Here is a 107,779-nt window from a genome sequence, read left to right on the forward strand (position 1 = left end):
CCCAAAGCGTCGCGTTCCCACATAGGGGCTGAGCCCCCAGACGAGGAAAGGCCCGTCGATGTCCGCAGTCAGAATCGCAGTTTCAGCGCTGAGCCTCGCCATTGCCGCCAGCCGGCACCCAGTGGTGCGGGCCGGCATGCGCGCCGCCGTCAACAATCCGCAGGCGCGCGCCATGGCGGTCAAGACCGTCAAAGCCGCCGCTTACAATGCGGGCGTCGTGGCGCGCCATGTGATGCGGCGCAAGATCACCTGATTTCCTTTTCCAGAGAGCCTTGATGCAATTGAATCTGCAGTCGCTTGTCCGCACCATTCCCGATTACCCCAGGAAAGGTGTTATGTTCCGCGATATCACCACGCTGATCGAACATCCCGAAGGCTTCAAGCAGAGCATCGAGGCCATCGCCGCGCCGCACCGGAACATGGGCATCACCCATGTGGCGGGCATCGAGGCGCGCGGCTTCATCTTCGGGGCGGGCGTGGCCATCGCGCTGGGCGTGGGGTTCATCCCCGTCCGCAAGAAGGGCAAGCTAACGGGCGAAACCATCGGCCAGAACTATGCGCTCGAATATGGCGTCGATACCATCGAGATCCACGCCGATGTCATCGGCCCTGGCGACAAGGTGCTGCTCGTCGATGACCTGATCGCCACCGGCGGCACCGCCATCGCGGCGGTGGGCCTGTTGCGGCGGACCGGGGCGTCGGTCAATCATGCGGCATTCGTCATCGACCTGCCCGATCTCGGCGGCGCCGAAAAGCTGCGGGCCGAAAACGTCGCGATCCACTCGCTGATCGCTTTTGAAGGGCACTGAGCAGGTCGCTCGCTTTCCGACATACCCTTTCCCCTTCTTCCCCCGGACTTGATCCGGGGCCACTATCCGCTTGTGCCGTGCTGGTGGAGGCCCGTGGGTCAAGCCCGCGGGAAGGGCGGTGGGGATGGATCAGGCAAAACGTTGAAGCCATTCGCTACCCTGCTATTGCGGCCGTCCACTTCCGACATGCTGCCTCTCCCTTTCTTCCCCTGGACTTGATCCGGGGGCCACTGTCCGCTTGTGCCGTGCTGGGGGGGCCGCGGGTCAAGCCCGCGGGAAGGGCGGTGGGGATGGATCAGGCAAAATGCTGAAGCCGACACCTACCAGGCGTTGCGGCCGTCCATCTTTTCAACCGTGACGCTTGACCAATCGAAATCGTCGATCAGCCGCAGGTTGATGGCGTAGATCTGCTTGGTGGGGAAGGCATTTGGCTGGCTGGGGTCCTTGGGCGTGCCGTCATTGTTGTAGAGCGAGCCCCAGTCGGGCGAGACGCCCCAGGTCTGCATGCCGCAATTGGCGCAGAAGTGATGTTCGTTGCCATTGCCGCTGGCGGAATAGGACTTGCCTTCGGCGTCCGACACCATGGTCAGCTCACCCGGCTGGTAATAGCCCCAGATGGCGCCTGTGCGGCCGCAAAAGGTGCAGTTGCATTCGCCGGCCCGGGTGGGTGGATGTGGCAGCTCGATCTTGGTGGCGCCGCAATGGCAGGTGGCGATCAGGGTCATGGCAGGTCTCCTCGTTGTTCCCAGCAAAGTGGCATGGCGTGCTGACAGGATAAGTCAGCAGCACCAAGGCGGGAACATGTCGGATAGCGCGCTGAGTTCAGTGGGCCAGGCAGAGCATGACGATGGCGTCTTTGGTTTCGAGCTGCAAGGCGACGCCGGCATTGGGATCGGGCACGATACGGCCGGCGTCGATGCCCTTGGCGGTCTTGAGCGGACCGTCGGTGAAGCCGACGCCGTCCTGATAGGGGGTGAGCGTGCCGGTGCCTGAGGCCGTGTCTCCGAAGGTTGTGGAGGCGAAGCCATAGACATCGCCGTAAATCGTTAGCACGCCCGCATGATTGGTGGTGGAGTCACGGCAGCCCCAATTGCCCGCATAGCTTTGGGCATAGGCGGGAGTGGCCAGGAGGGCGGCAGCGGTGATGGTCAGGGCGATTCGGCGCATGGATGAGAGAGTGCAGGGGCTATGCCGCGCTTTCAAGGGGCGAGCGCGACCGCAGTGACGCAATCGCGCCATTTGTCGCGCAGTGAAGCAGAAAAGCCCGCTATGCTGCCCGCAGCTTCAGGAAGCTGGCGAAGACCGCGCGATAGACCAGTTCGCCCCGCTGGTTGGTGGCGGTGATCTGATTGCTCAGCACGCCCCAGCCGGGGATCGAAGCGGAAACGCGCTTGCCCAGCGTGGTCAGGCTATAGGTCAGCGTGTCGCCGGGACGGACCGGCGCCTTGAATTCTATCTTCCCGCCGCCGGGGGATGGACCGCCAACGCCGGGCTCCTCGCCCGCGGCGCGCAGCCGATCGGCTTCGGCGAACAGGGCATCGACCATCATGCGCTGGCCCACCATGGCCGTCTGCGCGCCGGACGCGACCAGGCCGCCGAATGGGCCCAGCTTGGCGGCTTCGGGGTCGATGTGGAAATATTGCGGATCGTAGATTTTCGCATAAGCGATGATCGCGTCCCGGGTGAAGGTGTGGTCACCCAGCGGGAAGACCTCGCCTGCATTGACGTCCTCGAACCAGCGGGTCATGGCTGGGCCCCTTCGTGGCCCGAGGGGCTGTCATAGGGAAGCTCATGCATCGGCATGCGTTCGGGATGGCGCACCGTGATCAGGTTGGCGAGCTGCATGGTCATGATGCTTTCGCAGCGCTGGTTGCGCACGTCGAGATCCAACGTGATGATCCCGCTGGCCGGTCGCGACTTGCTGCGACGCAGCGCCGAAATGGTCGCCGTGCCCGAAATGGTGTCGTCGACCATGTTCGGCCGCTTCCATTTGAGATCGGTGAAGCCGAGCCCGCCTTCCGAAGCGATGGAATTGAGGAAGCCGGCGCTAAGCCGGGCCAGCGTCAGGCCCAGGGTCTGCCAGCCGCTGGAGGCCAGGCCGCGCAGCAGCGACGCATTGGCTGCCGCTTCATCGAGATGGAAGGGCAGGGGATCGAACTCGCGGGCGAAGTCGAAGATCATCTGCTTGGTGACGGTGGTCGGCGCCAGCTCGATCACTTCGCCCAAAGCGAGGTCTTCGTAATGGCGGCGATTGGCGGTTATCGGATTGGGCATGAGCTTTACCTATACGTCAACCGGATATGGCATGGCTTGGATAGAGAGGCAAGACGGGGCGGAGATTTCTGAAGCAAGCGGACGCTAGCCCAGCATGCGCCGATGAGTGACGTGCTCAACGCCCGGCTGCCGAGCGAAGCCCAGTTGTTCGTAAAACGCAAAAGCACCCTCGGGGGCGTTGGTATTGAGATAATCGAAATACTCTGCCGCCCCCTCCGATATGGCGTCGATCAGCATGCGCCCGATACCCTGGCGGCGGCCGGCCGGGTCGACATAGAGATGGCGAACGCGGCCGGCGCGCGCAGTCCCGTCATAGGGATCGATGTTGCGCCCGCATATGCCGAGCATTCTGCCATCGCGCCAGGCGCCGAGGATAAGTTCTCCGGGCCGGTCGAAACGGTTGGCGCCAGAGCGCCAGTTTTCTTCCAACCGCAGCAGCATGCAATGCCCTTCGCCCAGGCTTTGGGCCAGAAGGGGCGCAAAGCCCGGCGTGACAGGGGTGGGGGAAGCAAACTGATCATTTCCATGCCCGTTCCTGCCCGCGCGACGCTGAGCGACTAATCCCGAGGATGTAGGTTTGTGCGCCATAATAAACTTATAGTTCAAATTGCAATTGCTCATGGTTGGATCGATCTTCGGCGCTTCAAACCAAGGATGTGACGATGTCGTTGACCGCAGACCTCGCCTTTTACTGGGACGAATTTTCGAAGTTGCTGCAAAGCATGGACCCCGTCATGGGTGGCCTGACGGCGACCGCGGGGGTGGTGGCGCTGGCGGTTCGGCCGGTGATGCGGTGGCGTAGCCGCTTGCATGTTCGCCGCATTACCAGCGTCGATGATGTCGATCTTTCCGCCATGCTCGATCTGCATCTGCGGACATTTTCGGAGGATGTGGCCGACGATCCGCTGACAGTGCAGACCTGGCTGTCGGGGCGGTTCGCGGCGGATTTCGAATATTTCCTGCTGGTGCTCAAGCACCGGCAGGAGGTGGTGGGCTATCTGGGCGCGCAGTTGTTCTTCGGCAGCCAGGTGCTGTTCGTCAATTACGTGGCCGCCGACCTGGAGCGCGTACCCAGAAACGATCGGCTGGAGCGGGCCTCCATCATGCTGCTCGATGCGCTGATCAAGACGCTGGCAGAGGACGGGCGGCCGTGGCGCACCGCGCTCACCGAGCTCGAGGTCATTCCCATTATCGGGCACCATCCACCGGCCTCGAAATGGATGCTGTTCCAGATGGGAGCGAGGGCGATCAGCGCCAAATACAAGCGGGACCCCGTGATCGTCTACCGCATGGTGGCGGACTTCCGGCAATTGCCGATCGCGCCCGAGGCGCTCGGCAATCTGCCGGAGGCGCCCATTCCACAATGGCTGCTGTTGGCCGCGCGCGACCAGAGCGTCATCACTCGCCGGGGTGGCAAGCACTATATTTCCAAGGCGCTGGCAACGGAACTGCTGACGTCCTTGTTGATGGACGCCTATGCGGCGCTGTTTCCGGAGTCGAAGGAGTATCGCCACTGGTTCGAGGTGGAACTCGCCCGGCTGGTGCAGTCGCTGGGCGAGCTCGTCGAACTGGAGAGCAGCCCAAGGCTGCCCCGCGGCGCCAAACGGCGCTAGGTGTTGAACTTGAACAGCATGACGTCGCCGTCCTTGACCACGTATTCCTTGCCTTCGTCGCGGGCCTTGCCGGCTTCCTTGGCGGGAACTTCGCCGCCCAGGGTGACGTAGTCGTCATAGGCAATGGTCTGGGCCCGGATGAAGCCGCGTTCGAAATCGGAATGGATGACGCCAGCGGCGGCCGGGGCCTTGTCGCCCTTGTGGATGGTCCAGGCGCGGGTTTCCTTGGGGCCGACGGTGAAATAGGTCTGCAGCCCGAGCAGCGCATAGGCCTCGCGGATCAGCCGGTTGAGGCCCGCTTCGTGCAGGCCGAGCGATTCCAGGTATTCGGCTTGGTCGGCATCGGGCAATTGGGCGAGCTGGCTTTCGATTTCGGCCGAGATGATGACGACACCGGCATCGTGCTGGTGGGCGTAGTCTTGCACCAGCTTGCTCATGGCATTGCCGTTCTCGGCCGAGGCTTCATCGACGTTGCAAACGTAGAGAGCGGGCTTTGAGGTCAGGAGCTGCAGTTCCTGGAACGCCTTTTCTTCCTCGGGCAGGCGCTTGACGAAGCGGGCGGACTTGCCCTCGCGCAGCAGCACCAGCGCCTTTTCGACCAGCTCCAGGGTGAGCTTGGCTTCCTTGTCGCCTTGCTGGGCTTTCTTTTCGAGGCCCTTGTAGCGCTTTTCCAGGCTTTCAAGGTCGGCCAGCATCAGCTCGGTTTCGACCACTTCGGCGTCGGCCAAAGGATCGACCTTGTTGGCGACGTGGATGATATTGCCATCCTCAAAGCAGCGCAGCACATAGGCGATCGCGTCGCATTCGCGGATATTGGCGAGGAACTGGTTGCCCAGGCCTTCGCCCTTGGATGCGCCCTTCACCAGCCCGGCGATATCGACGAAGCTCATGCGCGCGGGCAGGATATTTACCGATTTGCCGATTTTAGCCAGCTTTTGCAGGCGGTTATCGGGCACCGGAACGTCTCCGACATTGGGCTCGATAGTGCAGAACGGGAAATTCGCCGCGGCCGCTGCGGCGGTGCGGGTGACCGCATTGAAAAGGGTCGACTTGCCGACATTCGGCAGGCCGACAATGCCCATCTTGAAACCCATGGGAAACTCCGGATTGTGTTGGCCTCCACATGGTTGGAATGCGCGGATAAGTCAATGCGCGGGCGTGGTTTGACGCCGCATGGGTGGGAGCCCTGCGGTTGGCGGGTGGATAGACTGCGGCATGCGGCGAGACGTGCCTCATGGTTTTTGTAGTAAAGCGAGACAGCGTCTCGCCGCATGCGATGGGATTTCTGGCCGCCCGAACGTGGCCACCCCTTTACTTTGGGAAAACGGACGTCGTGCTGGCCCAGGGATCGCGCGACCGCGCCCCCTCCCACCAAACTCCCCACGGCCGTTCGTCGCGAACCCGCAGCCATTGTGGAGATATCGGGGGCAGGATAGCGCAGGAATTTGGGGTGGGGAGAAGATGGGTAAGGGGCACAAAGGTAGCCCCATTCTCGGTGTCACCCCGGCGCAGGCCGGGGCCCATCCTGAGATCGTGGTGCGCACCGGCAGATCGAAGGGCTAAACGACACCACCTTGCGGCTGGGGCGACCATCTCGGGATAGGCCCCGGCCTGCGCCGGGGTGACACCGTGGGTGGGGAGGCGTTGTGCTACAGCAAAGCAACGGGTGGGGTGACGTAGTGCCCGGCGGGTGCAGTGGGCAGGTCGTGGTGCCGCTCTAGTCGCCCTTGAATAGCTTCTTGAGCATGGCGGCCATGGGACCGGTTTCGGGCACGGCCACTTGCGGCTTGGGCTCGCGGGCCTGGCGGATATGGCTTTGGGCCTTGGGGGCGGGCTTTTCGGAGGCGGGCTCGGCTGCGGGTTTGGTCGCCAGTGCGATCTTGTTCATGAAGCCGTTGTCGTCGCCGGTCAGCAGCAAGCCGGCATGCTTGGCGATGGCGTCGAGCAGGGGCGCCAGCCAGAGCTGGTCGGATTTGGCGAAGTCGCCGAGGACGTGGTGGATGACCATTTCCTTGGCTCCGGGATGGCCGATGCCGAGGCGGACGCGGCGATAGTCGACGCCGAGCTGCGGATCGATCGAGCGCAAGCCGTTGTGGCCGCCATTGCCGCCGCCGATCTTGACGCGGACCTTGCCGGGGGCGAGGTCGAGTTCATCGTAGAGCACAGTGACGTCGATCGGGGCGATCTTGTAGAATTGGGCAACCTGCTGGACGCTGCCGCCCGACAGATTCATCATGGTCTGCGGCTTGAGCAGCATCACGCGCTCGCCGCCGATCTGGCCTTCAGCAAGAAGTCCAGCATGCTTGCTCTTCCAGGGGCCAAAACCGTATTCGCGATGGATCGCGTCGGCGGCCATGAAGCCGATATTGTGGCGGTTGTTGCGATATTGATCGCCAGCGTTACCGAGGCCAACGAGCAGTTTCATTTGCGGCTTCCCAAAACAGACGAGGCGACCCTAAGGCCGCCTCGATGCAATAGCAAAACGATGCGAGCCGATTAAGCCGCAGGAGTTTCGCCGGCTTCAGCTTCGCCGCCTTCAGACGACTTCAGTGCCGACGGGGCAACGATGGTCGCGATGGTGACGTCTTCTTCATGGCTGTGGTCGGTAACGCCGGCCGGCAGCTTGATCGAGGACAGGTGGATGGTATCGCCAATATCCAGACCGGTCAGATCGACGGTGATCTCTTCGGGGATATTGTCGGCATCGACGGTCAGATCGAGCGTGTGGTGGACAACGTTGAGCGTGCCGCCGCGCTTGATGCCGGGGCTAGCTTCTTCGTTGATGAAGTTCACATGCACCTGCACGTTCAGCTTGGTGCCCTTGCCGACGCGGAGGAAATCCACGTGGATGGCGAAATCCTTAACCGGATCAAGCTGGTAGTCGCGCGGAATAACCGAGTGCTTGGTGCCATCGACATCGAGTTCGATGACGTGGGACAGGAAGCCACCGGCATAGATGTACTTCATCGCGTCTTTGTAGGCGATCGAGATGGTGACGGGGGGCTTCTTGTCACCGTAGATAACAGCGGGAACGAGTCCCTGACGACGCAGTTCGCGAGCGGCCCCCTTGCCCACTCCCTCACGCGCCTGAGCCTTGAGCTCTTTGGTCGCAGCCATGGAAAAATCCATTCTGGGTTGGTGTATGCGTCACTACAACAGCATACGCGCCCGTCCTCCAGGGGTGACGAGCGCTTCATGGCGCGGGTTCTAACTGAAAGGGGGGCGGGGAGCAAGGGCAGCTTGCTTCACCTCTCCCTTTGGGGGAGCGGTCGGCGCGCAGCGACGGTGAGGGGGCCTTTCCCAGGCACTTCACCCAGTAAAGGCCCCTCACCCGACCCAAGAGGGTCGACCTCGCCCGAAGGGAGAGGTGAAGGCCTAACCGTCCTGCAGCGCTTCCAATTGCTTGTGCAGGTACTGCCGCACGGCTTCGTCCGACGAGAGACCGATAGCCAAGATCAGCGCCTGATGCGCATCGTCCTTGCGGCCGGCGAGGGCGGCGAGGTGGCCGCGGGCGGCCCAGTAGGGTTGGTAATCGGCCATGCGCTTGTCGGCGGCGAGAGTGTCGAGAAGGGCCAGGGCGGCGTCGGGGCCTTCCAGTTCGGCATAGGCGGCGGCGCGGTTGAGGGCGACCACGGGGGAGCCGGTCAACCCATAGAGATGATCATAGAGCGCGACGATGGCGGGCCAGGTGGGGGCGTTGTCGCGGCGGCGGGCGACATGGGCCGACTGGATGGCGGCCTCGATCTGGTAGCGGCCGCTGGGGCCGCCGGCATTGGCCTCGCGCAGCAGGGTTTCGGCCATGTCGATCTGCCAATCGTCCCAGTGGGCGGTGTTCTGTTGTTCGAGCGGAACATAGGCGCCGGCTTCGTCGCGACGAGCGGCGCGGCGGGCTTCGGTATAGAGCATGAGGGCAAGCATGCCCTTGGCTTCGGGTTCGGTGGGCAGCAGGGAGACCACCAGGCGACCGAGCCAAATGGCTTCGTCGGCCAGCGGAGCCCCTGCGCCATCGATCTCGCCCCAGCCCTTGGCATACGCGGCGTAGATGGCTTCGAGCACGGCATCGAGCCGCTCGGGCAGGGCCTCGCGGTCGGGGATATTGAAGGGAATGCCGGCGTCCTTGATCCGGCCTTTGGCGCGCACCAGGCGCTGGCCCATGGTGGCGGGGGAGATCAGGAAGGCGGAGGCGATATCCTGGGCGGTGAGACCCAAAATGGTCTGCAGGATCAGCGGCGCGCGCATGCCGCGCTCGATGGCCGGATGGGCGCAGGCGAACATCAGCGCCAGGCGGCGATCGGGGATTTCATCGGGATTTTGGGCGGCGTCGTCGATTTCGTCGGCCATGAGCTGCAGATGCGCCTCCCCGGCGGTTCGTGTGTGGCGGCGGCGTACAGCATCGGTCTGGCGGCGGCGGGCGACCGTGAGCAGCCAGGCATCGGGATTTTGTGGCACGCCCTCGGCGGGCCACATGCGCAGGGCCGTGGCAAAGGCCTCGGCCAAGGCGTCTTCTGCACCCGCGACATCGCGGGTGCGGGCGGCGAGATAGGCGACGAGGCGGCCATAGCTTTCGCGGGCGACCCGTTCGGCGGTCTGGCTGGCCTCGTCGCGGCTCATGCCTACTTCCAGGCCTTGATCGGGCGCACTTCCACGGTGCCGTATTGGGCGCTGGGGCAGCGGGCGGCCCAATCGAGGGCCGCATCGAGATCGGGCACGTCGACGATGAAATAGCCGGCGAACTGTTCCTTGGTATCGGCATAGGGGCCGTCGAGGACGGTCTTCTTGCCGGCCTTGACGCGGACGCTGGTAGCTTTGCTCGAGGGTTCGAGGCCTTCACCGGCGGTCATGCCGGCCTTGGCCATGGCTTCGTTGAAGGCGGCGTATTCACCCCAGAGTGAGGGCGGGGCGGCGGCGAGGGCAGCTTCGTCGTGATGGATCAGGCACATGTAACGCATGATAGGTCTCTCGGTTTTTCTCCGGGGCACCATGCCCCGACATGGTGATGTCGGGGCGGGTATGATCATCTCTACATTTTTGCTGAAAGAAATTCTTCAGCGGGTTGGCCAGACCGGGCGGACCTCGATGGTGCCGCCACGCGCGGCCGGGCAACGGGCGGCCCAGGCGATGGCCTGGTCCATGTCCGCGACCTCAATCACATAATAGCCGCCCAACTGCTCCTTGGTTTCGGCATAGGGGCCGTCGAGGACTTCGGTCTTGTCGCCGGCAACGCGGATGGTGACGGCTTCGGTGGTTGGACGCAGGCGTTCACCGGCGCGGATAATGCCGGCCTTGGCCATGGCTTCGTTAAAGGCCGCGTAGTCGGGGCTCATGCTGGCACCGGCCGGTGTTGCGGCGTTCATCTTGACTTCGTCGCCGTGGATCAAAAGCATGAATTGCATCGTCGTTCTCCCGTGAAAAGCCGGCGCATCATGCGCCGATACTGCAATGTCGGGAAGGCAGGGGTCATTTCGACCGGGGTCGGAATTATTCGCGCGAATATTCGTTATAGGGACGGATTTCTATCCTTCCCCAGGTGGCGGCGGGGCATTGGGCGGCCCAGGACACCGCCGCGTCCATGTCCGGACAATCGATCATGTAATAGCCGCCAAACTGCTCCTTGGTCTCGGCATAGGGGCCGTCATGGACCTTGAGCTCGCCGTCATCCAGATTGATGGTCTTGGCAGTCCAGGTGGGTTGGAGGGCGGCATTGGCGATATGGACGCCCGCCTTGGTCAGTGTCGCCTCATAGGCGTACATCTTGTCCATGAACTTGTTCATTTCGGCAGGCGGGATTTTGGTGCCGACCTTCTCGTTGGCATAGAGCATCAGCAGATATTTCATCGGGCGTTCCTTTCATGACCCAGCGTAGAGGGGCATGACAATGTCGCGCGAGAATGGCCGATTTCGACAGGGGAGGCGAGAAACTTAGGCCAGCGGGGCGAGCCAGCGGCGGGTCTGGACGGCGTCCTCGTCGGTCAGGCTGTGGCCGCCGGGCAGCGAGATGCGCGAGACTGCGGCGCAGGCACTGGCGAGTTGTGCCGCCAGGTGCGGAGCATCGTCGGGGTTGCGCCGGGCATCGGCCTGGGCGTCGAGCATCAACACTGGACAGTCATCGAGCGGTGGAAAGAGGGCGCCGGGGAAAGGCGATAGCGGCCGCATCAGCACCGCGCTGGCTATCAGGTCGCGCCGCATGAATAGTATCGCCGCAGCCATGATGGCGCCGTTGGAAAATCCGACCAGGATGGGTGGTCGCGCGAAGCGTTGAGCTTGGAGGAAATCACACAGATCGCCGGCGCGGCGACGCAGGTCCTCAGTGTCGAGGCTCCGGTCGGCAAAGCGGCGGAAGAACGAATAGCCGCGATCGTGGGCGACGGTGCCCCGTAGCGCCAGGCGGAGCCGGTCGGGGCCAATTTGGGCGCCAAATGCCCCTAGGGTGGTTTCGTCGCTTTCCGAACCATGCAGCAGCACGAGGCTGGCCTTGGTGGTCTCGGCAGGCGTCAGGACGAAATGCATTTGCCGGGCCTCGGCGTGGTTAGTCCAGCAGGCTCGACACGCTCTGTTCGCTGGCGGTCCGCGCGATGGCTTCGCCGATCAGGGGGGCGATGGAGATGCGGCGGATGTTGCGGGCGGTCTGGACCAGATCGGTTTCCTCGATCGAGTCGGTGATCACCAGTTCCTTGAGCTTGGATGCGGCGATCTTTTCGGCGGCGCCGTTGGAGAGCACGCCGTGGGTGATATAGGCGGAGACTTCCAGCGCGCCGGCCTTGAGCAGGGCTTCGGCGGCATTGACCAGGGTGCCGCCACTGTCGACGATATCGTCGATCAGGATGCAGTGCTGGCCCGAGACGTCGCCGATGATGTTCATGACTTCGGAGACGCCGGCCTTGGGGCGGCGCTTGTCGACGATGGCGAGGTCGGCGCCGATCCGCTGCGCGATAGCGCGGGCACGGGCGACGCCCCCAACGTCAGGCGAGACGATCATGACTTTGGAGTTGTCGTAATTGTCCTTGATATCGCGGGTCATCACCGGGGCGGAATAGAGATTGTCGGTGGGGATATCGAAGAAGCCCTGGATTTGGGCGGCGTGCAGGTCGAGGGTGATGACGCGATTGACGCCGGCCTCGGTAATCAGGTTGGCCACCAGCTTGGCCGAGATCGGCGTGCGCGAGGCCGATTTTCGATCCTGCCGCGCATAGCCGAAATAGGGCAGCACGGCGGTGATACGGCGCGCCGAAGAGCGGCGCAGCGCGTCGGTGAGGATCAACAATTCCATCAGGTTGTCATTGGCCGGGAAGCTGGTCGATTGCAGGATGAAGACATCCTCGCCGCGCACGTTCTCGTGCACCTCGACATAGACTTCCTTATCGGCGAAGCGCTTGACCGTGCAGTCGGTCAGCGGAAGTTCGAGATAACTGGCGACGGCTTCGGCGAGGGCACGGTTGGAATTGCCGGTGACCAGCTTCATTGCACGATCCTGTCTCAACAACGCCCACTGTGCTGGGCGTTTCCAGTTTCGCCGGTTCTTTAGCCTCTGCGCTGCAAGGGCGCAATGTGACAAATGGATGAGAGGTGAATAAGGGCTATGCGCGGCCGATAATCGAGATTTGCCGGCCGGTTATCGTGCCCTGGTGGGTGGCATAGCGGTGGGAGAAATAGCGATCGGGCGAGCCGTAGGTGCAAGAGCCGACGCGGTCGACAGAATCGACCCCGGACTGGTTCAGTTGTTCGGTGACGAAAGCTGGCAGGTCGAAATGCGGCTTGCCGCCGGGCGGGGTGACGAAGAAGCGCTCGCCGGTGGGATGCAGCTTGAGAAAATCGGCGCGGAACTGCTCGCCGACTTCGTAATTGGGCGCGGTCACGGTGGGGCCGAAGGCGGCGACGATTCGGTTGGGCTGGGCGCCGAGCTGGACCATGGTCTGCACGGTATTGCCGATAATGCCATCGACAGCGCCGCGCCAGCCGGCATGGGCGGCGCCGATAATGCCGGCTTCGGGATCAGCAAGCAGGATCGGGGTGCAGTCGGCGGTGAGGATGCCAAGGCTGATGGTGGTCAGGTTGGTGACCATGGCGTCGGCTTCGACTGCAACGTCCTCGTTGGGCTGCTGGGTGAGCACGCGGACGATGCTGGAATGGGTTTGCTTGACCAGGCAAAGGTTGGGCCGGACATAGCCGAGCGCAACTGCCGCGTGACGGCGATTGTAGCCGACCGTCTCAGGATCGTCGCCCACGCTGATCGACATATTGTTGCTGGCGAAGGCACCGGTGGACTTGCCGCCATTGCGACCAAAGAAACCATGGTGGATGCCCGGCAGTGCGGCGAGCATCGGGCTGGTTTCGAACGGCGCGCTCATGCGGAGAAGGCCGGTGGGACTAGGCCGGGGCTGGCGGCGCAGAAGGCCTTGAATAGTTCGCCCATCTGGTCGGGCGCGGTGAGGCGCTTGCGGGCGGCAGCGATATCGCCAGCGGAGGCGGGATTGGCGAGGGCAAGCGCCTTGGCGCGGTCGCCGAGGCCGAGGCGGTCGAGGAATTGGCCTTGGGATACAAGCGGCTGGACGGCGAGGCCGGCCTTTTTGGCCGCGATGCCGAGCGCGTCGAAATCGACATGAGCGGAGAGGTCGGTGTCGCCGGGGGACTCTAGTACATCCGCATAGGCGTGGCGGCGAACGCCTTGCAGGGTTTCGCCGGTTTGGGTTGTGGCATAGCCGTAGTCGATGGCGAGGATGGCGCCGCCTTGGGTGGAGATGGTGCCCGCGAGGCGCGCCATGACTTCGGAGCCGGCGAAAGCGACTTCATAGATTGAGTTGGGCGGCGCATGGGCCACCGCGTCGGGCATGGCGCTTGCTGGCAGCGGTGTGGGGGACAGGCCAAAGGCGCGCTTGTCGTCGATGAGGCCGACCATGCGCTCGTGCCAGCCCTGATCGGTGCGGACGAATTGGCGGATCGGGAGGGCATCGAAGAATTCGTTGGCGACGACCAGCAGCGGGCCGGGGCCGACCTTGTCGAAACCGTCGATCCATTTGGGATCGTATGCTTCGAGCCGTGCATTCTGTTCGGCCATCAGGGATGGATTGGTTTCGAACAGGCGCAGGTCCAGCGCATCGCGAAAGCCTTCGGCGCGGCAGGCGACGCGCAGCATATCGGCCATCAGCGTGCCGCGACCTGGGCCGAGTTCAAGCAGGGTGAACTCTTTGGGCTGGCTCATCTGCTGCCACAGATTGACGAAGAAAAAGCCGAGCAGTTCGCCGAACATCTGCGAGATTTCCGGCGCGGTGATGAAATCACCCTTGGCGCCGAGCGGATCGGCGCCCTTGTAATAGCCCTTGTGCGGATGGGTCAGCGACAGGCCCATATAGGTCGCCACCGACATCGGGCCGGTGGTGCGGATCTGCATGTCGATGAGTTCGGGAAGGGTGGGGCTATCGGACACGGCGCGACCGGATGGCATAGGCGACGAGGATGAGGCCGCCGAGGACGAACGGAATAGACAACAGCATGCCCATGGTGAACCAGCCACCATAGAGGTAGCCGATCTGCACGTCGGGCAGGCGCACGAACTCGACGGCAATACGGGCCAGGCCATAGCCAATGCCGAAAATGCCGGCGACGAGGCCGGGCCTGCGCAGGGCAAAGAACACGTGCGTGGCGATGCGGATGATGAGGAACAGCAGCAGGCCTTCGAGCGCGGCCTCGTAGAGCTGGCTGGGATGGCGCGGCACCTGCTGCGGGTCAGTGGGGAAGATCACGCCCCAGGGCAGGGTGGTGGGCGCGCCGTAAAGCTCGGCATTGATGAAGTTGGCGATGCGGACGAGGAAAATGCCGATGGTGCTGACCGCAGCAATCATGTCGAGCGAGGACAGCCAATTGCCGCCCTTGGAGCGGGTGAACAGGATAGCGGCCAGCATCAGCCCGATAGCGCCGCCATGGAAGGACATGCCGCCATCGAGCGTATTGATGATCTCGAGCGGGTTGGCTAGGTACATCGGCAAGTTGTAAAACAGCACGTAGCCGATGCGGCCGCCGATGACGATGGACAGCATGGTCCAGAAGGCGAAATCCCAGATTTCACCGGGCTTGAAGGGCGGGGCATTATCGGCCCAGAGCGAGCGGCGGGCGAGCAGGCTTCGGGCATAAAGTGCGCCGAGGCCAGTGCCGAACAGATAGCCCAGCGCATACCAGCGGACGGCCAGCGGGCCGACGGAAAACGCAATCGGATCGATATTGGGGAATTGCAAGGTCGGCTCCGCGGTGATTGGCCGGACCATTGCCGCTTCGCCTGCTCTGGTCAAGTCGGCAGCGCTCGCTTACATATCTGGGCGAAGCAGTTCAGCAGAACCAGACGAGAGGCGAACGCCATGGCACAGAGCAGCAGGATTTTCGACGATATCGGTCGGGTGATGAACGAGGCCGCTGGCGTTGCGGGCGGCGTGCGCCGCGAAGTGGAAACCGCGGTCAAATCGCAGGCCCAGCGTTTCGTCGCCGACATGGACCTGGTCAAGCGCGAAGACTTTGACGCGCTGCGCGAGCTGGTGCAGGTGCAGGGCGAAGAAATCGACGCGTTGCGCAAGGAAATCGCGGCGCTAAGCGCCAAGCCCAAGACCAAATAAGAGTGCGGCTGGCTGTTATTTCAGACGTGCATGGCAACCGGCTGGCGCTCGACGCCGTGCTGGCCGACATTGCGCTACAGGGCGTCGATGCTACCGTCTGCCTGGGCGATCATGTCAGCGGGCCGCTCGATCCCGTGGGCTCGGTAGAGCGGATCATGGCGCTGGATGGTCCGGTGATCCGAGGCAATCACGATCGCTGGCTACTCGAGCGGGCTGGCACGGACCTCGATGCCGTGGATCGTTTCGCGCTGGCGCAACTGGACGCCGGTCATCGGGCCTGGCTGCAGGCTTTGCCGGCCACGTCGGTGGTCGATAATGCGGTGTTCCTCTGTCACGGCACGCCGACCAGCGACAATACAGTGTGGCTCGACAATTACTGGTACGACCGTCAAACCACGCTGCCGTCTGAAGAGAGCATCATGGGCCATGCGGCCGGGGTGGATTATCCGGTGATCCTGTGCGGACATACCCATGTGGCGCGCTCGGTGCGGCTGCGGGACGGACGGCTGATCGTCAATCCCGGTAGCGTTGGCGTGCAAGTGGTGCACGGATCGCCCGATGCGCGCTATGCGGTGATCGAGCGGCGGGCAGGACAGTGGTTCACCAGCATTCGCACAGTGCCGTATGACCACGACGCCGCGGCCGAGCAGGCGCGGGCCAATGGGTTTGCGGGCTGGGTCGAGGCGCTCTCAACGGGCTGGGCGGACCCCGAGGGGCTGTTTTAGGCCTTCATCTCGTTGATGCCGATGCAGGGCGGACACAGTCGGGCGCAAAGTCCCTGTGGCTGGTAACTGTTAACGAGTTGTTAACAATAACGGTCCGATCATCCACAAGAGATTACCGTCCCTGACGGACCGATCGTCCCCTGAATCAGTAGGGCGGTGTAGGGTCAAATCATCAGGACGATTCGTAAGCCTAAAAGTGCGTGCGACCAGTGAACCTGAGTACTTTGCCGGTCCAAGTGGCCGCCCCTTCACGCGTTGCCAAGCCAGGAAACGTTTATGTCTCTGCTTCAGGTCGAGCCCGATCGCATCGTCCATCCCGTGGACATCATCGAGCATATCGCTTCGATCAACGACTGGACTTTCGAACGCCAGGATGCCGACGAGATTTCGATTTCGGTGCGCGGCGGCTGGAGCGACTATCACGTCTCGTTCAACTGGATGCAGGATCTTGAATCGCTGCACATCGCCTGCGCGTTCGACCTCAAGGTGCCCGAAGGCCGCCGTGGTGAAATCAAACAGTTGATCTCGCTGATCAACGAACAATTGTGGATCGGCCATTTCGACATCTGGAACAAGGAGGGCGTGGTGCTGTTCCGCAATTCGCATCTGCTGACCGGCGGGGCCGAAGTGTCGCCGCAGCAATGCGAGGCGCTGTTGCGCTCGGCCACCGACAGTTGCGATCTGTATTACCAGGCGTTCCAGTTTGTGGTGTGGGCGGGCAAGACGGCGGCCGATGCCCTCAGCCATGTAATGTTCGAAACCGTAGGCGAAGCGTGAGCGTATCGCTCGCCACTATTGGCCCGGTCATGCTGGTGGGAGCCGGCAAGATGGGGCTGGCGCTGGCGCAAGGCTGGCTCGACGCGGGGCTGGCGGCCAGCAATCTGATCCTGGTCGATCCGATGGCAGGCGAGGCGGCCAGGCAACTTGCCGCGGATTATGGATTGCAGCTTTATGCCGAAGCGGTCGGGCTGCGGCCAAATGTGTTGGTGCTGGCGGTCAAGCCGCAGATCATCGATGCGGTGATGGCGTCATTGCAGCCGGCGATTGGGCCGCAAACGCTGGTCATTTCGATCGCTGCGGGGATCAATATTGCGCGGTTGCAGGGCGGGCTGGACACCGATCGCATCGTGCGCACCATGCCCAACACGCCGGCGCAAATCGGCAAGGGCATTACCGGGGCGGTGGCGGGAGCGGGTGTCGATGGCAATGACCGCTCGGCCGCCGAGGCGCTGCTGGCTGCTGCCGGACAGGTGGTCTGGTTCGATGCCGAGAGTGATCTGGATGCGGTGACCGCGGTTTCGGGGTCCGGTCCAGCCTATGTGTTTAATCTCGTCGAGGCGCTTGCTGCGGCGGGCGAGCAGCAGGGCTTGTCCCCTGACGTCGCCATGCGTTTGGCGCGTCAGACGGTAATTGGCTCAGCGGCGCTGATGGAGGCTGATCCGGCGCCAGCGGCGACCTTGCGCCAGAATGTGACCTCACCAAACGGGACAACGGCCGCAGCGCTGGCGGTGCTGATGGGCGAGGATGGGCTCACGCCGTTGATGGCGCGTGCAGTGGCCGCCGCGCGGCAGCGCAGCGAGGAATTGGGACGCGGTTAGCGTCGCGCGTTGCGCAAGTCGTCCAGACGTCGGCCGATGCTGTGTACCCAGCCTTCGGCTTCGAAATCGCCGGCGTGCGCGAAGACCTCCGCAACTCCGTCGAGAGTCATCAGGCCGGTGAACAGGTCCTCGGAGGCGCTGGTCTGCTCATATTGGGTCAGCAGCACGATGGACAAATTGGCGCGGGTTCGCGCCCAGGCCAGCGGGGTCGCAGTTTTCTGACAGCGATTGAGCGCCTTGCCCAGTAGGGTCTGGGCGCGCGCCAGATAGTGGAGGCGTTTGGGGCCGGGCTGCTCCGTCTGGGCAATCAAGCAGAACAGCGCGCCCAGGCTGGCCTCGATGTCAGAATAGTAGTCATCGTCTGCATCGAAGTCCGGATCGGCCAGGATCGACTGGTATTCCAGGGCCGCCAGAACGAATTGCTCGCGGCCATTATTGACCAAACCTGCTGTAACCACCTGTTCAGCATGGCGTAGACGCAGCCGAAGATTAGCCGGCGGCCGCAGATCGGCGGCATCCTGGTCCAATAACATCCAGAGCTCCCCCGTGAAACTTCCCTCGGGAAGTTCCCCGGCAATACTAGGCATATGTGTGATTGCCACTCAAGCCGGAGAATTTGGCCGCCAGCGAACATTCTTGTGCTGGACGGCGGACCGATTATGCGGGCCAAGCTGATTTATTCTTGGGCGCGGGTGACATCGCGCAACCGTTTTCTTGGTTTTTCTTGATCCGGGCTAAAGGCCGTCGGTGAGGTTCAGCCGGTCCAGCACCGCGCGGTCGCCGGGATCGACCATGCCGACCATGAAACGGCGAACGATCCGGCCGGATTCGGGGGGGAGGCTGGCGATGGCGGCATCGATGCGGCTGGCCTGGGTTTCCGACAGCGTGGCGAAGAACTGTTTGCCCTTCTGGGTGGCGTGCAGCAGGCGCTGGCGGCGGTCATTGTGACCGGTCTTTTGCTCGATATAGCCATTGTCGATCAGTTGCCGCAGGACCCGGGCCAGGCTCTGCTTGGTGATCTTGAGGATATCGAGCAGGTCGGCCACCGACATGCCGGGCCGCAGATTGACGAAATACAGCACCCGGTGATGGGCACGCCCAAACCCTTGTCGCTCCAGCAAAGCATCGGCATCGCCGACGAAATCGCGATAGGCAAAAAAGAACAATCCCATGACGTCGAGCGGCATGGCGGCAGTCAGCGATGCGTCAATATTTATGTCAGCCTTGTTGACATTGTTTTGGTTCGCTGCCATTGTCTTCCTATCGGGAACGCCAATGTTTCTTATCCCAAAGCCGTTGAGGTTTGCCAAGGGCTTGGGGCTGATGCATGATCGGCGCAATCGTGCTTACGCTCTGAGACCGTTTGAAAACTCTACTCTGGCGGCCATCTACGGCGGTTTTCTGCGCTTCCGGTGCTCGCGTACTCATGTACGCTGCGCTCCGGTTCTCGAAAGCCACCGCATCTGGCTCCCCAGAGCGAGCTTTCAAACGGTCTCTCAAGGCGAAGCCAATTCTTAAATATTTGAAAGAGGATCTCATGGCGGGCGTGCCCATGGACCAGCGCGAAGGCTGGATCTGGTTTGATGGCGAGTTCAAACCCTGGAAAGATGCAAAGATCCATGTGCTGACGCACGGGCTGCATTATGCCAGCAGCGTCTTCGAAGGCGAGCGCGCCTATGGCGGCGAAATCTTCAAGCTGCGCGAGCATACCAATCGGTTGATTCAATCGGGCAAGACGCTCGATTTCACCATTCCGTATTCGGCCGAGCAGATCGACCAAGCTTGCCGCGACGTGCTGACCAAGAATGGCCTGACCGACGGCTATATCCGTCCCGTCGCCTGGCGCGGTTCGGAAGAGCTGAGCGTTCCGGCGCGCAATAACACCGTTCACCTGGCGATCGCCGCCTGGGTGTGGCCCAGCTATTTTACCATCGAAGAGCGCCTCAAGGGCATTCGGCTGGAATGGAGCAAGTGGAAGCGTCCGTCGCCGGAAACCATTCCGTCTTCGGCCAAGGCCGCGGGTCTTTATATGATCTGCACGCTCTCCAAGGACGCCGCAATGGCCAATGGCTATGCGGATGCGCTGATGCTGGACTATCGCGGCTATGTGGCCGAGGCGACCGGCGCCAATGTGTTCTTCATCAAGGGCAAGGATATCGTCACGCCGACGCCGGATTGCTTCCTCAACGGCATCACGCGCCAGACGCTGATCGATCTGGCGCGCCGCAATGGCTACACGGTGACCGAGCGTCACATGATGCCAGAAGAGCTGAGCAATTTCGACGAGTGCTTCCTGACCGGTACGGCCGCGGAAGTGACGCCGGTGTCCGAGATCGGTGAATTCAGGTTCAAGCCGGCTGAAGCCTGCCGGACCCTGATCGACGCTTACACGGCCGAGGTTCAGCCCAAGCGGGTCGCGGCGGAATAAGACTGCAGATATCGACACAGAACCCCGCCCATGTGGCGGGGTTTTTCGTTCTGGTCAGGCTTTGATGGGCGCTGGTTGAGCGCCGGAGAGCGTTTCGCGCACCAGCCCGACCGTGTAGCCCCGCGTATTGTGGGCGCGGGCGACGTAGGCGGGATTTTGCATCAGCGCGTGGTGCAGCGCCGGCAAGTTGTAGAACGGCACACTCGGATAGAGGTGGTGTTCGAGGTGGTAGTTGACGTTGTGGGGGGCGAAGAAGGCGCGCTCCCAATAGAACGGCATGACGCTGCGGGTGCTGCCCAGTTCGTGGCTGTAGTCCATGCTGCCAAAGTGTTCGGCGACGCTGCGGATATGCATGAGCATGAAGAATGTCGTGAGATAGGGCACAGCCCAATAGAGCAGGAAACCCATCCAAGTGCCGGTGACGGTGAAGACCAGTGCCCAGGCGATATAAAAGCCAAGGCGCGTCAGGCGGTAGGATAGCGGCTGCTGTTCGAGCGCGCCGAGGCGGCGGGCGATACTGAACACGTCGATGATGGAGCCGACCACCAGCAGATAGCTCAGCATGGTGAGCACGCCATGCTGCCAGCTTTGCGGGAAGGTGAACTTGCGATTGCCCAGCTTGATGACCCAGTCGGGGTCCTTGTCGGTGTTGGTATAGCGGTGATGGGCGAGGTGATTGCGACGATAGGCACCGATGGTGGTCAGGATCGGCCAGCTCAGGAAAAGGTCGCAGACCCAATCGCTGAGGTTCTTGCGCTTGTCGATGAAGCGGTAGTGGGCGAATTCGTGCAGCAGCACGCCGAAGCCATGCATGCGGCCACCGATGACGGCAACGGCGATCAGATACACCAGGATATTGCCAGCCCATTGGCTGATGGCGATCGCGGTGATGATGATGGCCCAGTCGAAGGCGATGGCGACAGCCGTGCGCCACGGCGTCAGCACCGAGAGACGCTTAACGGTGGGGGAATCAATGTAGCTTTCCGACATGCTGCCCTCCGCATGAGGCTTTTACGGTATCATTTGAGCCTGCGAGGCACCACTGGTCAGGCCTCCCAGCGGGCCTTGGCGTTGTCGTCGGCGGGCTTGGCTTGCACCCAATGTTCGCCGGTTGCGGTGGTTTCCTTCTTCCAGAAGGGCGCGTCGGTTTTGAGATAGTCCATGACCATCTGGGCGCCGTCGAAGGCGGCCTGGCGGTGGGCGGAGAGGGCCATGACCTGCACGATGGGTTCGCCGGGCAGCATGCGACCGTAGCGGTGGATGACGGTGATATCGGCCAGCGAAAAGCGGGCCATGGCCTGGGTGGCGATGGCGGTGAGCTGGTTGACGGCCAGTTCGGGGTAGCAATCGAGCGTCAGCGCCAGGATCGGTTCGTCCGGCAGCGAGCGGACCAGGCCGGTGAAGGTCACGGCGGCGCCGGCAGCCTTGCCGCGCTCGAGAAAGGCGTTGCTTTCGGCGCCGGGATCGAACGGGGTTTCGGAGACGCGGATATCCATGTCAGCCTCCGGTCATGGGGGGAAGCAGGGCGATGACCTTCGCATCCGCCAGCGGCGTGCCATGCGGCACGATCCGGGCATCGAGCGCGGTCTTGAAGATGGCGGGCCGCTCGAAGGCGAGGGCACCGGCTTCGTCGCGGGCGGCCAGATAAGCGATGACGTCGCCGGTGGTGACCACTTCAGGGGGGAAGGCGATGTCTTCCTCGCTCATGTTCAGCCGCTCGCGGAGCCAGGCGAAGTAGAGGACTTTCACTTCGCGTCGCCCGACAGATGCGGCCAGGATGCCAAGAGATATTGTGCGCCGGTCCAGACCGTCAGGATGCCGGCGAGCCAGAGTACGATATCGCTGACCAGACCCAGGCCCGGCACGATACGCTCGAGCAGGATGATGGCGAGAGCCACGAGCTGGATGGTGGTTTTCCACTTGGCCAACTGGCTGACCTTGAGCACGACCTTGGTATTGCCGAGGAATTCGCGCAGGCCCGAGATGAAGAATTCGCGGAACAGGATGGCGAGGACCGGGATCATATCGAGCGCGGACAGGCTGCCGTCCCAGGCCAAAGCCGCGATCAGCAGGCCGACCAGGAGTTTGTCGGCGATGGGGTCGAGCATGCGGCCGAGCGGGGAGATCTGGTTCCATTTGCGCGCCAGATAGCCATCGAGCCAGTCGCTGGCGGCAGCGAGAATGTAGAGGATCAGGGCGATCAGGCGGAGATTGGTGTCGCCGGTCATCACCAGGGCGATGATGGGCACGATCGCCAGGATGCGGGCGATGGTGATGAGGTTCGGAATCTGCGTCAACGGAGATTGGGCCATGGGCGGAGACAACAGGAATGGGGGGAGGGGGTCAAGGGGCGAGGCAGCGCGATCGCCGCACGCCCTCGTGGTTCGAGGCTCGTGAAGAACTCGCACCTCACCATGAGGGCTACTCGGGATAGTGCCGGATAAGGAGCATAGTGAGCTTCCTGGAAGAGGGCTGCTGGGAATTGCGATTCTATCAGCAGCCCTCATGGTGAGGTGGGAGCGTAGCGACCCTCGAACCACGAGGGCCTGCCCGGATTTAGGCCACGGCTTGGTTCGTTGCCGCCCGGCGTGCCGTCACCGCATGGGCCAAATCCTGCAGCACCGTCACCGTGGTGTCCCAATCGATGCAGCCGTCGGTGATGGACTGGCCGTAGACCAGATCCTGGCCGGGGACGAGGTTCTGGCGGCCGGCGACGAGGTTGGATTCGAGCATGACGCCGATGATGCGGCGGTCGCCGGTGGCGAGTTGGGCGCCGATGTCGGCGAGGACCCGCGGCTGGTTCTCGGGCTTCTTGGAGGAATTGGCGTGGCTGGCGTCGATCATCAGCACTGGCGCCTGACCGGATTTGATGGCTTCGGCGCAGGCATCGTTGACGCTTGCGGCATCATAGTTCGGCTCTTTGCCGCCGCGCAGGATGATGTGGCAATCGTCATTGCCGGTGGTGGAGGCAATGGCGGAGCGGCCGTTCTTGGTGACGGCCATGAAATGATGTGGCTGGCCGGCGGAGGCGACGGCGTCGAGCGCGATGCGCACATTGCCATCGGTGCCGTTCTTGAAACCGACTGGGCACGACAGGCCCGAGGCCAGCTCTCGATGGATTTGTGACTCGGTGGTGCGCGCTCCGATGGCGGCCCAGCTCACGAGATCGGCGATGTATTGCGGGGTGGTCATATCGAGGAATTCGCAGGCGGCGGGCAGGCCGAGATTATTGATCTCGAGCAGCAGGCTGCGGGCGATATGCAGACCCTGATCGATGTGGAAGCTGCCATCGAGATTGGGGTCATTGATCAGGCCCTTCCAGCCGACCGTGGTGCGTGGCTTTTCGAAATAGACGCGCATGATGATTTCGAGGCGGTCGCCGAGGGTTTCGCGCAGGGCGACGAGGCGGTTGGCATAGTCGATGGCGGCAACGGGGTCGTGGATCGAGCAGGGACCGACAACGACGGCGAGGCGGTCGTCCTGACCGTGCAGGATGGAGTGGAAGGCGTGCCGGGCACTGAGCACAGCGCGGGTGGCAGCATCAGTGCGGGGATGCTGGCGCATCACCTCGATGGGGGTGGTGAGTTCAGTGATTTCTAGAATGCGCAGGTCGTCGGTGGTTTTCAGCACGGTAGTCTCCTCGGGGATCGGGACCAGCCGGCGGCATAAAAAAAGCCGCCAGGGTGAGCTGGCGGCGGCTTTTTGGGTTGTTGTCGAACTTGGATTAGATCAAGCGCGTCCCTGCCTCCGCCAGCCTCGGATAGCTAAAATACCAAAACGAGAATGTGGCGGCGGAACGGATCATGGGGGAGATATAGCGCGGCAAAAACGGTTTGGCTAGGGCGTGTTGAGATTCAGTGATGGCGGCCTGCAAAGCCCAGTCCTGAATATTAATACGCCCTAGAGCCAGCCGCTGCGGCGCAGGCGAACATAGAGCGTGACGCAAATGGTGGCGACTGCCGACACCACGACCAGATAGCCGTATTGCCATTTGAGCTCCGGCATGAACTCGAAGTTCATGCCGTAAATTCCGGCGACGGCGGTGGGTACCGCGAGGATCGCGGCCCAGGCGGCGAGGCGTCTGGAAATATGGGTTTGCTGCACCTGGCCGGCCATCATGCTGGCCTCGAAGGCGAAGGCCAGCACCTCGCGCAGCGCGTCGATCTCATCCTGGACGCGGTGGATATGGTCGGTCACGTCGCGGAACAGCGGCTGCATCGACGGCTCGATCGGGCGGACCTCGACGCGCTGGATGCGGCTGCAGACATCGACCAGTGCCGAGGCCGCGTTGCGCAACCGCAGCAGGTCGCGGCGGATCATATAGAGGCGCTGCACCTCGGCCTGATTGAGTTCGCCGGCGAACACCCGGTCCTCGATGGCCTCGACCTCGGTGTTGACCATTTCCAGCACTGGCAAGTAGTTGTCGACGATGAAATCGAGCAGGGCATAGAGGATATAATCCTCGCCATGCGCCAGCACGGCTGGGCAGGATTCGGCTCGCTGGCGAACCTGTGCGTAGGATGTCGAAGTGCCGTGGCGCACCGAAACGATATAGCCGCGGCCGACAAATATATGGGTTTCCCCGAAGCTGATGCGGCCATCCAGCATGTGGGCGGTACGCGCGACGATGAAGACGCCATCGCCATATTGCTCGAGCTTGGGACGCTGATGCGGCTGGGCGGCGTCCTCGATGGCCAGATCGTGCAGGCCAAACTGCGTCTGGACCCGCGCTAGCAGCTCCTGGCTGGGTTCGAGCAGCCCGATCCAGACGACATGGCCGGCTCGCTTGGCCCAAGCGCCCGCCTCATCGACGCCAATATCGGTGAGGCGCTTGCCGCCGGCATAGACAGTGGCGGCAACGACGCCCTCTTCAAGGCGAGTCTGGGGGTTGTCCTCGACAGGAACAGCATGAAGCATGACCGGCCTCCTCACTCGCCAGCTAATGCTACGGCGTTTCGGGAGGCTATGCCAGTGTTTCGATTAGCAAATTCGATGCACGATCAGCCGCTCTTGTTGAAGTGATCGTAGATCAGTTGCGCCATGGCGTCGGAGATGCCGGGGACGGCCGCGAGGTCTTGCAGGGACGCGCGGCCGGTAGCTTTAGCCGAGCCGAAATGGTTGAGCAAAGCGCGTTTGCGGGTGGGGCCGATGCCTTCGATTTCGTCCAGGGGATTAGCGACGGCGTCCTTCTTGCGCTTGGCGCGGTGGGTGCCGATGGCGAAGCGGTGGGCTTCGTCGCGCAGGCGCTGGACGTAATAGAGCACGGGGTCGCGATGGGGCAGCATGAAGGCGTCGCGGCCTTCCATGAAGAATTTTTCGCGGCCGGCATCGCGCTCTTCGCCCTTGGCGATGCCGATGAAGATGACCTCTTTCTGCAGGTTCATTTCGGCGATGACACCGCGGACGGCGCTCATCTGGCCGGCGCCGCCGTCGATGAAGACGACATCGGGCCATTCGGGCATGCCGCCTCCTTCGTCTTCGGCCTCTTCATCGCTTTCATTGGCGAGGCGGGTGAAGCGGCGGGTCAGCACTTCGCGCATCATGCCGAAGTCGTCGCCGGCGGCAATGTCGGATTTGATGTTGAAGGTGCGGTAGTGCTTTTTGGAAAAACCTTCCTCGCCCGCGACAACCATCGCACCGACGGCGTTAGTGCCCGAAATGTGCGAGTTGTCGTAGATTTCGATGCGGCGAGGCGGCTCATCCAGCCCGAAGCATTCGGCGACGCCTTCGAGCAGCGTGCGGTTGGTGGCGCCTTCGGCGAGCTGGCGGCCAAGCGCCTCGCGGGCATTGTTGAGGGCGTGGTTGACCAGGTCGCGCTTTTCGCCGCGCTTGGGGACTTCGACATAGACGCGGCGGTCGGCGCGTGAGGTCAGGGCCTCTTCCATCAGGTCGTGTTCGGACAATTCATGGCTGATCAGCACCAGGCGCGGCGGAGTGCGGCTTTCATAGAACTGGCCGATAAAGGCTTCGAGCACTTCTGCATCGCTGAGCGAGGAATCGGCGCGCGGCCGGTAGGCGTAATTGCCCCAGTTCTGGAAGGCGCGGAAGAAAAACACCTGGACGCAGAACTGGCCGCCTTCGTGGTGGATGGCGAAGACGTCCGCCTCTTCCACCGATTTGGCGGTGGCATCGCCTTGCGACTGGATCAGCGCCAGGGCGCCGAGGCGGTCGCGCAGCAGGGCCGCGCGCTCGAAATCGAGCTGTTCGGCGGCCTCGTTCATGTCCTTCTGCATATGGTCGCGCACGCCCTGCGAGCGGCCGCTGAGGAATTCGCGGGCCTCGTTGACCAGCTCGGCATAGCCCTCGGTGGAGATTTCGCCGGTGCAGGGGGCCGAGCAGCGCTTGATCTGGTGCTGCAGGCAGGGGCGGGTCCGGGCGGCGTAGAAACTGTCCGAGCAGTTGCGCAGCAGGAAGGCCTTTTGCAGGCTGGCAATGGTGCGGTTGACGGCGGTGACTGACGCAAAGGGGCCGAAATAATGGCCGGGCCGGCGGCGGGTGCCGCGATGCTTGAGCAGTTCGGGGGCCGGATGATCGGTGGCGATCAGGATATAGGGGAAGCTCTTGTCGTCGCGCAGCAGCACGTTGAAGCGGGGCTTCAGCCGCTTGATCAGATTGGCTTCGAGCAGCAGCGCTTCGGACTCGGTTTCCGTGCGCACGAATTCCATGGTCACCGTGGCGGCGATCATGCGTTGCAGGCGGATTTCGAGCGCTTCGGGGCGCGTGTAATTGGTGACGCGGGCTTTCAGGTTCCGCGCCTTGCCGACATACATGACCTCGCCCGCGGCATCGATCATGCGATAGACGCCGGGGGACGTGGGCAGGGTGCGAACGAGGGCTTTGATGACCTCGTGGCCGCTGGGCGGTGGTGTGTCGGTCATGATCGTGGCGTCGGTCCGCGGCGTGCCGCATAGTCGAGGTGCTGGCCGCCGTCGAGTGCCAGCATCTGGCCGGTCATCGACGGCATTTGCAGCAACATCATGACGCCGGTGGCGATCTCGTCGGGTCCGGCATGGCGCTGCAAGGGCAGGGTGGCGACGTGCTTGTCGAAGGCGGCCTGATCCTGCCGGGAATGGGGCAGGACGGGGCCGGGGCCGATGGCGTTGACGCGGATATTGGGGGCGAGTGATTGGGCCAGGGTCCTGGTGGCGGTCCACAGCACCGATTTGGACAGCGTGTAGCTGAAATAAGCGGGCGACAGATGCAGCACGCGCTCGTCGATGATGTTGACGATGTTGCCCTCGGCGCCTGCGGGAAGCTGAGCGGCGAAGTCGCGGGCGAGGAAGATCGGGGCCTCGGCATGGACCGCGAAATGCCGGTCCCACAGGACCTCGTCGAGGTCACGGGCGCCGTCGGGGTCGAACACCGAGGCGTTGTTGACCAGAACCGTGAGCGGGCCGAATGGCTTGGCGGCGCGCGCGATCAGGCTAGCGCGCTGGCTGCGCCGGGCGAGGTCGGCCTTAACGATGGCTGCCTTGCCGCCGGCCTTGACGATGGCCGAACGCACCGCGCGGGCGCCCTCGGCGTCGGAGCGATAGTGGATGATGACGGCATGGCCGGCGCGCGCCAGATGCGTGGCGATGGCCGCGCCGATGCGGTTGCTGGCGCCGGTGACGAGGGCGACGGAGTGGCTTGGTGATGGCTCGAGATGATTCGTCATGGTCGATCAGGTTGGGACGGGCAGCGGACCATAGGCTGCTTTGGCTGCACGCATCAACGCTGTGCACAGATAGGGAACGCTACAGCTTTGACAAGCGCTGTCAGTAGTCCAAATCCGGCAGGGGCGCTGTCCTTTTGTTGCGACAGAATCAGGCGTAGCCTCACCATATTGTTACCGCCCGGCGGGGAGGCTGCGCGGAACATTTTGGGGAGAATGTTGAGATGGAAGCTATCGTACCACTTCTGGTGCAGTTGATCGCTGGCGGGGCCGGCGGCAATGTCATCGGGCAGGTGATCAAGTCGCTCAATCTCGGGCCAGTCGGCAATTCGATTGCCGGCGCCATTGGTGGCCTGGCGGCCACCTGGCTCGCGACCAAGATCCCGGGCCTCGATGGGCTGGTCGGCATGGCCAGCACTGCGGCGGCGGACGGCACCACGGCTGCGGCTGGCGGGCTGAATGGCGGTGCCTTGGCGGGGCAGGCCGTGACGGGCCTCGTTGGCGGCGGCATCCTGACGGCGATCGCCGGCGTCATCAAGTCGAGCATGGCGAAAGCCTGATATTCGGGCTATTGCATTGGCGTCCCGGCCGGTTCGGCTCGGGGCGCCGTTTTCCTCATAGCCAGCATTATTCATGACCACTCCCATAGCCGCTGTCCGCGGCGACAATGTCGCTCGCGCCATTATCCTGACCCTGATCACCATCGGCGTTTTCGGCGTGCAGGACGCGATCTCCAAGATGCTGGTGCAGGATTATTCCCCGTTCCAGATCACCATGATGCGGTATTGGGGCTTTGCCATATTTTCATTGATCCTGGTGAGCCGGCAAGCGCCGCTGCGGCAGGCTTTTGCCTCGCGGGCGCCGGTGCTGCAGGTGCTGCGTGGCGTGTTGCTGATGGCCGACGTCTGGCTGTTCGCGCTGGCCCTGCGCAGCGTGCCGCTGGCCGAGTTGCAGTCGATCACCCTGGTTTATCCGTTGCTGGTCACGCTGTTCGCCATCCCGATTCTGGGGGAAAAGGTCGGCGTGTTTCGGTTGGTGGCGGTGCTGGTCGGCTTTGCGGGCGCCATGGTGATCGTGCGGCCGGGCGGGTTGCCGCTGGATTGGGGCGTGGCCTTCGCCATCGCGTCGTCTACGCTTTATGCGCTCTATATCGTCACCACACGCAAGGTCAGCGCGGTGGATTCGGCCTCCACCAGCCTGGCTTATACCGGGGTAGTGGGGCTGGCGATGTCGACGGCCGTCGGCATGTTCTTCTGGCAGCCGATGGACTGGCAAACCGTGGCGATCGTGGTCATGGTCATGGGTACGACGTGTATTGGGCATGGGCTGATGACGTTCGCCCTGTCGCTCGCGCCGGCCAGCGTGCTGCAACCATTCAACTATTTCTCGCTGCCCTGGGCGATCGTGCTCAGTGCCGTGGTCTTCGGGCACCTGATCGATGGGATTTCACTGCTCGGCGCGGCGGTTATCGTCGCGGCGGGCCTGGTGGTGATGGCGCGCGAGCGGATCAAGCGCGTGAAGGTTGTCGACGAGGCCGTGCCCGGGCGCGACGGGTGAGGACGCAAAGGCCTCCTCACCCGGTGGTGAGCCTCAGAGCTTGACCTTGGCGTTCTCGCCGATCTTGGGGGAACGGCGGGTGACGGCGGCGGCAAGCATGGAAATGGCGCTGACGACGCGGCCGGGGCTGTCCCAGAGTTCGGCATCCTGGGGCTCGACCTTGATGACGCGGATGTCCGGATCATCGGCATTGTCCCACCAAGCCTGGGCGAAGGGTGACCAGAGTTCCTTGATCTTGGCGCGGTCGTTGCTGACCATGCCCTTGCCGGTGATCGACACATATTTGCTGTGCGGGATATCGGCGAAGGCGAGGGTGACGATTGGGAATTTCGCTACCTCATCGTCCTTGTGGCTGTTCGCATCGCTCAGGAAGTAAATGGCGTGCTCGTCGCGGTCGACGTTGGCCTGCAAAGGTCGGCTGCGTTGACGTTCGCCGTCCCAGGTCACGAACATGCAGACGCCGATGCGCTTGGCCAGATCCCAGATGCGATCAACGTGTTCGCCGTGATGCTTGAGATTTTGGCTGGTATCCTGCGACTTGGCGCGGGCCGCGGGCTTGGCGGTGCTGGCGGGAGGCTTTGCTGGCGCAGCCCGTTTGGCGGCCGGCTTCTTGGCGGGGGCGGCCTTGGTCGCAGCCGGCTTGGTGCTGGCGTTGCGTGGGGTGGGTTTGACGGATTTGGTCTCGGTGTTCGCAGTCGTGCTGGCCATGGGACGATCCTTTCGCGTTTCTTGGCAGCACAACGAGCAATGGCGCCGCACGGTTGCGTGGCCCGTGGTCTTGAACTGCGCGCCGTTGAGGGGCATGTCATCGGCATGGATCGAGGGAGCGTGGAAAATGGCCTGGCTGATTGAACTGGCGCTGGTGGCACTGCTGGTTGGTGGCGGCTGGACGTTGTTTGCGCGCGGCAAGCGCACCGACGAGCGCGAATCGCTGACCTTGCGGCGGGTCGATGCCTATATCGAGACGATCCGGCGCGAGCGCAGCAACCGCGCCTTGGTGTCGATGAGCGATAGCGAATTGCGCGATCTGCTGCATATGGGGGCGCGCAATCTGCGCATTGCCGGCGAGCGCAAGGCGTGGACGCTGCTGGGCGTAGCGGGTGTGGGCACCTTCGCGGCCATCGTGGCGGCAACGCAGGACGGCATTCGCGGCTTCGCCATTGCGGCGGTCGTCGCGGCGGTGGTGATTTATGGACTGAACGAATTCCTGACCCGGCAGATGCGGGCGCCGCTGGAAAAGCAGGGCATCGATATCGAGCGCATCAAGGTCGAATGAGATGAAAGCGCCGCCCCGAAGGACGACGCTTGATTCAACTCAGGCTGGCCTGCAAATGGCCGACTTCTGCGCTTCCGGTGCTCACGTACTAAAAGTACGCTGCGCTCCGGTTCTCGAACTCAACCATTTTCGACTCAGCCTGAGCTGAATCTTCTACTTAGTTGCCGAGGCAAACGTAGCCGTCGGGTCCGTTGAAGCAGACGCTGCCACCTGGACGGGGACGATGGTGGCCATTGCCCCAGCCGGGACCGTTGCCCCAGCCTGGGCCGTTGTTACCCCAATCGGGGCGACCTGGACCGTTACCCCAGCCGGGACCGTTACCCCAGCCCGGGCCATTGCCCCAGCCTGGACCGTCATTGCCCCAATCGGGGCGACCTGGACGGTTCGGACGACCGCGGTCGAGATAGCTGGCCGAAACCCAGCCGTCGGGACCGCGCTTTTCGACGAAGCACCAGCTACCCTGGCAATATTGTACGTCGACGCGCTCGCCACGGCGGATGGTATCGATGGCATAATAGCCTGTGCCGGGACCGGAGCGCACATTGACATTGCCGGTGACGACGGCAGGGGCCGCAGAGGCGGCAATGCTGGTGCCCAGCAGCGCCAAAGCGGCGAGCCCGGCAGCAAGTATTTTCCTGTTCAAAGCCATGTTCTGAACTCCTTACTCAGGGGGCGTTCATCGCCCGTGGCCCTACATAACGGCGTCTTGCCTGAACCGAACCTGAATGGTCCAGTCATCCGAGAGGCTGCTTGTTAATTCTACTCCGGCGGCCGTCTGCCGCGACTTTCGCTGCGCGGCCCTTCGGGTCTGCGCTTCCGGTGCTCACGTACCAACGTACGCTGCGCTCCGGTTTTCGAGAATCACGCCAGCTGACTCACCAGAACGAATTTCCAAACCACCTCTAGGCTCGAGCTATAAACGCAGCAGCTCGACGAAACGTTTGAGGGTGCCGGCAAATTTCTTGCGGTGCTTGGGCTTGAGTTCGCCCATCAGGGCCTCTTCGAGCTGGGTCCAGTGATCGGCCAGGGCGTTGCGGATGCGCACGCCGCGTTCGGTGAGGGCCAAGCCGGGCGCCAGCTCTGGCCCGACGGCCTGGCGACCGACCAGTTCGCGGCCGATCAAGCGTGCGATCCGGATATCGAGTGCGTCCTGCGGCAGACCCAATTGTGCGGCGAGTTCCAATTCGGTGGTGCCCGAACGGGCCAGTTCGAACAGCACGGCGTCATCGCCCGGCTCGAGGCCACGCTCGCGGAGGGGCACCAGCAGGGCCTGATGCGCCAATTGGCCGGCCTCGATGAGCCGGTAGAGCGATGATCGGGATGAGGGTCGAGACATAGGCGGGAAAATAGTCTGAACTCCAGGCACGCGTCGATCTGCCATCCAGTCTATCGTTAATCGTGGCACGACCAAGCCCCGTTATTGTTCACCGGACGCAGATGAGTTATGCGTCCATGGATGCCGAAACGGAGCACCGGATTGGCACCGCAATCGCCGACAGGCCGGAGTACCGGGCAATGACCCAAGACCTCGCGCGCATCCGCGCCTTCGTGCAAGTCTTTGACTCCGGCGGTTTTTCCGCGGCGGCGCGACAGCATGGGCGCTCCAAGGCGCTGCTCTCCAAATATGTCACCGATCTCGAGGACTATCTCGGGGTGCGGTTGATGAACCGAACCACGCGCAAGTTGAGCCTGACCGAGGCGGGCGAGGCCTATTATCGCGAATCCAGTTCGCTGCTGCAGCAACTGGACGATCTGGACGCCACCATCACCGACCAGACCTCCGAGCCACGCGGGCTGCTGCGGGTTTCGGCGCCGCGCAATTTCGGCGAGGATACGCTGGCGCCCGCGATCTTTTCCTATCTGGCCAAATACCCCCAGGTGACACTCGATCTGCGGCTGGAGGACCGCTATGTCGACCTGGTCGACGAAGGCATCGACGTGGCGCTGCGGATTTCGACCATGGCCGACAGCTCGCTGATCGCCCGCAAGATTGCCGACATGCACATCATCATCGGCGGCGCGCCGTCGCTGATCATGCTGCATGGCGTGCCCAAGCATCCCGACGATCTGCGCAATCTTCCGTGTATCGTCGATACCAACCTGCAGGGCCAATCGAACTGGCGGTTTTTCGAGGACAGCAAGACCGTATCGGTACCGGTAACCGGTCCGGTGCGGGTCAATTCGCCACTGGCGGCGCGCCAGGCGGCGATCATGGGCCTTGGCTTTGCCGCATTGCCGTCCTACCTCGCCGATCCGAAAGTGGCGTCGGGTGAACTCGTGCCGGTACTGACCGATTTTGTGCCCACCGGGCAGACGCTGCAGGCGGTTTATCCGCATCGCCGGCATCTCGCAGGTAAGGTCCGCGCATTGATCGATCACCTGGTCGACTGGTTCGCTACGCACCCGATTTCTTAGGGGTAGCAGTTGGCGATCATCGAGTTCGGACGTCGGGCAGCGGCGCGGCTGGTGGTGCTGTGCGCCATTGCTCTGGCACTGGTTTTGCCGGCTGCAGCGCATCCGCATATTTTCATCGATGCCAAGGTCACGGTGGTGTTCAACGACACCGGCGAAATCGTCGGGCTGAAGCACAACTGGACTTTCGACGAGGCGTTTTCGTCCTGGGTGGTGCAGGGCCTCGATACCAATGGCGATCGCGAGACCAGTCCCGAGGAATTGCAGCCGCTCGCCGATGACAACCTGAAGGGCCTGACGGAATACGGCTTTTACACTTATGCGGGCACGCAGGATAAGCCTCTGAAATTCACCCCCGATGGCGACCAGCGCTTTGTCTATGAGAACGGCCGCACGACGCTGACCTACGGGTTGACGGTGACCAATCCGCAGCCAATGGCCAACCGGTTCGAACTGGGGGTTTATGACCCGGATTACTACGTGGCTATCACCTTTGCGGATGCCAGTGACGTGGTGCTGGAGAATGCGCCGGCCGGCTGCGGGGTGACCATGGAGCCGCCCAAAGATATGGACCCGGCGGTGCAAAAGCGGCTGTTTTCGCTGGGGCCGGATGTGGTTGAACTGCCGCCCGACCTGGCCGCGGCGATGCGCGGAACGCAAGGCACGATCGTCATCACTTGCAATGGGGCGGCGCCGCCAGTGCCGGTTTCGGCGCTGGATGCGGTCAACCAGGTGGCGCAGGCGCCGGCGCATTCGCCCGCGCTGCCGTTCGGCGGACCGCCGAAAGAGCCGGGACTGAACCTGCCGCGTACGCCGTTCTCCGATTGGCTGTTGGTGCAAGAGCGCAATTTCTATCTGGCGGTAAACCAGTCCCTAGCCGGGCTCAAGACCGATTGGACGGCATTTTGGCTGCTCGGCGGACTGAGCTTTCTTTATGGCGTGGTTCACGCGGCGGGCCCTGGCCATGGCAAGGTGGTGATTTCGTCCTACGTCCTTGCCAATGATACGCAAGTACGCCGCGGCATTCTGCTCAGCTTCATTTCGGCAATGATCCAATCGTTGGTCGCGGTAGTTTTCGTGCTGATCGCCGCCAGCGTACTCAACATGACCAGCATGGCGATGGACGTCGCGGCCAACTGGATCGGTGTCATTTCCTACGGCATGGTCGCGCTGTTGGGACTGTGGCTGATCGTGCGCAAGGTCTTCGGGCTGGGCCATCGGCATCATCACCACGCGCCTGATGACATGGCTACGAAGGCGCGTGCACATCTGCATGACGATCACGCGCACGATCATCATCATCATGGAGCGCACGACCACGGTCATCATGACCACGAGCATCATCATCACGACCAAGACGAGCACGGGCATGCGGAGCATGATCATGACGGGCACATGCATATCGTGCCCGCGAGTGCCACGACCGGTAGTTGGCGCGAGCAGGTCGGGGTGGTTTTATCGGTGGGCCTGAGGCCATGTTCCGGTGCACTGGTGGTGCTGGCCTTTTCCTTGTCGCAGGGATTGCTGGGAGCGGGCATCCTGGCGGTATTCCTGATGGGTATCGGTACTGCGATCACAGTGGCTGTATTGGCGACCATAGCCGCGACCGCCAAGGGGATGGCACTGCGCATCGGGGGCATTGATAATCCGTGGACTGCGAGGGTCCTTTGGTGGGCAGAGCTCGCAGGGGCGGTCGCGGTCATGTCCTTTGGCATATGGCTTGTCATGGAAAGTCTCTGAGCGCGACCCATCGCCGCCTTGCGATTGGGGCGAGAGCGGCTATGGTGCGGCCAATTTCCTAGAACCTTTCCAGACTGCGGCGCTCCATGTCCGATCACCTGCCTGCCAATCATCCCCCCGTGGCCAAGCCCAAGATCGGCGTGTTGCTGCTCAATCTCGGCACGCCCGAGGCGACGGACTATTGGAGCGTGCGGCGCTATCTCAAGGAATTCCTCAGCGATCCGCGGGTGATCGAGACGCCGCGCCTGCTGTGGTGGCTCATTCTCAACGTGATCATCCTGTCGTTCCGGCCGCAAAAGAGCGGCCACGCCTATGCGCAGATCTGGGACAAAGAGAAGAATGAGAGCCCCCTTCGGGTAATCACGCGGCAGCAGACCGAGAGCTTAGCTCGGCGCATGGGCGGCGAGGATAACGTGGTCGTTGATTTCGCCATGCGCTATGGCAATCCCTCGACGCAGGAGCGGCTGGAGGCCTTGCAGCAGGCGGGGTGCCAGAAGATACTCCTGATGCCGCTCTATCCGCAGTATTCGGCGACCACGACGGCGACCGCCAATGACAAGGCGTTCGAAGTGCTCGGCAAGATGCGCTGGCAGCCGGCAGTGCGCACGGCGCCGGCTTATTTCGACGATCCGAAATATGTCGAGACGCTGGCGCGGTCGATCGAGGAGGGCGTGGCAAAGTTGGATTTCGTACCCGACCTGGTGGTCACCAGCTATCACGGCATGCCGGTGGAATATCTGGAGCGCGGCGACCCCTACCACTGCCAGTGCCTAAAGACGACGCGGCTGGTGCGTGAGCATCTGGGCTGGGACAAAGACAGGCTCATGGTCACGTTCCAGTCCCGATTCGGCCGGGCCAAATGGCTGGAGCCGTATACGGACGTGACTTTAGCAGCGCTGCCGGGGCGGGGGATAAAGAAGATCGCCATCCTGGCGCCGGCGTTTTCGGCGGACTGTATCGAGACGCTGGAGGAAATCGCCATGCAGGGGCGGGAGACGTTCATGCATGCCGGCGGCGAGCAGTTCGCCTATATTCCGTGTCTCAACGATAGTCCCGGCGGCATGGACATGATCGAGTCCATGGTCCGCCGGGAGCTTTCAGGCTGGCTTTAAGCTAGATTAGAAGCCGACGCAGAACGAAGCGTTCTGGCCCGAGACGCAGGTGTTGATGCCGACGGTGTTGTGGGTGTTCCAGCCGCCGTGGTTGTTGCCCCAGCCGCCATTGTTGCCCCAGCCAGTGTGGCGGCGATGGTGGCGGTCGCGGCCCCAGCCGTTATCGGTGGCGAGGTAGCTGGCGGAGACCCAGCCGTCGCGGCCGGGCTTGGAGACGTGGCACCAGTTGCCCGAGCAATAATCGATATCGACCGCCTGGCCATACTGGACCGACGAGATGACCGGGTAGCCGGTGCCGGCGCCGGCACGCACATTGGCATTGCCGGTGACGACGCCAGGCGACGCCATGGCGGCGGAGGCGGAAGCGACGAGAACGGCGGCGGCGAGCAGGGCGGTGGTGAACTTGTTCATGGGGTAATCCCTCTGTGTGTCTGGTTGCGGCAGTCGTCTGCCTTGGACACACTTATGAGGGGTGGCGATTGAACGGTGCCTGAGGGGTCCGTTCATCTGCGTTCAGAATGGGAAGCGCCGGTGGTGGCCGAACCCAAGCGGATCCTCGAACAGGAAATCGGGCGGGGTGGCGTTCACCTTGGCGGCCTGCCCGACCAGATAGCTGGCGCGGACCCAGCCGGTATCGGTGACGAGGCACCAGGCGCCCGAGCGGGTGCAGCGCTCCAGCGTCACCTCGGTGCCATTGGGCAGCACGCCGATGCTGGCATAGCCCGAGCCGGGGCCGCTGCGCACCTGGATAGTGCCGCCGCTGACCCGCGCGGTGGACTGGGCCAAAGCCGGCGTGGCGATGAGGGCGATGGCAAGGATGAGGGCGGCGCGCATGATGCTCGTTCTCCGAAGGGCGCAAGGATGGAGCGCGCCCGCGGCGAATTGATGGCGACATGCACAAGCGCCGCACGGCGCGGAGCCTGCGGGGAACACGGCGGTGAGCGGCTTTCGCCTCTGGGGAATTTTAGAGTGAGACGAAAGCCGCTCACCACGATCGGTTTTTGCTGCATGCGCATCGAGCGGCCACCCTTTTGGGGCTGGCTATCGGGCGCGTTTCCCCTGGGAGCAAAGCGCTCCGATGGTTCCCGCACCGGGCCGGGCCGGTTGTCAGCGTCCACACATGAGCCGGGCGACCCTGACTCCACCGTCTTCCCGCTCGGCGCTTCGTCGGCGCCGCGTGTGTGGCGGGAACAGGGGCATCATCGCATGGGATTTTGGCGCGGGGACAAAAGGGACAAGTCAGTCCTCGCCAAAGGTCCACCACTCGCCCTCGTCGAGCTCGAACTCCTTGTAGTAGAGGCCTTTGAAGGCGCCCAGCGCGGCATCGGCCTCGTCCAGCCGCAGCAAAAGGTCGGCAAAGCTGAGCGTGGCATCGGGAGGGAGGCGGGCGAGGCGGCGGCCGAAGGGTTCGCGCGAGACGACGCGAAAGGTTTCGTCGATGAGGTGGGCCACCAGCGCGACCAGCACCGGCGGCGCGGGTTTTTCGGGATGCGCGCGGGCGCGGACGCCGAGATCGCGCAGCGCCGGCTCGAAGCGGGTTTGCAGGCTCAGGTAACGGATCACCAGCGGATAGGCGACGCGCTTGTCGTGGTCGAGCATGGGGTTTTCTCCGCGGGGGCGGAGGAGTTTAGGCGCGGGGGCAGGGGGCGGGGAGAAGTTTTGGGGATTTTGGGCCATCGGCCCGGAGGGCGTTGGGCGTGGGGGTGGGGCTGATTGACAGGGTGCAGCCGAACATCGACACCTTGCGCACCTTATGAACGCGACGATCTGATGATGGGCGGCCGCCAATCGGCGGCGAGCCCTGCAGACAGTGGAGAAGGGCGATGAAGGCAGGTGGACTTGCCGCAATCCTGGGCTTGGCGGTGGCGCTGACCGGCGCGGCCAGCGGGCAGCAGGTGCCCCACGGCTGGGTGCTCGAGGAAGACGCGACGACCGGCGTCAACGATATCTTCCTCTACTGGTATGACCAGCAGCGCGACAAGGTGTTGGTGTCGATCAACTGCCAGGAGGGGTATGGTGACGTGACGTTCACCGCCTATATGGACCGGCCCGAAGGGGCTGCGCCGCGCGAAGTGGTGCTTGTCGATGGCGACACGCGCCACGGTCTGGAGGCGATCAGCGGGGAGGTCGGCGGGCGCTATTCGGTGGGCGGGATTACCAGCTTCGGGCCGGAGTTGAGGGAGCTGTTGAGCGGGCAGTTTACCGTGCTGGTCGATGGGGTGGAGGTGGGCCAGTACTCGACCAAGGGCGCGCGGGAGGAGTTTGCGCGGATTATTGGGGCGTGTCCGGCGGGGGGCTGAGGCGACCTGGGGTCGTGGCGCGATCTGGGGATGGGTTCCGGCCTGCGCCGGAATGACCGCTACAGAAAACTCACCGAGATGGTCATCCAGCTAGTTGTTGCTAATCGAATAGAGGGCCAAATCTAATTTTGTAGGACGCGCTCTTCAATGTGGCTCGATTAATTCCAACAACCTCAATATCTTTTGCCAGAATGGGGGATCCAAAGATGCCGACATTCGGACTATCGCCGTCGCGCACTAAATTAAAAAAGGACGGGTACCAAATCCCGTCGAACCCCGCCATTCTCGCTGCGTCTGCAATCTCACGTGTATACTTGTATCCCTTGGAATCGCTGGTGAAAAGAAATTTCATCGCCATTCCTGTGCTCTCAAACGGTGTGCCAACCTCATCAATTTCGGCCGCTAAATCGAGAAGATTTAGGTCCCTCTTGACGTTCAAGATCGCCACAAAGCACTCGTCGGTTATCGCTATGCGACACTCGTGTATGCAGGTATCAAGGTCTTCAGAGGCGTAGAACACACGAGTTCGATGAGTGTCCATCCTTCCGCATTGTCCTCGGCGATATGGTGCTGTGTCGTACTGTTTCACCTGTTCTTCAAAGGGTGGAAGTATATTTTTTCGAATGCGGAACAGTCGTGTGCCCTGATGCAATTTGCGCGTTGGAAATTCTTTAATAATGTCTCGCGCGGCGATCTTGCGTGACCAGAAAGACCTTAGTCGGTTCAATGGCTCAATTTCGCCGATACGCCAGAGGGGAGGCCCGTAGTGAAAGAAGCCCTCGCCAATAAACTTCTGGATCAAGTCAGCATCCTCTGACAACCATACGGGAAATTGGACACCCCGCTTGCCCAGATGATGCTCATTGGAGATGATTCTGTGCGCTCCGCCGAAGTCGGCTCTATACCAGCTCCCGTTCCAGAAATATTCGACGGCTAGGTCTCTCGCTTTTTCTAAAGTAAGTTTTGCGCCCGTAGTTTTTTTGCAATTTTGACATTCACGATTATCAAAAAAACCGATGCGTCTTGCTTCTTCTTTTAGGCCGAAATCTGTAAAACAATCTGAGCAGATGAACTCGACGCTCACGGCAACTCCTGCATGGAGGTATAAATTTGGGCGAGGCAAAAAAGAAAGCTCGACGACACGCCGCGATTTTGAACGCGGAATCCGCCTGCATCTACTGTGGCGGAGAAAACCTCGCCACCACAATAGACCACATGCCACCTCGTGTTCTCTTCCGCTCCTCGCAGCGCCCCAAGGGGTTGGAATTTCCCAGTTGCCGCGCCTGTAATCTTGGAACGAGCGCAGCGGACTTAGTCGCCGCACTTTTTGCGAGGACTTTCCCTGGCATTGAAAATGAAAGAGACGATCAGGAGTGGGCGAGGCTAATGCGCGAGGTTTCTCGCATGGTGCCTGGGTTAATTGAAGAGATGTACCTGAGTGAGAGGGATATGAATGCCGTCAGGTTAGAACTAAGTCTGGCAGAGAACGAAGCGGTATTCTTTGCAGGAGGACCAATTGCTTGGGCGCATATGACCGCCTTTGGAGCAAAGGCTGGATTTGCGCTGTACCATGAAATCACGGGGCAGATTGTTTCTCCCCAAGGCGGGGTTCAGGTGCGATGGTTCACCAATGAAGAGATGCTATCTGGAGAGGCTCCCGAAATCTTGTTGGCCAGAAACGGCGCTTATCAGTTCACAGCGCAAGGCAAGATTACCTCGAAATTTGAATTTGAGTATAAGGTCGCTGAGGCAGAGTACGCTCCCGGCGTGATGCTCTTGGCTATAAAGTCACGAAGCGCGTTCGCGCACGCCATTTTCGTAGCATCGGATGCGAAAGCATTACCTTTTCTTGAAGCAGACCTGGCAATTTTTCGGCCGGGCGATTTTCAACGCCCTATTGACATCAATGTTGCCGCACCAATTTCCAAGAAGGCATGGGTCAACGAAATAGTTTCAGAAAAACGCGGGCGCCGTATACGGAGTCGTTATTTCAACTAATTGCGGAAATCTTGCGAAAATGGTGGAATTGGAAGACCCGTGGCCGCCAAGATATGTCTCATATCCGGCCGCTCAATTTATGATGAGGCGCACTGAGCATAGAGAGTTCAATGCATTATACCATGAGTTGGCGCGACGGGCCATAAATGGAGCAAGAGGAAAAAGGAAAGAAATATATGGGAAGTATATTGATAAGAGGCAATATTACCTCGAGAATTTTTTATGTCGCATTCACGATATATTTATTCAGTATTATGAGGAAATTGCGGTAGAAATTTTGTGGTCAAAACTCCATCAAAGCGAAGAGCAGGATGGGGAGAAACGTTGGGCTGCGCGCGAGACTATTGAAAGAACCGTTAGTTCGAAGGCCGCAAAACGCATCTCCGACTTCGTTAGTTTTGTTTCCACCGAAGGTGGTCAACAGGTCGCCATCAACGCCACAGAAATTACCTTAATCGCCACCTTAGGAGCGCTCCGAAATCTCATAGTTCACAATGACGGCGTTCCCGACGCGCGGTTCTTGGCGAGAGTTGCAGAAACAGATTTTCGATTCGAGCTCCAAAAGGGCGGGCGCGTTGAAATAGAAGAGTCTTGGTTGCTTGAGGGGGCGCAGATCTGTGATGCCATGGTATTTCGTTTCGACCAGCATGTGGTGGAACACTTCTCGCTACCAGCACGCGATCGATTTGGGTTATTTTGGATTAGATAGGTCAATCCGCCAGTTCTGTCTTAAAAACTAAATGATCCTGTGCCGTCCTGCTAGTTCACCTCTCCACTCAACGTATCCAACTCCATCTCCCGCAGCCGCTTGACCTCGTCGCGCAGACGTGCCGCCTTTTCGAACTCGAGGTTCGTGGCGGCTTCGCGCATTTGGGCTTCCATGTCCTTGATGACGGCGGCGAGGTTGGCGCCGACCTGGACTTGTTCCTTGCCGTCGCGGCCTTTGCCAATGGAAATCGTGACGTGGTCGCGTTCGTAGACGCTGTCGACGATGTCGTGGATGTTGGAGCGCACCGAGGCGGGGGTGATGCCGTGTTCGGTGTTGTAGGCGACTTGCTTTTCGCGGCGGCGGTTGGTTTCGGCGAGGGCGCGTTCCATAGAGCCGGTGGTGCGATCGGCGTAGAGGATCACCTTGCCGTCGACGTTGCGGGCGGCGCGGCCGATGGTTTGGATCAGGGAGGTTTCGGAGCGGAGGAAGCCTTCCTTGTCGGCGTCGAGAATGGCGACGAGGCCGCATTCGGGGATGTCGAGGCCTTCGCGCAACAGGTTGATGCCGACGAGGACGTCGAAGCCGCCCAAGCGCAAGTCGCGGATGATTTCGATGCGCTCGATGGTGTCGACGTCGGAGTGCATGTAGCGCACGCGAATGCCCTGTTCGTGCAGGTATTCGGTCAGGTCCTCGGCCATTTTCTTGGTGAGAACCGTCAGGAGCGTGCGGTAGCCCTTCTTGTTGGTCTCGCGGATTTCGTCGACCACGTCATCGACCTGGGCCTTGGCGGGGCGGATTTCGACCGGGGGATCGATCAGGCCGGTGGGGCGGATGACCTGTTCGGCGAAGACGCCATCGGTCTGGTCCATCTCCCATTTGCCGGGGGTGGCCGAGACATAGACCGATTGCGGGCGCATGGCGTTCCACTCCTCGAAGCGGAGCGGGCGATTGTCCATGCAGGAGGGCAGGCGGAAGCCGTATTCGGCCAGGGTCGCCTTGCGGCGCAAGTCGCCGCGATACATGGCGCCGAGCTGGCCGATGGTGACGTGGCTTTCATCGACGAAGACCAGGGCATTATCGGGGAGATATTCGAACAGCGTCGGCGGCGGCTCGCCGGGGCGGCGGCCGGAGAAGTAGCGGGAATAGTTCTCGATGCCGGCGCAGGAGCCGGTGGCTTCCATCATTTCGAGATCGAACAGGGTGCGCTGTTCCAGGCGCTGCGCTTCGAGGAAGCGGCCGGCGCCGTTGAGCTCCTGCAGGCGCGCGGCAAGCTCGGCGCGGATGGACTTGATGGCCTGGTTCATGGTGGCGCGGGGCGTCACGTGGTGGCTGTTCGCGTAGACGCGGATGAAGGTGAGGTCGGCGGATTTCTTGCCGGTGAGGGGATCGAATTCGGCGATGGACTCGATCTCGTTGCCGAACAGGGAGACGCGCCAGGCGGCGGCTTCATAGTGGGCGGGGAAGATTTCGATGGTATCGCCGCGGACCCGGAACGTGCCGCGGACGAAGCCGGTGTCGCCGCGCTTGTATTGCAGGGCGACCAGCTTGGCGAGCAGCTCGCGCTGGTCGATTTTTTGGGCCTTGGCGAGATCGACGGTCATGGCGGTGTAGTCTTCGACCGAGCCAATGCCGTAGATGCAGGAGACCGAGGAGACGATGATGACGTCGTCGCGTTCGAGGATGGAGCGCGTGGCCGAGTGGCGCATGCGGTCGATCTGCTCGTTGATGGTGGATTCCTTCTCGATATAGGTATCGGTGCGCGGCACATAGGCCTCGGGCTGATAGTAATCGTAGTAGGAGACGAAGTATTCGACGGCATTGTCGGGGAAGAAGGACTTGAACTCGCCATAGAGCTGGGCGGCGAGGGTCTTGTTGGGGGCCAGGATCAGCGCGGGGCGGTTGGTTTTGGCGATGACCTGGGCGGCGGTGAAGGTTTTGCCGGAGCCGGTGACGCCGAGCAGGACCTGGTCGGTTTCGCCATTGTTGACGCCTTCCACCAGCTCGGCAATCGCGGTGGGCTGGTCGCCGGCGGGGGTGTAGGGGGTGACCATGCGGAAGGGCATGGAGGCGGTGCGGACCGGGCGCGTCGGGCGATGCGGCATCCAGGGGGAGGAACCTTCGACCTCCTTGCGGCCATGCAGGATGATCTGTTCGAGGGCTTTGACGGTGGCGGTGACGCCGACGGTCTGGGCGTCCTCGACGGTGCGGCTGGAGCCGGATTTGGAGCGGGCACTGGAGAGGGCATCGCGCAGTTTACCGATGGTTTCGGGATCCTTGGCGGCGGTGCGGGAGATGTCGCGGGCACTCATCGCCTCGGGCGAGGGCATGTGGCCGAAGCCGGCCTGGGGGCTTTCGCCCATGCCGTCGAAGTCGATGCGGTCGACGGAGTTGATCTTGGTCTTGCCGGTCTTGGGGGCCATGCCGGTGACGGAGTCGTGGCTGGACTTGGTGGTGCGGCGCTTCTCCAGCGCGGTCTTTTGGCGCGCGGCTTTGGCCTCGGCCTTTTCGGCGTCCTCGCGGGCCTTGGCTTCGTCCTCGACAACTTTGCGGGCGGCCATGTCCATGGCGCGCTTGTTGAGCAGGCGCTCCTGGGGGAGGCGCTTGTTGGCGCTCATGTCTTCGGCTTTTTCGATTTCGCTGAAGAATTCGTCGATGGAAAATTCAGCCTTGCCGGGACGCGAGGACTTGTCGGCCATGGAACACCGTGATGCTTTTGAGAAGCCAGTATGTGGGGAACGCCAGCTCGGAATGCAACGTTCCGCACAGCCTAACATGGCATGAACGGAGAGGGAACGGGCCTGCTGACAGTTCGTGTCAGCACGGATGCCCACTGGGCTGAGCTCGCCTCTTTTGGCTGTTTTGATGCGATGGCATCGTCTGGCGCGCGCGTTAACCATGTTTACGTGAACAAGGCGTAGCTTTCCGGGATTGCACAGAAGAGCATTGCCATGTCCGGATTGCCCATACGGTTACGCCTGACCATCGTCGTCCTATTATCTTTGCTGCCCGTCGTGCTGCTCGGCTATCTGTTTTATGCACAGAGCGACAAGGATATTGCCTTCGCCTCCAAGGAAAATCTGGGTGTCAGCTATCTGCGGGTCGTGGTGCCGGATCTGTCGGCTATTGCGAGCGACAGCGGGAGCGTGCCGGCAAGTGTCGCGCTGGACGCTGCGGCAACCGCCTACGATACGGCGATGATGTCGGCGCCGCAGGCCCAGGATTACATGGCCGCGCGCCTTGCACTGGCGGCCGACAAGAGCGGCGCAGCGCAGGCGCGGGACGCGGCGATCGCGCTGGTCAACCGGGTCGGCGACAAGTCGAACCTGATCCTCGATCCGGATCTGGACAGCTATTACGTGATGGATTTGATGCTGCTCAAGCTGCCGGCCGCAATCGCAGCGGGATCGGCGTTGCTTGACGAAATGGGCGCGGCCAAGGGGGCGGCGAGCCTGGCCGACAGCGATCGCGTGGCGATGGTTGCGGATGTGGGGGCCTTCGATGCGCTGGTGGCCGGTGCGCAAGCCTCGTTCGCAGCGGCGGCAGGTGCCAGCGCCGACGGCTCGGTGGCCGAGGAATTGCAGGCGGGCCTGGATCAATATGCAGCGGCGGCGGGCGCCTATAGCGCCGCGCTCGGCATCGCGATCGGCGGTCTCAGCGATGAAGCGACGCGGGCTGGGACCGACCTCGGCCCAGTGGCGGCAGCCCATGCCGCGTTCCAGGATGCAACGCTGGCGTCCTGGAAATCGAGCGCAACAACGCTACAACGGCTGCTGGATGTTCGCATTGCCGGCTTCCAGTCCAAGCTCTGGACCATGCTGGCTCTGGCAGCGGCCCTGGTTTTTGCGGTGGTGGCGACTTCATGGTGGATGTCGCGATCAATCGTGCGATCGATCAATCGGCTACAGGCCAGCATAAGACAGGTCGCCGACGGGCAGGCCGATGATGAAATCGCCGGCGCCAACGGCAAGGATGAACTCGCGGCGGTGGCACGAGCGGTGGCGCATCTGCGCGACCAGACCATTGCGCGGTTGCAGGCTGCTGACGCCATCAAGGAGATGGAGCGCGATAGCGCCAGCGAAGCAGGGCGCATCGCTTCCCTCGAACGGCAGCGCAATGAGCAGAACCTGGCCGCGCTGTCCCAGGAGCAGCGCCGGATCGTCGATAGTTTGATGTCCGGACTGAAAGCGCTGGCCGCCGGCAATCTGGGCGTGCGGATCGACGCTCAGGTGTCCGGCGAGTTTGTGGCTGTTCGCGATGCCTTCAACCAGACGGTGGAGCAGTTCTCCGGCATTATCGGCCAGGTGCATGGCGCCTCGGGTGCGCTCAAGAGTGCGACCGACGAGATCCTGGCTGGCGCCAACGACCTGGCGGACCGGACGATGAAACAATCGAGCACGGTGGAAGAAACCTCCGCCGCGATGCGCCAATTATCGGCGACGGTGCGGGAAAATTCGGGCCGCGCGCAACGGGCGAGCGAGCTGGCTCAGAATGCCTGCGCCACGGCCGCCGAGGGCCGCATGGCCGCGACCGAGGCGACGCAGGCGATGGATCGGATCCGCGAGGCGTCCGACCGCATTTCCAATGTCATTGGCATGATCGACGATATTGCCTTTCAAACCAATCTGCTGGCGCTCAATGCCTCAGTCGAGGCGGCGCGGGCGGGGGAGGTGGGCAAGGGTTTTGCCGTGGTGGCGGTAGAAGTGCGGCGGCTGGCCAAAGGCGCGGCCGATGCCTCGACCGAGGTCAAAGCCATGGTCGGCAAAAGCACGATCGAAGTTGCTACCGGCTCGCGACTGGTCGTCGATCTGGCGGCAAAGCTGCAACTGATCCTGGAATCGGTCGAGGAAAATTCGGCGCTGATCGGCGACATCGCCTCGGCCAGCCGTGCACAGGCCTCCTCACTGGAGGAGGTCAACACCGCGGTCAACCAGATCGACGATATGACCCAGCACAACGTGGCCCTGGTGGAGCAGACCAATGCAGCCATCGCGCAAACGCAGGCGCAGGCGGCCGATCTCGATCGTATCGTGGAGGTGTTCGAGCTGAAGGGAAGGCGGGTTGCGCGCGCCGCGGCCTAGGACCAATCGACATCCAACTGATGCTGGCCTGCAAATGTCAGTGTTCGCTTGCGCGGACCTTCGGTTCTGCGCTTCCGGTCCTCCCGTACCGGAATGTACGCTCCGGTCCGGTTCTCGAAAGCCGCCATTTTCGGCTCATCCTGAGCTGAATGTCGATTGGTCCTAGCGGAAGCTGCGAACGTTGAATGACAGACATTGAAATCTGCCAGTTGACGGTATCTCGCCGGACACGAAATGCTGTCTAGGCCTGAGGCGGTGTTTCCACCTGTGCCCCCAGCGTCACCACGAACTGCTTCGTGCGTGCCTGAACCGGTGCGTTGAACACCTGGCTTGCTACGCCGGCCTCAACTATCTCCCCACGCTCCAGGAACACCACGTCGTGGGCGATCGTCGCGGCCAGGCGGAGGTCGTGGGTGGCGATGAGCATGGTGGTGCCTTCGCGGGCGAGCTGGACCAGGACGTCGACGACTTCACCGGCGAGTTCGGGGTCGAGCGCCGAAGTAGGTTCGTCGCAGAGCAGGACTTTAGGCGAAGGCGCGAGGGCGCGGGCGATGGCGACGCGCTGTTGCTGGCCGCCGGAGAGGTTTGTCGGCCAGGCGTCGGCCTTGTGGGCCATGCCGACCTTGTCGAGGAGTTCGAGGGCGCGGGTGCGGGCTTTGTCCTTGGGCCAGTTAAGGACGGTCAGCAGGGACTCCATGACGTTTTCCAGCGCGGTCTGATGCGGAAAGAGCTGGAAGTTCTGGAACACCATGCCGGTATGGCGGCGCAGGCGCAGGATGGCGTCGCGGTGGGGGCGGGAATGGGGCTGGAAATCGAGCACCGCGTCATCGATCTGGACGCGGCCGGACTGGGGGATTTCCAGCAAGTTGACGCAGCGCAGCAGGGTGCTCTTGCCGCCGCCGGAGGGGCCGATCAGCGCGGTGACGCCACCTTCGCGGACGGCGACGCTGACGTCCTTGAGAACCTCTAGGTCGCCGAAGCTTTTGTGGATGTGGTCGAGGGTTATCACGATGCGGCCTCCATATGGCCGCCATAGCGGGACAGGCGTTTTTCCAGACGGGTCTGCAGGGTGGAGAGGACGGAGCTGAGCGCAAGATAGATCAGGGCCACCTCGATGTAGATGATCAACGGCTCGTAGGTGGTGGCGACGATGCGCTGGCCGGCCTGGAACAGCTCGGGCACGGTGACGGCGGCGGCCAGCGAAGTGTCCTTGATCAGGGCGATGAAGGTGTTGGAGAGCGGCGGTACGGCGATGCGGCTGGCCTGGGGCAGGATGGTGCGGCGCATGGCTTGGGGCCAGGTCATGCCGATGGAAAAGGCGGCTTCCCACTGGCCCTTGGGCACGGCGGTGATCACGGCGCGGATGATCTCGGAGGTATAGGCGCCGACATTGAGGGTGAAGCCGATCAGCGCGGCGGGGAAGGCGTCGAGCACGATGCCGATGCTGGGCAGGCCATAAAAGATGAGGAAGAGCTGGACCAGCAGGGGCGTGCCGCGGATGACCCAGACGTAGAATTTGACGATGGCGGACAAGGGCGCGGGGCCGAACAGGCGGGTGATGGCGGCGATGAAGCCGACGGCGAGGCCGAGGGCAAAAGAGAGCAGCGTCAGTGGCACGGTGAAGAGGATGCCGGCGCGCAGCAGCGGCAGCAGGGAGGTCAGCATCAAGTCGAGCCAGTGCGGCATGGATGGGTTCCCCGTGAGACGCGGATGAGTCTCGATAGCATTAGTGGGTGGTTGAGGGGAGGGGCGGTTAGTTATCGGGCGCGATCTAGCTCTATGCTCCCTTCCTTCCCGCGGGCTTCCCGCCGCTCGTGCCGGGTTGAGAGTGGCCCGCGGGTCAAGCCCGCGGGAAGGTCGGTGGGTGGGGCGGCCTCAAGGGTGCGCCCCACGGGCAAGGTGAGAAGATTATTCGGAGACGTCGGCGCCGAAATATTTCTGGGAGATCGTGGCGTAGGTGCCGTCGGCCTTGATGGCGACGAGGGCGTCGTTGATGGCGGCGAGCAGTTCGGGATTGCCCTTGGCGATCAGCACGCCGGAATAATCGGCATTGTCCTGGGTGGCGGCGATCTTCACATTGGCGTCGGGCTTGTGCTTCTTGAAGTCGAAGAAGGAGAGGCTGTCATTGATGGTGGCATCGGCGCGACCGTCGATGACCAGGGCGATGGACTGATCGAAGCCATCGGTGCCGACCAGTTCGGCGCCGCTCTCGGTGGCGAGCTTGCCGAAATTGCTGGTCAGGGTTTGGGCCGACTTCTTGCCGGCGAGATCGGCGAAGCTGGTGATGTCGGTATTGTCGCCGCGCACGACCAGAACGGCCTTGGAGGCGATGTAGGGTTCGGAGAAATCGTATTTGGCCTGGCGCTCTGGATTGATGCCGACCTGGTTGATGACGGCGTCATAGCGCTTGGCATCGATGCCGGCGATCAGGCCGTCCCACTTGCCTTCGACGAACTCAGCCTTGACGCCGAGGCGCTTGGCGATTTCCTGGCCGATTTCGACGTCGAAGCCGACGAGAGCGCCGGTATCGTCATGGAAGGTGAAGGGCGCGTAGGTACCTTCGGTGCCGATGCGCAGGGCGCCGGCGGACTTGATGGCGTCGAGGCCCGATTGCGCAAAGGTTGGGGTCATCACCGCCAACTGCAGCAGACCCAAAGCAATAATCGACTTTACCAGTTTCATGTTTGTCTCCTTGCAGCGCGCATTTTTCCCACGGCGCAAGGTGATCTATAGGCCCGGACAAGTCTTCGCCATCGCTGTTGCCAGCAATAAGCAGGATGTTTCCGCGGCAGCGCCCAAGGCGCATTGGCATACTCAGGATCGGGATTTTGGGGAAACGGCGGTGCTGGCGAATAGTGGCTGGCGGCCGCCCGGAGGCGACCACCAAGAGCATTTCCTGCTTTGATTGAATCAAAGCAGGAGCTCTCAGTTTTTTAATTGTCGTGTTTCCGAACCGGAAAACCGCTTCGCACTTTTCCTGGAAACGCTCTGGGATCAACTTACCACGCGCAAGGGTGTCGGGATGTCCCAGCCCAGGCCCTCGATGGTGGTTTCGCGGCCCTCGGTGATGTGAGCGAAGGTGGAGATGGCAGCGGGGCGGCTGAGCAGGAAGCCCTGGGCTTCACCGCAGGTTTCGCCGCGCAGGAAATCGAGCTCTTCCAGTCGCTCGATACCTTCGGCGACCACCGGCAGCTTCAGGCCGGCGCCGAGGCCGAGGACGGCGCGGACGATGGCGGCGGACTGCTCGTTGCTGTCGACCGACTTGATGAAGGACTGGTCGATCTTGATCTTGTCGAACGGGAAGGCGCGCAAATTGGCCAGCGAGGAATAGCCGGTGCCGAAATCGTCCATGGCGATGCGCACGCCCAGGGCCTTGATCTGGCGCAGGCTGATCAGGGCGCGGGCGATGTCGCGGACCAGCGCGGTCTCGGTGATCTCGATCTCCAGGCGCTCGGGGGCGAGGCCGGTCTTGCGCAGGGTTTCGGCGATCATTTCGGGCAGTTGGGCGCTTTGCATCTGCACCGCGGAGACGTTGACGGCGATGGAGAGGGGGCTGGTCCAGCTGGCGGCCTCCTCGCAGGCGGTGAGCAGGACCCACTCGCCGATCTGCATGATCAGCCCGCTTTCCTCGGCGACGGGGATGAAGACGTTTGGCGAAATCTGACCCTGGCGGGGATGGGACCAGCGGACCAGCGCTTCGAACCCGGTAACCAGGCCCGAGGCGATATCGACCTGGGGCTGATAGACCAGATGCAGTTCCTGGCGGGAAATGGCGTGGCGCAGGTCGTTTTCCATCAGGCGGCGCTCGCGCACGGCGGTGCCCATTTCGGTTTCGAAGAAGCGGTAAATGCCGCGGCCGTCATGCTTGGCGCGGTAGAGCGCGGTATCGGCATGGGTGACCAGGTGCTGGGGATCGTCGGCATTGTCGGGGAACAGCGAAATGCCGATGGAGGCGGAGATCATGGTGCCGTCGGCGGCATCGCGATTGGCGTCACGGAAGCCGTCGAGAATGCGCTCGGCGATGCGGCCGGCGCGGGCAGGGCTGCCAATATCGGGGATGATGACGGAGAATTCGTCGCCGCCGATGCGCGCCGCAAAAGCCTTGTCGCCGATGGAGGAGAGCAGGGACTGTCCGACCCGGCGCAGCAGGACGTCGCCGGCGGGGTGGCCGAATAGGTCGTTGACCTCCTTGAAGCGGTCAAGATCGAGGCACAGCACGGCAAAGCTCTGGCCCTGGCGCGTTGCAAGGGCGATTTCGCTTTCCAGATGGCGGTTGAAGCTGGCCCGGTTGGGCAGGCCGGTCAGGGCATCGTGATGGGCGAGGAAGCGGATATGCTGTTCGGCCTGGCGGCGAGCGCTGAGATCGCGCACGGCCACGACATGGTGCGGCTTGCCGCCGTAATCGACCTCGCGCAGGATCACCTCGACCGGAACGCTGACGCCATTGGGGCCCATGAGATCGGCCTCGACGGCGACATTGTGCCGGGCAAGGAGGGCCGAGCAGGTGGCGCTATCGAAATAGGCCGATAGCGGCTGGCCGGTGACTTCGGCGTCGTCTTGGCCGACCAAGGCGCGGAAGCTGGCATTGACGGTGACGATGGTGTCGTCGAGGCAGACCATGAGCCCCTCCACCGCCGCATCGGCAAGGCCGCGCATGCGGTGGCCTTCGAGCGCGGTGCGCTTTTCGTCGCGCAGATCGAGGCGCAGCGCCATCAGGGCGGTGAGCAGGACCATGATACTGCCGACCGCGACCGCGAGCGCCAGATGTTGGGGGGTCGCGTCGGCGGCGCTGACGATGGCATAGCAATTTTGCAGGCCAGCGGCGCCCATGCCGGTGAAGTGCATGGCGCAGATGGCAATGGTCAACAGGACGGTGCCGCCCAAGTGGGATTTGACGCCGGTGCCCAGAGAGGCGGACAGCAGCGCCGCGGCGCCGAACACGATGGCGAGGATGAGCGAAGACGCCACCAGGGTGGAGTCCCAGACGATATTGCCGCCGATCATCAGCGCCACCATGCCCACATAGTGCATGCCGGCGATGCCGATGCCGACTATGGCGCCACCCAGGGCTTTGTCCGAGCGGCGATTGCCGACTGTGGCGACCCAGAAGCCGGCGCCGGTGACGACGATGGCGAGCGCTAGCGACAGCAGCGTCATCCATAGATCGTAGCCAGTGGGCATGCCGATGGCGAAAGCCAGCATGCCGACGAAATGGGTGGCCCAGACGCCGAAACCGACGGAGCCGGCGGCGATGGCCAGCCAGACGGTGCGCATGCGGCCGGGACCGATTTTTTGCGCGTGGCCCAGCAGCGAGATGCCCGCGAAGGCCGACAGCGCGCAGATGACGGCGGCCAGCGCAACCAGGCGCAGGTCATGATGGAAGAACAGCGTGGTGAGGACGGTTTGCATGAGGGTCTCGCGTGAATTGCGAAGACCATCAGCGGGGCTTGGTAAAAACGCTATGAAGTCCGGTCAGATATGATCGAGACCGGGCGCAATATGGCGGGATTAGTTAATGACCTCAGACTGATACCAGTCAAAAGCGGGCTAGTATCGTGCGCTCAGGACAAACCGGCATTTTCGCCTCAGCCAGAGCTGACTGTCGATTGGTCCTAGTATACGCGGATCGAGGAGACTGCGTCGTTCAGGTAGCGGCCCAGGACCGGTTCGCTCTTGATGATGCGGGTGCAATAGGACTGGAAATCGCTGTCGCGGCAGACGGCGGCAGAGGCCGAGCCACTGACGGTCACCGAAGAAAAGCGGTTGTCCAGATGGTAGAGCAGCAGGTCGTTGAAGACGCGACCGGAGCCGACGCAGAGCGAAGCGCCGGTATAGTTGCGGCCTTCGAAGAAGCAGACCTCGCCGCCGCCGTAGCCATAATTGAGGCGGGGGCCGGTGAACGGGTCGGCCGAGGAGAGACCGAAGCTCAGCTTGGAGATCTGGGCCCAGCCGCGCTCATGGCCTTTGCCGACCACGCACCAGCGCACAGTGCAGCGATAGACCAAGAGGGCCTGGTCGGCGGCGATGGCGCCGACAACGTCATAGGGGCCGCCGGGGCCTTCGCGCAGGGTCAAGTCCTGCGTGCTCCAGGCGGGCGTGCCATATCCGGGACCTTCGGCCATTGCGGGTGCCATTGCGAACAGCAGGACCAAAGGCGCAATCAGTGCAAGCAGGATTTGGCGCGTGCGCAGTACCATGAATCAAGGCTCCCGGGATCGGCGTAACATGGCGCGATAGTAGCGCGGGCGGTTGCCACATCCAAGCCGCATTTACCAAAGGCAAACAGAAAGCGCCACCCCGAAGGATGGCGCTAATTCAGCTGAGGCTGGCCTGTAGGTGCCGGTTTTTTTTGCGCTTCCGGTCCTCACGTACCTAAACGTACGCTCCGGTCCGGGTTCTCGAAAACCGGCACTTTCGACTCAGCCTGAGCTGAATTGCGATGGTTGCTAGCGGATGCGCAGCGAGACCACGTCACCGAAGCTGGTGAGCGAGGAGGCGCTGGTGGTGTAGGTACGGCAATCGCGGAAGTTGCGATCGGCGCAGACCTGTACGCTCAGGCCGTCCTCATTTTCCATCGACTGGAAGGCGCCGGCCATGCGGCCAAGGTCGCGGACGCTGTCGCCCGATTCGTAGCATTCACTGTCGCCGCGGAAGCGGGTGCGATCGTAGAAGCAGACTTCGGCGTTCTGATAGACGGGTGGGCGCGGGCCGGGGCCGTTGCCATTGCCATTGCCGGGGAAGTTACCGTTGCCGGGGAACGGGCCGTTGTTGCCCGGACGCGGGCCGGGGCCGTTATTGCCGTTGCCGACGCCGATATTGATGTTGGGACCGCCGGGGCCGCCCACGGAAAAGCCGAAGGACAGGCCCGGATTGCCCGGATTGACCGGACGGCCACCGGCGCTCAGGAACTGGGCCGAAACCCAGCCGGAAACGCGACGGCCCTCGATGTAGCAGAAGCCGGCGTCGCAGCGCTGCACGTCCACCTGCGTGCCACTCGGAATGGCGGTCACGACGGCATAATTGGTGCCGGGGCCGGAGCGCACATTGACATTGGAGGTGACGACGCCGGGCGCTGCCTGGGTCGCGGGAAGGAAGGTGAGTGCGGCAGCGGCGGCGACGGCAAAGCCGGTGACGAGGTTGAGCAGCATTCTGCGAGTTTGGCGGTTCATCAAGGACGCTCCATGGATGGGCTTAGTCAGTGTGCCCAGGAATCGGGCACAGGCAGGTGACGCGGATGTTGTGCTAGCAACGGGGCGCCGGTGCAAAGGGTTCCTGCGCCGGGCCTGATTGTCGGGCCGTCGCGTCGGCGACAGCCTCGAGTTCAGTACACCTCGAGCGAGGAGACGCGGCGGTCAATCTGGTTGGGCAGACGCGACTGGCTGGAGCGCAGGGTGGCGCAGGCCCCTTCCAGATCCTCGTCGCGGCACAGGTCGACGCGGGCACGGCCGAAGATTTCTACCGAGCGGATTTCATTGTCCCAGTCGTCGGGCAGGTAGGCGTAGCTTTGGCCACGATCAACGCAGAAGCTGTCGCCGCGGAAATTGGTGCCGCTATAGAAGCAGGCCTGAGCGCGCTGCGAGGGCTGGGGGCGCGGTGGGCGCGGCTGCTGCTGCGGCGGGAATGGGCCTGGATTGTCGTTGCCGAAACCGAAATCGAAGTTGAAGCTGGGACCGTTGTTGTTGTTGCCGCCATTATTTCCAGGCTGAGGCGCCTGGTTGCCGGAATCGACGCCGATATTGGGCGTCGGGATAATGCCCTTGAAGGTGATGAAGTCCTTGCCGATCCAGCCGGTAAGACCGCCCCCCGATACCTTGCACCACACGCCGTTGCAGCCAAAGATGTCGAGCTGCTGCGAAGCGCCAATCGTGCCCAACAAGGCGGCACCGGAATTGGGCTCGGACAGAACCTGGGCATCTTGCCTGGTGACGCCCGGCGTGGCGAAAGCTGGGGTGGCCAAGGCGACTAGGGACATCGCGGCGGCGAAGGCGGCAATGGCGAGGCGGAAGGTGGGCATGAGGGACTCCCGGAAGTTGGCCGCAGGGGCGACATGGTGGCTTTTACAACATGAACAAACTGAACGCGGCCTGAACGGATTCGTTCAGGCATCGATCGACGCTGGCCTGCAAATGCGGGTTCTCTGTGTCAAGCGCACAGGAAGACCCCGAAGGGCGAGGTGAAGAGGGCCTAGGCGTCGATCTTGCGCTTCATGCCATGATCGTCGAGCGCGACGTAGACGAAGCGGGCTTCGGTGACCTTGACGCGGTCGCCGAGGCGATTGCGGCGGGCCCAGGCTTCCATGCTGACGGTGATGGAGGTGGTGCCGACGCGTTCAACGGTGGTGTAGACGCAGAGCACGTCGCCGACCTTCACCGGCGAGATGAAGGTCATGCCCTCGACCGCCACGGTGACGGTGCGGCCCTTGGTGCGCTCGTGGGCGGCGATAGAGCCGGCAATATCCATCTGGCTCATCACCCAGCCGCCGAAAATGTCGCCGGCCGGATTGGTATCGGCAGGCATGGCAAGGGTGCGGATGGTGAGGTCGCCCTTGGGTTCGGTGGCCGAGCGGTCCATGAGGTTGCCTTTTGCTATGGGTTGGATCAGTGCTCGGGGCCGGTCACCGGCCAGTGGCCGATGGCTTCTTCCCAATGCTTGCGACAGAGCGAGACATAGTCCGATTTTTCGGCCGACACTTGGCTACCCTCGGTCAGCACACGGCCATTGGCATCCCGGCGCACCACCATAGTGGCTTTGGCGCCGCAGAAACAGATGGTGCGCACTTCGCGCAGCGAGTCGGCGATGGCCAGCAACTCGGACGAGCCGGCGAACAGATTGCCCTGGAAATCGGTGCGCAGGCCGAAGCACATGACTGGAATGCCCAACCGATCGGCGACGCGCGCCAGTTGCCAGACATGGGCGCGGGTCAGGCATTGCGCCTCGTCGACGAAGACGCAATCGACCTTGGATTCCTCGGCGTGGTCGCGGATGGACACAAACAGGTCATCCTCATCGGCGTAAAGCTCGGCGGCTTCGGAGATATCGAGGCGCGAGTGGATGAGGCCAGGCCCGCCGCCCGCATAGGCGGCGCAGGTATAGAGCAGGGCGCGCATGCCGCGTTCGCGATAATTATAGGCGGCCTGCAGCAGCAGCGTGGACTTGCCCGCATTCATCGTCGAATAGGAAAAGTAGAGCTTGGCCATGGCTGCGCAGTCGCGTGGTTTGTTCGCCTCGTTGTGCCGCAGCGGCAAGCTTTGCGCGAGCGCAAACACCATTGGTCCACATAAAAAGCGGCCGCCCCGAAAGGCGGCCCAGATGCCGATTAGGGTCGGCTCGAGCCAGGCTGGCGGCCCGGGCTCATACAAAAAGCCGGGCGCGGCGTTGGGGAAACGCGGGGCCGGGCGGTTCGGGCCGAATGGGGTAAGGCCGGAACGAGGCGACCCTATGAGGGGCCCATGACAGGGCAATGACGGGCGTGTGACTGTGGACAAGGTGCGTGGAACCGCCTTGTTCAGCCCGCATTCAGCTTGCTGATTGCAGGCTGAATACCGTTTCGGGTTCGCGTTCAGGAGATTTCCATGCGGGGTTTTGGTACGGCGATCGTCGCGGTGGGACTGGCGGCGGCAAGCGTGATGCCGGCTTGGGCCTCGCCCAATGGCGTGTGGGAACTGGAGACGCGCGATACGCGCATCGCGCTACAGTTGTGCGGCGACGGCACCAAGCTGTGCGGCACGCTGGTCTGGCTGTCCGATGCCGATTACAACGAGCAGTACAAGAAATATCTCAATACGCCGGTGACCACGGGCATGTCTGCGGCAGGCAATGGCAAGTGGAAGGGCAAGCTGCGACTGCTGGGATACGATATGTCGGGCAGCATCACCCAGCAGAGCGAGGATCACATGACGCTCTCGGGCTGCGCGCTCCTCGTGGTGTGCAAGACCTACCAGATGTATCGACACGACCAATGAGCGTCCGTCGGGTTCTCCGCAGTGCAGTCGCGCTGGTCGCTTTGGCGGTCACGTCCGCTGCCTTTGCGGCCTCGCCGGTGGGCACCTGGGAAATCGAGATGCGCGACTCCCGCTATCAGGTGGAGATGTGCGGCGACGGCACGCAACTTTGCGGCACGCTGATCTGGCTGGGCAATGGCGCGGACAATGCGACGAACCTGCCCTATCTCAATACGCTGCTGATCGACCATGCGCGGGCCGTGGGGCCGAACGAGTGGAAGGGCGACCTGCACCTGTTTGGGCAATCGGCGGACGGGACGATCACGCAGGTCGGCGACAATGAAATTGAGCTGCAAGGCTGCGTGGCGCTGGTGATCTGCAAGACGTACCGGCTGCATCGCTATGCGGAATGAGCCTCGGTTGAGGGTGTTCGGCGCGCATTGAGCGCCGGCACGATTTCCACCAGAAATATCGCCACCAGGATCAATCCCGCGCCCGCATAGCCGATGGCGGGCAGCCGTTCGCCGAGCAGGATGGCGCCACCGAGGGCTGCGAACAGGCTTTCGGACGACAGCACGATGGCGGCATTGGCGGGAGGCACATATTGCTGGCCGACGGCCTGGAAGGTGAAGGCGATGGCGGTGGAGAAAATGCCCGCATAGGCGATTTCCATCCAGCCGTTCATGACGCCATCGAAACTGGGCGTTTCGAGGATGAAGGCCAAGACCAGGCCGACGGAGCCGGCGGCGAGGAAGCTGATGCAGGAAATCAGGATCGGCTGGCCGGTGGTGCGCGCGATGTGGCCGAGCATCAGCACATGGCAGGCCCAGAACAGGGCGCTGATGATAATCCAGAGGTCGCCGCCATTGAGGCGGTCGAGCCCGCCGCCATTGAGATAATAGATGCCGATGAGTGCCATGGGCATGCCAACCCAGACGATGGGGTGGGGCCAGATGCGGAAGGCAATCAGCGCGATGGCGGGCACGAACAGCACGTAGAGGCTGGTGAGGAAGCCCCCATTGGTGACGGTGGTGGTGAGCAAGCCCACCTGCTGTAGCCAGGAGCCGATGAAGAAGGCCAGCGACATGAGGCCGATGAACAGCCAGTGGTTGCGCGTCAGGTGGACGGCCTGGCGACGGCGCTCGAACAGGGCGACGGGCAGGATGACCAAGCCGCCGAGCAGGTAGCGCAGGCCGATAAAGGTCAGCGGGCCCATCGATTCCATGGCCGATTTTTGCACCACGAAAGCGAAGCCCCAGAGCATGGTGCAGAACAGGAGCAGGGCAATGGCGGCGGGACGGGGCATGGGGACTTTCTGGGGTGATCTGGTGTTTGCGGCAAGAACCCCTCATCCGCCCTTCGGGCACCTTCTCCCACAAGGGGAGAAGGGACGGAGCCGAGAGTTCTCAGTCGTCGCCCTTCTCCCCTCGTGGGAGAAGGTGGCGCGTAGCGCCGGATGAGGGGGCTACTTCAGTTCCGCATCCAGCGCGACAATCAACTGCTGAATTTCCTCGGGCGTGGTGTAGTGCACAAAGGAGAGGCGCAGGACGCCGTGGGTGGGGTCGATGCCGAGGGCCTGGAGCAGGCGATAGGCGTAGAAGTGGCCGCCGCCGGCCATGACGCCGTGCTTGGCCAGGCGTGCGGCGACGGCAGAGCCGGGCTCGTCGAGCGCAAGGGCGATGGTGGGCGCGCGCAGGGCCGGATCATCGGGGCCGATGAGGCGGACGGAGTTCCTGCCGCGCAGGTAATCCAGCAGGGGCGCGGCGAGGGCGATTTCCTGGGCGCGCATGGCGTGATGGGCGCGGCGGAAGGCGTTTTCGCCCGGCGCGGTGGGACCGGCAATTTCGGCGACGGCTTCGAGATAATCGACGATGCCTGAGGCGGCGGCGATCTGGGCGTGGTCGGGACCGGCGGGGGTCAGGCGGTAGCGCGGCTTGTCGTCGTTGAAGAAATGGCCCTGGTTGGGCAGTTCCATCGCCAGCGACGGGCGCACGGCCATGACGCCCTGATGGGGGCCGTAGACCTTATAGGCGGAGAAAATATAGATATCGACGCCGAGCGCGGCGAGGTCGGGCAGGCCATGCGGGGCGTAGCTGACGCCGTCGATCACGGTCACGGCGCCGATGGATTTGGCGCGGGCGGCGATCTCTGCGATGGGGTTGATTTCACCGGCGACGTTGGAGCAGTGGGTCGCGGCGATGAGGCGGACCTTGGCGTCGAGCAGATTGTCGAGCGCGGCGAGGGAGAGGCGGCCGGTCTGCGGATCAACCTGCCATTCGCGCACTTCGATGCCGCGGGCGGCGAGGCGGCGCCAGGCTCCGGAATTGGCTTCGTGATCCTGATTGGTGACGACGATGGCGTCGCCGGGGTTGAGCCAGGCGCCGAAAGCGTTGGCCAATATGTAGGTGTTGGCGGAGGCGGAGGGGCCGAAATGGATCCAGTCGGCGGTGACGTTCAGCGCTTGCGCCAGGCGGGTGAAGCTGAGGTCCATCGCCGCGCCGGCTTCCTGGGAAGCGGGGTAATGGCCGTAGGGCTGCACCTTGGTGGCGCGAACGTAATGGTCCAGCTTGTCCATCACCTGGCGCGACATGTAGGAGCCGCCGGCATTTTCGAAGAAGGCCTGGCCTTGCAGGGACGGTTCGGCAAAAGCGGGGAAATGCGCGCGAATGCGGGCCGGGTCGAGGGGCAGGGCGGTCATGAGGTGATCCAGTCAGCGGGGTGGCCGATTGGTAGATCATCGAGGGGGCCGGTGCAACATGGGGACAGGCCCCGGCTCGTTGGAGCCAAGGCCTGCAGGGCGCCAGGGTATCTTGGGGGCAATCCTGGTGCCGAATATCGGCCCGATGCCTGAGGGTGCGGGCACGGGCCGAACTGGGTGTGGGGTTAGCTCTTGAGCGGAGCCGTCTCTTCAGCGGGAGCCGGAGGGGCGCCGGGGGCATCGAGCTGGCCGGGCATTGGGCGCTTGCCATGGTGGCCCATGGGGCCTTGGCCCTGCTGGCCCATCGGGCCTTGGTGACGCTGGCCCTGCCAGCCGGTGCGCTCTTCGCGCTGCGGCATCAACTGGGCTTTCTGTTCGTCGGTGAGGCTGGCGATGAAGGCCTGGAACGACGGCTGGACGGCGGTCAGGGCGGCGACATGGGCCTGTTCGAGCGCGATGCGCTGATCGAGACGGGCGACGATGTCGGGGCGTTGGCGGGGAGCGCCAGCGGCCGGCGCATCGGGGCGATTGGCCTCGACGACCTTGGTGAAATCGGCCTGGGCGGCAAGCGCGTCGGTCTTGAAGCTTTCGAGCAGCGTCTTCTGTTCGTCGGTCAAATCGATGGCATGGGTCAGGCGGACCAGGGCAATTTCGAGCCGCTCGCTATCGCGACCGAAGGCGAGCAGGCCGCCGAGACCGGCGCCATCGCGGTTCGGCCGCATGGTGTTGCCCTGGTTATTGCCGCCCCAGCCCTGATGCTGCATGTGTTGCTGAAAGCGTGGCTGGGCCTGCTGGGCCATAGCGGGGGCTGCGGCGGCGAGGCCGACACTGACTGTCATCAATGCCACAATGGCGGTCGCGGAGATCGTCTTCATGGGTTTGTCCTTTGCATGGGAGCCGTTTGGAGCGGCGTGAGGACAATCTAGACCGCGCCACCTGTGCGCGACCTTGCGGCCAGGTGAACAGTTGGACAGACTGGTAATGTTCGAGCCGGAAAGGATTGGATTTGATCGATATTATTAACGATCCGTTTCCAGCGGACGCGGCGATGCGGGCGCTGTGGCTGGCGGCATGGGGCGATGCCGGGCCGGCCAGTTTCCAACCGATCCTGCAGCGCAGCCTAGCGCATGTCGGGGCGTATGACGGCGAGCGCCTGGTAGGCTTCGTCAATGTCGCCTGGGATGGGGGCATTCATGCCTTCATCCTCGATACCTGCGTCGATCGGGCGTATCGGCGGCAGGGGATAGCGACGCGGCTGGTGCAGGCGGCGACGGAGGCGGCGCGGGCGCGCGGGGCGCAATGGCTGCATGTCGATTTCGAGCCTCATCTGGAGGCGTTCTATCGCGGTTGCGGGTTTCGCGAGACGGCAGCGGGGCTGATGGCGCTGGCCTGAGGCGACCTTCCCGGTTCCGGTAGGAAATTGCCAGATACAACGGAAACTATTGATGGCGCTCAAGGAAATTTAACGGAACTGTGTTGGTCTCGTCTCCGAGGGCATGGGTACACTGAACAGGTGGCCCGCCGACGGGAAAGCCGAAAATTGACATGCTGCTGCTGACTGACCGCGAGGTCCATGGCCAAAGACTGTCGCGCGACCTCGCGCTGATCCTGCCCTGTACTGTAGTGCCGGTGCAGCAGGCCGGCGCCCAGCTCGCCACCGCGCGGGTCATCGTTTGCGATGTTGCGCTGAACGAGCCGAGCGCCGTGGGTCTGTTGCGCGCGGCGCTCGACCGTCATCGCCGGCCCGGCATTCCACTGATCTGCCTGTTGCGGGAGCAGACGCACCATCTGGTCACCCAGGCCAAGGCGCTCGACGCCACCGACATCCTGCCGCTCGATACGCCGCGGGCGCAATTGCTCAACACCATCGCCCAGCGGGCCGGGTGGAATGCAGGGGAGGGCGCCACGACGCCGCGGCGGATTGCCAGCGCGGGCGCGCAGAAGGCCGCGGCGGCCCTGGCGGAGATGATGCTGGCCGCTGAGTCGGGCACCTGGATTTCGCCCGATACGCTGGAGATCGCGTCCACGGCCATTATCGATGCCATCGCCAGGGTGGAAATCGAGGCCTGGCTCGACGTGGTCTGGGCCTATGACCAGGTGACCTATCAGCACTGCCTGCTGGTGGCGGGGCTGGCGGCGTTCCTGTCGCTCAAGCTGGGTTTTAGCGCGGCGGACCGCAAGCACCTGACCGAGGCGGCGCTGCTGCACGATATCGGTAAGGCCCGCGTGCCGCTGGAGATTCTCAACAAGCCCGGCCGGTTGACCGATGCGGAAATGGAGATCATGCGGACGCATGCGCCGATCGGTTTCGAGCTGTTGGCCAAGCAGGGCGGCTTCGGCGGCGAGCTGCTATCGGTGGTGCGGCACCATCACGAATATCTGGATGGCTCGGGCTATCCCGATGGCTTGCAGGCCAACGAGATTATCGATCTCGTGCGGCTGACCACGATCTGCGACATCTATGCGGCGCTGATCGAGCGGCGCGCCTACAAATCGCCGATGCCGGCCGAACAGGCCTTCGGGATCATGTGGGACATGGGCGGCAAGCTGGATGCCGACCTGCTTGGCGCATTTCAGAAGCTGATCGCGCACAAGCCCTAATGGGCGGCGAGGGCCAGCAGGGTGGCGGCCACGCGGTCGGGATTGTAGGGCTTGGCGAAGAACTGGCTTTCGAGCGGTAGGTCGAGATCGGCGGCCTTGCGGTGGCCGGAGGTGTAGACGATCTTGATCGGTGGCCAGCGATCGCGCACCATGGCTGCGAGTTTTACGCCGTCGACACCGCCGGGCATGTCGATATCGGTGAACATCACCTGCACGTCGGGATGCTGGATTAGCGTTTCGATAGCGCGGGTGGCGTTTTCGGCTTCGACCACCACGAAACCGCGCTGCTCGAGCGCATCCACTATGTCCATGCGCAGCAGGACTTCGTCTTCGACGACCAGAACTTTAACGGCCATTGGCCTCGCCTCCATGCCCCTTCTGGGACAGGATGCGCATTTTTAGCCGAATTCGTCGCTATTTGATGAACGGCTAGAACAACGATAGCGCCGGGGCGGCGCTATCTGGCGGAACGGTGAATTTTGAGTGCAGCGCGTGGGTTAGACGGCTGGAGGTGTCTTCTTGCCCCGTGCTGGCGCTGGTGCGGCCGCAGCTGCCGGCTTGCGGCCAAGGCCGTTGCTTTTCGCCAGGGTCGAGCGGACAGCCGCATAGTTGGGGGCGACCATCGGGTAATCGTCCGGCAGGCCCCATTTCGCGCGGTAGTCATCGGGTGTCATCTGGAAATGCGTCATCAGATGGCGCTTGAGAGATTTGAACTTCTTGCCGTCTTCCAGGCAGATGATGAAATCGGGGGTCACCGATTTCTTGATGGAGACGGCGGGCCTGAGTTCCAGCGCAGCCTCGGCGGGCGCGACCGCGCCAAGCGTCTTGAGGGCCGAGTGGACACTCGAAATCAGCGCTGGCAGATCGTGGGTGCTGATCGGATTGTGGCTGACATAGGCGCTGACGATTTCGCCAGTAAAGACTACTAAGTCGCTGGCGTCATTAGCCGTTTCGTCGCTCGTCATCAAATCGAACCCTGAACCCGTGTGCTGCCCCTACGAATAGCGGATTTATAGAAACTGTCCACCGAAACTTTAGCCCCGCTAAAATGTCAACTTATGCTGACCATCCTTAGCAAATCTTTACGTCTGGAGCCTTCTCCGGCGTGAGTCGCACGGCGACGACTGTTTGGGTTGCTTGTCTAGGAGGCGATGTATTCCCGTAGGGCGTTGGCCTCCTGTTCGACTTCTTCGATCTTGAACTTGACCACGTCGCCGATGGAGACGATGCCGACCAGAGTGTTGCCGTCGACGATGGGCATGTGGCGGATGCGGAAATTGGTCATGCGCTCCATGACTTCGTCGATGGGGGTCACCAGAGTGCCGGTGACGACGCCGCGCACCATGCAATCGGCGATGCGCAAGTTCAACGTGTTGGCCGGATCTGTGCCGAGGCGGCGTACGATATCGCGTTCGGACAGAATGCCGATGATGGCGCCGCCGGCCGCAGTGATGACTACGGCGCCGATATTGTGCTGGTTGAGCATGGCGACGGCATCGGCCAGGGTGCCGGTTTCGGGCAGGGTGTGCACCAGCACGCCCTTGGTTTGAAGGATATTTTCGACAAGCATCGTGACGTCCTCCTCATTGCGGCGATTGCGCGATTTTCGCCTAGTGTGAGCCTCGATCCGGCGCGGAGCAATAGGGAGAAGGTCTGAGAGCGCCGGGGCAAAAAAAGGGCCGGCACGAGGCCGACCCAGGGGGACGTCAGTCAGAACTATGGAGGTCAGCCCTCGCCGTTACCGGGGGTCCAGTTGAGGCGAGAGGGCCGGCGGGGTTTGGAATCCACCGGCAGGGTGCCACGCATCGCAGTGCGCGTCACTTCGAACAGCAATGCCAGAACGAGCAGGGTCAGCGGAATCATGAACACCGCAACCTGGGTGTCCGCATTCTGCGCCAGGCTGGATGCGGTTGCGGGGGTAATGCCCGCCGCCAGCGCTGCGGCCGCGCCCACACCCACGAGGGCGGTGGAGACGATCGCGTAGAGCCTGAAACTTTTCCGCTTGGAAGACGTAGATTTGTGCATGGGATCGTCGTCTTTGCTCAGAGTGGCAATGATGACGAGTAGACGCTGCGAATGCGCGCAGAGTTTGGGTCGATCTGGGTCAAGCGCGTACCATTTGACGGCAGAACTGTGGCGCCGGGCGTCAACGCCGCGGCGTTCCAACGCAATTGGAGGCTGGAATGCGCATCATAATGGCATTGGCTTTGCTGCTGGCACTGGTCTTTCCGGCGGAGGCCCAAGAGAGCGACGCACCGTGGCAGGCGACGGTGACCGGGCAGATCGAGGCGTTTCGGGCCGGCGATGGCGTGGCGGCGCTAAACTTCGCCGCGGCGGGGTTCAAGGCGCAGTTCAGCGATCCGAACGTGTTCATCAAGGCGATTGCGGCGTCTGGCTATGGGCCGATCGTGGCCTCGCGCTCGCACAGTTTTGGGGATTTCACCAAGGTCAGCGACACGGTGGTGATGCAGGTAGTCAGACTGGTTGGGCCGGACCAGGGGCTGTATGAGGCGCTGTATCAGCTGGTGGACGAGCCCGATGTCGGTTGGCGAGTGCAGGGCGTGGTGCTGAAAAAGGAAGCCGGCATCGGCGTCTAGGTTCATTGATCTTCAGGTGATGCCGGTCTGCGAACGGCGGTTATCTGCGCTTCCGGTGCTCACGTACTAAAGTACGCTCCGCTCCGGTTCTCGATAACCACCGCTCTCGACTCGGCCTGACCTGAAGCTCAACGAACCTACAGTGGCCGTGGAAGGAATATTCCTTGATCATGCGCAAGACTGCGTGGCGCAATTGTTTGCTGCCGCAGGGCGATGGATGAGGCGCTGGCGCAAGGTGGATGCCAGGGTGACGAGGCCGAAGACGTGTTCGCCGCTGCGTGGGTTCACATGCGGGGTTGCTGGAACGTCGACGGCATGCTGGTTGCGGGGGTCGCCCCAGATTTCGGTGTAGAGGTCCTTTGAGAAATAGGTGGTCGGGATGGTGGTCATCATTTCAAACTCCTGAATTGGATCGGTTCAATTTGTGAATGCATGCTTGCTTGGATCGGTTCAAATTTACACCCATATCAGCATGAGTCAAGCACATTTTGAACCGGTACAATTTTTGTGCTAGGAACGTGGTTTAGTGACTTAAGGCGGACTGATGGCAAGCAGGGCGACAGTGAAACTGGCGGACGTAGCGCGGGAGGCGGGGGTGTCGAAGGGCACCGCGTCCAATGTGTTTAGCCGGCCCGAAGTGGTTCGCGACGAGGTGCGCGAGCATGTGTTGGCGACCGCCAAGGCCATGGGTTATGGCGGGCCGAGCGTGCAGGGGCGGTTGTTGCGGGCGGGCAAGGTCAATGCTATCGGGGTCGCGGCCGTCGAGCCAATGGCATATTTTTTCGAGGATCCGTGGGCGCGAGCGCTGATGGCCGAGATTTCGGCGGTGTGCGACGCCAGCGGCACCGGCATGGCGCTGGTCTCGGCCAAGAACCAGCAGAAGCTGGTGTGGAATATTCAAAGCGCGCTGGTGGATGGGTTCATCCTGCTCTGCGTCGAGGGCGGCGAGAAGCTGGTGGAACTGACACGGGAACGGCATTTGCCGTTCGTGGCGCTGGCGCTGGGCGTGGATGACAAGTCTATTCCGACTATCGGGATCGACAATATTGCCGGGGCCAGCATGGCGGCGCGGCATCTGGCGGAACTGGGGCATCGGCGCTTTGCGGTGCTGGGGACAGAGTTTTCCGAGGGCGGCGCGGGGCTGTTAACGGATGAGCAGGTGCGCAGCGCCACGTTTTCCACGTCGCGCGATCGGGCCATTGGGTATTGGCGGATGTTGGCGGAATTTGGCGTCGCGCCCGAATCCGTGCCGGTTTATGAAACGCAGGATGTGGCCAGCATAAGGGCGGCGGTCGCGGCGATTTTTGCGGCGCCTGAGCCACCCACGGCGATCCTGGCGATGTCGGATCGGGTAGCGCTGGTGGCGATGGAATGGCTGGCTGAGCAAGGCCTGCGGGTGCCGGAGGATGTGTCGATCGTGGGGTTCGATGGCGTCAAGGAAGCGGAACTGTCTGAGCCGCCGCTGACCACGATCGTGCAGCCACTGGCCGAAATTGCGCGTCAGGCGGTGCAGGCGATTTTGCAGGACGCGGTGCCGGTGGAGCGGCAGAGCATTCCGCTCACACTGGCGGTGCGGGCGAGTACGGCCAAGCCCAAGGGTTAGGCTTGCCCGGCGGGCGTTGAGCCTCTATCAATCCTCGCGATTTCCGGGAGGGTTTTTTGCATGGGTTTCTTGTCCGAGGCTTTGGGACGCGTGGCGCCGTCGGCGACGGTGGCGATCAGCCAGAAGGCGCGCGACATGGCGCGGGCCGGGCGCGATATTATCGCGCTATCGGCGGGCGAGCCCGATTTCGACACCCCGCTCAATGTGCGCGAAGCCGCTATCCGCGCGATGAACGAAGGCAAGACGCGCTATACCAATGTGGATGGCATTCCCGAGCTCAAGGAAGCCGTGGCGGCCAAGTTTCGGCGCGATAACGGGTTGAACGTGACGGCGGCGGATTGCTTTGTGGCCTCGGGCGGCAAGCAGGTGATTTTCAACGCGCTGATGGCGACGCTCAATCCGGGCGATGAAGTCATCGTGCCGGTGCCCTATTGGGTCAGTTATCCCGAAATCGTGCGGCTGTGCGGGGCAGAGCCGGTATTCGCGGTGGCCGATGCGTCGACCGGGTTCAAGCTGAAGCCGGACGTGCTGGAAGCGGCGATCACGCCAGCGACCAAGTGGCTGATCCTCAATACGCCATCCAACCCGACCGGCGCGGCCTATACGGCGGCCGAGTTGCGCGGGCTGGCGGATGTGCTGTTGCGCCATCCGCATGTGCATATTTTGACCGACGATATCTATGAAGTGCTGGTCTATGACGGCGGCAAGTTCGCTACCATTGCTGGGGTGGAGCCGGCTTTGCAGCCGCGCACGCTGACGATGAATGGCGTCTCCAAATCGCATGCGATGACCGGGTGGCGCATTGGCTATTGCACCGGACCGCGCGAGCTTTTGGCCGCGATGGTCAAGCTGCAGAGCCAGTCGACCACCAATCCGTCCTCGATCGCGCAGTGGGCGGCGGTGGAAGCGCTGAACGGCCCGCAGGAATTCTTGGCCGATTGGCGCAAGGTGTTCCAGGGACGGCGCGACCTGGTGGTGGCTGGGCTCAATGCCAATACGGGGCTCGATTGCCTGACGCCCGAAGGGGCGTTTTATGTGTTCCCGTCGTGCCAGCGGCTCTTGGGCAAGACCTCGGCTGGGGGCACGAAGCTGGTGACCGACGAGGATTTCGTGCTGGCGCTGCTGGAGGAAACCGGCGTGGCGCTAGTGCACGGCGCAGCGTTTGGTCTGCCGGGGCATTTCCGGCTGAGCTATGCGGCGGCCAATAGCAAGCTGGAAGATGCGGTGGCACGCATCCAGGGGTTCTGCGCGGGGATAGCGTAAGGACCCCTCACCCTGCTTGCACCGCTGAACGCGTCGCAGTCGTCACCCCTCTCCCGCATGGGGAGAGGGGTGACGACTGCGATCCCTCAGGTCATCCCCTTCTCCCCTTGAGAAGGTGCCCGAAGGGCAGGTGAGGGGTTAGACCGCCCAGGGCGGCGTGAACGGCGTTTGGCCCGGCAGGATGGCCTGGCCGCCGACGGGGAAAACCACAACGGCCTCGAAGGGCATGTCGCCGGGATTGTCGAGACCAAAGTCGGTGTGTGGCGGCACGATCAAGGTGTCGCCGGGGGATAGGGTGAGTACCTCGTCGCCGAGGCGGATGCTGGCGCTGCCAGCGAGGCAGACGAAGATTTCCTCGCGGGTCAATTGGTGGGTGGTGCCGACACCGCTGGGTGCGAGGGAGACTTTCCAGACGGCGGTATCGCTGGCGTCGCGCGTAGGAGAGGCGAGGCCGGTGAAGGTGACGCCCGGGATGGTGAATTGCGGGGCGGTGGCGGCGGTGATCAGGGGCATGGGGTTCCTCGTGGCGTGGGCGCGTGTGACTGTGCAAGTGTCGCGCATTGTGGTATCGTCAAGTAACTTGACTACATGGACTCGGTGAATTGGTCAAGCAACTTGACGAAAAAACGACGTCGGACCTGATCGATCACGTCGGCTGGCGGCTGTGGCGGCTCAGCCGGCAGTGGAAGGACGAATTCGAGGCCGCCATGACCGCGGCGGGGCATGGCTGGATGACGCAGGCGCAGGGCGCTGTCGTGGGGCAATTGCGCGCCGCTGGGGTGCCGCAGGCGGAATTGGCCCGGCAACTGGGGATTTCCAAGCAGGCGGTGCAGCAGTTCGTCGATGCGCTGGAGGCGGACGGGTTTGTGCTGCGCGTAGTCGATCCGGCGGACAAGCGCGGTCGTATTGTGCAGCTCACGCCCAAGGGGGCGCAGGCGCTGGATGACGGCAATCGGATCAAGCAGGAGATCGAGGCGCGCTATCGCGCGGCGGTTGGGGCTGAGCGGTTTGCCGATTTCATGGCGGTGTTGGACGCGCTGTTCGAGGACCCCTCACCCTGATCCTTCTGCTGAACGCAGAATGATCTGTCCCTCTCCCACAAGGGGAGAGGGGTGACTGCTGAGAGTGACGGCTGCTTACTTGCTGAACCAGCTCGTGAAATTAGTCGCATTACCCGATGAGGCGTCGCCGAACATTTCGGTGAGCTTGGAGGTGGTGGCAAAGCTGTTGACGGCCGCCTGGTAGAATTGGTCGCTCCAGCCCAGGGCTTGGCGCTCTTCGGCGCTCATGGAGGAATAGATACCGATGACGTTCTGGCTGAAGGCGGTGGGGTCGCTGCTTTTGGCCGCGTTCTGATAACCGGCGATCAGGGCGGCGCCGCCCTTGCTGCGCAGAATCGCATTGGCGGCGGTGACTTCTTCGTCCGAAAACTCATCGTCCTGGTTGAGCACGATGGCCGAGAGCGAGCGGGAATCGAAGCTCGACAGGTCGATAAAGGTCCCAACCTTGGTGTTCTTGTTGAAGGTCGGCACTTTGCCATTGGCCAGCGCCGCGTCGTATTTCTTGTCGATGGCGATGCGCACGTCGCTGGCCACGTCCTTGATGTCGCGTGGGCCGGAGGCCTCGCCGGCTTCCTGCAGGGCCAGGTAGAGCGCCACCGGATCGTCGTCGCCGGCATCGGGCAGGGTCTTGGGATCGGTAGCCAACTGCTTGAGGCCGTCGGTCAGCGCAGCGCGGGCGGCGACGGTCTTGGGATCGGCGCGCTCCTCAGGGCCAAGGCTATCGAGATAGGCGGCGGCGGCCTGGTAGAGGCCGGTGTAATTGCCCGTGACCTTGGTGATGGCGGCGGGACCGGCCAGAGCCGCGTCGAAGCGGCGCTGCATTTCAAGGCCAGCGGCCTTCTTCTCATCGTCGGTGAAGGCCGTTTTGTCGGTGCTGTTGGCCATGGCGTAGAGCTCGCGCGCATCGAGGCTGCTCATGTCGAGGGCCAACTTGCCGCCTTGCAGCGGCGTGGTGCGCTTGGCGTCCGTCAGCAGCGCCGTCATCTTTTGGCGCACCTCGGTCAGGACCGTGGCCAAGTTTTTGGCCTCGAGCGCCGCCTTGGCGGCGGCGGAGAACTCGACCGTGGCGGCGGGAGTGTCGTCCGTAGCGGTCGCCGCTGCGGGCGTGACAGCAGTGGTGGTGCTGGCGGTCTTGCTGGCGGCCGCGGCCGCTGTCGAATTGGTATAGGCCGTGGCTGAATAGGCAGTGGTGAGGGCGACCATGACGGGGCTCCTGGCAAGGTTAACCAAACCTATGCAAGCAGCGTGCCGCCCGCGAACCCCTGGAAACCCTAGGATTTTTAAGGACCGGCAACGCGTTAGGCGGCAAAAACTGCCGGAGCGGCGGCAAGAATGACTGGAAATGAAAAGGCCCCGCCCGAGGGGATGGGCAGGGCCAGGGGTCGTAGGCCGAAGCCTCTGACCTTGGAGATGCGGTCACCACGACAGACCGCGTTCTGGCGACTATCTGCCCGCGTGGGCTCATGCACAAACGCACAATGGGCAAGTCAGCCATGCAAAATTGGCGATACCAAAAAACATAGGGACAAAAAAAGAGGCTCCATCCGAAGATGGAGCCTGATGATAGGGCCGAAGCCAAATCGAAAGTAATGGCCCTGCGCAAGGGAGGAGGATATGCGCCGGACCGGGTGGGCCTAAGCCGAGGGAGGAGGATACGACTTAAACCCGGTGTCGCGTAAAGCCGGCCCGAGGGAGGAGGATACGGAGGGCTTCGCAGCGACAGGTGTATGTATATATTTTGACCGGATGGTCAGCAATGCGGATGCTGGTATAGGAGCCATGCACTTTCAGCTGCGACAAAATGTATTTCGGTATTCAGGTGAGGCTGGCCTGCAAGGAACAGTATTCTGCGCTTCCGGTGCTCACGTACCTGAATGTACGCTCCGCGCTGGTTCTCGAATACCGTCCCTTTCGGCTCAGCCTGACCTGAATTCCTTCATACATTGCGCGTCTGCAAAGAAGGAAAGTCAGAACGAAAAAAAAGGCCCCATCCGAGGATGGGGCCTGACGATCGGCTGAGCCGATCAAAAGTGGGGCAGAGAGCAAGGGAGGAGGATATGCGCTCTGCCATTGAACCTGGATCGAGGGAGGAGGATACGATCCAAATTCGGTGTCGCGATACAGAAGACCGAGGGAGGAGGATACGGTGTTCGTCTCAGCGACAATGTGAATATGCGCCCTCCGACATGAATGCACAATTAACAAGCTGACATGTGTGCCATGCGCACACCGCAGGCATTTGCTCAGGGTATGGGCAAAAAAAATATGGCCCCGCTCGAGGGGAGAGCGAGGCCATATCGATGCGAAGCAAGCCTCGCAAGGAGGGACCGCAGCAGGAGCAAGGGAGGAAGGCCCCGCTGTGTCCCGGCGATATAGGCCTGTGCAGCGTGCCTCACAATTAGGCAGGGCGTATGCCAGCCATGCGTGAGGCGCGGGTGAGCGGGAATTGTCGTTTGAAATCAAAGAGCCGCCAGGCGAGCGAAGGCGGGTTAGACTATTGGCTAAGATGAGGGGCTGGCGGAATTTGCCCTGACAGAGGCAATGGGCGGCAGAGCTGCCCTGAAACGACCTGTCCGCCGCCCTCGCGATGAGGTCGTGCGGGTGGCGAACGGCGCGGATTGATTCGTTAAGGCTTTATTTATCCTGGTCCGAGAAAGCGGCGGCCAGGGTGGTGGTAAAGCGCTGGCCGTCGATCTGGTCGATGTCATCGAGCTGATAGAAGCGGTCGGTGCCGGTGGTCTGCTTGAGCTGCAACGTGTCGGTATAGTTGGCCGACGGATCGGCGTTGAAGGTGTAATTGATAGCGACGCTGGCGGCGGTCGCGTCGTCGGTGAGGGTCACGGCGCCCACGGTGCAGCTATCGGCGAAATCAGGATAGCTGCGCCAGGGCAGGCCATCGCCGAGCGGCGGCTTGTCGCCGGGATGCTGGCTCTCGAATTCGGAATTGCGGGTTTCGGCGATGGTTATGGCTTCCACTAGCGCCGGCGTCAGCAGGCCCGCTTCGATCTGGCTCATGTCATCGGCGAGGGTGCCGATGCAGAAGACGTCGCCGACCTGATCGGGGCTGAAGGTCAGCGTTGCCGCCTGGGCGCTGGTGATGCCGGTGGCAAGCAGGAGAATGAGTGCGGCGGGAAGGTTCATGATTGGCCCCGGATGCGTGTGCTATCGCGGATATGGAGCAAGGCGGGTGAACCGGCGCTGAATGCGGTCAGTCCAGCGTCTCGAAGGCGGCGATGGCGGCTGGCAATTGGCCTAGATGGGCGATGCGGGCATAGCGGGGGTTGTTCGCCGGCTCCTCGGCATGCTCGAACGACCAGGTCAGGTCGTGCGGCACATAGACGCCGAAGCCGCCGGTGGCGAGGGCGGGCAGCACATCGGATTTGAGCGAATTGCCCACCATCAGCGTGCGATCTGGGCCATCGGCGTGCTGGGTGAAGATGCGGCGGTAGACGGCCTCGGTCTTGTCGGAGACGATCTCGACCGCGGCAAAATATTCGGCGAGGCCGGAGGCGGCCAGTTTGCGCTCCTGGTCGAACAGATCGCCCTTGGTGACGAGAATCAGCCGGTAGCGGTCCTGGAGTTCGCCCAACGCCTGGTCGACATAGGGCAGGGTCTCGACCGGGTGGGTCAGCAGTTCGCGGCCGGCGGCGAGGATTTCGGCGATGACGGTGCCGGGCACGCGATGCTCGGTGACCTCGAGGGCGGTTTCGATCATCGAGAGGGTGAAGCCCTTGATGCCGAAGCCGTAGGTGGCCAAGTTCCGCACCTCGGCGGCCAGCAGGCGTTCGCCAAGGCCCTCGCCATCGGCGTGATCCTTGAGCAGGGCGGTGAAGCGCTGCTCGGTCAGGCGGAAGAATTGCTCGTTCTGCCAGAGCGTGTCGTCGGCGTCGAAGGCGATGGTGGTGATGGGCATGGGTGGACTCTGTGGCACGCCCTCGTGGTTCGAGGCTCGCGAAGGGCTCGCACCTCACCATGAGGGCTACTTTAGAAATCGAGACCCCAGTAGCCTCATGGTGAGGTGGGAGCGAAGCGACCCTCGAACCACGAGGCGTGCCGGAATGCTAAAAGCTCCACTCGCGGGCTTTGCCGACGAGGAAGTCGCGGAAGACGCCGACGCGCTTCGAGTTTTTCAGGGCCGGCGGGTACACGAAATAGGCTTCGTATTCGGGGATGCTGATTTCGGCCAGCACCTGCACCAGGCCATCCTCTTTCTCGGTCACATAGGCGGGCAGCATGGCGATGCCAATGCCGGCACGGGCTGCCTGCATCATGCCATAGACGGCGTTGACCTTGAGGACGGCACGGCGCGGGCTGTTGTCGGCGCGGCCGACCCGCTCAAGAAAGTTGATATCGCCGAGGTAGGACGGCACCGGTTCGCCGAAGCTGATGATGCGGTGGTTGTCGAGGTCCTCGACATTCTTGGGCATGCCGTATTCGGTGATATAGTTCTGCGAGGCATAGAAATAATTGTGCACGGTGAACAGCTTGCGCTGGATCATCTCGGACTGGTTGGGGCGATGCAGGCGGATGGCCACGTCGGCCTCGCGCATCGCCAGATCGAGTTCACCGTCGTTGAGGCGGATTTCGAGCTGAATCAGCGGATAAAGCTTGAGGAATTCGTCGAGGCGCGAACTCAGCCAGGTCGAGCCGATACCCACGGTGGTGGTGACAATCAGCGGGCCCGTCGGGACGTCCTGACTTTCGGACATCTGGGTTTCGACCTGTTGCAGCTCCCAGTGCATGCGGTGGGCGGTGCGGAACAATTGCTCGCCCACCTCGGTCAGCACCAGGCCGCGGGCATGGCGGATGAAGAGCTTGAGCCCCAGATCATCTTCCAGCGCTGAGATCTGCCGGCTGACCGCCGACTGGCTCATGCCGAGCTTTTCGGCGGCGTGCGTGAAACTACCCGACTCGGCGGCGGTATGAAAAATCCGGAGCTTGTCCCAGTCGAGCATTTCTTTATGACGCCTTCTTTTTTACTTGGCAGGCTACTCCGCTGCCTCGGCTAACTCATGTTCGGCCAGATATCGTTCGGCGTCGAGGGCTGCCATGCAGCCCATGCCGGCGGCGGTGACGGCCTGACGATAGATATCGTCAGTGACGTCACCGGCGGCGAAAACGCCCGGGATATTGGTTTCACAGGTGCCCGGCTTGACCTGAAGGTAGCCTCCCGCCTTCATGTCGAGCTTACCAGCAAAGATCGATGTGGCCGGAACATGGCCGATGGCGACGAATACCCCGTCGATCTTCTGCTCATAGGTCCGGTTGGTTGACAGATCACGAAGGGTGATCGCGTTGACCGATGGCGGCATGGCCGAGCCGCCGATTTCGGCAACCTCGGTGTTCCAGCGCACTTCGATCTTGGGATTCTTGAACAGGCGATCCTGCAGGATGCGCTCGGCGCGGAACTCGCCGCGACGGTGCACGACGATGACCTTGCTGGCGAAATTGGTGAGGAACAGCGCTTCCTCGACCGCCGTATTGCCGCCGCCGACCACGACCACTTCCTTGTTGCGATAGAAGAAGCCATCGCAGGTGGCGCAGGCGGAAACGCCAAAGCCCTGAAACTTCTGTTCGCTCGGCAGGCCCAGCCATTTGGCCTGGGCGCCGGTGGCGATGATGATGGAATCTGCGGTGTAGATATCCCCGCTATCCCCGGTGAGCACGAAGGGGCGGCGGTCGAAATCGATCGACACGATCAGGTCGCTGACCATGCGGGTGCCGACATGAATGGCCTGCGCCTTCATCTGATCCATCAGCCAGGGGCCTTGAACCACATCGGCAAAGCCGGGGTAGTTTTCGACATCGGTGGTGATGGTGAGTTGGCCACCGGGCTGCATGCCCTGGATCATCACGGGCTCAAGCATGGCACGCGCCGCGTAGATGGCGGCGGTGTAGCCGGCAGGGCCGGACCCGATGATGATGACTTTCGCGTGCATCGACGCTCTCCGAATTTCCACGAAAAACTCCCTCGGCCCTAGATTAAGGGCGCGAGGGTCATAGTTTCAAGGCCAAGTGTTTGCCCGCGACATCGCGGACGGCGCTATGCACCGAAATGTCACACCCATATGAGCAAATGCTCAATTATTGGGCGCTAAACATACCGTATCTTGATGATTTCGTAGCTGCGGGCACCACCGGGAGCGGAGACCTCGAACGAATCGCCTTCGGACTTGCCGATCATCGCCTTGGCGATGGGCGAGGAAATCGAGATGCGGCCTTCGCTGGCATTGGCTTCGCTATCGCCGACGACCTGATAGGTCTTCTCGTCCTCGGTGTCCTCGTCGACGTAAGTGACGGTCGCGCCGAACTTGACGGAGGTGCCGCTCAGCTTGGTGACGTCGATGATATCGGCCAGCGCCAGCAGCGATTCCAACTCCTGGATGCGGCCTTCATTGAGGCTCTGCTGTTCCTTGGCGGCCGAATATTCGGCGTTTTCCGACAGGTCCCCATGCGCGCGCGCTTCGGAGATCGCCTCGACAATGCGGCGGCGCTCGGTGGCGGTGCGGTGCTGATATTCGACAGTAAGGGCCTGATGGCCCCCAATCGTCATCGGGATCTTGTCCATTCTATTTGCCTCCAAAGGCACGGCAACAATATCTCTTCCTGCCAAGGTCCGTTCGGCATCCGACAGGATAAGTGTTTCGGGAAGATAATCTCAAACTGCCCGCCTGCCGCGCTGCGGTCAAGCCGGTGTACGGTTGGGAGATAGGGCTCTCCACATGCGGTTGCAAGCTTTAGGGATGTTCGCCGCAAAAGGCCAGCGCGCGGGGCGCGTTTTGCCGCAGGGCCAGCTATTCGAGAAACACCGACAGGTTATCCAGAGTGGAGGCCGATCCCGTGGGCATGAATGCTGCCAGTGTCGTCGGAGAGACGCAGGAGGCCGGCCGGGCCTTGTTCCAGAAACGAAAAAGGCGCGGCCTCCCAACCGCGCCTTCTCCGTCAATGTGTGGTCGGTTTACGAAGCGACCAGATTGTCCGCTGCCGATTTGCCGGTGCGCTTGTCCTTGACGATTTCGTAGGTGACCTTCTGGCCTTCGTCGAGCCCGTTGAGGCCCGAACGCTGAACCGCGGAGATGTGGACGAACACGTCCGCCCCGCCTTCGTCAGGTTGAATGAAGCCAAACCCCTTTTGGCCGTTGAACCACTTTACGGTGCCGGTTGCCATGATGCGCGTTCCCTCGTGCAGTCGCTGATCTAAGCAGTCCCGGTCACAATGACCGTGACTTGGTTGATATCGAAATATCGGAAAGTGACGTCAGCAGGCGCGAATGGTGTTCGCATAAACAGATCGGTCGGCCGCAATATTCGATAGCGCAGCCTAACCCGAAAAAAAGCCGTGTTCAATATGTCTTAACATATGACAAAACACCCGGCTGACTCGGGGGTCAACCAGGGCGCGAACCGATCTCGTCAAATATAGACACCAGACCCGAGAAGGGGCCGGCGCCGACGCGCGGGGTCCAGGCGAAGCGGGAAACTAACTGCGCCCAGGGCGTTGCATCCATAGCCGCCATAGATGGCAACGGCATGAACACGGCCACATTATCCCAGCGTGCGAGCAAATGCACTGACACCAATGTCGCAGTGACAAATAGATTGTTCATTCCCGTTGCAATTGGCGCGGCTTTGCGGCAATCCGCTGCTTCCGGCGATCAGCCGGACCGCTGGGGCCAGCACTTGCGCAAAACTTCCTATAGTTCGGGCGATGTGATCGCCGATCGCCGTGCCGATTACGCCAAGAGCTATGCAGCAGACGGGGATTTCGGTGCCGCCGGCGAAGTCATGGCGCAGGCGCTGGAATTGGCCCCGAACTGGGCGGCTGGCTGGGACCTGCTGGGCGGCTATCATGAGCGGGCCGGCAATATCGCCCATGCGCTGTCGGCGTGGCGACATCTGGAAGCGCTGGATGACGATGGCGAATTCGGTGCGCGGCTGAAGCTGGCGGCGCATGGTGCATCGAGCGCCGACGCCGGCACTGCGGTCAGTTATGTCGAAGCGCTGTTCGATCAATATGCGCCCAAGTTCGAGGCGGCACTGGTGGACCGGCTGGGCTATCAGGTGCCCGATCTGCTCGACGGATTGCTGGTCGATGCGATGGCGGAACTGGGGCTGTCGCGGTTCGCCGATGCGCTGGATCTCGGATGCGGCACCGGGTTGATGGGCGTGCGGCTGCGGGGCCGGACGGACCTGCTGGAGGGCGTGGACCTGTCGGCGGCCATGGTTGCCGAGACGGCGCGCAAGGGCATTTACGACCGGCTGGAAAAGGCCGAACTGGTTGAGTATCTCGGGCGGCGGGTGGCGCAGGCCGATCTGGTGACGGCCGCCGATGTGTTCATCTATTGTGGGGCGCTGCCGCCGGTGCTGGAAGCCGTGGTGCCGATCATGACCGCGGGTGGGCTGCTGGCGTTTTCGCTGGAGGCCCACGATGGCGAGGAGGCGGTATTCCTGCGCCCGTCGCTGCGCTATGCCCATGGGGTGGTGGCGACACGGCAGGCGCTGGATGATGCCGGGCTGCAAATCCTGCGGTTCGAGCGGGCCATTCTGCGGCAGGACGCTGGCGCGCCGATAACCGGGATGTTGATCGTGGCGCGCAAGCCCGACGGATTGTTTGGAGAGACCATATGAGCAACGCCATTTACGATTTCCGCTCCGATACCGTGACCGCTCCCAGCGCCGGCATGCGCGCTGCGATGGCGGCGGCGGAGGTGGGCGACGACGTTTATGGCGACGATCCGACAGTCAATCGGCTGCAGGCGCGAATGGCCGAGCTGTTGGACAAGGAGGCGGCGCTGTTCGTGCCTTCGGGGACGATGTCGAACCTGTTGGCGCTAATGAGCCATTGCGGGCGCGGCGATGCGTTCATCGCCGACCAGAACGCGCATTGCTATGCCTTCGAGCGCGGCAATGCGGCGGTGCTGGGGTCGATCCAGCCGCAGCCGATCGAGCATGAAAGCGACGGCACCATGCGGCTCGATAAGATCGAGGCGGTGATCCACGACGACAGCGACCTGCATTTCGCGCCGACGCGCTTGCTGGCGCTGGAGAACACGCTGGGCGGCAAGGTCCTGCCGCTCGACTATATGCGCGCAGCGGGGGAATTGGCGCGCAAGCATGGCTTGGGCTTTCATCTCGACGGCGCGCGGGCGTTCAATGCTTGCGTGAAACTGGGCGTCGATATCGCTGAGTTCACCGCGCCGTTCGATACGGTGTCGATCTGCCTGTCCAAGGGGTTGGGGGCGCCGGTTGGCTCAGTGCTGGTCGGGCCGCGGGTGTTGATCGACAAGGCCAATCGCAATCGCAAGATGCTGGGTGGCGGCCTGCGGCAGGCCGGCATTCTGGCGGCGGCGGGGCTCTATGCGCTGGACCACAATGTGAAGCGGTTGGCGGAAGATCATGCGCTGGCGAAAAAGCTGGCCGATGGGCTGGCGCAGTTTTCGGCCCTCACGGTGACGATGCCGGACACCAATATCATTTTCGTCGGCATGGACGAGCAGGTCGAAGGCCGGTTCACCGAATATCTGAACGCGCGCGGTGTGCGGATCAACGGCAGCTACGGCCAGCAGCGCTGGGTGACGCATCTGGATGTGGATGACGGCGCGGTCGACGCCGCGCTGGCCCATGTGGCGGCGTTTTTTGAGGCGCATTAGGCGGCGTTCGCGAACAGCCCCCACGCTCAATCCCTCCCCACAAGGGGAGGGAAGCGTGCTCGGGGTTGTGGTTATCAGGTGGTCGGTAGTGCAAATCGGATGGCCGCTTCGACGGGCGAATAGTCGCCGTCGGGGCGGTTGAGCGATAGCGGCTGCGCAGGCGTCAGGGGCGGCTGGGCCATGAAGCGTGGGGTGGTTCCATGGTGCGGCTGGGCTGCGTGAACCAGGAACGGATGGCATAGATAGACCGTGCCGGCAGGGCCGGTGGCCAGGACTTCAAGGCAGTGCGCTGTTTCGGCAAAGCCGTTGGCGGCGAGTTCGCGCAAGGATAGTCCCGCATCGCCGGCGGGTGCCAGTTGGCGCGCGATATCGAGATGGGAGCCAACACGGATGCGAGTGGGGGCGTCCTCGTCGCCGACGTCGGAGAACAGGAACAGCATCAGCAGGGCCCGGTCGCGCGAGGCAACATTGGCACGCCACGCCATGAAATCCGGGTTTTCGAGGCCGAAGCTGACATCGATGTGCCAGCCGGCATCGCCGGGATCATCGGGTGAGGGGAAGCGCACTGGAAACGTGCCCAGCGTGCCGCGCGGCAACCAGCGGTCGGGGCCGACAAGCTGGTCGAATGCGGCACGTAGGACGGGTGTATTGGCGGCGTCGCGGAAGGGCGGCTGGCCATATTGATTGAGCCGGATAACGGGTTTGGTCCAGGTGCTGGGATCGTGCGGATCGCAGCCGGTATCGGCCCAGAGGATGGCCCGGCCGGCCTCGGCCAGTTCGCGGGAAAACGCATTATCGATGCGCACGAAGCCATCGGTGATGAAGTGATCGATCTGCGCCAGCGAGAGCGCGGGAGAAGAATTGGGCATGATTGCTCGCAAGTTCGCGAAGCCGTTCGGCGAACGGCAGGATAAGCCGGCGCAGGGCGCGGCTCATGGTGTGTTCGGTCGCGCCTAAGCGCGGAGGAACACGGCGAACTTGATCGAGCGGGTCATCATCATGGTGGGGCGATCATACGCAGCGCGGTTTTGGTGTCAACCGCAGCGGAAAGGTGAAGGGCATTGCATGCACCTAACCGGTAAAGGCCCCTCACCCGACCCAAGAGCGTCGACCTCTTCCCGGAGGGGCGAGGTGAGGAGGGGCTCAGTTGCCGGAGACCTTGAAGCCAATATAGAGCAGGAGAAAGAATGGCGTGATCACTGGTCCGACTGCAATGCCGGTCAGGCCGAGGGCAGTGCCGCCGACCAGACCGAACAATGCGCTGAGCGGATCGATCTCGCTCATGCGGCGAAATAATCCTGCAATGGACGGACCGTCAGGTTGCCCTGCTGGAAGGCGATGATGCCCGCGACCGCGGCGATGGCGCCGGGGATGGTGGTGTAATAGGGGATGCGGCCCATCAGGGCGGTGCGGCGGATGTCGCGGCTGTCGCTGATCGACTTGGCGCCGTCGGTGGTGTTGATCACCAGCTGTACGCCGCCATTCTTCATCGAGTCGACGATATGCGGGCGGCCTTCGAGTACCTTGTTGATCTTGGTGGCGGGAACGCCGTTCTCGACCAGATATTTCTGCGTGCCGCTGGTGGCGATGATGGTGAAGCCGGCGGCGACGAGGTGGCGCATCGAATCCACGATATGGGCCTTGTCGGCATCGCGGACGGAGACGAAGGCCACGCCGGCGGCGGGAACCTTGGAGCCGGCGCCCATCTGCGACTTGGCGAAGGCCATGGCGAAATCGAAATCGAGGCCGATGACTTCGCCGGTCGACTTCATTTCCGGCCCCAGGACCGTATCGACGCCGGGGAAGCGGTTGAACGGGAACACGGCTTCCTTGACGGCGATGTGCTTGAAGGTCTTTTCCACGAGGCCGAAGCTGGCCAGGGTTTCGCCGGCCATGATGCGGCTGGCGATCTTGGCGATGGGCTCGCCGATGACCTTGGCGACGAAGGGCACGGTGCGGCTGGCGCGCGGATTGACTTCGAGCAGGTAGATGACGCCGTCCTTGAGCGCATATTGCACGTTCATCAGGCCACCGACCTTGAGCGCGAAGGCGAGTTCGGTGGTCTGGCGCTTGAGTTCGGCGATGATCTCGGGGCTGAGGCTCTGCGGGGGGAGCGAGCAGGCGCTATCGCCCGAATGGATGCCGGCTTCCTCGATGTGCTCCATGATGCCGCAGACGAAGACGTCCTTGCCGTCGCAGAGGCAATCGACGTCGATTTCGATGGCGTCGGAGAGGTAGCCGTCGAACAGCAGGGGATTGTCGGACAGGACCGAGTTGATCTGGCCGGTCTTGTCATTGGGGTAGCGCATCAGGATATCGGGCGGTACGAGGCCGGTCAGGGTATTCTGGACGTAGCGCTCGAAATCGGCCGGGCTGTGGGCGATGGCCATGGCGCGGCCGCCCAGCACGTAGGACGGGCGGATGACCAGCGGATAGCCCAGGCGTTCGGCGACGAGGCGAGCCTGCTCGAGCGAGTAGGCGATACCGTTCTTGGGCTGGCGCAGTTCGAGGCGGTTGATGAGCTTGCTGAACAGGTCGCGGTCTTCGGCCAGATCGATCGAGTCTGGCTGGGTGCCCAGGATCGGCACGCCGGCTTTTTGCACGGCTTCGGCCAGGTTCAGAGGGGTCTGGCCGCCGAACTGGACGATGACGCCGTGCAGGGTGCCGTTTTGCTTTTCGGTTTCGAGGATTTCGATGACGTCTTCCTCGGTCAGCGGCTCGAAATAGAGGCGATCGGAGGTGTCGTAGTCGGTCGAAACGGTTTCGGGATTGCAGTTGACCATGATGGTTTCGTAGCCGGCGTCGCTCAGGGCGAAGGCGGCATGGCAACAGCAATAATCGAACTCGATGCCCTGGCCGATGCGGTTGGGACCGCCGCCGAGGATGACCACTTTCTTGCGGTCGGACGGGCGGGCTTCATCGGCCACGGTGCCCGCAAAGGGCTGCTCGTAGGTCGAGTACATATAGGCGGTCGGGGAGGCGAACTCGGCGGCCGAGGTATCGATGCGCTTATAGACCGGGCGCACCTTGAGCGACCAGCGCAGCTTGCGCACATCGGCGGCGGTGAGGTTCGCCAATTCGGCGAGGCGCCGATCGGAAAAGCCCATGGCCTTGAGGCCGCGCAGGGCAGCGGCGTTGTCGGGCAGGCCCAGTGCGCGCACCTTGGCTTCGGTATCGACGATGCCCTTCATCTGCTCGAGGAACCACGGGTCGATCTTGCAGGCCTCGTGGATGTCCTCAAGGCTCATGCCCATGCGCATGGCTTCGGCAACGTGCAGCAGACGGTCCGGCGTCGGGGTACCGATAGCGGCGCGGATGGCGTTTTCGTCATCGCCTTCGCCCAAGCCCGGAATGCCGATTTCGTTGAGACCGGTGAGGCCGGTTTCGAGCGAGCGGAGCGCCTTCTGCAGGGCTTCCTGATAGGTGCGGCCGATGGCCATGGCTTCGCCGACGGACTTCATCGACGTGGTCAGGCGGTTGTCAGCGCCAGGGAATTTTTCGAAGGCGAAGCGCGGGATTTTCACCACGACATAGTCGATGGAGGGCTCGAACGATGCCGGGGTCATGCCGCCGGTGATGTCATTGTCCAATTCGTCCAGCGTGTAGCCGACGGCGAGGCGTGCCGCGACCTTGGCGATGGGGAAGCCGGTGGCCTTCGACGCCAGCGCGGAGGAGCGCGAGACGCGCGGGTTCATCTCGATGACGACCATGCGGCCATCGGCAGGGTTGATACCGAATTGCACGTTAGAGCCGCCGGTTTCGACGCCGATCTCGCGGAGCACAGCGATGCTGGCGTCGCGCATGATCTGGTATTCCTTGTCGGTCAGCGTCAGGGCCGGAGCGACGGTGATGCTGTCGCCGGTATGGACGCCCATCGGGTCGATATTCTCGATCGAGCAGATGATGATGCAGTTGTCCTTGGTGTCGCGGACAACTTCCATCTCGTATTCTTTCCAGCCGAGCACGCTTTCCTCGACCAGCACTTCATTGGTCGGGGAAGCATCGACGCCGCTCTCGACGATGGCGAGGTATTCCTCGCGGTTATAGGCAATGCCGCCGCCGGTGCCGCCCAGGGTGAACGACGGGCGGATGATGCAGGGCAGGCCGATGACTTCGAGCGCCTGCAGGGCCTCGATGGTGTTGTGCGCCAGCATGGAGCGGGGCGTTTCCAGCCCGATCTTCTTCATGGCGTCGCGGAACAGCTCGCGGTCCTCGGCCTTGTCGATGGCTTCGGCATCGGCGCCGATCATCTCGACATTGTATTTTTCCAGAATGCCCATTTTGCGCAGGCTGAGCGCGCAGTTCAGCGCCGTCTGGCCGCCCATGGTGGGGAGCAGGGCGTCGGGGCGTTCCTTTTCGATGATCTTGGCGACCACTTCGGGGGTGATCGGCTCCATATAGGTGGCATCGGCCAGGTCCGGATCGGTCATGATGGTGGCCGGATTGGAGTTCACCAGAATGATCCGGTAGCCCTCTTCCTTGAGCGCCTTGCACGCCTGGGTGCCGGAATAGTCGAACTCGCAGGCCTGCCCGATGATGATAGGCCCGGCGCCAATGATGAGGATCGATTTGATGTCGGTACGCTTTGGCATGGCTCGGGCTCGCTCGGCTCGTGGTGGTGGCGCTGCGAGGGGAGAATCGCGCGCCAATTTAACCGCCCGGCCAGACGCGCGCGGCAACAGGGCGCTGCGGCGCTTGGGTCAGGCTTGGGCGTGGTGGTTAAGAGGGCTGTCTAACCGAACAAGGCGGGGAAGGGAAGGGGGCGAACCATCGCGGTGCGGCAAAACCTGCCGGTCCCCACAATTGCCTTGGATCAGTTCTGCGCGTGGTCGTTGATCTCGATCCAATAGCCATTAGGGTCCTGGATGTAGACCTGCCGGAAGCCCGCCGGGTGGTGACCGATGGTATTGGGGGTGTTGACCCAGTCGTAATAGGTGACGCCGATGCTGGTGAGGCGGGCGAGGAAGGTATCGAATTCGTCGATGCGGACGGCCAGGTGATTTTCCTTGGTTACCGTGGTGGTGCTCATGTCCCCCTGGTTGAGATGCAGCGTGTCGCTGCCGCCAATGCCCAGCCATTGTCCGGTCACCGGATCGCCGCTGGTGCGCACGATAGGCCAGCCGAACACGTCGACATAGAATTGCGTACTAACGGCAATGTCGTGGACGAGCATGGAGACGTGGTCGAGGCGGAAGTTCGGCATGGGGGACTCGCGTGGTGTTTGGCGCAGTGTAGCGCGCGGATGGCCGCGATGCATCGTCAAGCGTTGGTGGCCGTTGCTGATCGCCATTTGGCAGCTTCTGTGCCAAGTGCACGGTTTCGGCCAACACTTTGGTGTGGTCAATCGGGCGCTCAACGCATCATCAGCCCAGAAATTGCTCATGACCACCAATGCTGCCGCTACCAAGCGGCCCCCTCGCATCCCCAGTCGCCATTCCATCCGCCAGTTGCCGATCAATCTTTTCGCCTCGGTGATGGGCGTTACCGGCCTGTCGCTGGCCTGGCGGGAAGCTGCCAGTCTGTTGGCCATCCCGGCGCTACCTGGCGAGATTTTCGGCTGGGCGGGCGTGGCGATCTTTATCGCTCTAGCCGTAAGCTATGTGGCCAAGCTGGTGCGACATCCGGCGGCCGTGCATGCGGAATTCCACCATCCCGTCATGGGCAATTTCTTCGGGACGATCGCCATCAGCCTGCTGCTGCTTTCGGCATTCATTTTCCCGCACAATGCCATCGTCGGCGAAGGTGTGTGGATTTTCGGGACGCTGCTGACCTTCGTCATCTCCTATGGCGCCGTGCAGAAATTCCTGACCGCGCCGCAAAAGGGCGAGACGACGCTGCCGCCGCTGATCCTGCCGGGGGTTGCGACACTCGATATTCCGGTGACTGGGGCCTTCATGCCGTTCGGGTGGGCGCATGAGGTCGTCTTGTTTGCCTTTGCGGTTGGCGCCGTCATGGCGCTGGTGCTCGTGGTTCTGATTTTCCAGCGCCTGCGACATTTCGAAAGCCTGCCGCCGGCCAGCCGCCCGATGCTGATAATGCTGGTCGCGCCGTTTGCCGTGGGTTTCCTGGCCTATACAAATCTCAACGAAATCGACATGCTCGCAGCCGTCTTGCTGTATTTCGGCTGGTTCCTCATGCTGGTGCTCGCTCCCGTGGTCTTCCGAGTGGAAAACAGCTTCGGCATTGCCTGGTGGGCGATCAGCTTTCCGCTGGCGGCGCTGTCGATTGCCAGCTTTCGCTATGCCGAGGCGGTGGGTGGCGCTTTCCTGATGCGCATGTCGGTGCTGTTGTTCGTCGTTGTGGCCGTATCGGTCAGCGTGCTGCTCATTCGCACACTCCACCTGGTGGTCGGCGGCCGCCTCTGGCGTCTCGAAGGGGCGCGATGATGCATATTGCCATCCTGGCGCTGCCGGGAGTGCAACTGCTGGATGTCGTTGGGCCGAGCGACGTGTTTGCGGAGGCCAACCGGCAACTTGGCTCGACGTATTATACGATCGAGGTGGTCAGCTCATCCCGGGGACCAATAGCGGGGTCCTCGGGACTGATGATCGTTGCTGACCGCTCCATTCACGACCCCATCGCGCCGGTCGATACGTTACTCATCGCGGGCAGCCCATCAGAGCGGTTGCAGCCTGTTGCCGATGATATTTTGGATTGGGTCAGGAAGACCGCCGAGACCACAAACCGCTATGGTTCGGTATGTTCGGGCGCCACGGTTCTGGCGGAGACTGGGTTGCTGGACGGCTTTCGGGCCACCACGCATTGGTCGCAAGCGAGCGAATTCGCGCGGCGTTATCCCAAGGTCAAGCTTGAGCCCGACAGGATTTTTGTTGCGGATGGAGCGGCCTGGACCTCCGCAGGGGTGACCGCGGGCATCGACCTGGCCTTGGCCCTGGTGGAACAGGACACTGGGCTTGAGGTGGCATTGAAGGTTGCCCGCCAACTGGTGGTATTTCTCAAACGTCCAGGAGGGCAATCCCAATTCAGCACGCATCTGCTTGCCCAGGCCGCGCAGAAGGCGCCGATCAAGGCGGTGCAGGACTACATCCTGGCCAATCTGGCGGAGGATCTCAGCGTCGCCGCGCTATCCGAAAAGGCAGGGATGAGCAGCCGCACGTTCGCGCGGACCTTTCGGCTAGATGCGGGGATGACACCTGCGGAGTTTGTGGAGCGGGCGCGGCTGGAAGAGGCCGGCCGCCTCCTCGACGATCCAACCATTCCCATGCAGCGCGTGGCGCAGCGGGCGGGCTTTGGCGACATGATCCGCATGCGCAGGGCGTTTCTGCGCACGATTGGGGTGACGCCGGGGGCATATCGACGCTCATTCGCGAGGGTTTAGGATGGAGAGGGACGGGCGCCGGCAGGCGGCCCGTCCGTATTTCAGGCCGCGCTATGCCGTCAGCTTGGCGAGAATCTGCACATAATGCGGGTTGTACATGATGCCCAGGACATTGCCGAAGGGGTCGATGACCGAGGCCGTGATGAAGCCGGTGGTGCCGCGTGGGGTGACGGGATCGTATTCGGTGGCGCCGGCGGCCAGGAGGCGTTCGAGGGCGGCGTGGATGTCGTCGACCTGCCAGAGCACGATGGCGCCGCCGGGGCCGGGCTGCATCGCGGAGGGCGCGTAATTGCGGTCGATGATGCCGAATTCATGCTCATAGTCGCCGATGCGGAACTCGACATAGGCGGGGTGTTCGGCATTGGGCATCTGGAAATAGGCCTCGACGCCGAAGAGTTTTGCATACCAATCGCGGGCGGCGGCGACGTCGTCGGCCCAGAAGTTCACCGTGGCCATGCCGCGCAGAAAGTTGGTGTTCGTCATTTTCGTGTTCCTTGTCTAAGCTTGTTGATGAACCCACAATGGGCGTTGGCATGGTTGAAGTATTTCAAAAACCCGCAGACGATTATGAGCCGCGCGGGCGGCTTGATCCGGCGGGGTTCGAGCGCCATGTGGAGTTCATCACGCGGTTGCCACCAGAGGATCTGGCGCCGTTCATCGAGCATTTCTGGATCGTGCGCTGGGACGCGCCGCTGGACCCTTATGGTTCGGAAGAGGTGATGCATCGGCCCTATGTCGACGTGTTCGTTTCCGTGGCGGAGGCGGGCATCCAGGGGACGTTTCGCGGGCGGCGGACCTATCTGGCGGAGGGGCAGGGGCGGATCGTGGGTGCACGGTTTCGGCCGGGGGCGTTCCATGCGTTCTGGGGCGGTGGGGCGCTGGCGGATTTGCAGGAAAAGATTGTCGATTTGAGTCAAGTCTTCCCCGATGCGGATGCAGCCTACGTTACACAGGTCTCGGGGATGGAGGACCAGGCGGCGATGGATGCGCTGGTCGAGCTGGTGCGCAGCAAGCGGCCGCAGGCCGATGCCAATATCGAGCTGGTGAACCAGATCATCGCGGCGATCGAGACGGATGAGGGGTTGCAGACGGTGGCGTCCGTGGCGGAGGCGTTTGGCAAAAGCGAGCGCTGGGTGCAGCAATTGTTCCGCGACTATCTGGGCATCGGGCTCAAGTGGCTGTTGCAGCGCAACCGGCTGCTGACGGCGGCGGCGTTGATCCGCGATAGCGACAAACCGGACTGGATCGGCATTGCCTATGACCTGGGCTATAGCAGCCAGGCGCATTTCAATAGCGATTTCAAGGCAGTGATGGGCCGGACGCCCACGCAGTACAAGCGCTGGACCATTGGGTTCTAGGTCATGCGGTCAGTTGGTGATGCCGGGCTGCAAATGGCGCTTTTCTGCGCTTCCGGTGCTCACGTACCAAGGTACGCTGCGCTCCGGTTCTCGAAAACCACCATTTTCGCCACGTCCTCACGCAACTGTCCACACAACCTCGGGCTGAGGTCGGGGCAAGGTTGACACGCAAACGCGAGGGCTGTATTTAGCAATATACGTAATTAGCAGATTGTGTAAATATGGCTGACGCGTTGAGTGCGACCTTTGCGGCACTGGCCGATCCGACGCGGCGGGCGATCCTGGCGCGGCTGACGCATGGCGCGGCAACGGTCAATGAGCTGGCCGAGCCGTTCAGCATGACGCTGCCCTCGGTGTCGCGGCATCTCAAGGTGCTGGAGGCGGCGGGGCTGGTGGTCAAGGAGCGGTCGGCGCAGTTCCGGCCCTGCCGGCTGGAGGTCGCGCCGCTGGAGGCGGCCGATGACTGGATGGGCCAGTATCGCGTCTTTTTCGGCGACCGGCTCGATCGGCTCGATGCGCAACTCAAGACCATGATGGCGGCAAAGGCGGCCACGGACGGCAAACCGGAAACAGGAGAGGAAGAATGACCGCGACGTACAAATTCGACCGGGGCTTTACGCTCAAGCGCCAGTTCGACGCGCCGCCGAGCATGGTGTTCCAGGCGTGGACCGATCCGGCCTGTCTGGACTGGTTCTTCAATCCTGGCATGCCGGTGACGGCGCCGACTGTGGTCGATCTGCGGGTTGGGGGTGTGTGGCGCCAGCAGATGGTGGAAAATGCCGACAAGCAATATTTCACCGGTGGCGTCTATCGCGAGATCGTGCCGGGCGAAAAGCTGGTGTTCAGCTGGGGCGCCGAGGATGGCTGGCCGCCGATCGACCTCGACAATCTCGATGAAGGCCCGCTGGTGACGCTGCGGTTCAAGCCGGCCGGAGGCGGCACCGAGATGGATTTGCAGGTGCAGTTCCCTGACCATTTGAGCGAGCAGCGGGTTCGCGAATGGCTGCAGACGGGCATGCGCGAGGGCTGGAACGTGACCATTGACCGGCTCGTGGCGCAATTGAGCCCGCGCAGGGAAGCGCGCGCGAGCTAGGCTTGGCGTCGCCGCGATCAGTTGTTGATTGCGGTGATGCCCCAATGAGTCTCGGTGCAGCTATCGTCGGCGCAGATATTGGACACCCAGACCTGGCCATCGCCGAAGCCGACGCCCTCGCTGGTGACGATCAGGTCGGCCACGTCCTGGGTGCGGATGGCTTCCTGCGCGTTGGTGGAGATCAGCGTGTCGAAATTGTCGAGCATGTCCTGCTCGGACGCCACCTCATAGCTTTCGCCATTGGCGGCGATGGTGATGGGGTAGGTGACATTGGCGGCGATTGTGGTCGGATCGCCGAACATCATGGCATCCTGCAACAGGCCGAACAGCTCGAAAAAGCCTTCTGAATCGCCGTGGATATTCTCGATGCTAGCCATGACGTCCTCTTCGGACTGCGCGAAGGCTGCGGGTGCGGCGGCGAGAACGGCAAACAGGGCAAGCGTCAGTGAGGCAAGGCGCAACATCGTCGTCTCCGGGCTGGCGATGCGCGACGCTGCCGCAATGAAGGCAGATAAGCAAATGAAATTGCAGGCATGTTCGGCGTCGGCGTGCGCAACGGCCGGCGATATTTCGGCTGCACCGTCGGATCGATCATAGCCTCCGCGTCATTATGGAATATCCCGCGAGGAGATTTCCGATGAGCAAAGTCGTTATCGATATGACCATGTCGCTGGACGGCTACGTCGCCGGCCCCAATGACGGCAAGGCCTATCCGCTGGGCCAGCACGGCGGCATGGCGATTTTCGACTGGTACACGAGCGGCACCGAAGAGGTGAAGTCACCGCTGTTCAAGCCGGCGCCGGGCGCCAATCGCGATGAGGTGGACGCGATGTTCGCAGAGTCGGGCGCGTTCATTTTCGGGCGCCGGACCTATGACATCACCGATGGCTGGGGTGGGCGGCATCCGATCAACGGGGTGCCGGTATTCGTGCTGACCCACAATCCGCCGCGGGATTTTCCCAAGGGGCCCTCGAACCTGACCTTCGTCACCGATGGCATTGCCCGCGCGATCGAGCAGGCGCGCGGGGTGGCCGATGGCAAGGAAATTAAGCTGGGCGGCGCTTCGCCGGGCAAGCAGGCACTGGCGGCGGGACTGTGCGACGAGATCAACGTGCATATTGCGCCCTATCTGCTGGGTGGAGGCGTGCGGCTGTTCGATGAGCTGCCCGACGGCATCAGGCTGGAAAAGCTGCGCGTCAACGACGGGCCGCTGGCGACCCATATTCGCTACAAGGTATTGGGAAACTGAGAGAATGGGGGGAGAGACGTTTGGGAATGCAGGCCGGCGAACCGGATTGCAACCTCTCTCCCCCTGTCAGAACAGGCCTGGTGGACGCAGGACGTTCCGAATCTGTAGCCTATTTGGCGAAGACGACGCCCTGCGCGCTGTCGTTGGCGGCGCTCTGTGCGGTGCGCCCGAAGGCATCACGGAAATCTTCAATATAGACGATGTCGGGCCGGGCGAACTGTGTCCGGGCCAGCGTGCCGATAATGTAGGCCAGGTGAGCGCCGTTGCGAGCCCCGACTTTAGTCATGATGTGGGCGCGGTGGGTTTCAACCGTCTTGTAGCTGATCGACAGCTTTTCGCCGGCTTCGCGACTGGTCAGCCCCTGGCCGATAAGGCTGGCGACCTGGAGTTCGCGCGGCGATAGCTTGTAGGGATTGCGCGCCTGGACGCGCTCAAGTTCGTGGTTAAGTGCAATATCGAAAATCGTCATTCCGTGCCGCATTCCCGGTGAGAACCGGGCCTGCCCCAATGCTGCTCCCGCTCACCATAGAAACAATACAACGTATTGAGTCGCCTGAAAATTGTGAGGAATGACGCTGGAAAAACTGTCATCGTGAAAAAGGCCAGCGTAGAAAATACCATCGCGAAATTTTACGATGAGGTTTTTCACGAGGAACGATGACAAAGCCGGATAACCTGCTAGGTTTTGGCATCGCAGAATCCTCGGTACGGTTTCGGACGAGGGGGGAAACAGTGCTAGCTTTGGTGGAGCGAGTTCTCGACCGCATTCGCAAGTCCCGAACGGACACCGACATCATCGGTGTGCTGGCCGAGATCAGCGCGTCCCTGGGGTTTCGCAGCGGCTTCGTGATCGAATACGCCACCGACCTGAAATCGGCGCTGCATATCCTGGACAGCAATCCGCAGCGCGAAGGCTGGCTGCAGGACTATGTCGCCACGGGGCTGCGCACCAATCGGAGCGAGTTGGCCGCGCTGCTGGCGGAAGGCGGCGTGCAGACCTTCGACGGCAGCCGTTTCGATGCGGAAAGCCGCCTGTTGTCCTTCGCGCGACGGGTCGATATCGTGGAACTGGTGCTTGTGCCGGTCAGCTTCGATGGCTCCGTCATCGGGCTGGGTGGCTTTTCTGGCAATCCGCCGCTGACAGATGGGCAGAAGACCGCGTTGCAACTGGTCGTCTATAGCCTGTTCGCGCAGGCGCGCTCGTTCCGGGCCGGCGTTAGCCGCGCCGCGACGGAGCCGCTGACGCCACGCGAAAAGGAAGTCATCCGCCTCTCGGCCGACGGGCTGACGTCGCAGGAAATTGCGCTGCAACTGGGCATGTCGCCACGCACCGTCAACCAGCATGTGGACAATGTCGCCGACAAGCTGGGCACCAGAAATCGTGTGCATACGGTGGCCGAGGTGATCCGGCACGGGTTGCTGAATTAAGACCAATCGCCATTCAGCTGACGATCTGTCTGCCGCGAGCTATTCTTCCGGCTCGCTGGTGAACAGCAGCGGATAGCCCTTGTCGCGGGCGATTTCGGTGGCGCGGGTGGATTTTTCTTCGGCGATTTCCTTGGTGAACACGGCGACCACGCAGGACCCCTTGGTGTGGGCGGTCAGCATGATGCCGAGGGCCTGGGCCTCGGGTACGCGGAATTCGGCCTTGAGAATGCGGACGACGAAGTCGCGCGGGGTGAAATCGTCGTTGACCAGGATGACCTTGTAGAGCGGCGGCTTGGCCGTCTTGAGGACAGTCTGGGTGCGGTTCTTGGTATCGGTATCAGCCATTGGGAGGCGCTCCTGCCAATGCTCGGGCAATCATTTTATCAAAGTCCGGCGGCCGTTTACAGATGGCACCCGGACCCAAATGGTTCAATGCCAGAAATAACGAAAACCCGGCGCCCCTGGTTCCTGGTGGTTTGACCGCCCCTTGGAAGCGGGCGTAGGCTGGGCCATCCCCCTATCGCTGGAGACTCACCATGGACTATCGCCGCCTTGGAACGACCGGGCTGGAAGTGTCGCGCATTTGCCTGGGCTGCATGAGTTATGGCGACGCTACGCGGGGCAATCACGAGTGGACGCTGGACGAGGAGACCAGCCGGCCATTCATCAAGCAGGCACTGGAGGCGGGGATCAATTTCTTCGACACCGCCAACGTCTATTCGGAGGGCACCAGCGAGGAAATCGTTGGGCGGGCGCTCAAGGATTTCGCCAAGCGCGACGAGGTGGTCATCGCCACCAAGGTGCATGGACGGATGCGGCCGGGGCCGAACGGGGCAGGGCTATCGCGCCGTGCGATCATGGCCGAGATCGACAATAGCCTGCGCCGGCTCGGCACCGATTATGTGGACTTGTACCAGATTCACCGTTGGGATCCGGCGGTGCCGATCGAGGAAACCCTGGAGGCGCTGCATGATGTGGTTAAGGCGGGCAAGGCCCGCTATATCGGCGCGTCCTCGATGTTCGCCTGGCAATTCGCCAAGGCGCTGTATCTGCAAAAGGCCAATGGTTGGGCGCGGTTCGTCACCATGCAGGACCATCTCAACCTGATGTATCGCGAAGAGGAGCGCGAAATGCTGCCGTTGTGCCGGGCCGAGGGCGTGGGGGTTATCCCGTGGAGCCCGCTGGCGCGTGGCAAGCTGACGCGAGACTGGGATGAAGCCAGCAAGCGCAGCGGCACAGATAACATGATCACGCGCATGTATACCGAGACCGAGGCGGCCGACCGCAAGGTGGTGGAGGCCGTGGCGCAGGTGGCGCAAAAGCTGGGCGTGCCGCGGGCGCAGGTGGCGCTGGCCTGGCTGCTGCAGAAGGATGGGGTGACGGCGCCGATCGTGGGCGCGACCAAGCCGCAGCATTTGACGGACGCGGTGGCGGCGCTTGGGGTGAGGTTGAAGGCCGAGGATGTGGCGGCGCTGGAAGCGTCTTATGTACCGCATGAGGTTGCGGGGCATAGCTGAGGGGTAGTTCCACCAACTCTGTGTTACCCTGGCCTGCGCCGGGGTGACACAGAGTACGCGGAAGCGTTGGGGTCAAAGCTTGAGCTTGAAGCCCTCGTGCGACTGCTCGAAGCCGAGTTTGCGGTAGAAGCGGTGGGCGTCGAGGCGGATCTTGTTGGAGGTGAGTTGCAGCAGGCCGCAACCCGCATCGCGACAGCGCTCGATGGCCCATTGCACCATGACGGTGCCAAGGCCGGAGCCGCGCTGGTCTGAGCGGACATGGACGTTTTCCAGCACGCCGCGCTTCATGCCGAACGCCGGCAGGCCGGGCAGGAAACTGATCTGTAGCGTCCCGACAACCTCGCCGTTGCACTCGGCGACAATCAAGCGGTGCGCCGGATCGGCCTCGATGGCGGCAAAGGCCGCCAGAGTGCGCGGATCGGTGAAGGTGGCGGGATCGAGCGGCGGCGTATCGGGGCCGCGCGCGTCGCCCGCATGGCTCAGCGTCAGCATGATTGGGATGTCGGCGGCGTTGGCGTCGCGGAAGGTCAGGTCGGGCATGGCGGGAATCCGAAGGAGGAGACTGCGCCCGTTCTAGCGGCGAACTGGCCGCCAGAACAGCCCGGCCGTCTCAGGAGTGCCTGGCCAGATCGGCGGCGCTGGCGGTGTCGCGATCGAGCAGCGTGCCGCCCTCGCGCAGGAAGAACGGCAGGTCGCGGCAGGTGGCGATAATGGAATCGAGGAAGCCGGGAAAGCGCGCGTCGAGATCGTCGCGGCGCAGGGTCACCAGCCGCCTTGTGCCTTCGGGGCGCACATGCACGACGCCGGCCTCGCGCAGCTTGGCAAGGTGATAGCTCAGCGAAGTCTTGGAGCCGAGATCGAGAAATTGCCCACAGGTCATGGCGTTTTCCTCGTTGCGGGCGAGGTAGCCGATGATGGCGAGGCGCGTCTCATCGCCCAACGCGGTCAGCACATTGGCAAAGGCGATCTGCTCGATATCGGGATGCGGAAGATAGGTCATGACCATCACATAGCGCATCGCTGCCTTGCTTTCAATGTTCAAAGACTTTTGAACTTCACCTTGACAGGGCCGAGCCCGAGGTCCAATTGTTCAATGAATTTTGAACAAAGAGGTTTCCTCATGGATATCCGTCTGATCTGGCTGGCGGTCGGCACCTTCGCCATTGGCGTCGAGAGCTTCGCTATTTCGAGCCTCTTGCCGCAAATCGCGGATTCCACTGGCGTGACGTTGACGCAGGCGGGCTATCTGGTGATCGCCTTCGCGCTGGCCAATGCGTTCGGCGCGCCGGTGCTGGCGGCGCTGACCGGGACGGCCGACCGGCGGCGGACGCTGACGCTGGCGGCGCTGGTGTTTTCGGTTGGCGCGCTTTGGGCCAGCCTCTCGCATGGCTATTTCGACCTGATGGCGGCGCGCGTGCTGATGGCGTTTTCGGCGGGCCTCTATACCGCGACGGCACAGGCCACCGGAGTCGCCATTTCGTCGGTTGATCACCGGGCGCGGGCGATTTCGGTCATCGTCGGCGGGACCACGATGGCGGTCGCATTCGGCGCGCCACTGGGGGCGCTTATCGGCGGATTGGTGGGCTGGCGCGGTGCTTATGTGATGGTGGCAGCGTTCGGGGTGATTGCGGCTGGTTCGATCTGGCTGCTGTTGCCGGCTGGGCTGCGCGGCGCACATTTGCCCTTGCGGCAGCGTATCGCGGCTATCGGCATTCCGGGTGTTCCAGTGGCGCTGCTGACGACGTGGCTCTACATGACGGGCGGCTTTACGGTCATTATCTACATCGCGGCGCTGACCACCAAGTCAATTGGGCTGCCGGCGGCTTTGGTGCCGGCGGTGCTATTATCCTTCGGTATCGGCGCGGCAATCGGCAATGTGGCGGGCGGGCAATTGTCGGACCGGCTCGGGTCGCGCCAGACGATTATCGGGGCGATTGTGCTGTCGGCGGCGCTGATGTTCGGAATTTCCGGCGTGGCGCATCTGCCGGTGGCGATGGTTGGGCCGGTATTCTTCGCGCTGATCTTCGTCTGGGGCTTTGTGGCCTGGGCGTTCCTGCCGCCGCAGTCGAGCCATCTGCTCGGCCTGTCGCCCACCAATGCGCCGCTGGTGTTGTCGCTGAACGCGTCGGCGCTGTATCTGGGCATTGCGGCCGGCTCGTTCGTCGGCGGGCTGGTGTTGCAGAATGCCAGCGTCAATGATCTGGGTTGGATCGGGGGCCTGTTCCCGGTGGCTGCACTGGTGCTGACCGTGGTGGCGGCGCCGGGCCGCGAGCGTCTCACTGGCGAAATGCGCCTCGGCTAACCTCTGCGCGGCGCCAGAAGCCGCGCCAGTCCGACCACGCCGAGCGCCAGGATAGCGCAGCCCACGGCGAGCCACGACCCCGCCGCCCAGACGGCGCCGGTGCCTGCCCACAGGATCGAGGCGAAAGCCTCGGTCAGGGTGGCAGCGCGGGAGGCCACCTGGCGGCGGCGGAACATCGAGCGTTTCGCCGGGACGCGGAACCAGAGCTGGATCGCGGTGGCGGAACTGGCCGAGATCGCGGCGCAGGCCGCCGTCACCAGCGCCATCTGGGGGGAAGAGAGCGCCAACATAAGTAGCAACGGCGCCAGCACAAAAGCGATGATGACCAGCACGGCCTCGATCTTGGCGGTGAGCACGGCGCGGGGCGCGACCGGGGAAGTCGCCACCAGATCGTGCGCGTCTTCGCCCGAAATGGCGAGCCAGGCCAACCCGCCCGCCAATTGCCCTGCGGCCATGACCAGCACCGGCACCACCACCACGTAGGCGCCGGCGCGGTCGCCGTAATTGATCCACAGCATCAGGGCCGGCGGCAGCAGGTAGAGCATCTGCATCAGCGTTTGCGACAGCAGCCAGGGGTCGCGTTGCAGCAGCCGCCACTCCTTGGCGCGCAACACCGCGCGTTGCGAGCGGGTGCGGAAGGGCTGGGCAGCCGGCTTGCGCTGGTTGCGGATGTGCGACAGGCCGGTGGCTGAAATGGCGTGGCGGCCATAGCTGGAGGCGGTCGCGGCTATAGTCAGGGCCAATGCGCCAAAGCCCAGCAGGGCGACAATGGCGAGGGCAGTAACGTCTCCCATACCGGCGCGGGCCGGGAGCCAGAGCGGATTATCGACGCCGGGAGAGGCAGCGATAACCGCCTCGGACTCGAACAGCGAAAACCGTGAAAAGCTGCCGTAATAGAGAATGGCGGCGGCCTGGATGCCGATGACGAAGCCGGCGCCCACCAGTGCGGCGACGATCTGGGCAATCAGGCGCGTGCGCTTGGGGCCGACAGTGCGGAACAGGGTGATGGTGATGGCCACCGCAATGGCTGCGGAGAGCGCGCCGAGCGCCGCAAGCGTGCCATAGGCGGCCAGCCATTTGGGGCCGTCGAGCAGGACCAGCATGTCGATCAGCGGGCTGGCGAGCAGGCAGGACAGCACCACGGTCGAGAGCGCCACGGCCGATGTGCGCACGGCAAACAGGCGGCGCGAGGAGGCGGGGGAGGACAGGATCAGGTCCAAGTCCGAGCGAGCGTAGTAGACGCGCGTCACCGATTCCAGTGCCTGGCTCAGCATCACCGACCAGAACAGCAGGCCGCCGCCGGTGAGCAGCACCAGGGTCGGTTTGTCAGGCATGATGCCCTGAGCCACCCAGGGGGCCAGGATCGTGTAGGCTATCAGGTGCAGCAGCGCATAGATCACGCCGAGCACCACGGCCAGCACGATGCCACGGGTGCGGCGGCCACCGGTCATCATGGCGACGCCCTCGCGCCAGGCGAGGTTGATTTCGTGGCGGGCGAACCAGCTCAGTGAGGCGGGCGCTGCGTTCATGCGGCGGCGGGCTCCGCATTGTCCTGCGCCACCAGATCGAGGAAGATTTCCTCGAGGCTGGTCTGGCCGCGGCCGATGCGCGAGCGCAGTTCCGTCAGCGTGCCCTCGGCGATGAGGCGGCCATGGGTGATGACGCCGATGCGCTCGGCCATGCGTTCGGCGACTTCGAGAATGTGGGTGGTCATGATGACCGTGACACCATCGCGCACCTTGCCGAGCAACACGTCCTTGACCTGCCGAGCCGAGCCGGCGTCGAGCCCGGTCAGCGGCTCGTCGAGGATGATCAATTTGGGATCGTGCACCAGCGCACCAGCCAGCGCGACCTTCTGCAACATGCCCTTGGAAAAGCTGCCGCACAGCTCATTGGCGTGCGGGCCGAGGCCGAGCCAGCCGATCAGTTCGTGGGCTTTGGCCTGCGCGGTCCGGGCATCGATCTGCCAGAGGCCGGCGACGAATTCCAGATATTCCAGCGGCGTCAGGCGGTCATACACCATGGGTTCGTCCGAGACCCAGGCGGTGACGCGCTTGGCGGCGAGCGGGTCGCGCCGGGCGTCGATGCCAAAAATCGAGATGGCGCCCTCGTCGGGCTGCAGCAGGCCCGCGACCATGCGCAGGATGGTGGTCTTGCCGGCACCATTGGGGCCGAGCAGGGCATAGAATTCGCCGGCCCGAACTTCGAGAGCGAGATCGTTGACCACCTTGCGGTCGAAGGTTTTCGACAGGCCCGAAACGGACAGGGCTGGGACGGTCATGGTGCGGCTCCGCGAGTATCGGCCGCCAGACTAAGCCCCAGCCGTTTAAGGGCGATGAATCTGCACCATCAAGATTGGCGTGATCGGCTCCCGGTCAAATAGTTGAGATGCGTTAACGAATTTTAGGGACGATTCGGGCAATCTGCTTACACAAAGTTAAGGACCGTTCGGAAATGGCCAGCGCCCAAATCACCGCAACGCAGCAAGCCCGGCAGTCGGGCACGTTTGCCGGGTTGAAGATGCTCAACGACGCGCTGGCGAAAGCCAAGTTTGCGCAGCAATCCCAAAGCGGCGGCGTGAAGTACGTAGACAACATCATGAAGGTGCCGAAGTACAAGACGCTGATTACCTATGAGACTGAAGCGATCATGACGGAGGTGCCCGTTTACGAGGGACGCCAAGCCGCCAAAAGCGTCGCCGACGGCACCAGGTTGCTGTCGAGCTTTCGGGAAGCTGGTCAAGCTGGGATCGACATAGGCGCCACCTTCCAGGTTCGGGTCGGCAGCGGTGCTTCGACGTCGATTTCGTTCGGCACCGGCCGGACCATTAGCGTCACCTCTGGATCGTCGACCACCAAATATACCTATGGGGGGGCCGAGGGCGAATTTGCCAGCACCCTGACCAAGATTTTGGATGGCCTGCCCGGGCTACAGGCCAAGATGGACGGCGGCCAGTTGAAATTGGAAACCGAGAAGTCGGAGTCCCTGACGCTTACCGACTCGCTTTTGAGCCCCCTGGGAGCACTCGGCTTGACGGCCGGAACCTTCGAGCTCAACGGCACCGGCCTCGAACAGGTCCAGATCGGCACCAGAATGGCCCAGACCGGCACCAAGCAGGTGGAGGTGTCGCGCGCCTATCAGCGTAATGGCGATCGCGAGATCATCACCGGTACGCATGCGGTCCAAGAAAAGGTCGACGAAAAAGACGCCGCGCTGACATCGGCGAGTCGCAAGGCAATCCTTACGGCCGCCCTTGCACTGGACAACGCCATTGGGCCCGCCGAGATTTCCAAGGGCGTTGCAAATCCGTACGACCAAATACGCGGCCAGATAGGCATGGCGCAGCTCAAGACCGCCACGACCAGAGGCGATCTCGGGTATAGCGCGGCGCAGGTGGCGATGATGGTCCAGGCATATGCCAAGCAAATGGCGGCGGCGTCCGGCACCAACAAGCTCGGCTGAAGGCCTACCGCTGGGTCACATAGCCCTCGGGCACGCCCTTGGGCGAAAGCACGAACTGCCAGACCTGTAGGGCCCGTGAACGGAAGCCGCCGGCGCAGCACAGCAGGTAATACTGCCACATGCGGTAGAAGCGTTCGCCCTGGGCGTCGCGGTTCTTTGGCCATTTGGCGGCAAAGTTCTCCGACCAGGCCATCAGCGTCTTGTCGTAGTGCGGGCCGATATTGTGCACGTCCACGGTGGCGAAGAGGCCATCGATGGCGGTGCCGATCTGGGCCATGGAGGGGATGACGCCGCCCGGGAAGATGTACTTCTCCAGCCATGGATCGATGGTGCTGGTGGTGTGGGCCGAGCCCACCGTGTGCATCATGAACAGGCCGTCGTCGGAAATGGCGCGGCGGGCGGCCTCGAAATAGGCACGGTAGTTTTTGTAGCCGACATGCTCGAACATGCCCATCGAGACCACGTGGTCCACCTTGCCGGCGAATTCGCGGTAGTCCTTGACCTGGAATTCGACCTTCATGTCCTTGTAGCGCTCGCGGCCATAGGCGGCCTGGTCGGGCGAGACGGTGACGCCGACGCAATCGGCGCCGTATTTTTCGGCGGCAAAGCCCATGAAGGCGCCCCAGCCGCAGCCAATGTCCCAGACCTTCTGCCCCGGCTTGACGCCGATCTTGCGGCAGACCATGTCGAGCTTGGCTTCCTGTGCCTGGTTGACGTTGAGCACGCCCTCCGGCCAGTAGCCGCAGGAGCCGGTCATGCGATCATCCAGCGAGGCACGATAGGCATCGGTCTCGTTGTAATGCATGGCGGCGACGCGGCGCGAACGGGTGATGGTCTGCATGTTGAACAGCCGCGCCTGCACGGTCTGCCAGATCAGGTTCATCGACGGCTTGAAGTTCTTGTCGACGGTCTTGGTGATGACGCGGTTGAAGAACTCGGCGACGTCGGCGCAATCCCACCAGCCATCCATGTAGGCCTCGCCCATGCCCAGCGTGCCCTCGGCGAGAAAGCGGTTCCACAATCGCTCGTCGTGAACCTGCATGTCCCACGGATCGGGGCCGTTGACGACAACACCCGCGTCGGCGAGCAGGGCGACGATAGTAGATTTCTGGGTCATGGGGAGCGCAATCCTGAAGCTGGTCGCGAGTCGCACTATGGTGACAGATGGGCACCAGAGCAATTTTGCGACGGTATTTCAAGGGTTCAGGAATGACCAAGTGCCGCGCCAGGAACGCGTCGCCGGGGGTGGGACACGAGCGAACGGGCTCGAAAAATTCCTTGCAGGCCGCTGTAACCTTTCCCAAGGGCGCTGCGTATAGGATGGCATAAGCAATGGGGACTTGCTCATGGCCATCAGCAGCGACTATCCGCGTCCGATTACCGTCAACGGCTTCCTGTGCCGCAACTGTGACGACGTCTCGGACGCCAAGAAGTTCATCGATCCATCGAAGCCGAACGCCAGCACGGGGGCGGTCGAGGCCAGCGACAACGATCCGCAGCGGGCGGTGAAATTTGGGGGGACGCTGTCGTTCCTCAATACCATATCCCCGGCAACTCCCTCGCCGAGCCCGGCCTCCGATATTGGCCAGCGCTACGACAAGGTCGCCTGAGCCTGGACCAGATATGGAAAAGCCCGGCTACCGATGTGGCAGCTGGGCTTTTCCTGTCGCGGCAGGATCAAGCGGATCGCCGATCACAGCGCTCCGCCCAGGGGGAGGGGTTTAGATCCTGCCGATCGACCGGAAGGCTTCGGGGTCGATGCCGAGGGTCCTGAGATGCCGGGAGTGGGGCACCCGACCCGACTGGACGGCCGATGCAGCGGCAACAGCGCTGCCAAAAACATCGACGACAGAACCAAGACGGGCAAACAACGATTTGTTGTGGTGGGTGTTCATTTTCCAAGCTCTCCAAGGATCCGGCCAGATCGCCGTCGCCTTCATGTTCCAATAGATGGGGCAGGGCGGCGCGCTTTGTAGGGCTGTGACGGCAAGCCAGCCATGCCGCTGCTGCACACGACCCGGTGTAGGGGTGGCAGAACGAATTGCTCTTGTGCAGTGAGTTGCTAGAATTTATTGACTGAGGGGCGCTAAAATGTGCGCTGCGCAATCAATCCGGATAGTGACATGCTGACGAAAAAGGGCAAATACGGGCTCAAGGCTTTGGCCTACCTCGCCGACGTTCCCGAGGGGCGGCTGGCTTTCGTCAACGACGTGGCGGTGGCGCAGAACATTCCCAAGAAGTTCCTCGATGCGATCCTGGGCGAATTGCGCAATGCCGGTTTCGTGCATAGCCGCAAGGGCAAGGCCGGCGGCTACTGCCTGGCGCGGCCGGCGGACGAGATCAAGATTGGGCATGTGGTGCGGGTGCTGGACGGGCCGCTGGCGCCGATCCCCTGCGCGAGCAAGACGCGCTACCAGCCGTGTAGCGATTGCGATGTCGCCACGTGTCAAATCCGGCATTTGATGCTGGACGTGCGCAACGCCATTGCCGAGGTGCTGGACAATACGAGCCTGACGCAGATGAAGGCATTCGGTGACCCGGACGAGCTGCTGGTGGCGCAGGCGAGCGCTTAGGCGAAGAACCCCTCACCCTGCTTACTCCGCTGAACGCGTCGCAAGCGACCCCTCTCCCACAAGGGGAGAGGGGTGACGACTGAGAGCTATCGGCTCAATCCCTTCTCCCCTCGTGGGAGAAGGTGCCCAAAGGGCGGATGAGGGGGCCTTGGCCCGTTTCTTACAAATCGATCCGATACACGCCGAACCCGGCCTCGCTGGTCTCGCCGGTGGCTTCGATCTTGACCGCCGTCACATCCGCCAGATGCTCCGCGGCCTTTGGCCCGGTTTCGAACAGCACCGTGGTGTCCCCAATGGGAGCCAGCGACCAGTTGCTGTCGGCCTTGGGGTTGATCGTACCCTCTTCGATGATGAAGCGGATCAGCAGGTCGCGGTTGGTATCGGGGCCTTTGAACACGATCTTGTCGGCCCCGGTGCCGGGGAAATTGCCGCCGCCGCCGGCACGGTAGTTGTTGGTGGCAACGACGAACTTGGCCGTCGGATCGATCGGCTTGCCATCGAACATCAGGTCGATGATGCGATTGGCGTCGGCATTGGCGACGTTCTTGCCATCGGTGGCGTATTTCGAAGGCTGGGTGAGGTCGATCTTGTAGGTGACGCCGTCGATGACGTCGAAATTATAGGATGGGAAATCGAGGTTGATCAACGGCGCGTCCTTGGCGCCCTTCTCGACCTGGTTGAAGATGCCGGCCGAGCGTTCCAGCCAGTCCTTGACCTCGGCGCCGGTGATGGCGACCGCCATGATGGTGTTGGGATAGAGGTAGAGATCGGCAACGTTCTTGATGGCGACGGGGCCGACCGGCACGTCGGTATAGTAGTCGGGGCCGCCACGGCCGCCGGCCTTGAAGGGGGCGGCGGCGGAGAGCAGCGGCAGGGTTTCCCACTCGGTGCCTTTGAGCATCTGGGCCAGGTACCAGGTCTGCGCCTGCGAGACGACCTGCACCGACGGATCGTCGGCGACCAGGGCGAAATAGGAGTGCAGCGGCGCCGAGGTTTCGCCGACCGGGCGGCGGACATATTCCAGCGTTTCGTCATGCTCGGTCTGGGCGGCTTCGATGATCTTTGGCTCGTCCTTGACCAGTGCCGACACCTTGCCGTCGACGCGCTCGAAGATCGGGCGGGCTTCTGAGGTGTGCGAGACGATGCTCCATTTGCCGGCAGCGTCCTGCTCCAGCAGCAGGTCGATCAGGCCCATATGGCTGCCCCAGAAACCAGCCATGACGGCGGGTTTGCCGGCCAGCGTGCCCTTTTCTGTGTCGGCGCCCTCGAGGCCCTCGAAATCCTTGGAATTGGGGAACACCAGATGCTGGTGGCCGGTGAGGATCACGTCGATGCCCTCGACGGCGGCAAGCTGCAGCGAGGCGTTTTCGGCGCCCGGGCCACCATCGGCAGCGATGCCCGAATGGGACAGGGCGATGATCAGTTCGGCGCCCTCGGCCTTCATCTTGGGAATATAGGCCTTGGCGGTCTCGACGATGTCGCGGGTATTGACCTTGCCTGCGAGATTGCCGGCGTCCCAGGTCATGATCTGGGGTGGCACGAAGCCGATCAGACCGATCTTGATGGTCTTGGTGGCGCCGGCCCCGTCGGTCAGTTCCTTGTCGATGATCATGTAGGGGTCGAGATAGGTGTCGTCGGCCAGAATGTCGGCGCCGAGCGTGTCGCCCTTGACCAGATTGGCGGAGACGAAGGGGAAGGTAGCGCCCCCGAGGGCGGAATCCAGATAGTCGAGGCCGTAGTTGAACTCGTGGTTGCCGACGGTGGCGGCCTCGTAGCCCAGCGTGTTCATCGCCGCGATCATGGGGTGGACGTTGTCTTCCAGGCCCTTTTCGTAGGCGACGTAATCGCCCATCGGATTGCCCTGGATGATGTCGCCATTGTCGATCAGCATGGAATTGCCGGCCTCGGCGCGGATGGCGTCGATGATCGAGGCGGTGCGGGCCAGGCCCATCGTGTCATTGGGGGCGTCGGCGAAATAATCGTAGGCGAAGACCGCGACGTGCAGATCCGTGGTTTCCATGATGCGCAGATGGACTTGATTGGCCTGGGCGCTGGCGGCGAAGGGGTGCAGGGCAGCCATGGCGCCGACACTGACGGAGCCGGCCAGGAAGGCGCGGCGAGAAATAGTGGGATCAAATTTCATCACGGTTCTCCGGAACGATCCAAGGTTTGGATGGAGCAGGGAACGATAACCGGCAGCGCCGGTTGTGTTCCGCACTGAATAGAAAGCCTCCTCTTGCCGACCTCAAATGACGCTGCCATGACGCCGACCTGGCCAGTGTTAGGGAAGTTGGACCAGGCGGTCAAATTTTCACATTTGCTGGCGGCCGGCGGCTGTGCGAAACGTTAACGGCAGGGGCCGGAGGAGAACACGACCATGAAGTGGCAAGGGCGCGAGCGCAGCTCCAATATCGAAGATCGTCGCGGCCAGACCGGTGGAGGCCTGGGTGGCCTGGGTGGCGGCAGTAATCCGTTCGGGCGCGGTGGCGGCGGCATGCGCCTGCCGACAGGCCGTTCGGGTGGCGGCATCGGCGGGGTGATCGGCATCGTCGTGGTGCTCGGCCTGATCTGGGCGCTGACCGGGCAGAACCCGATCGATATTTTGACCGGTGGCAGTGGCACCAGTTCCACCGCGACCTCGTCGCCCGCCCGGCCATTGCCGCAGGCCGGCCAGGATGAGTTGGCCGACTTCGTCGGCGTGGTGATCAAGGAAACCGAAGACCTGTGGACCGCCCAGTTCAAGGCTGCTGGCGAGGTCTATACGCCCCCCAAGGTCGTGCTGTTCACCGATAGCGTCAACACTGCCTGTGGCGCGGCGGATTCCAGCACCGGTCCGTTCTACTGCCCGAACGACAAGAAGGTTTATATCGACCTGGCCTTCTACGATCAGTTGCGCAGCCAATTCGGCGCGCCGGGCGATTTTGCCCAGGCCTATGTGCTGGCCCACGAGGTCGGCCACGCCGTGCAGGACCAAACGGGCGTATTGCCCAAGTTCAATCAGCTTCGCCAATCGATGAGCACTGAAGAATCCAACGCCTACTCGGTGCGCATCGAGTTGCAGGCCGATTGCTACGCTGGCATCTGGGCCAATTATGCGGGCCAGGAAAACCTGGTGGAGCAGGGCGATTTCGAGGAGGCGCTAAACGCCGCCGACCAGATCGGCGACGATACGCTGCAGAAGAAGATGCAGGGTTTTGCCGTGCCCAAGACCTTCAATCACGGCACCTCGGCCCAGCGCCAGACCTGGTTCGCGCGTGGGTATAAGAGCGGCGACGTGAACCAGTGCGATACGTTCTCGGGCAATGTGTAGGTAGCCAGAAGCCAAACCTTGCTTCCTTCCCGCGGACTTGATCCGCGGGCCACTCTCAACACTACACAAGCGGCGAGAGGCCCGCGGATCAAGTCCGCGGGAAGAAAGGGAGTGTGACTTGAGGCCTCAGAGGGCCTTAAGCCTTGACGAATTCCGGCTGCTGCTCGGCGCCGTTTTGGGCGCGGACGTGGTTCATGAACCGCGTGAACAGGTAATGGCTGTCGCGCGGGCCGGGGCTGGCTTCCGGGTGATATTGCACCGAGAAGATCGGCTTGCCGTCGACGCTGAGCCCCGCATTGGAGCCGTCGAACAGCGAGATATGGGTTTCGGTGACGCCGGCGGGCAGGCTGGTCTTGTCGACCGCGAAACCGTGGTTCATCGAGGTGATCTCGACCTTGCCGGTAGTCAGGTCCTTGACCGGATGATTGGCGCCGTGATGGCCCTGGTGCATCTTCGAGGTGGTGCCGCCCAGCGCCAGGCCGAGAAGCTGATGGCCCAGGCAAATGCCGAATACGGGCTTGCCGGTTTCCATCAGTGCCTTGATGGTCGGGACGGCATATTTGCCGGTCGCCGCCGGATCGCCGGGGCCGTTGGATAGGAAGATGCCGTCGGGCTTGTGCGACAGCACATCGGCGGCCGTGGCGGTGGCGGGGACAACGGTCACGCGGGCGCCCTGATCGGCCAGGCAGCGCAGGATATTGCGCTTGGCGCCGTAGTCGATGGCAACGATGTGGAATTGCGGATTGTCGAGCCGGCCATAGCCTTCGCCCCATTTCCAGCCGGTCTGGTCCCAGTGATAGGTCTGGGCGGTGGTGACTTCCTTGGCGAGGTCGAGGCCCTCAAGGCCCGGGAAGGCGTTGAGTTCGGCCATGATCGACTTTTCGTCGAAATAGCCGTCTTCGCCATGGGCGATGACGCCATTGGGCATGCCATGCTCGCGAATCTGCGCCGTCAGCGCGCGGGTGTCGATGCCGGTGATGCCAACGATGTTGCGCTTCTTGAGCCAGGCGTCGAGCTTTTCGGCGGCGCGGTAATTGGACGGGTTGGTGATATCGGCCTTAAGCACGACGCCACGGACGCCGCTGAGGGCCGCCATGTTGACCGTCTCGATGTCCTCGTCATTGGTGCCCACATTGCCGATATGGGGGAAGGTGAAGGTGACGATCTGGCCCGCATAGGATGGGTCGGTCAGGATTTCCTGGTAACCCGTCATGGCCGTGTTGAAGCACACTTCGCCGGCCGCGTGGCCCACGGCGCCAATGCCGCGGCCTTCGAGGCGCGTGCCATCGGCCAGGATCAAAAGGGCGGTCGCGGGGGATTGCTGCCAACCGGTCACGGTGAGCCTCCAGGAGTGTGGACTATGTCGATTGAGGCTTCCTCTTAGAAGCCCGATCCGCCCAGCGCAAGTGGCGCGGACCGCTTATTGTGCCTATATGGGGCCGACAAACGCAAAGCCAAGAGGATGAAAACCCATGCGCGACGAGATCAGCGAAAGCCTCAAGATTGCCCTCAAGGCGCGCGATCAGCGCCGCACGTCGACACTGCGGCTGATCAATTCGGCGATCCAGGACAAGGACATCGCCATTCGCCAGGAGGCGCGCGGCCCGGCGACCAATGAGGAAATCCTCGTCATCCTGCAGAAGATGGTCAAGCAGCGCGAGGAGAGCTTCGCGATCTACGCGCAGGCCGGCCGGGCTGATCTGGCGACGGTGGAAAAGGAAGAGATCGATATCCTCAACGAGTTCCTGCCCAAGGGGTTGAGCGATGCGGAAGTCGATGCCGCAATCGCCGCAGCGATTGCCAGCACCGGCGCCGAGGGCCCCAAGGACATGGGCAAGGTGATCGGCCAGCTCAAGGCTGCTTATCCGGGCCGCATCGATTTCGGCAAGGCCAGCGCCAAGGTGAAGGCCGCACTGGCGGGCTAAGCGATAGCCAGGGTGCGCCGTTCCGATAGCCAGCTCGCGGCGGTAATCAGCGCTGCGATGGCGCTGCTGGCGACCCCGATGAGCGGTATGGTGGCATAGCTCGTGCCAGTATTCAGCAGTACGGCCCCGAGCAAGGCGCCGGCCGCGATACCGATATTGTAAGCGGTGGACACAAAGGTAGACGCCAGGTTCGGTGCGGCTCGAGCGGCTGTAAAGATGCGAACTTGCGTTGGCGTGCTGAACGCCAGCGTGGCGGCCGCGGAAGCGAACAGGCTGATGCCCATGGCGATAGGATGTTGCGCCGAAACCATCAGCGCGAAGTAGCAAGCCACCTGCGCGAGCAAAATGCCGAGCAGCGATTCGAGTGGTCTCCAGTCGGCCAGGCGCCCACCGATGAAGATGCCGACGACCGAACCGACGCCGCCGAGCAACAGAAACAGCGGCACGTAGCCAGGCTCGATACGGGTTACCTCGATCAGCAATGGAACCTGGAAGGTGCCGAAGCTGACCGACCCGACCATGACAACTGCGATGATCAGGTAAGAAGTCCAGACCGCCGGATGGCGCAACTGCGCGGCCTGTAAATGGAGCGGGGCTTCGCGCTCGGCCTGCCCCTTGATGCCGGGCAGGGCGAGGGCGATTGCCAGAACTGCGAGCAAAGCCATTGCGGCGATGCAGACGAAGCTGACGCGCCAGCCGAAAGTGTTGCCGATCGCCGTCCCGGCCGGCACGCCAAGGATATTGGCCACGGTAATGCCGCCCACGAAGAGCGACAGAGCGCTGCCGCGTCGGTTTTCCGGCACAAGCCGCGATACGGTGACGCTGCCGATACCGAAGAACACGCCGTGCCCACAGGCGGAAACCAGCCGTGCGCCCATCAGCAGGGCATAATCCGGCGCAATCGCGCACAACACCTGCCCCAAAGCGAACACGATGCCGAGAACCAGCAGCACAGGCTTGGCCGGAAAGCGGGCAGTCAGCAGCGCCAGGATCGGTCCTCCCACCGCGACTCCGGCGGCGTAGCCGGTCACCAAAAGGCCGGCTGTGGGAATGCTGACCGAAAGATCCCCGGAAATTGCTGGCAGAATGCCCGACACGATGAACTCGGTGGTGCCGATTGCGAAGGCCATGAGCGCGAGGGCATAGACGGCAATGGGCATGGTGAGCCGATCTAGCTTGTTGCTGCGGAATTGGCGGGCAGGGGCCGCATGGCGCCGCTACGCTGCTCCCATTGATAGGAGATGAGTGCCACCACGGTCGCCACGATCAGCGCCACGGCGCCAACCAGCGGCAAGCTGCGGTAACCATAGCCGCTATTGAGCATTGTGGAGCCGATGAACGCGGCCATGGCGATGCCGATGTTGAAGCCCGAGGGGATCAGCGACGAGGCCAGGCTCGGCGCGTCGGCGGTCCAGCTCAGGATGCGCGTCTGCACCGGCGTGCCGATGGCGAAATTGAGCGCACCCCAGAGGAAAACCGCAAAAACCATGGGCCAGGGATAGGGGCTGACCAGATGCAGCACGACCAGCGTCACCGCCTGCAGCGCCAGCATGACGATCAGCGACGGCATCAATTTCCAGTCCGATAGCCGTCCACCGATGAACACACCGACAGTGGAGCCCACGCCGTTGAGCAGCAGGATCCAGGGGATCACGCTGGGATCGAGTCCGGTCACGTCCTGCAGCATGGGGGCAATATAGGTGAAGGGTACGAACTGGCCGATCATCAGCATCAGCATGACGATCAGCGAGGTCCAGACTTGCTGGCGGCCGAGGACGCCCACTTCGCGGGCCAAAGGCGAACGCGGCGCCGCCGCGCCCTTGGTGCGTGGCACCCAGAGCACGATGGCAAGGCTCGCCAGCAGCCCGAGCAGGCTCATGGCCCAGAACGTGGCGCGCCAGCCCCAGATATTGCCGATCGCCGCGCCCATGGGCACGCCGATGACATTGGAAACGGTCAGCCCCGATAGAATCAGCGCTACCGCGAATCCGCGGCGTTCGGGTGGGACCAAGCCGACGGCCACCACCATCGCGATGCCGAAGAAGGTGCCGTGGACCACGGCAATGAGAACCCGCAGCAGCAGCATGGCCGAAAAGCCCGGCGCCAGCGCGCAGGCGACCTGGCCCACGGTGAACACGGCGATCAGGCCCAGCAGCAAGGTCCGGCGTTGCAGGTTGGTGGTGGCGAAGGTGAGCAGGGGGCCGCCCAGCGCGATGCCGATGGCATAGCCCGAGACCAGATAGCCGGCGACTGGAATGCTGACGCCGAGACCGGTCGCGACTTGGGGCAGTACGCCCGCAATGACGAATTCGGTGGTGCCGAAGGCAAAGGCGGCAACGAACAGGGCGATCAGCGGCAGGGACAGCATGGGCAGGCCTCGATTGAAGCCGCCTCAAACCACAGCCCGCTGCGCCGGGCAATGGAGATAATGGAAAGCGCGATGCTTAAAAACTGAAGGGGCAGGGTCGCCCCGTGGTCACGTTGCTGTCACGAGAATACTGGACGAGTCCGATATTGGCGCTACACTCTCCGCCACCTTTGGGCGGGAGATGTATTATGGCGATTTCTGCGGATACACGGCGGCGCTTCGCGCTGGCGACAGCCTTGCGCGGCCTGCTGATGCTGCTGGCGGGCCTTTATGTGGTGATCTTTCCGGTGCAGGCATTGTCGGTGCTCGTGCTGTGGGGCGGTATATTGCTGATCATCGACGGGCTGCTGGGCCTGTGGAGCCTGACCTTCGGCGGCGGCAAGAGCGGCAATTACTGGTTTGACGTCGTCTCAAACGTGCTGGCGCTGCTCCTCGGCATTCTCATCCTGATCAGCCCGTTCATGGCCACCATCCTGACCGTGACGTTCCTGTCGAGCCTGGTGGGGATCGCGGCGCTGATCGTGGGCGTGATGCAGATCGTCGTCATCACCCGCGAGCGC

General features: G+C 62.8%; 120 protein-coding genes and 1 pseudogene (1 of these 121 cut by a window edge). 43 read left to right on the top strand and 78 right to left on the bottom strand.

All coding sequences use genetic code 11. The annotated features are described in order from the left end of the window. The first annotated feature begins 58 nt into the window (after positions 1-58). Positions 59-253, top strand: a complete 195-nt coding sequence (locus JWR51_RS10360) for a hypothetical protein (protein ID WP_299747096.1) — start codon at positions 59-61, stop codon at positions 251-253. A gap of 22 nt (positions 254-275) precedes the next feature. Further along, the gene (locus JWR51_RS10365; RefSeq protein WP_299747098.1) at positions 276-809 is read left to right on the top strand and encodes an adenine phosphoribosyltransferase; all 534 of its coding nucleotides are present in this window, start codon (positions 276-278) and stop codon (positions 807-809) included. A gap of 320 nt (positions 810-1,129) precedes the next feature. Here the strand turns inward: JWR51_RS10365 and JWR51_RS10370 are convergent, their stop codons facing one another. From JWR51_RS10370 to JWR51_RS10390, 5 genes are all read right to left on the bottom strand, one after another. Further along, a complete protein-coding gene (locus JWR51_RS10370) occupies positions 1,130-1,534 on the bottom strand; it encodes a hypothetical protein (RefSeq protein ID WP_299747100.1) in 405 nt (134 codons plus the stop codon). A 97-nt stretch (positions 1,535-1,631) separates the two neighbouring features. Then, the gene (locus JWR51_RS10375; RefSeq protein WP_299747102.1) at positions 1,632-1,976 is read right to left on the bottom strand and encodes a hypothetical protein; all 345 of its coding nucleotides are present in this window, start codon (positions 1,974-1,976) and stop codon (positions 1,632-1,634) included. A 100-nt stretch (positions 1,977-2,076) separates the two neighbouring features. Beyond that, positions 2,077-2,556, bottom strand: coding sequence for a MaoC/PaaZ C-terminal domain-containing protein (locus JWR51_RS10380; RefSeq protein WP_299747103.1), 480 nt, complete (start codon positions 2,554-2,556; stop codon positions 2,077-2,079). Beyond that, complete coding sequence (locus JWR51_RS10385; protein WP_299747105.1) at positions 2,553-3,083, bottom strand: MaoC/PaaZ C-terminal domain-containing protein; 531 nt, start codon at positions 3,081-3,083, stop codon at positions 2,553-2,555. Before JWR51_RS10385 ends, JWR51_RS10380 begins: the two co-directional genes overlap by 4 nt. A gap of 84 nt (positions 3,084-3,167) precedes the next feature. Next, positions 3,168-3,524 (bottom strand): GNAT family N-acetyltransferase, encoded by a 357-nt coding sequence (locus JWR51_RS10390; RefSeq protein WP_299747107.1) that lies wholly within the window; start codon positions 3,522-3,524, stop codon positions 3,168-3,170. A 221-nt stretch (positions 3,525-3,745) separates the two neighbouring features. Between JWR51_RS10390 and JWR51_RS10395 the strand changes: the two genes are divergently transcribed. Next, positions 3,746-4,696: a hypothetical protein gene (locus JWR51_RS10395; RefSeq protein ID WP_299747108.1), complete on the top strand. Its 951-nt coding sequence runs from the start codon at positions 3,746-3,748 to the stop codon at positions 4,694-4,696. Here JWR51_RS10395 and ychF read toward each other — a convergent pair. The 12 genes from ychF to lgt all read right to left on the bottom strand — a co-directional run bounded on the left by ychF (position 4,693) and on the right by lgt (position 14,952). Then, a complete protein-coding gene (gene ychF, locus JWR51_RS10400; RefSeq protein WP_299747109.1) occupies positions 4,693-5,790 on the bottom strand; it encodes a redox-regulated ATPase YchF in 1,098 nt (365 codons plus the stop codon). The genes JWR51_RS10395 and ychF overlap by 4 nt on opposite strands. Positions 5,791-6,413: 623 nt before the next feature. After that, positions 6,414-7,121 carry an aminoacyl-tRNA hydrolase gene (pth, locus tag JWR51_RS10405; protein WP_299747110.1) on the bottom strand — a complete coding sequence of 236 codons (708 nt, stop codon included), beginning with the start codon at positions 7,119-7,121 and terminating at the stop codon, positions 6,414-6,416. Between the two features lie 71 nt (positions 7,122-7,192). After that, positions 7,193-7,813: a 50S ribosomal protein L25/general stress protein Ctc gene (locus JWR51_RS10410; protein ID WP_299747111.1), complete on the bottom strand. Its 621-nt coding sequence runs from the start codon at positions 7,811-7,813 to the stop codon at positions 7,193-7,195. Positions 7,814-8,071: 258 nt separating this feature from the next. Continuing rightward, positions 8,072-9,307 (bottom strand): DUF6596 domain-containing protein, encoded by a 1,236-nt coding sequence (locus JWR51_RS10415; RefSeq protein WP_299747112.1) that lies wholly within the window; start codon positions 9,305-9,307, stop codon positions 8,072-8,074. 2 nt (positions 9,308-9,309) lie between these two features. Further along, positions 9,310-9,645, bottom strand: coding sequence for a YciI family protein (locus JWR51_RS10420; protein WP_299747114.1), 336 nt, complete (start codon positions 9,643-9,645; stop codon positions 9,310-9,312). A gap of 96 nt (positions 9,646-9,741) precedes the next feature. Continuing rightward, entirely contained in the window at positions 9,742-10,089 is a 348-nt protein-coding gene (locus JWR51_RS10425) for a YciI family protein (protein ID WP_299747116.1), read from the bottom strand. An 85-nt stretch (positions 10,090-10,174) separates the two neighbouring features. Continuing rightward, positions 10,175-10,531, bottom strand: a complete 357-nt coding sequence (locus JWR51_RS10430) for a YciI family protein (protein WP_299747117.1) — start codon at positions 10,529-10,531, stop codon at positions 10,175-10,177. An 84-nt stretch (positions 10,532-10,615) separates the two neighbouring features. Further along, the gene (locus JWR51_RS10435) at positions 10,616-11,203 is read right to left on the bottom strand and encodes a hypothetical protein (RefSeq protein WP_299747118.1); all 588 of its coding nucleotides are present in this window, start codon (positions 11,201-11,203) and stop codon (positions 10,616-10,618) included. Positions 11,204-11,222: 19 nt separating this feature from the next. Beyond that, entirely contained in the window at positions 11,223-12,155 is a 933-nt protein-coding gene (locus JWR51_RS10440; RefSeq protein WP_299747120.1) for a ribose-phosphate pyrophosphokinase, read from the bottom strand. A gap of 115 nt (positions 12,156-12,270) precedes the next feature. Beyond that, entirely contained in the window at positions 12,271-13,041 is a 771-nt protein-coding gene (gene pgeF, locus JWR51_RS10445) for a peptidoglycan editing factor PgeF (protein ID WP_299747122.1), read from the bottom strand. Next, the gene (locus JWR51_RS10450; protein ID WP_299747124.1) at positions 13,038-14,117 is read right to left on the bottom strand and encodes an SAM-dependent methyltransferase; all 1,080 of its coding nucleotides are present in this window, start codon (positions 14,115-14,117) and stop codon (positions 13,038-13,040) included. The genes pgeF and JWR51_RS10450 overlap by 4 nt, the downstream gene beginning before the upstream one ends. Further along, positions 14,107-14,952, bottom strand: a complete 846-nt coding sequence (lgt, locus tag JWR51_RS10455; RefSeq protein WP_299747126.1) for a prolipoprotein diacylglyceryl transferase — start codon at positions 14,950-14,952, stop codon at positions 14,107-14,109. The genes JWR51_RS10450 and lgt overlap by 11 nt, the downstream gene beginning before the upstream one ends. 90 nt (positions 14,953-15,042) lie before the next feature. On the opposite strand from lgt, the gene JWR51_RS10460 reads away from it, so the two are divergent. The 4 genes from JWR51_RS10460 (at position 15,043) to proC (ending at position 17,617) form a co-directional block, all read left to right on the top strand. Next, the gene (locus JWR51_RS10460; protein ID WP_299732743.1) at positions 15,043-15,294 is read left to right on the top strand and encodes an accessory factor UbiK family protein; all 252 of its coding nucleotides are present in this window, start codon (positions 15,043-15,045) and stop codon (positions 15,292-15,294) included. Between the two features lie 2 nt (positions 15,295-15,296). Next, complete coding sequence (locus tag JWR51_RS10465) at positions 15,297-16,019, top strand: metallophosphoesterase family protein (protein WP_299747128.1); 723 nt, start codon at positions 15,297-15,299, stop codon at positions 16,017-16,019. Positions 16,020-16,295: 276 nt separating this feature from the next. Then, on the top strand, positions 16,296-16,796 hold the full coding sequence (locus JWR51_RS10470; RefSeq protein ID WP_299747129.1) for a YbjN domain-containing protein: 501 nt from the start codon (positions 16,296-16,298) through the stop codon (positions 16,794-16,796). Positions 16,797-16,825: 29 nt separating this feature from the next. After that, on the top strand, positions 16,826-17,617 hold the full coding sequence (gene proC, locus JWR51_RS10475; RefSeq protein WP_299747449.1) for a pyrroline-5-carboxylate reductase: 792 nt from the start codon (positions 16,826-16,828) through the stop codon (positions 17,615-17,617). On the opposite strand, the gene JWR51_RS10480 is transcribed toward proC, so the two are convergent. After that, the gene (locus tag JWR51_RS10480; RefSeq protein ID WP_299747131.1) at positions 17,614-18,150 is read right to left on the bottom strand and encodes a hypothetical protein; all 537 of its coding nucleotides are present in this window, start codon (positions 18,148-18,150) and stop codon (positions 17,614-17,616) included. The genes proC and JWR51_RS10480 overlap by 4 nt on opposite strands. Before the next feature lie 201 nt (positions 18,151-18,351). Beyond that, positions 18,352-18,804: a MarR family transcriptional regulator gene (locus tag JWR51_RS10485; RefSeq protein ID WP_299747451.1), complete on the bottom strand. Its 453-nt coding sequence runs from the start codon at positions 18,802-18,804 to the stop codon at positions 18,352-18,354. 350 nt (positions 18,805-19,154) lie between these two features. Between JWR51_RS10485 and JWR51_RS10490 the strand changes: the two genes are divergently transcribed. Further along, the gene (locus JWR51_RS10490) at positions 19,155-20,045 is read left to right on the top strand and encodes a branched-chain amino acid aminotransferase (RefSeq protein WP_299747133.1); all 891 of its coding nucleotides are present in this window, start codon (positions 19,155-19,157) and stop codon (positions 20,043-20,045) included. Positions 20,046-20,099: 54 nt separating this feature from the next. Here the strand turns inward: JWR51_RS10490 and JWR51_RS10495 are convergent, their stop codons facing one another. The 8 genes from JWR51_RS10495 to JWR51_RS10530 all read right to left on the bottom strand — a co-directional run bounded on the left by JWR51_RS10495 (position 20,100) and on the right by JWR51_RS10530 (position 27,702). Then, on the bottom strand, positions 20,100-21,035 hold the full coding sequence (locus JWR51_RS10495) for a fatty acid desaturase family protein (protein ID WP_299747135.1): 936 nt from the start codon (positions 21,033-21,035) through the stop codon (positions 20,100-20,102). A 56-nt stretch (positions 21,036-21,091) separates the two neighbouring features. After that, entirely contained in the window at positions 21,092-21,541 is a 450-nt protein-coding gene (locus JWR51_RS10500) for a molybdenum cofactor biosynthesis protein MoaE (RefSeq protein ID WP_299747136.1), read from the bottom strand. A 1-nt stretch (position 21,542) separates the two neighbouring features. Then, positions 21,543-21,794 (bottom strand): MoaD/ThiS family protein, encoded by a 252-nt coding sequence (locus tag JWR51_RS10505; protein ID WP_299747138.1) that lies wholly within the window; start codon positions 21,792-21,794, stop codon positions 21,543-21,545. After that, complete coding sequence (gene pgsA, locus JWR51_RS10510) at positions 21,791-22,357, bottom strand: CDP-diacylglycerol--glycerol-3-phosphate 3-phosphatidyltransferase (protein ID WP_299747140.1); 567 nt, start codon at positions 22,355-22,357, stop codon at positions 21,791-21,793. The genes JWR51_RS10505 and pgsA overlap by 4 nt, the downstream gene beginning before the upstream one ends. 244 nt (positions 22,358-22,601) lie before the next feature. After that, a complete protein-coding gene (locus JWR51_RS10515; protein WP_299747141.1) occupies positions 22,602-23,675 on the bottom strand; it encodes a 3-deoxy-7-phosphoheptulonate synthase in 1,074 nt (357 codons plus the stop codon). Between the two features lie 270 nt (positions 23,676-23,945). Then, positions 23,946-24,962 carry a magnesium/cobalt transporter CorA gene (corA, locus tag JWR51_RS10520; protein ID WP_299747143.1) on the bottom strand — a complete coding sequence of 339 codons (1,017 nt, stop codon included), beginning with the start codon at positions 24,960-24,962 and terminating at the stop codon, positions 23,946-23,948. A gap of 83 nt (positions 24,963-25,045) precedes the next feature. Beyond that, on the bottom strand, positions 25,046-26,923 hold the full coding sequence (uvrC, locus tag JWR51_RS10525; protein ID WP_299747145.1) for an excinuclease ABC subunit UvrC: 1,878 nt from the start codon (positions 26,921-26,923) through the stop codon (positions 25,046-25,048). After that, complete coding sequence (locus JWR51_RS10530) at positions 26,920-27,702, bottom strand: SDR family oxidoreductase (protein WP_299747147.1); 783 nt, start codon at positions 27,700-27,702, stop codon at positions 26,920-26,922. Before JWR51_RS10530 ends, uvrC begins: the two co-directional genes overlap by 4 nt. Before the next feature lie 221 nt (positions 27,703-27,923). On the opposite strand from JWR51_RS10530, the gene JWR51_RS10535 reads away from it, so the two are divergent. Then, entirely contained in the window at positions 27,924-28,259 is a 336-nt protein-coding gene (locus tag JWR51_RS10535) for a hypothetical protein (RefSeq protein ID WP_299747148.1), read from the top strand. A 73-nt stretch (positions 28,260-28,332) separates the two neighbouring features. Continuing rightward, a complete protein-coding gene (locus JWR51_RS10540) occupies positions 28,333-29,256 on the top strand; it encodes a DMT family transporter (RefSeq protein WP_299747150.1) in 924 nt (307 codons plus the stop codon). A 33-nt stretch (positions 29,257-29,289) separates the two neighbouring features. Here the strand turns inward: JWR51_RS10540 and JWR51_RS10545 are convergent, their stop codons facing one another. Beyond that, positions 29,290-29,964, bottom strand: coding sequence for a pyridoxamine 5'-phosphate oxidase family protein (locus JWR51_RS10545; protein ID WP_366525571.1), 675 nt, complete (start codon positions 29,962-29,964; stop codon positions 29,290-29,292). A 127-nt stretch (positions 29,965-30,091) separates the two neighbouring features. Between JWR51_RS10545 and JWR51_RS10550 the strand changes: the two genes are divergently transcribed. After that, positions 30,092-30,532 (top strand): hypothetical protein, encoded by a 441-nt coding sequence (locus JWR51_RS10550; protein WP_299747152.1) that lies wholly within the window; start codon positions 30,092-30,094, stop codon positions 30,530-30,532. A gap of 157 nt (positions 30,533-30,689) precedes the next feature. On the opposite strand, the gene JWR51_RS10555 is transcribed toward JWR51_RS10550, so the two are convergent. Together JWR51_RS10555 and JWR51_RS10560 are read right to left on the bottom strand one after the other, a co-directional pair. Continuing rightward, entirely contained in the window at positions 30,690-31,181 is a 492-nt protein-coding gene (locus JWR51_RS10555) for an SH3 domain-containing protein (protein ID WP_299747154.1), read from the bottom strand. Between the two features lie 264 nt (positions 31,182-31,445). Then, entirely contained in the window at positions 31,446-31,868 is a 423-nt protein-coding gene (locus JWR51_RS10560; RefSeq protein WP_299747155.1) for a hypothetical protein, read from the bottom strand. Between the two features lie 179 nt (positions 31,869-32,047). Between JWR51_RS10560 and JWR51_RS10565 the strand changes: the two genes are divergently transcribed. From JWR51_RS10565 to hemH, 3 genes are all read left to right on the top strand, one after another. Then, on the top strand, positions 32,048-32,947 hold the full coding sequence (locus JWR51_RS10565) for a LysR family transcriptional regulator (RefSeq protein WP_299747157.1): 900 nt from the start codon (positions 32,048-32,050) through the stop codon (positions 32,945-32,947). A gap of 54 nt (positions 32,948-33,001) precedes the next feature. Continuing rightward, on the top strand, positions 33,002-34,684 hold the full coding sequence (locus tag JWR51_RS10570) for a DUF1007 family protein (protein ID WP_299747453.1): 1,683 nt from the start codon (positions 33,002-33,004) through the stop codon (positions 34,682-34,684). Between the two features lie 86 nt (positions 34,685-34,770). Continuing rightward, a complete protein-coding gene (gene hemH, locus JWR51_RS10575) occupies positions 34,771-35,796 on the top strand; it encodes a ferrochelatase (protein WP_299747159.1) in 1,026 nt (341 codons plus the stop codon). A 6-nt stretch (positions 35,797-35,802) separates the two neighbouring features. Here the strand turns inward: hemH and JWR51_RS10580 are convergent, their stop codons facing one another. The 3 genes from JWR51_RS10580 to JWR51_RS10590 all read right to left on the bottom strand — a co-directional run bounded on the left by JWR51_RS10580 (position 35,803) and on the right by JWR51_RS10590 (position 37,395). After that, positions 35,803-36,207 carry an SH3 domain-containing protein gene (locus tag JWR51_RS10580; protein WP_299747161.1) on the bottom strand — a complete coding sequence of 135 codons (405 nt, stop codon included), beginning with the start codon at positions 36,205-36,207 and terminating at the stop codon, positions 35,803-35,805. A gap of 102 nt (positions 36,208-36,309) precedes the next feature. After that, entirely contained in the window at positions 36,310-36,630 is a 321-nt protein-coding gene (locus JWR51_RS10585) for an SH3 domain-containing protein (RefSeq protein WP_299747163.1), read from the bottom strand. A gap of 405 nt (positions 36,631-37,035) precedes the next feature. Continuing rightward, complete coding sequence (locus tag JWR51_RS10590; protein WP_299747165.1) at positions 37,036-37,395, bottom strand: hypothetical protein; 360 nt, start codon at positions 37,393-37,395, stop codon at positions 37,036-37,038. Positions 37,396-37,619: 224 nt separating this feature from the next. Here JWR51_RS10590 and JWR51_RS10595 point away from each other — a divergent pair, with 224 nt between their 5' ends. Continuing rightward, positions 37,620-38,096: a hypothetical protein gene (locus tag JWR51_RS10595; RefSeq protein WP_299747167.1), complete on the top strand. Its 477-nt coding sequence runs from the start codon at positions 37,620-37,622 to the stop codon at positions 38,094-38,096. A gap of 100 nt (positions 38,097-38,196) precedes the next feature. On the opposite strand, the gene JWR51_RS10600 is transcribed toward JWR51_RS10595, so the two are convergent. Next, positions 38,197-39,180 carry an RES family NAD+ phosphorylase gene (locus tag JWR51_RS10600; RefSeq protein WP_299747169.1) on the bottom strand — a complete coding sequence of 328 codons (984 nt, stop codon included), beginning with the start codon at positions 39,178-39,180 and terminating at the stop codon, positions 38,197-38,199. Between the two features lie 26 nt (positions 39,181-39,206). Between JWR51_RS10600 and JWR51_RS10605 the strand changes: the two genes are divergently transcribed. Further along, a complete protein-coding gene (locus tag JWR51_RS10605; RefSeq protein ID WP_299747171.1) occupies positions 39,207-40,094 on the top strand; it encodes a hypothetical protein in 888 nt (295 codons plus the stop codon). A gap of 19 nt (positions 40,095-40,113) precedes the next feature. Then, entirely contained in the window at positions 40,114-40,803 is a 690-nt protein-coding gene (locus tag JWR51_RS10610; RefSeq protein WP_299747172.1) for a hypothetical protein, read from the top strand. Positions 40,804-40,880: 77 nt separating this feature from the next. Here the strand turns inward: JWR51_RS10610 and uvrB are convergent. Next, positions 40,881-43,367, bottom strand: a pseudogene (gene uvrB, locus JWR51_RS10615) (excinuclease ABC subunit UvrB); the annotation flags it as partial. Positions 43,368-43,751: 384 nt separating this feature from the next. Here uvrB and JWR51_RS10620 point away from each other — a divergent pair. Beyond that, positions 43,752-45,881, top strand: a complete 2,130-nt coding sequence (locus JWR51_RS10620) for a methyl-accepting chemotaxis protein (RefSeq protein WP_299747176.1) — start codon at positions 43,752-43,754, stop codon at positions 45,879-45,881. 241 nt (positions 45,882-46,122) lie between these two features. On the opposite strand, the gene JWR51_RS10625 is transcribed toward JWR51_RS10620, so the two are convergent. The 9 genes from JWR51_RS10625 to JWR51_RS10665 form a co-directional block, all read right to left on the bottom strand. After that, positions 46,123-46,890, bottom strand: coding sequence for an amino acid ABC transporter ATP-binding protein (locus JWR51_RS10625; RefSeq protein ID WP_299747178.1), 768 nt, complete (start codon positions 46,888-46,890; stop codon positions 46,123-46,125). Continuing rightward, complete coding sequence (locus tag JWR51_RS10630; protein ID WP_299747180.1) at positions 46,887-47,567, bottom strand: amino acid ABC transporter permease; 681 nt, start codon at positions 47,565-47,567, stop codon at positions 46,887-46,889. Before JWR51_RS10630 ends, JWR51_RS10625 begins: the two co-directional genes overlap by 4 nt. 222 nt (positions 47,568-47,789) lie before the next feature. Next, positions 47,790-48,563, bottom strand: coding sequence for an amino acid ABC transporter substrate-binding protein (locus JWR51_RS10635; RefSeq protein ID WP_299747182.1), 774 nt, complete (start codon positions 48,561-48,563; stop codon positions 47,790-47,792). Between the two features lie 312 nt (positions 48,564-48,875). Continuing rightward, complete coding sequence (locus JWR51_RS10640; protein WP_299747184.1) at positions 48,876-51,290, bottom strand: EAL domain-containing protein; 2,415 nt, start codon at positions 51,288-51,290, stop codon at positions 48,876-48,878. Between the two features lie 203 nt (positions 51,291-51,493). After that, positions 51,494-52,078: a peptidase inhibitor family I36 protein gene (locus JWR51_RS10645; RefSeq protein ID WP_299747186.1), complete on the bottom strand. Its 585-nt coding sequence runs from the start codon at positions 52,076-52,078 to the stop codon at positions 51,494-51,496. 249 nt (positions 52,079-52,327) lie between these two features. After that, entirely contained in the window at positions 52,328-53,050 is a 723-nt protein-coding gene (locus tag JWR51_RS10650) for an SH3 domain-containing protein (protein WP_299747187.1), read from the bottom strand. Between the two features lie 152 nt (positions 53,051-53,202). After that, positions 53,203-53,895, bottom strand: a complete 693-nt coding sequence (locus JWR51_RS10655; protein ID WP_299747189.1) for an SH3 domain-containing protein — start codon at positions 53,893-53,895, stop codon at positions 53,203-53,205. A gap of 170 nt (positions 53,896-54,065) precedes the next feature. Next, the gene (locus JWR51_RS10660; RefSeq protein ID WP_299747191.1) at positions 54,066-54,452 is read right to left on the bottom strand and encodes an acyl-CoA thioesterase; all 387 of its coding nucleotides are present in this window, start codon (positions 54,450-54,452) and stop codon (positions 54,066-54,068) included. A 26-nt stretch (positions 54,453-54,478) separates the two neighbouring features. Continuing rightward, complete coding sequence (locus JWR51_RS10665; RefSeq protein WP_299747193.1) at positions 54,479-55,078, bottom strand: thymidine kinase; 600 nt, start codon at positions 55,076-55,078, stop codon at positions 54,479-54,481. Positions 55,079-55,453: 375 nt separating this feature from the next. Between JWR51_RS10665 and JWR51_RS10670 the strand changes: the two genes are divergently transcribed. Both JWR51_RS10670 and JWR51_RS10675 read left to right on the top strand, forming a co-directional pair. Then, positions 55,454-55,843: a DUF2147 domain-containing protein gene (locus tag JWR51_RS10670; protein WP_299747195.1), complete on the top strand. Its 390-nt coding sequence runs from the start codon at positions 55,454-55,456 to the stop codon at positions 55,841-55,843. Continuing rightward, on the top strand, positions 55,840-56,235 hold the full coding sequence (locus tag JWR51_RS10675; RefSeq protein ID WP_299747197.1) for a DUF2147 domain-containing protein: 396 nt from the start codon (positions 55,840-55,842) through the stop codon (positions 56,233-56,235). The genes JWR51_RS10670 and JWR51_RS10675 overlap by 4 nt, the downstream gene beginning before the upstream one ends. Here the strand turns inward: JWR51_RS10675 and JWR51_RS10680 are convergent. From JWR51_RS10680 to JWR51_RS10690, 3 genes are all read right to left on the bottom strand, one after another. After that, positions 56,223-57,128, bottom strand: a complete 906-nt coding sequence (locus JWR51_RS10680; RefSeq protein WP_299747199.1) for a DMT family transporter — start codon at positions 57,126-57,128, stop codon at positions 56,223-56,225. The two genes, JWR51_RS10675 and JWR51_RS10680, sit on opposite strands and share 13 nt — an antisense overlap. Before the next feature lie 159 nt (positions 57,129-57,287). Beyond that, positions 57,288-58,520 (bottom strand): aminotransferase class V-fold PLP-dependent enzyme, encoded by a 1,233-nt coding sequence (locus JWR51_RS10685; RefSeq protein WP_299747201.1) that lies wholly within the window; start codon positions 58,518-58,520, stop codon positions 57,288-57,290. Positions 58,521-58,705: 185 nt separating this feature from the next. Then, positions 58,706-59,395, bottom strand: a complete 690-nt coding sequence (locus tag JWR51_RS10690) for a Spy/CpxP family protein refolding chaperone (RefSeq protein ID WP_299747203.1) — start codon at positions 59,393-59,395, stop codon at positions 58,706-58,708. Between the two features lie 131 nt (positions 59,396-59,526). Here JWR51_RS10690 and JWR51_RS10695 point away from each other — a divergent pair, with 131 nt between their 5' ends. Continuing rightward, positions 59,527-59,913: a GNAT family N-acetyltransferase gene (locus JWR51_RS10695; RefSeq protein ID WP_299747205.1), complete on the top strand. Its 387-nt coding sequence runs from the start codon at positions 59,527-59,529 to the stop codon at positions 59,911-59,913. A 152-nt stretch (positions 59,914-60,065) separates the two neighbouring features. Beyond that, on the top strand, positions 60,066-61,121 hold the full coding sequence (locus JWR51_RS10700; RefSeq protein WP_299747207.1) for an HD domain-containing phosphohydrolase: 1,056 nt from the start codon (positions 60,066-60,068) through the stop codon (positions 61,119-61,121). Here JWR51_RS10700 and JWR51_RS10705 read toward each other — a convergent pair. The 4 genes from JWR51_RS10705 to JWR51_RS10720 all read right to left on the bottom strand — a co-directional run bounded on the left by JWR51_RS10705 (position 61,118) and on the right by JWR51_RS10720 (position 63,146). Further along, positions 61,118-61,477, bottom strand: coding sequence for a response regulator (locus JWR51_RS10705; RefSeq protein ID WP_299747209.1), 360 nt, complete (start codon positions 61,475-61,477; stop codon positions 61,118-61,120). The genes JWR51_RS10700 and JWR51_RS10705 overlap by 4 nt on opposite strands. A 141-nt stretch (positions 61,478-61,618) precedes the next feature. After that, the gene (locus JWR51_RS10710; protein WP_299747211.1) at positions 61,619-62,086 is read right to left on the bottom strand and encodes a MucR family transcriptional regulator; all 468 of its coding nucleotides are present in this window, start codon (positions 62,084-62,086) and stop codon (positions 61,619-61,621) included. Positions 62,087-62,262: 176 nt separating this feature from the next. Beyond that, complete coding sequence (locus JWR51_RS10715) at positions 62,263-62,691, bottom strand: CBS domain-containing protein (protein ID WP_299747213.1); 429 nt, start codon at positions 62,689-62,691, stop codon at positions 62,263-62,265. Between the two features lie 155 nt (positions 62,692-62,846). Then, positions 62,847-63,146: a hypothetical protein gene (locus JWR51_RS10720; RefSeq protein WP_299747214.1), complete on the bottom strand. Its 300-nt coding sequence runs from the start codon at positions 63,144-63,146 to the stop codon at positions 62,847-62,849. A gap of 158 nt (positions 63,147-63,304) precedes the next feature. Here JWR51_RS10720 and JWR51_RS10725 point away from each other — a divergent pair, with 158 nt between their 5' ends. Then, positions 63,305-63,718: a DUF4864 domain-containing protein gene (locus JWR51_RS10725; RefSeq protein WP_299747216.1), complete on the top strand. Its 414-nt coding sequence runs from the start codon at positions 63,305-63,307 to the stop codon at positions 63,716-63,718. Positions 63,719-63,886: 168 nt separating this feature from the next. On the opposite strand, the gene JWR51_RS10730 is transcribed toward JWR51_RS10725, so the two are convergent. Beyond that, on the bottom strand, positions 63,887-64,111 hold the full coding sequence (locus JWR51_RS10730; RefSeq protein ID WP_299747218.1) for a hypothetical protein: 225 nt from the start codon (positions 64,109-64,111) through the stop codon (positions 63,887-63,889). A 151-nt stretch (positions 64,112-64,262) separates the two neighbouring features. On the opposite strand from JWR51_RS10730, the gene JWR51_RS10735 reads away from it, so the two are divergent. Next, complete coding sequence (locus JWR51_RS10735) at positions 64,263-65,321, top strand: LacI family DNA-binding transcriptional regulator (RefSeq protein WP_299747220.1); 1,059 nt, start codon at positions 64,263-64,265, stop codon at positions 65,319-65,321. Between the two features lie 60 nt (positions 65,322-65,381). After that, positions 65,382-66,584 (top strand): pyridoxal phosphate-dependent aminotransferase, encoded by a 1,203-nt coding sequence (locus JWR51_RS10740; RefSeq protein ID WP_299747222.1) that lies wholly within the window; start codon positions 65,382-65,384, stop codon positions 66,582-66,584. Between the two features lie 138 nt (positions 66,585-66,722). Here JWR51_RS10740 and JWR51_RS10745 read toward each other — a convergent pair whose 3' ends face one another. Beyond that, positions 66,723-67,097, bottom strand: a complete 375-nt coding sequence (locus tag JWR51_RS10745) for a cupin domain-containing protein (protein WP_299747223.1) — start codon at positions 67,095-67,097, stop codon at positions 66,723-66,725. Between the two features lie 89 nt (positions 67,098-67,186). Here JWR51_RS10745 and JWR51_RS10750 point away from each other — a divergent pair, with 89 nt between their 5' ends. Next, entirely contained in the window at positions 67,187-67,645 is a 459-nt protein-coding gene (locus JWR51_RS10750; protein WP_299747225.1) for a MarR family transcriptional regulator, read from the top strand. A gap of 75 nt (positions 67,646-67,720) precedes the next feature. Here JWR51_RS10750 and JWR51_RS10755 read toward each other — a convergent pair whose 3' ends face one another. The 7 genes from JWR51_RS10755 to JWR51_RS10785 all read right to left on the bottom strand — a co-directional run bounded on the left by JWR51_RS10755 (position 67,721) and on the right by JWR51_RS10785 (position 74,813). Further along, positions 67,721-68,848, bottom strand: a complete 1,128-nt coding sequence (locus JWR51_RS10755; RefSeq protein ID WP_299747227.1) for a hypothetical protein — start codon at positions 68,846-68,848, stop codon at positions 67,721-67,723. Positions 68,849-70,279: 1,431 nt separating this feature from the next. After that, the gene (locus tag JWR51_RS10760; RefSeq protein ID WP_299747229.1) at positions 70,280-70,786 is read right to left on the bottom strand and encodes a hypothetical protein; all 507 of its coding nucleotides are present in this window, start codon (positions 70,784-70,786) and stop codon (positions 70,280-70,282) included. A 67-nt stretch (positions 70,787-70,853) separates the two neighbouring features. Next, the gene (locus JWR51_RS10765; protein WP_299747230.1) at positions 70,854-71,558 is read right to left on the bottom strand and encodes an HAD family hydrolase; all 705 of its coding nucleotides are present in this window, start codon (positions 71,556-71,558) and stop codon (positions 70,854-70,856) included. Between the two features lie 148 nt (positions 71,559-71,706). Further along, positions 71,707-72,600 carry a LysR family transcriptional regulator gene (locus JWR51_RS10770; protein ID WP_299747232.1) on the bottom strand — a complete coding sequence of 298 codons (894 nt, stop codon included), beginning with the start codon at positions 72,598-72,600 and terminating at the stop codon, positions 71,707-71,709. A 33-nt stretch (positions 72,601-72,633) separates the two neighbouring features. Beyond that, positions 72,634-73,584: a thioredoxin-disulfide reductase gene (gene trxB / locus JWR51_RS10775; protein ID WP_299747233.1), complete on the bottom strand. Its 951-nt coding sequence runs from the start codon at positions 73,582-73,584 to the stop codon at positions 72,634-72,636. A 155-nt stretch (positions 73,585-73,739) separates the two neighbouring features. Further along, a complete protein-coding gene (greA, locus tag JWR51_RS10780; RefSeq protein ID WP_299747235.1) occupies positions 73,740-74,213 on the bottom strand; it encodes a transcription elongation factor GreA in 474 nt (157 codons plus the stop codon). Between the two features lie 390 nt (positions 74,214-74,603). Continuing rightward, complete coding sequence (locus tag JWR51_RS10785; protein WP_299747237.1) at positions 74,604-74,813, bottom strand: cold-shock protein; 210 nt, start codon at positions 74,811-74,813, stop codon at positions 74,604-74,606. Between the two features lie 431 nt (positions 74,814-75,244). On the opposite strand from JWR51_RS10785, the gene JWR51_RS10790 reads away from it, so the two are divergent. Together JWR51_RS10790 and ltaE are read left to right on the top strand one after the other, a co-directional pair. Continuing rightward, a complete protein-coding gene (locus JWR51_RS10790; protein ID WP_299747239.1) occupies positions 75,245-76,273 on the top strand; it encodes a methyltransferase in 1,029 nt (342 codons plus the stop codon). Beyond that, positions 76,270-77,295: a low-specificity L-threonine aldolase gene (gene ltaE, locus JWR51_RS10795; protein WP_299747241.1), complete on the top strand. Its 1,026-nt coding sequence runs from the start codon at positions 76,270-76,272 to the stop codon at positions 77,293-77,295. The genes JWR51_RS10790 and ltaE overlap by 4 nt, the downstream gene beginning before the upstream one ends. A gap of 74 nt (positions 77,296-77,369) precedes the next feature. Here ltaE and JWR51_RS10800 read toward each other — a convergent pair whose 3' ends face one another. The 4 genes from JWR51_RS10800 to JWR51_RS10815 form a co-directional block, all read right to left on the bottom strand. Next, positions 77,370-78,164 carry a phytanoyl-CoA dioxygenase family protein gene (locus JWR51_RS10800; RefSeq protein WP_299747243.1) on the bottom strand — a complete coding sequence of 265 codons (795 nt, stop codon included), beginning with the start codon at positions 78,162-78,164 and terminating at the stop codon, positions 77,370-77,372. A 274-nt stretch (positions 78,165-78,438) separates the two neighbouring features. After that, positions 78,439-78,579 carry a hypothetical protein gene (locus tag JWR51_RS10805; RefSeq protein WP_299747244.1) on the bottom strand — a complete coding sequence of 47 codons (141 nt, stop codon included), beginning with the start codon at positions 78,577-78,579 and terminating at the stop codon, positions 78,439-78,441. Continuing rightward, entirely contained in the window at positions 78,576-81,887 is a 3,312-nt protein-coding gene (gene carB / locus JWR51_RS10810; RefSeq protein ID WP_299747246.1) for a carbamoyl-phosphate synthase large subunit, read from the bottom strand. Before carB ends, JWR51_RS10805 begins: the two co-directional genes overlap by 4 nt. Positions 81,888-82,108: 221 nt before the next feature. Further along, a complete protein-coding gene (locus JWR51_RS10815; RefSeq protein ID WP_299747247.1) occupies positions 82,109-82,498 on the bottom strand; it encodes a VOC family protein in 390 nt (129 codons plus the stop codon). A gap of 178 nt (positions 82,499-82,676) precedes the next feature. Between JWR51_RS10815 and JWR51_RS10820 the strand changes: the two genes are divergently transcribed. Both JWR51_RS10820 and JWR51_RS10825 read left to right on the top strand, forming a co-directional pair. After that, complete coding sequence (locus tag JWR51_RS10820; protein ID WP_299747249.1) at positions 82,677-83,681, top strand: SLAC1 anion channel family protein; 1,005 nt, start codon at positions 82,677-82,679, stop codon at positions 83,679-83,681. Next, the gene (locus JWR51_RS10825) at positions 83,678-84,634 is read left to right on the top strand and encodes a GlxA family transcriptional regulator (RefSeq protein WP_299747251.1); all 957 of its coding nucleotides are present in this window, start codon (positions 83,678-83,680) and stop codon (positions 84,632-84,634) included. The genes JWR51_RS10820 and JWR51_RS10825 overlap by 4 nt, the downstream gene beginning before the upstream one ends. 51 nt (positions 84,635-84,685) lie before the next feature. Here JWR51_RS10825 and JWR51_RS10830 read toward each other — a convergent pair whose 3' ends face one another. Continuing rightward, positions 84,686-85,117, bottom strand: a complete 432-nt coding sequence (locus tag JWR51_RS10830; RefSeq protein WP_299747253.1) for a VOC family protein — start codon at positions 85,115-85,117, stop codon at positions 84,686-84,688. A 50-nt stretch (positions 85,118-85,167) separates the two neighbouring features. Here JWR51_RS10830 and JWR51_RS10835 point away from each other — a divergent pair, with 50 nt between their 5' ends. From JWR51_RS10835 to JWR51_RS10845, 3 genes are all read left to right on the top strand, one after another. Next, positions 85,168-85,992 (top strand): helix-turn-helix transcriptional regulator, encoded by an 825-nt coding sequence (locus tag JWR51_RS10835; RefSeq protein ID WP_299747255.1) that lies wholly within the window; start codon positions 85,168-85,170, stop codon positions 85,990-85,992. Between the two features lie 221 nt (positions 85,993-86,213). Next, entirely contained in the window at positions 86,214-86,579 is a 366-nt protein-coding gene (locus tag JWR51_RS10840) for a metalloregulator ArsR/SmtB family transcription factor (protein WP_299747257.1), read from the top strand. Beyond that, positions 86,576-87,085: an SRPBCC domain-containing protein gene (locus JWR51_RS10845; RefSeq protein ID WP_299747259.1), complete on the top strand. Its 510-nt coding sequence runs from the start codon at positions 86,576-86,578 to the stop codon at positions 87,083-87,085. Before JWR51_RS10840 ends, JWR51_RS10845 begins: the two co-directional genes overlap by 4 nt. A 17-nt stretch (positions 87,086-87,102) precedes the next feature. On the opposite strand, the gene JWR51_RS10850 is transcribed toward JWR51_RS10845, so the two are convergent. Continuing rightward, positions 87,103-87,549, bottom strand: coding sequence for a hypothetical protein (locus JWR51_RS10850; RefSeq protein WP_299747261.1), 447 nt, complete (start codon positions 87,547-87,549; stop codon positions 87,103-87,105). A gap of 173 nt (positions 87,550-87,722) precedes the next feature. Between JWR51_RS10850 and JWR51_RS10855 the strand changes: the two genes are divergently transcribed. After that, positions 87,723-88,334 carry a dihydrofolate reductase family protein gene (locus JWR51_RS10855; RefSeq protein WP_299747263.1) on the top strand — a complete coding sequence of 204 codons (612 nt, stop codon included), beginning with the start codon at positions 87,723-87,725 and terminating at the stop codon, positions 88,332-88,334. 109 nt (positions 88,335-88,443) lie between these two features. Here JWR51_RS10855 and JWR51_RS10860 read toward each other — a convergent pair whose 3' ends face one another. Beyond that, positions 88,444-88,803 (bottom strand): helix-turn-helix transcriptional regulator, encoded by a 360-nt coding sequence (locus JWR51_RS10860; protein WP_299747265.1) that lies wholly within the window; start codon positions 88,801-88,803, stop codon positions 88,444-88,446. Between the two features lie 188 nt (positions 88,804-88,991). Here JWR51_RS10860 and JWR51_RS10865 point away from each other — a divergent pair, with 188 nt between their 5' ends. Further along, positions 88,992-89,762 (top strand): LuxR C-terminal-related transcriptional regulator, encoded by a 771-nt coding sequence (locus tag JWR51_RS10865; RefSeq protein ID WP_299747267.1) that lies wholly within the window; start codon positions 88,992-88,994, stop codon positions 89,760-89,762. 39 nt (positions 89,763-89,801) lie between these two features. Here the strand turns inward: JWR51_RS10865 and clpS are convergent, their stop codons facing one another. Continuing rightward, complete coding sequence (clpS, locus tag JWR51_RS10870) at positions 89,802-90,107, bottom strand: ATP-dependent Clp protease adapter ClpS (protein ID WP_299747269.1); 306 nt, start codon at positions 90,105-90,107, stop codon at positions 89,802-89,804. Between the two features lie 191 nt (positions 90,108-90,298). Here clpS and JWR51_RS10875 point away from each other — a divergent pair, with 191 nt between their 5' ends. Beyond that, positions 90,299-91,279 (top strand): aldo/keto reductase, encoded by a 981-nt coding sequence (locus tag JWR51_RS10875; RefSeq protein WP_299747271.1) that lies wholly within the window; start codon positions 90,299-90,301, stop codon positions 91,277-91,279. A gap of 72 nt (positions 91,280-91,351) precedes the next feature. Here the strand turns inward: JWR51_RS10875 and JWR51_RS10880 are convergent, their stop codons facing one another. Together JWR51_RS10880 and JWR51_RS10885 are read right to left on the bottom strand one after the other, a co-directional pair. Beyond that, entirely contained in the window at positions 91,352-91,819 is a 468-nt protein-coding gene (locus tag JWR51_RS10880; protein WP_299747273.1) for a GNAT family N-acetyltransferase, read from the bottom strand. Between the two features lie 70 nt (positions 91,820-91,889). Beyond that, a complete protein-coding gene (locus tag JWR51_RS10885; RefSeq protein WP_299747275.1) occupies positions 91,890-92,279 on the bottom strand; it encodes a helix-turn-helix domain-containing protein in 390 nt (129 codons plus the stop codon). Between the two features lie 120 nt (positions 92,280-92,399). Between JWR51_RS10885 and JWR51_RS10890 the strand changes: the two genes are divergently transcribed. Beyond that, positions 92,400-93,581, top strand: a complete 1,182-nt coding sequence (locus JWR51_RS10890; RefSeq protein WP_299747277.1) for an MFS transporter — start codon at positions 92,400-92,402, stop codon at positions 93,579-93,581. Here the strand turns inward: JWR51_RS10890 and JWR51_RS10895 are convergent. Then, positions 93,578-95,110 carry a permease gene (locus JWR51_RS10895; RefSeq protein ID WP_299747279.1) on the bottom strand — a complete coding sequence of 511 codons (1,533 nt, stop codon included), beginning with the start codon at positions 95,108-95,110 and terminating at the stop codon, positions 93,578-93,580. The two genes, JWR51_RS10890 and JWR51_RS10895, sit on opposite strands and share 4 nt — an antisense overlap. Then, the gene (locus tag JWR51_RS10900) at positions 95,107-95,862 is read right to left on the bottom strand and encodes an ABC transporter ATP-binding protein (RefSeq protein ID WP_299747280.1); all 756 of its coding nucleotides are present in this window, start codon (positions 95,860-95,862) and stop codon (positions 95,107-95,109) included. Before JWR51_RS10900 ends, JWR51_RS10895 begins: the two co-directional genes overlap by 4 nt. Positions 95,863-96,035: 173 nt before the next feature. Here JWR51_RS10900 and JWR51_RS10905 point away from each other — a divergent pair, with 173 nt between their 5' ends. Then, positions 96,036-97,043, top strand: coding sequence for a hypothetical protein (locus JWR51_RS10905; RefSeq protein WP_299747282.1), 1,008 nt, complete (start codon positions 96,036-96,038; stop codon positions 97,041-97,043). A gap of 4 nt (positions 97,044-97,047) precedes the next feature. On the opposite strand, the gene cfa is transcribed toward JWR51_RS10905, so the two are convergent. After that, positions 97,048-98,160: a cyclopropane fatty acyl phospholipid synthase gene (cfa, locus tag JWR51_RS10910; RefSeq protein ID WP_299747284.1), complete on the bottom strand. Its 1,113-nt coding sequence runs from the start codon at positions 98,158-98,160 to the stop codon at positions 97,048-97,050. A 229-nt stretch (positions 98,161-98,389) separates the two neighbouring features. Between cfa and JWR51_RS10915 the strand changes: the two genes are divergently transcribed. Continuing rightward, positions 98,390-98,653 carry a hypothetical protein gene (locus JWR51_RS10915; protein ID WP_299747286.1) on the top strand — a complete coding sequence of 88 codons (264 nt, stop codon included), beginning with the start codon at positions 98,390-98,392 and terminating at the stop codon, positions 98,651-98,653. Positions 98,654-98,764: 111 nt separating this feature from the next. Here the strand turns inward: JWR51_RS10915 and JWR51_RS10920 are convergent, their stop codons facing one another. Continuing rightward, positions 98,765-98,938 (bottom strand): hypothetical protein, encoded by a 174-nt coding sequence (locus JWR51_RS10920; protein WP_299747287.1) that lies wholly within the window; start codon positions 98,936-98,938, stop codon positions 98,765-98,767. Between the two features lie 228 nt (positions 98,939-99,166). Between JWR51_RS10920 and JWR51_RS10925 the strand changes: the two genes are divergently transcribed. Continuing rightward, positions 99,167-99,616, top strand: a complete 450-nt coding sequence (locus JWR51_RS10925) for an Rrf2 family transcriptional regulator (RefSeq protein WP_299747289.1) — start codon at positions 99,167-99,169, stop codon at positions 99,614-99,616. 160 nt (positions 99,617-99,776) lie between these two features. Here JWR51_RS10925 and JWR51_RS10930 read toward each other — a convergent pair whose 3' ends face one another. Then, positions 99,777-101,759 (bottom strand): bifunctional 2',3'-cyclic-nucleotide 2'-phosphodiesterase/3'-nucleotidase, encoded by a 1,983-nt coding sequence (locus JWR51_RS10930; RefSeq protein WP_299747291.1) that lies wholly within the window; start codon positions 101,757-101,759, stop codon positions 99,777-99,779. A gap of 234 nt (positions 101,760-101,993) precedes the next feature. Here JWR51_RS10930 and JWR51_RS10935 point away from each other — a divergent pair, with 234 nt between their 5' ends. Further along, positions 101,994-102,926, top strand: a complete 933-nt coding sequence (locus JWR51_RS10935) for a neutral zinc metallopeptidase (RefSeq protein WP_299747293.1) — start codon at positions 101,994-101,996, stop codon at positions 102,924-102,926. 136 nt (positions 102,927-103,062) lie between these two features. On the opposite strand, the gene carA is transcribed toward JWR51_RS10935, so the two are convergent. After that, a complete protein-coding gene (gene carA / locus JWR51_RS10940; RefSeq protein WP_299747295.1) occupies positions 103,063-104,262 on the bottom strand; it encodes a glutamine-hydrolyzing carbamoyl-phosphate synthase small subunit in 1,200 nt (399 codons plus the stop codon). Positions 104,263-104,398: 136 nt separating this feature from the next. Here carA and JWR51_RS10945 point away from each other — a divergent pair, with 136 nt between their 5' ends. Next, complete coding sequence (locus tag JWR51_RS10945; RefSeq protein ID WP_299747297.1) at positions 104,399-104,851, top strand: GatB/YqeY domain-containing protein; 453 nt, start codon at positions 104,399-104,401, stop codon at positions 104,849-104,851. Here the strand turns inward: JWR51_RS10945 and JWR51_RS10950 are convergent. Together JWR51_RS10950 and JWR51_RS10955 are read right to left on the bottom strand one after the other, a co-directional pair. Further along, complete coding sequence (locus JWR51_RS10950) at positions 104,848-106,011, bottom strand: MFS transporter (protein ID WP_299747299.1); 1,164 nt, start codon at positions 106,009-106,011, stop codon at positions 104,848-104,850. The genes JWR51_RS10945 and JWR51_RS10950 overlap by 4 nt on opposite strands. A gap of 11 nt (positions 106,012-106,022) precedes the next feature. Beyond that, a complete protein-coding gene (locus JWR51_RS10955) occupies positions 106,023-107,216 on the bottom strand; it encodes an MFS transporter (RefSeq protein ID WP_299747455.1) in 1,194 nt (397 codons plus the stop codon). Positions 107,217-107,407: 191 nt separating this feature from the next. On the opposite strand from JWR51_RS10955, the gene JWR51_RS10960 reads away from it, so the two are divergent. Next, positions 107,408-107,779, top strand: partial view of a DUF308 domain-containing protein gene (locus JWR51_RS10960; protein ID WP_299747300.1) — the 5' portion only. 192 nt of this gene lie beyond the right edge of the window; the window shows 372 of its 564 coding nt (coding positions 1-372); the start codon lies at positions 107,408-107,410; its stop codon lies off the right edge, out of view.

This window comes from Devosia sp. (genome assembly GCF_028290625.1).
Classification (GTDB): domain Bacteria; phylum Pseudomonadota; class Alphaproteobacteria; order Rhizobiales; family Devosiaceae; genus Devosia.

Bases quoted from the DNA above. Each gene is read 5' to 3' on its own strand.
- JWR51_RS10800 (WP_299747243.1), bottom strand. From the start codon at position 78,164: ATGCCCAATTCTTCTCCCGCGCTCTCGCTGGCGCAGATCGATCACTTC.
- JWR51_RS10440 (WP_299747120.1), bottom strand. From the start codon at position 12,155: ATGAAGCTGGTCACCGGCAATTCCAACCGTGCCCTCGCCGAAGCCGTC.
- carB (WP_299747246.1), bottom strand. From the start codon at position 81,887: ATGCCAAAGCGTACCGACATCAAATCGATCCTCATCATTGGCGCCGGG.
- JWR51_RS10770 (WP_299747232.1), bottom strand. From the start codon at position 72,600: ATGCTCGACTGGGACAAGCTCCGGATTTTTCATACCGCCGCCGAGTCG.
- JWR51_RS10700 (WP_299747207.1), top strand. From the start codon at position 60,066: ATGCTGCTGCTGACTGACCGCGAGGTCCATGGCCAAAGACTGTCGCGC.
- JWR51_RS10490 (WP_299747133.1), top strand. From the start codon at position 19,155: ATGGCGGGCGTGCCCATGGACCAGCGCGAAGGCTGGATCTGGTTTGAT.
- JWR51_RS10630 (WP_299747180.1), bottom strand. From the start codon at position 47,567: ATGCCGCACTGGCTCGACTTGATGCTGACCTCCCTGCTGCCGCTGCTG.
- JWR51_RS10635 (WP_299747182.1), bottom strand. From the start codon at position 48,563: ATGAAACTGGTAAAGTCGATTATTGCTTTGGGTCTGCTGCAGTTGGCG.
- ltaE (WP_299747241.1), top strand. From the start codon at position 76,270: ATGAGCAACGCCATTTACGATTTCCGCTCCGATACCGTGACCGCTCCC.
- JWR51_RS10945 (WP_299747297.1), top strand. From the start codon at position 104,399: ATGCGCGACGAGATCAGCGAAAGCCTCAAGATTGCCCTCAAGGCGCGC.
- proC (WP_299747449.1), top strand. From the start codon at position 16,826: ATGCTGGTGGGAGCCGGCAAGATGGGGCTGGCGCTGGCGCAAGGCTGG.
- corA (WP_299747143.1), bottom strand. From the start codon at position 24,962: ATGCTTCATGCTGTTCCTGTCGAGGACAACCCCCAGACTCGCCTTGAA.
- JWR51_RS10850 (WP_299747261.1), bottom strand. From the start codon at position 87,549: ATGTTGCGCCTTGCCTCACTGACGCTTGCCCTGTTTGCCGTTCTCGCC.
- JWR51_RS10360 (WP_299747096.1), top strand. From the start codon at position 59: ATGTCCGCAGTCAGAATCGCAGTTTCAGCGCTGAGCCTCGCCATTGCC.
- JWR51_RS10805 (WP_299747244.1), bottom strand. From the start codon at position 78,579: ATGAGCGAGATCGATCCGCTCAGCGCATTGTTCGGTCTGGTCGGCGGC.
- JWR51_RS10710 (WP_299747211.1), bottom strand. From the start codon at position 62,086: ATGACGAGCGACGAAACGGCTAATGACGCCAGCGACTTAGTAGTCTTT.
- JWR51_RS10395 (WP_299747108.1), top strand. From the start codon at position 3,746: ATGTCGTTGACCGCAGACCTCGCCTTTTACTGGGACGAATTTTCGAAG.
- JWR51_RS10425 (WP_299747116.1), bottom strand. From the start codon at position 10,089: ATGCAATTCATGCTTTTGATCCACGGCGACGAAGTCAAGATGAACGCC.
- JWR51_RS10685 (WP_299747201.1), bottom strand. From the start codon at position 58,520: ATGACCGCCCTGCCCCTCGACCCGGCCCGCATTCGCGCGCATTTCCCC.
- JWR51_RS10760 (WP_299747229.1), bottom strand. From the start codon at position 70,786: ATGAACCTTCCCGCCGCACTCATTCTCCTGCTTGCCACCGGCATCACC.
- JWR51_RS10390 (WP_299747107.1), bottom strand. From the start codon at position 3,524: ATGCTGCTGCGGTTGGAAGAAAACTGGCGCTCTGGCGCCAACCGTTTC.
- JWR51_RS10550 (WP_299747152.1), top strand. From the start codon at position 30,092: ATGGCCTGGCTGATTGAACTGGCGCTGGTGGCACTGCTGGTTGGTGGC.
- JWR51_RS10705 (WP_299747209.1), bottom strand. From the start codon at position 61,477: ATGGCCGTTAAAGTTCTGGTCGTCGAAGACGAAGTCCTGCTGCGCATG.
- JWR51_RS10460 (WP_299732743.1), top strand. From the start codon at position 15,043: ATGGCACAGAGCAGCAGGATTTTCGACGATATCGGTCGGGTGATGAAC.
- trxB (WP_299747233.1), bottom strand. From the start codon at position 73,584: ATGCACGCGAAAGTCATCATCATCGGGTCCGGCCCTGCCGGCTACACC.
- JWR51_RS10725 (WP_299747216.1), top strand. From the start codon at position 63,305: ATGCGCATCATAATGGCATTGGCTTTGCTGCTGGCACTGGTCTTTCCG.
- JWR51_RS10535 (WP_299747148.1), top strand. From the start codon at position 27,924: ATGGAAGCTATCGTACCACTTCTGGTGCAGTTGATCGCTGGCGGGGCC.
- JWR51_RS10470 (WP_299747129.1), top strand. From the start codon at position 16,296: ATGTCTCTGCTTCAGGTCGAGCCCGATCGCATCGTCCATCCCGTGGAC.
- JWR51_RS10920 (WP_299747287.1), bottom strand. From the start codon at position 98,938: ATGAACACCCACCACAACAAATCGTTGTTTGCCCGTCTTGGTTCTGTC.
- JWR51_RS10380 (WP_299747103.1), bottom strand. From the start codon at position 2,556: ATGACCCGCTGGTTCGAGGACGTCAATGCAGGCGAGGTCTTCCCGCTG.
- JWR51_RS10375 (WP_299747102.1), bottom strand. From the start codon at position 1,976: ATGCGCCGAATCGCCCTGACCATCACCGCTGCCGCCCTCCTGGCCACT.
- JWR51_RS10860 (WP_299747265.1), bottom strand. From the start codon at position 88,803: ATGACGATTTTCGATATTGCACTTAACCACGAACTTGAGCGCGTCCAG.
- JWR51_RS10925 (WP_299747289.1), top strand. From the start codon at position 99,167: ATGCTGACGAAAAAGGGCAAATACGGGCTCAAGGCTTTGGCCTACCTC.
- JWR51_RS10735 (WP_299747220.1), top strand. From the start codon at position 64,263: ATGGCAAGCAGGGCGACAGTGAAACTGGCGGACGTAGCGCGGGAGGCG.
- JWR51_RS10935 (WP_299747293.1), top strand. From the start codon at position 101,994: ATGAAGTGGCAAGGGCGCGAGCGCAGCTCCAATATCGAAGATCGTCGC.
- JWR51_RS10690 (WP_299747203.1), bottom strand. From the start codon at position 59,395: ATGAAGACGATCTCCGCGACCGCCATTGTGGCATTGATGACAGTCAGT.
- JWR51_RS10500 (WP_299747136.1), bottom strand. From the start codon at position 21,541: ATGGATATCCGCGTCTCCGAAACCCCGTTCGATCCCGGCGCCGAAAGC.
- JWR51_RS10650 (WP_299747187.1), bottom strand. From the start codon at position 53,050: ATGAACCGCCAAACTCGCAGAATGCTGCTCAACCTCGTCACCGGCTTT.
- JWR51_RS10875 (WP_299747271.1), top strand. From the start codon at position 90,299: ATGGACTATCGCCGCCTTGGAACGACCGGGCTGGAAGTGTCGCGCATT.
- clpS (WP_299747269.1), bottom strand. From the start codon at position 90,107: ATGGCTGATACCGATACCAAGAACCGCACCCAGACTGTCCTCAAGACG.
- JWR51_RS10430 (WP_299747117.1), bottom strand. From the start codon at position 10,531: ATGAAATATCTGCTGATGCTCTATGCCAACGAGAAGGTCGGCACCAAA.
- JWR51_RS10640 (WP_299747184.1), bottom strand. From the start codon at position 51,290: ATGCAAACCGTCCTCACCACGCTGTTCTTCCATCATGACCTGCGCCTG.
- cfa (WP_299747284.1), bottom strand. From the start codon at position 98,160: ATGACCCAGAAATCTACTATCGTCGCCCTGCTCGCCGACGCGGGTGTT.
- JWR51_RS10840 (WP_299747257.1), top strand. From the start codon at position 86,214: ATGGCTGACGCGTTGAGTGCGACCTTTGCGGCACTGGCCGATCCGACG.
- JWR51_RS10785 (WP_299747237.1), bottom strand. From the start codon at position 74,813: ATGGCAACCGGCACCGTAAAGTGGTTCAACGGCCAAAAGGGGTTTGGC.
- JWR51_RS10825 (WP_299747251.1), top strand. From the start codon at position 83,678: ATGATGCATATTGCCATCCTGGCGCTGCCGGGAGTGCAACTGCTGGAT.
- JWR51_RS10905 (WP_299747282.1), top strand. From the start codon at position 96,036: ATGGCCAGCGCCCAAATCACCGCAACGCAGCAAGCCCGGCAGTCGGGC.
- JWR51_RS10585 (WP_299747163.1), bottom strand. From the start codon at position 36,630: ATGCGCGCCGCCCTCATCCTTGCCATCGCCCTCATCGCCACGCCGGCT.
- JWR51_RS10740 (WP_299747222.1), top strand. From the start codon at position 65,382: ATGGGTTTCTTGTCCGAGGCTTTGGGACGCGTGGCGCCGTCGGCGACG.
- JWR51_RS10665 (WP_299747193.1), bottom strand. From the start codon at position 55,078: ATGGCCAAGCTCTACTTTTCCTATTCGACGATGAATGCGGGCAAGTCC.
- JWR51_RS10745 (WP_299747223.1), bottom strand. From the start codon at position 67,097: ATGCCCCTGATCACCGCCGCCACCGCCCCGCAATTCACCATCCCGGGC.
- JWR51_RS10415 (WP_299747112.1), bottom strand. From the start codon at position 9,307: ATGAGCCGCGACGAGGCCAGCCAGACCGCCGAACGGGTCGCCCGCGAA.
- JWR51_RS10420 (WP_299747114.1), bottom strand. From the start codon at position 9,645: ATGCGTTACATGTGCCTGATCCATCACGACGAAGCTGCCCTCGCCGCC.
- JWR51_RS10370 (WP_299747100.1), bottom strand. From the start codon at position 1,534: ATGACCCTGATCGCCACCTGCCATTGCGGCGCCACCAAGATCGAGCTG.
- JWR51_RS10670 (WP_299747195.1), top strand. From the start codon at position 55,454: ATGCGGGGTTTTGGTACGGCGATCGTCGCGGTGGGACTGGCGGCGGCA.
- JWR51_RS10830 (WP_299747253.1), bottom strand. From the start codon at position 85,117: ATGACGAACACCAACTTTCTGCGCGGCATGGCCACGGTGAACTTCTGG.
- JWR51_RS10820 (WP_299747249.1), top strand. From the start codon at position 82,677: ATGACCACCAATGCTGCCGCTACCAAGCGGCCCCCTCGCATCCCCAGT.
- JWR51_RS10900 (WP_299747280.1), bottom strand. From the start codon at position 95,862: ATGACCGTCCCAGCCCTGTCCGTTTCGGGCCTGTCGAAAACCTTCGAC.
- JWR51_RS10895 (WP_299747279.1), bottom strand. From the start codon at position 95,110: ATGAACGCAGCGCCCGCCTCACTGAGCTGGTTCGCCCGCCACGAAATC.
- JWR51_RS10660 (WP_299747191.1), bottom strand. From the start codon at position 54,452: ATGGACCGCTCGGCCACCGAACCCAAGGGCGACCTCACCATCCGCACC.
- JWR51_RS10845 (WP_299747259.1), top strand. From the start codon at position 86,576: ATGACCGCGACGTACAAATTCGACCGGGGCTTTACGCTCAAGCGCCAG.
- JWR51_RS10645 (WP_299747186.1), bottom strand. From the start codon at position 52,078: ATGGTACTGCGCACGCGCCAAATCCTGCTTGCACTGATTGCGCCTTTG.
- JWR51_RS10365 (WP_299747098.1), top strand. From the start codon at position 276: ATGCAATTGAATCTGCAGTCGCTTGTCCGCACCATTCCCGATTACCCC.
- JWR51_RS10915 (WP_299747286.1), top strand. From the start codon at position 98,390: ATGGCCATCAGCAGCGACTATCCGCGTCCGATTACCGTCAACGGCTTC.
- JWR51_RS10555 (WP_299747154.1), bottom strand. From the start codon at position 31,181: ATGGCTTTGAACAGGAAAATACTTGCTGCCGGGCTCGCCGCTTTGGCG.
- JWR51_RS10715 (WP_299747213.1), bottom strand. From the start codon at position 62,691: ATGCTTGTCGAAAATATCCTTCAAACCAAGGGCGTGCTGGTGCACACC.
- pgsA (WP_299747140.1), bottom strand. From the start codon at position 22,357: ATGGCCCAATCTCCGTTGACGCAGATTCCGAACCTCATCACCATCGCC.
- JWR51_RS10540 (WP_299747150.1), top strand. From the start codon at position 28,333: ATGACCACTCCCATAGCCGCTGTCCGCGGCGACAATGTCGCTCGCGCC.
- JWR51_RS10865 (WP_299747267.1), top strand. From the start codon at position 88,992: ATGACAAAGCCGGATAACCTGCTAGGTTTTGGCATCGCAGAATCCTCG.
- pgeF (WP_299747122.1), bottom strand. From the start codon at position 13,041: ATGAGCGCGCCGTTCGAAACCAGCCCGATGCTCGCCGCACTGCCGGGC.
- JWR51_RS10545 (WP_366525571.1), bottom strand. From the start codon at position 29,964: ATGGCCAGCACGACTGCGAACACCGAGACCAAATCCGTCAAACCCACC.
- uvrC (WP_299747145.1), bottom strand. From the start codon at position 26,923: ATGACCGACACACCACCGCCCAGCGGCCACGAGGTCATCAAAGCCCTC.
- JWR51_RS10930 (WP_299747291.1), bottom strand. From the start codon at position 101,759: ATGAAATTTGATCCCACTATTTCTCGCCGCGCCTTCCTGGCCGGCTCC.
- ychF (WP_299747109.1), bottom strand. From the start codon at position 5,790: ATGGGTTTCAAGATGGGCATTGTCGGCCTGCCGAATGTCGGCAAGTCG.
- JWR51_RS10590 (WP_299747165.1), bottom strand. From the start codon at position 37,395: ATGCTCGACCACGACAAGCGCGTCGCCTATCCGCTGGTGATCCGTTAC.
- JWR51_RS10385 (WP_299747105.1), bottom strand. From the start codon at position 3,083: ATGCCCAATCCGATAACCGCCAATCGCCGCCATTACGAAGACCTCGCT.
- JWR51_RS10885 (WP_299747275.1), bottom strand. From the start codon at position 92,279: ATGACCTATCTTCCGCATCCCGATATCGAGCAGATCGCCTTTGCCAAT.
- JWR51_RS10610 (WP_299747172.1), top strand. From the start codon at position 40,114: ATGGTGGAATTGGAAGACCCGTGGCCGCCAAGATATGTCTCATATCCG.
- JWR51_RS10595 (WP_299747167.1), top strand. From the start codon at position 37,620: ATGAAGGCAGGTGGACTTGCCGCAATCCTGGGCTTGGCGGTGGCGCTG.
- pth (WP_299747110.1), bottom strand. From the start codon at position 7,121: ATGAAACTGCTCGTTGGCCTCGGTAACGCTGGCGATCAATATCGCAAC.
- JWR51_RS10835 (WP_299747255.1), top strand. From the start codon at position 85,168: ATGGTTGAAGTATTTCAAAAACCCGCAGACGATTATGAGCCGCGCGGG.
- JWR51_RS10480 (WP_299747131.1), bottom strand. From the start codon at position 18,150: ATGTTATTGGACCAGGATGCCGCCGATCTGCGGCCGCCGGCTAATCTT.
- JWR51_RS10855 (WP_299747263.1), top strand. From the start codon at position 87,723: ATGAGCAAAGTCGTTATCGATATGACCATGTCGCTGGACGGCTACGTC.
- JWR51_RS10565 (WP_299747157.1), top strand. From the start codon at position 32,048: ATGACCCAAGACCTCGCGCGCATCCGCGCCTTCGTGCAAGTCTTTGAC.
- greA (WP_299747235.1), bottom strand. From the start codon at position 74,213: ATGGACAAGATCCCGATGACGATTGGGGGCCATCAGGCCCTTACTGTC.
- JWR51_RS10435 (WP_299747118.1), bottom strand. From the start codon at position 11,203: ATGCATTTCGTCCTGACGCCTGCCGAGACCACCAAGGCCAGCCTCGTG.
- lgt (WP_299747126.1), bottom strand. From the start codon at position 14,952: ATGGTCCGGCCAATCACCGCGGAGCCGACCTTGCAATTCCCCAATATC.
- JWR51_RS10495 (WP_299747135.1), bottom strand. From the start codon at position 21,035: ATGTCGGAAAGCTACATTGATTCCCCCACCGTTAAGCGTCTCTCGGTG.
- JWR51_RS10890 (WP_299747277.1), top strand. From the start codon at position 92,400: ATGGATATCCGTCTGATCTGGCTGGCGGTCGGCACCTTCGCCATTGGC.
- JWR51_RS10410 (WP_299747111.1), bottom strand. From the start codon at position 7,813: ATGGCTGCGACCAAAGAGCTCAAGGCTCAGGCGCGTGAGGGAGTGGGC.
- JWR51_RS10560 (WP_299747155.1), bottom strand. From the start codon at position 31,868: ATGTCTCGACCCTCATCCCGATCATCGCTCTACCGGCTCATCGAGGCC.
- JWR51_RS10720 (WP_299747214.1), bottom strand. From the start codon at position 63,146: ATGCACAAATCTACGTCTTCCAAGCGGAAAAGTTTCAGGCTCTACGCG.
- hemH (WP_299747159.1), top strand. From the start codon at position 34,771: ATGTCCGATCACCTGCCTGCCAATCATCCCCCCGTGGCCAAGCCCAAG.
- JWR51_RS10675 (WP_299747197.1), top strand. From the start codon at position 55,840: ATGAGCGTCCGTCGGGTTCTCCGCAGTGCAGTCGCGCTGGTCGCTTTG.
- JWR51_RS10485 (WP_299747451.1), bottom strand. From the start codon at position 18,804: ATGCCGCTCGACGTCATGGGATTGTTCTTTTTTGCCTATCGCGATTTC.
- JWR51_RS10620 (WP_299747176.1), top strand. From the start codon at position 43,752: ATGTCCGGATTGCCCATACGGTTACGCCTGACCATCGTCGTCCTATTA.
- JWR51_RS10765 (WP_299747230.1), bottom strand. From the start codon at position 71,558: ATGCCCATCACCACCATCGCCTTCGACGCCGACGACACGCTCTGGCAG.
- JWR51_RS10530 (WP_299747147.1), bottom strand. From the start codon at position 27,702: ATGACGAATCATCTCGAGCCATCACCAAGCCACTCCGTCGCCCTCGTC.
- JWR51_RS10580 (WP_299747161.1), bottom strand. From the start codon at position 36,207: ATGAACAAGTTCACCACCGCCCTGCTCGCCGCCGCCGTTCTCGTCGCT.
- JWR51_RS10755 (WP_299747227.1), bottom strand. From the start codon at position 68,848: ATGGTCGCCCTCACCACTGCCTATTCAGCCACGGCCTATACCAATTCG.
- JWR51_RS10880 (WP_299747273.1), bottom strand. From the start codon at position 91,819: ATGCCCGACCTGACCTTCCGCGACGCCAACGCCGCCGACATCCCAATC.
- JWR51_RS10680 (WP_299747199.1), bottom strand. From the start codon at position 57,128: ATGCCCCGTCCCGCCGCCATTGCCCTGCTCCTGTTCTGCACCATGCTC.
- JWR51_RS10655 (WP_299747189.1), bottom strand. From the start codon at position 53,895: ATGCCCACCTTCCGCCTCGCCATTGCCGCCTTCGCCGCCGCGATGTCC.
- JWR51_RS10950 (WP_299747299.1), bottom strand. From the start codon at position 106,011: ATGCCCATTGCCGTCTATGCCCTCGCGCTCATGGCCTTCGCAATCGGC.
- JWR51_RS10730 (WP_299747218.1), bottom strand. From the start codon at position 64,111: ATGATGACCACCATCCCGACCACCTATTTCTCAAAGGACCTCTACACC.
- JWR51_RS10815 (WP_299747247.1), bottom strand. From the start codon at position 82,498: ATGCCGAACTTCCGCCTCGACCACGTCTCCATGCTCGTCCACGACATT.